Genomic DNA, 94,761 nt, shown 5'->3' on the forward strand with positions numbered 1-94,761 from the left:
GACCGGGTCGATGGGCTGAAGGCGGGCGCGGACGATTATCTGTGCAAGCCCTTCTCCTTCGCCGAGCTGTCGGCGCGGATCGAGGCGTTGGTGCGCCGGTCCGACCGGGCGGCGTCCGAGCCGACCCGCACCAAGTTGTCGGTCGGTGACCTTGAGATCGACCTGTTGGCGCGCACCGTGACGCGGGCGGGCAAGATCATCCCGGTCGGCGCGCGTGAGTTCAACTTGCTGGAATTCCTGGCGCGCCATGCCGGCCAAGTCGTCACCCGCACGATGATGCTGGAGAAGATCTGGAATTACCATTTCGACCCGGGTTCCAACGTGGTCGACGTCCATATCGGGCGGCTGCGGCGCAAGCTGGAGGAAGGGTTCGGCACGCCGATCCTGCACACCGTTCGCGGCGCGGGTTACAGGCTGGCCGTCGAAGGGTGAAGCTTCGCCTGACGATCTCGGCGCGGATCGCGCTGCTGTCGATCGCCTTGGCGCTGGTGTCCAATCTGGCCCTGGTCGGTTTTATCTGGAAGCAGACCAGTGCGGACGCGGTGGCGGCGCTCCACCGCGAGATCGTCGAACAGGCCGATGCGCTGCGGGCCGTGTGGCGCACGGGCGCGCTCCCGGCGCTGGCCGATGCGATCAAGGAAGCGCGCGAGCCCGGCGACGTGTCGCTGGTGCTGGCCATCTTCGATCCGCAGGGGCACCGGGTGGCGGGCTATGCGCCGCGTCATCTGGCGGTGCCGCTGGCCGATACGCCGTTCCGGGTGGCGGTGCTGGGCCGCGACGGCGTATGGGCCTCGCGCGAGGCGGGCTATACGCTGCATCCCATCGGTGGCGACTGGTTGCTGGTCGGGCGGCCGCTCGACCTGATCGAGGCGCAACAAGTCGCGATCGAGCGGGCGCTGGCGCTGGCGGTGTTCCTGTCGCTGATGCTGGGGGTCGGCACGGGGCTGGTGCTGGCGCGCTATGTCGCGGGGCGGCTGAACACCATCGTCGCGGTGATCGACGCGGCGGGCGAGGGCGACCTGACGCGGCGCGTGTCGCAGGTGCGCGCGGGCGACGATGAAGGCGACGCCTTCGACCGGCTGGCCGAGCGGCTGAATGCGATGCTGGGCAAGATCGAGCAGCTGATGGCCGAACTGCGCGTCGTCACCGACAGCCTGGCGCACGACCTGCGCTCGCCGCTGGCGCGCTTGCGGACCAAGACCGAGCAGGCGGTACTGATCGCCGACCCCGCGCAGCGCGAGGCGGCGCTGGGCGGGCTGCTGGTCGAAACCGACCTGATCATGCGCATGCTGACCATGGTGATCGAGATCAGCCGGTCCGAATCGGTGACGCGCGACCGCTTCACCCTGGCCTCGCCGGTGGAGTTGGTCGAGGAAATCGGCGAACTCTATGCGCCGGTCGCCGAGGATGCAGGGCTTCGCTTCCTGATCGAGGTCGAGGCGCGGCCCGCACCCTTGCCGCTGCACCGCGAACTGATGAGTCAGGCGCTGTCGAACCTGATCGACAATGCGCTGAAACACGGCGCCTCGGGCGGGCAGGTGACCCTTCGGCTGAGTGACGGGGCGGAGGGCATCGTCTTCCAGGTGGAGGATCATGGTCCGGGTATCGCGGAGGCGGACCGCGCCCAGGCGCTGAAGCGGTTCGGCCGACTCGACACGGCGCGCACGACGCCGGGGGCGGGGCTGGGCATGGCGCTGATCGAGGCGGTGGCGCGGCTGCATGGCGGGCGATTCGAGCTGGGCGATAATGCACCCGGCCTGATCGCGCGGTTGATTATCCCCTAAATCCTCCCCGGCACGGGGAGGGGGACCAGCGAAGCTGGTGGAGGGGGCGTGCGGCAAAGGGCGTCCTGTGTGAGGCCCCCCTCCGTCAGGCCTTCGGCCTGCCACCTCCCCGTGCCGGGGAGGATTAGGGTTGCCCCTCCCCTTCAGGGCTCTACATCCCCTCGTCATGGATTCGCTTTCCCTGTTCGGCCTGGCCGCCGTGTCCTTCACCCTGGTCTGTTACGCGATGGAATCGGGCGCGCACTGGTGGACATTGGGCTTCGTGCTCGGTTGTATCGCAGGCTCGGCCTATGGCTTTCTCCAGGGAGCTTGGCCGTTCGGGGTGGTCGAGATCGTCTGGGCGATCGTGTCCTTTCGCCGCTGGCTGACGCTCCGGCGGCTGCAATCGACGAAGTTTGCGGAACCGATCGCTTGACAGGGTGTTGCGCGGGCCGTAACTGACCGTCCTTCCAACACTCCCGATGGACGACGTGCGATTTGCGTGCGTCGCTATCGTGCGTGGGGGGCCATCGCGTTGAGATGGAGCATGTGCGGCCATGCCATGCTCCGTGGAGCTAGGAGAACAAGTTTCATGGCACGTATTGCGGGTGTCAACCTCCCGACCAACAAGCGCGTATTGATCGCGCTGACCTATATCCACGGCATCGGTCCGGCCAAGGCGAAGCAGATCGCCGCCAAGCTGAACATCGCTGCCGATCGTCGCGTCCAGGACCTGTCGGATCAGGAAGTTCTCCAGATCCGTGAGACCATCGACGCCGATCACACGGTGGAAGGCGATCTCCGTCGCGAGACCGCGATGAACATCAAGCGCCTGATGGACCTGGCCTGCTATCGCGGCCTGCGTCACCGCAAGGGCCTGCCGGTCCGCGGCCAGCGCACGCACACCAATGCGCGCACCCGCAAGGGCAAGGCCAAGCCGATCGCCGGCAAGAAGAAGTAAGCTGCGCTCCCCAGCGCGCTCTTCTTTCCCCGAGGCCCAGCGCCTCCAGGCACCAAGCTTCTAGGTCAGGAATTTCCATATGGCACGTGAACCGCAGCGTATTCGCCGTCGCGAACGCAAGAACATCACCGCCGGCGTCGCGCATGTGAACGCCAGCTTCAATAACACCATGATCACCATCACCGACGCGCAGGGCAACGCGATCAGCTGGTCCTCGGCCGGCATGATGGGCTTCAAGGGCTCGCGCAAGTCGACCCCGTACGCCGCGCAGGTCGCCGCCGAAGACGCCGGCCGCAAGGCCGCCGAGCACGGCGTTCGTACCCTCGAGGTCGAAGTCAAGGGTCCGGGTTCGGGCCGCGAGTCGGCGCTCCGCGCGCTGCAGGCGGTCGGCTTCCAGATCACCTCGATCCGCGACGTGACCCCGATCCCGCACAACGGCGTCCGTCCCTCGAAGCGTCGTCGCGTCTGATACGTCCTGCTGGCGCCGCAGGCCCTGAGGCGGGTCTGCGGTCCTGCAGTAGTTACCTGGCGGGGGAAGCCTCACCTCCGCCCAACATGAGGAAAGCCCGTGTCGGTCAACGCTAAGAACTGGCAGGAACTCAAGAAGCCCAACGGCCTCGAGAAGAAGCCCGGTGGCGATCCCAAGCGGAAGTCGACGTTCGTCGCCGAGCCGCTGGAGCGTGGCTTCGGCCTCACGCTCGGCAACGCGCTGCGTCGTGTGCTGCTGTCGTCGCTGCAGGGCGCGGCGGTCACCTCGATCAAGATCGAGAACGTGCTGCACGAATTCTCGTCGCTCGCCGGCGTGCGCGAGGACGTGACCGACATCGTCCTCAACGTCAAGCAGATCGCGCTCAAGATGCAGGGCGAAGGTCCCAAGCGTCTGCAGCTGTCGGCCACTGGCCCGGCGGAAGTGAAGGCGGGTGACATCGCGGTTTCGGGCGACATCGAAGTGATGAACCCCGAGCTGGTGATCTGCCACCTCGACGACGGCGCGACCCTGAACATGGAACTGACCGCGGACGTGGGCAAGGGCTATGTGCCCGCTGCCGCGAACCGCCCGGCCGATGCGCCGATCGGCCTGATCCCGGTCGATGCGCTGTTCAGCCCGGTCCGGCAGGTCTCGTACAAGGTCGAGAACACCCGCGTCGGCCAGGAGCTCGATTACGACAAGCTCACGCTGACCGTCGAGACCGACGGCACGGTGACCCCGGAGGACTCGCTGGCCTATGCCGCGCGGATCCTGCAGGACCAGCTGGCGCTGTTCGTCCACTTCGACGATTCGTCGATCACCCGGGCAGCCCCGGTCGGCATGGCGCCGGCAGCGGCGCCGGCGGAAGGTGGCGCGGGCGATGCCGCGCAGATCAACCGCTACCTGCTCAAGAAGGTCGACGAGCTCGAGCTTTCGGTCCGCTCGGCCAACTGCCTCAAGAACGACAACATCATCTATATCGGCGATCTGGTCCAGAAGACCGAAGCCGAGATGCTGCGCACGCCGAACTTCGGCCGCAAGTCGCTCAACGAGATCAAGGAAGTCCTCTCCAGCATGGGCCTGCGCCTGGGCATGGAAATCCCGGGCTGGCCGCCCGAGAACATCGAGGAAATGGCCAAGAAGCTCGAACAGGAGATCATGGGCTGAGCCCATCTCCGCTTCGGCTGAAGGTACAGAAGGGGCTCCGTAGCGATGCGGGGCCCTTTTTCGTTGCAGCGCTTGTGCGCGGCTGCAGGTGGGATATCCATTGAAGGATGGCGCGACTCCGCTTCCTTCTGCTTGCCCTTGGCGCGATTGTCGCTGCGGAGGCGCTGTTCCGGCTGGTCAACGACTTGCCCGTCGACGGCATCTGGTTGTTACGACGCATGACGGTCTACATGGTGCCGTCATCGATCTCGCTTTTCGCCGGCTCGGACAGAGCACGTCCGGGCCTATTTGTGGGTCTGGTCGCCATGGCGATGGGCGGCGCGGGTGTGGTGATCTTCGGATGGCGTGCAGCAGACGCGATCTGGCGCGGCGAGCTTCTCGTGTCGGATCGGCCCAAGCTGTATTCCGGCCTGACGACCAACCCCGTTGGTTTCGAGGTCGGTGTGGGGTTTCTGGCTCTTGCGGTCCTGGCGAGTCTGGCTTTCCTTATCGGGGGTGCGAAGATAATCGCGGTGGCCAGGAAACGGCGGTTTTCAGGGCCTGGCGCTTGACTCTCGGTGGGAATTTCGCTTTTAGCCAGCGCTTCACGGCATCGTGAGTCGGGTTTTGGGCGGTGGCCCTGTTTCACCGCCTGGTCGGCAGTACCTTGAACGGCTGCCGGACGAACGAAAGGATTGAATCATGCGCCATCGTGTAGGCGGTCGTAAGCTGCAGCGTACCTCGGCCCATCGCGCGGCTCTGTTCCGCAACATGTCGGCCGCGCTGATCAAGCACGAGCAGATCACCACCACCGTCGCCAAGGCGAAGGAACTGCGTCCGTACGTCGAGAAGCTCGTCACCCTCGCCAAGAAGGGTGGCCTTTCGAACCGTCGTCTGGCGCACGCCCGCCTGCTGGACGACGCCCAGCTGGTGAAGCTGTTCGACGTGCTGGCCGCGCGCTATGCCGATCGCAACGGCGGCTACACTCGCATCATCAAGGCCGGCATCCGCGCCTCGGACGCGTCGCCGATGGCGATCATCGAGTTCGTCGACCGCGACGTCTCGGCCAAGGGCCAGGATTCGGGTCCGGTGCTCTCGGACGAGGATTTCGACGAAGCCGCCTGATCGGCACGTCGTTCGAACCGAACAAGGGAAGGGCGGTCGCAGCAGCGGCCGCCCTTTTCGTTTGCCCAGTTTTGCTTGCAGACCGCGAAGTTTCGTTTCGCTTGCAGTTTCACTGCGCCACCCCATCTCCGCGCCCGAACGACAAGGCTGCGCTGCCTCGACTGGCGGCGCTGGAGACCTACCATGACTCGCAACTCCAAACGGGCGCGCACGGCCGCGCCGGTCGATATCGGCGCCTGGATCGCGGCGCTCCTGGCGCTTTCTCCGCTCGCCGTCTTCGCCTGGGCGATCGAGACCAACGGTCTGGCTTGAGCCGCCGGGCAGGGCTGCCTAGGGTGGCTGCATTCTCAGGGAGCCCTTGAATGCGCCGTGCATTGATCCTGCCGCTGCTGCTTGCCAGCCCCGCCTACGCCCAGACCACCAAGCCGGAGACGACCGCGCCGATGACCAAGTTCGCCTATCCCGACACCCGCCGCGTCGATGTGGTGGACGAGCAGTTCGGGGTGAAGGTCGCCGATCCCTATCGCTGGCTGGAAAACGACGTCCGCAATGACAAGGAAGTCGCCGCCTGGGTCGAGGCCGAGAACAAGGTGACCGACGCCTATCTGGCGACGCTGCCGGGCCGCGACGCGTTCAAGGCGCGGATCAAGCAGCTGTTCGATTACGAGCGCTTCGGCGTGCCCGAGCAGAAGGGCGGCCATTATTTCTACGCGCACAACAGCGGCCTGCAGAACCAGGCGGTGCTGTTTGTGCGCGATGGCCTGAACGGGCAGGGACGGGTGCTGATCGATCCCAATGGCTGGTCGAAGGACGGCGCGACTGCGCTCGCCGAATGGCTGCCGAGCGAGGACGGCAAGCTGCTCGCCTATTCGATCCAGGACGGCGGCACCGACTGGCGCACGATCAAGGTGCTCGACGTCGCGACCGGCAAGGACACCGGCGACACGGTGAGCTGGGCCAAGTTCACCATGGGGGTGAGCTGGGCCAAGGACGGCAGCGGCTTCTTCTATTCGCGCTATCCCGAGCCGGCGGCGGATGCCAAGTTCCAGGCGCTGAACGAGAACCACCGGGTCTATTTCCACAAGCTCGGCACGCCGCAGAGCGCGGACCGGCTGGTCTATGAGACGCCGGACACGCCGAAGCGAAGCCATTATGCCGGCATCACCGACGATGGCCGCTATCTGGTGATCACCACCAGCGAGGGGACGGACAACAAGAACCTCGTCCACATCGTCGATCTGAAGGATCCCGCAGGCAAGGCGAAGACCGTCATCGGCACGCTGACGAATGACTGGTCGCCGATCGGCAATGTCGGCACCAAGTTCTGGTTCGCGACCGATGCGGGTGCGCCGCGCCAGCGCATCGTCACCATCGACCTCGCCGATCCTGCGCTGACGCCGCACGAGGTGGTGCCCGAACAGAAAGAGACGCTGGCCGGCCAGTCGATCGTCGGCGACCGGCTGATCCTCAGCTACATGGTCGATGCCGCCACCGAGGTGCGCCGCTACACGCTCGACGGCAAGCCCGACGGCAAGGTGGCGCTGCCGGGCATCGGCACCGCCAGCGGCTTTGGCGGGCACCCGCATGACGGCGAGACCTTCTTCGCCTTCACCAGCTTCAACTATCCGACGACGATCTTTCGCTACGACGTGAAGACCGGCAAGGCCGAGCCTTGGGCGCAGCCGAAGGTGGCGTTCGACCCGCAGGACTATGCGGTCGAGCAGCGCTTCTACGCCTCGAAGGACGGCACGCGCGTCCCGATGTTCATCGTCAAGAAGAAGAGCGTCACGGGGCCCGCGCCCACGATCCTCTACGGCTATGGCGGGTTCAACATCCCGATCACGCCGGGCTTCTCGGCCGGGCGGCTCGCCTGGCTGGAGCAGGGCGGCGTCTATGTCGTCGCGAACATCCGCGGCGGCGGCGAATATGGCAAGGCGTGGCACGATGGCGGCCGCCTCGCCAACAAGCAGAATGTGTTCGACGATTTCATCGCGGCGGGCGAATTCCTGATCCAGCAGGGCGTGACCGGCAAGGGCCAGCTGGCGATCCAGGGCGGATCGAACGGCGGTCTGCTGGTCGGCGCGGTCACCAACCAGCGCCCGGACCTGTTCGGGGCGGCGCTGCCGGCGGTGGGCGTGATGGACATGACCCGTTTCGACCGGTTCACCGCCGGCCGCTACTGGGTGGACGACTATGGCTATCCGTCGAAGGAAGCGGATTTCAAGCGGCTCTACGCCTATTCGCCCTATCACAACATCAAGAGCGGCGTGGACTATCCGGCGATCCTGGTGAGCACGGCGGATACCGACGACCGCGTCGTTCCCGGGCACAGCTTCAAATACACCGCGGCGCTGCAGCATGCGCAGATCGGCGACAGGCCCCACCTGATCCGCATCGAGACGCGCGCCGGCCATGGCTCGGGCAAGCCGACCGACAAGGTGATCGAGGAAACCGCCGACACCTGGGCGTTCGCCGCCAAGTGGACGGGGCTGGCGATCCGCTGACGCGTTGGCCGGGCTGCTGCCGTTGCGGGGACGCGGCCCGGCCGGTGCAACCCCTTAGGGGTTGTGAACGTCGGTGGAAGCCCAAGCCTTTTGGAGGTTCTTCCAATAATCGCCGCCATCCTTCATCGGCACATTGGCGGCGCCGAAATCATAGGTGTTGAGCGTGGCCTTCGCCGGTGCGGGAAGGCGGTCCCAGCTGATCAGCGGCTGGGTGCGGCCGTTGTCGAGCGTGGGATCGATGACGTGATCGGCGAAACCGAGATAGGTGGCATGGTAGGTCAGCCGCGGGTGCATGCCGTTGGTCAGATAGCCGGTGGCGCCCATGAAGAGCGGCGGGTTGGTGTTCACCGAATATTTGCCGTGGGTTGAATAATTGACCTTCACGATCTTGGCACCGACATAGCAGCCTTCGGTCCACACTACGATGCTTTCCCAGTCATGCCGGTGGCCACCGAATGCGCCGAGATAGTTGGGCGGCTGGTCCTTGGGGAAATAATAGGCATACATGATCGCGCACTTGTTGTAATATTCGGCCATGCGCGAATAGACTTGGCCGTTGGTGCCGCGACAATGGCCGTCCGGCGCCCCCGACGGATACAGTCCGCCGCTAACGTTACCCCATTGGTCCACCGCCGGATAGTTGTTGCAGGCATCCGGGCCGTCGGCGATCATCGGCTGGTAATAGAATTCCACCGCCGATGCATTGGCGGCGATCTGTCGTACCTTGTCATGATCCAGCACATCGGCTGCTGCCGGCGTTGCGGCGACCAGGGCGAGCCCCATGACCAGGCAATCGGAAGCACGTCTCCACTGCATTCTAAGCCTCCCCGAAAGGTTCGTGACCGGGATAGCGCGGTCTCCCGGGGAGAGCGTGCGCGCGGCATCGCGGGGACGTGAATCTGAAAATATATTTTGATATGAACTATTTATGTCGAAGTTGTTGCGTCTTCGGGAAATCGGCATGCCGATTTCCGGCGGATCTTTGACAGCGGCAGCGCCGGACCCCATTTGGAGGAGGATGGTGCACCCGGGGCCTTTGCGATCCTCCGCCGATGGCGATACGCGGCCGGCGCCGGCCGAGGGCCGCGGACTCAGCCTGGCCGAACAGGTGCTGGCGCGCGATATGTTCGGGGATGCGATCGCATTGGGGGCGGTGCGCGTCCATCGTCGCAAATGGTTCCCCTTCCAGCCGCGCAACGTGACGATGGCGCCGCGCGGTCATCTCCACTTTCATCCGGCGGGGGACGCCTATCGCGACTGCTTCGCCGAGGCTGGGCTGATGCTGCAGGCGCACTTCATCCATGAGATGGTGCATGTCTGGCAGCACCAGCAGGGCGTGAACCTGGTGCTGCGCCGGCATCCCTTCTGCCGCTATCACTATACCATCAAGCCCGGCTGGATGCTGGCGCGCTACGGCATCGAGCAGCAGGCGGAGATCGTCCGCCATGTCTTCCTGCTTCGCCACGGTGCCGTTGTGCCGGGCGCCCCGCCGCTCACCACGCTGGAGACGATCCTGCCGTTCGGGCCCGGCGCGCCGTCTACACAAACCTAGGTATAGCTGCCCCCAATCAAAGCACTGCCGCAGGCAGCGGAGGTTCAATTCCGCCCGCGGCCGAGAGGCGCGAAACTCCATCCCGCAAGACGGGGATGGAACCATGTATCACCAGGCTTTGATCGATGCCGGCACGCCCATATCCTCGGGCGGAGATCCGGCCCTGGCGGCACTGCTCGCCGGCGCGACGCGCTCGCTGGACGCGGATCCGCCGATGGCTCGAAGCTATCTGGAGCAGCTGTCGCACCTGCTCGCGCGCGGCGCGTCGTGCGAGACCGGTGCGCAGGTGCTTGCCGGGCGCGTATCGCGGCCGGACGGGTTGGCGAAGGGCGGTCTGGCCGGCTGGCAGCTGCGCCGTGTTTCCGCGCATGTCGAGGCACACCTGCAAGGACCGATCTTCACGTCCACCCTGGCCGGAGTCGCCCAGCTCAGCACCGGCCATTTCTGTCGCGCGTTCAAGGTGAGTACCGGCGAGACTCCCCACGGCTATGTCGTCCGCCAGCGCATCCGCCGCGCCCAAGCGATGATGCGCGATACGCAGGATACGCTGTCGGAGATTGCCTGTGCCTGCGGGCTGAGCGACCAGGCACACCTTACCCGGCTGTTCCGCCGGCTGGTGGGGACGACGCCGCTCGCCTGGCGACGCGTCTGGCAGCAGCGGGGCTGACGCGCGCCACCATGGGGGATCCGGTTTCGCGCGCCATCGGGGCGTGGCGCGGCGTCACGTTCGCCGCTGCCCAGATCGATGTCGTGCACGCGGCGGACGATCTGCTGATCGTCGGCATGCTCGAAAAGGACGTGGCGCGCGGCGATCGCGGCGGCGCCGACGCGATCGATCATGCGCTGCATGGTACCCTTTCCCGGCTGCGCGCCGGGGGCATCTTCACCGGCGGCTTCGGCGAGACGCTGATGCTCACCCGGCCGCCCGCGCCGGTCCACGCCGGAGCGCTCATGCTGATCGGCATGGGGGCATCGCTGTCCGCCCAGCCGGCGGCGTTGGGCAACCTCACCGCGCTGGCGATGCACGCGGCGCTCCGGATCGGGGCGGCCTCGGTCGGGTGCCTGCTAGGCTGGTCCGAGCGCGATCTTCCGGCGGCGGAGGTAGAGCCCTGCGCCGTGGCAATGATGCGAGGCGCGCTGGGCGCGATCGATACGCACGCCGCGGCAGGATCCGTGGCCACGATGCGCTGGACCTTCGACATTCGCAACGGCGACAGCGCGCGAACCGCTGCCGCGCTCGCCACCGCGCTCGCCGCGTGGCGCTGAACGCCGGGTGCAACGCCGCGCAGGAACTGCTAGGATCCAGATCTTTCGAGGAGGTAGCGCGCATATCATGTTGACCGGGGTGCACCGCGGACGTGTGGGCGCGCACGGCGCCGCGCCGATCCGCATCCTGTTGGTCGACGATCATGTGCTGCTGCGCGAAGGGGTGCGCGCAGTCGTTTCGACGCAGGACGACATGGAAATCGTCGGCGAGGCCGGCGGCGGAGCGGAGGCGATCCGCGAATATGCCCGGCTCCAGCCCGACCTGGTGCTGATGGATCTGCAGATGGCCGAGATGTCCGGCCTCGATGCGATCACCGCGATCCGTGCGGCTTCGCCCGACGCAAGGATCATCGTGCTCACCACCTATGCCGGCGATGGCCGCGCGCTGAAGGCATTGCGGGCAGGGGCGATGGGCTATCTGCTCAAGGCCAGCCTGCGCAACCAACTGCTCGAGGCGATCCGATCGGTGCATCATGGCGGCAAGCACCTCGATGCCAGTGTCGCGACCGCCATCGCGTTGCACGTACTCGACGAGGATCTCACCGCGCGGGAGGCCTCCGTTCTTACGCTCGCCGCTCTCGGCAATTCGAACAAGCAGATCGCCGCCCGGCTCGACCTCTCCGAAGAGACGGTGAAGGGCCACATGAAGGCGGTGTTCGCCAAGCTCGGCGCGCGCGATCGCACCCATGCGGTGACGATCGCCGCCAAGCGCGGGCTGATCGAGCTCTAGGCGCGGCTACCCGCCCCGGGCGGCAGCGCCCGAACGCATCAATCCTGTCCAATACCGTTCCTCTGCGGGGGCCTAGGGCTGCCGGCGGCGGTTCGTCGTTCGGCCTGCACGGCGGCGTATCGCGCCAACTATTCTAAAGAATGGAACAGTTCGAGCAAAATTATCCGAGTTTTCGGAAAATTCGCGCCGGCTATTCTGCCCCCATCGACGCCGGACCCCGGCAGCAACAGGAGCCGCACCATGACCATCACCGCCACCCCCACGCCGGGCACGTCGCTGCTTTCGCCGACCAACCATGCGCTGGTGCTGATCGATTTCCAGTCGCAGATGGCCTTCGCCACCAAGTCGATCGACGCGACGATCCTGCGCAACAATGCCGGGCTGGTCAGCCGCGCCGCCAAGTCGTTCGACGTGCCGACGATCCTGACCACGGTGGCCGAGAAGAGCTTCTCCGGCCCGATGTTCAGCGAAGTGACCGATGCGTTTCCCGGCCAGACGTTGCTCGACCGCACCTCGATGAACACCTGGGAAGACGCCGCGGTGATCGAGGAAGTGAACCGCATCGCCAAGCCGCGCATCGTGTTCGCGGGGCTCTGGACCAGCGTCTGCATCGTCGGACCCGTCGCTTCGGCGATCGACCAGGGCTTCGAGGCCTATGTGATCACCGATGCCTGCGGCGACGTCTCGACCGAGGCGCATGAGCGTGCGGTGGAGCGGATGATCCAGCTGGGCGCGGTACCGATGACCTCCCTCCAATATCTGCTCGAGCTGCAGCGCGATTGGGCGCGCGGCGAGACCTACGAGTCCACCACCGGCATCGCGAAGCAGTGGGCTGGTGCCTACGGCCTGGGCGTCACTTACGCCAAGGCGATGTTCGGCGCCTCCGAAGGCCATTGATTTCTTCTCCCGTCTGCCTGCCTCCAAGACAAGGAATTTCTCATGACCTCCACCGTTACCACCAAGGACGGCGTCTCGATCTTCTTCAAGGATTGGGGGCCCAAGGATGCCCAGCCGATCATGTTCCACCATGGCTGGCCGCTCTCCTCGGACGACTGGGATGCGCAGCTGCTGTTCTTCCTCCAGCACGGCTTCCGCGTCGTCGCGCATGACCGCCGCGGGCATGGCCGCTCCGAGCAGGTCAGCGACGGCCACGACATGGATCATTATGCCGCCGACGCCGCTGCCGTCGCCGAGCATCTGAACCTGCGGGGCGCGGTGCATATCGGCCACTCGACCGGTGGCGGCGAAGTTGCCCGCTATGTCGCGCAGCACGGCATTCCGCAGGGCCGCGTTGCCAAGGCGGTGCTTGTGGCCGCGGTGCCGCCGATCATGGCGAAGACCGAGGCCTATCCGAACGGCCTGCCGCTCGAGGTGTTCGACGGCTTCCGGAAGGGTACGGCGGAGAACCGTGCGCAGTTTTTCCGCGATGTCGCCGCCGGGCCGTTCTACGGCTTCAATCGCGAGGGCGCGAAGGTCACTCCGGGCGTGATCGACAATTGGTGGCGCCAGGGCATGATGGGCAGCGCCAAGGCGCATGTCGACGGCATCAAGGCCTTCTCGGAAACCGACCAGACCGCCGACCTGAAGGCGATGACGGTGCCGACGCTGGTCCTCGCCGGCGACGACGATCAGGTGGTGCCGTACCATCAGGGCGCCGAGCTGCAGGCCAAGCTGCTGCCGAAACCGACGCTGAAGATCTATCCGGGCATGCCGCACGGGCTGCTGACCACCCATGCCGAGGTGCTGAACGCCGACATCCTCGCCTTCGTGCGCGGCTGATCGGGCACGCCGGGGAGGAAACGCGATGAAGCCCTATCTGATCTCGCTCGCCGTCGGTCTGCTGGTCGGGGTGATCTACAGCCTCCTCGGCGTGAAGTCGCCGGCCCCGCCCACGATCGCATTGATCGGCCTGCTCGGCATGTTGCTCGGCGAGCAGGTGGTGCCGGTCGCGAAGCGGCTCTTCGCTGGCCATGACGTCGTCGCGTATCTGCGCACCGACTGCGCCGAGCAGATCCTCGGCGTGCCGGTGAAGAAGCCCGACGACCAAGTGTGAGCCCATCTAAGCCCCTCCCCTTCAGGGGAGGGGCTTGAAGAAAAGAACCAACCCAAAGGAAACCCCATGGCCGACCTGATCCTCGTCAACGCTCAGGTGACGACGCTCGACCGGGAGAATCCGGTGGCCGAGGCGATCGCGATCCGCGACGGCACATTCCTCGCAGTGGGCAGCGAGGCCGAGGTCCGCGCCGCCGCCGCGCCGAACGCGCAGGTAATCGACGCGCATCGTCGCCGGGTGATCCCGGGGCTGATCGACAGTCACATGCACATCATCCGCGGCGGCCTGAACTACAATATGGAGCTGCGCTGGGACGGCGTGCCGAGCCTTGCCGGCGCGATGGCGATGCTCAAGCGCCAGGTCGACAACACCCCCGCGCCGCAATGGGTGCGCGTGGTCGGCGGCTTCACCGAGCACCAGTTCGCCGAGAAGCGGCTGCCGACGATCGACGAGCTCAATGCCGTCGCGCCCGACACGCCGGTGTTCATCCTCCACCTCTACGATCGCGCGCTGCTCAATGCTGCGGCGCTGCGGGTTGTGGGCTATACCAAGGACACGCCCAATCCGCCGGGCGGCGAGATCGTCCGCGATGCCGCGGGCAACCCCACCGGTCTGCTGCTCGCCCAGCCCAACGCGACGATCCTCTATTCGACGCTCGCCAAGGGCCCCAAGCTGCCCGAGGACTATCAGATCAATTCCACCCGCCACTTCATGCGCGAAGTGAACGGGCTGGGCGTCACCGGCGTGATCGACGCGGGCGGCGGCTTCCAGAATTATCCCGACGATTACCGGATCATCGAGAAGCTCCACGCCGATGGTCAGCTGACCGTGCGGATCAGCTACAACCTCTTCACCCAGAAGCCCAAGGAAGAGCTGGCCGATTTCGCCGGCTGGGTGAAGCAGGTGACGCCGGGGCAGGGCGACGACAGCTATCGCCACAATGGCGCCGGCGAGATGCTGGTCTACTCGGCCGCTGATTTCGAGGATTTCCGCGTCGCCCGCCCGGACATGCCGCCCACCATGGAAGGCGATCTCGAGCCGGTGATCCGCCTGCTCGCCGAGCATCGCTGGCCGTGGCGGCTCCATGCGACCTATGACCAGACGATCGGCCGCGCGCTCGACGTGTACGAGAAGGTCCACCGCGACATCCCGCTGACCGGCATCCACTGGTTCTTCGACCATGCCGAGACGATCAGCGACCGCAACATCGATCGCATCGCAGCGCTGGGCGGCGGCATCGCCGTGCAGCACCGCATGGCCTATCAGGGCGAATATTTTGTCGAGCGCTACGGCACCAAGGCGGCCGAGCGCACCCCGCCGATCGCCAAGATGCTCGCCGCCGGGCTGCCGGTGGGCGCGGGCACCGATGCGACGCGGGTGGCGAGCTACAATCCCTGGGTGTCGCTCAGCTGGCTGGTGACCGGCCGCACGGTGGGCGGGCTCAAGCTCTATCCGGGCGCCAACCGCGTCAGCCGCGAAAAGGCGCTCGCCATGTGGACGCACGAGAACACCTGGTTCTCGAACGAAGTGAGCAAGAAGGGCCAGATCAAGGCGGGCCAGCTCGCCGACCTTGCAGTGCTGTCGGCCGATTACTTCTCGGTGCCCGAGGACCAGATCGTCCACATCCGCTCGGTGTTGACGCTGCTCGGCGGACAGGTGGTGCATGGCGACGGCGACTATGCTCCGCTCGCGCCTGCGTTGCCCCGGCCGATGCCCGACTGGTCGCCGGTCGCGACCTTCGGCCGCTATCACCAGTCGCTCGAGACCCGCACGCAGCTTGCCTCCGCCTGCGCCTGCCACAGCAACTGCTCGGTCCACGGCCATGACCATGCCGCAGCCCTCGGCGCGCAGGTGCCTGCTGCCGACGTCCAGAGCTTCTGGGGCGCGCTCGGCTGCGGCTGCTGGGCGGTGTGATGCTCGGTTTTGCCCCTTCCACCTGCGTTCCCCTCCCGCTTGCGGGAGGGGCTAGGGGAGGGGCTGCGCCCTATTCGCGCTTCTTCCACGTCATTCCCTCCCCCGACCCCTCCCGCGAGCGGGAGGGGCGTAATAGCTTCAGGAGTTTCGCCATGCGCCTCTTCCTCCTCGCCTCCGCGCTCGTCCTCGCCACCCCCGCGCTCGCCCAGCAGACCGCCGATTATGCGGTCGGCCCGCAATATGACACCACGCATGTCTATGTGCCGGAAGACCAGTTCGACAGCTTCGTCACCAGCTTCCAGGCGACCTTCGGCGGCACCACCAGCAAGCAGGGCGTGTTCCAGGTGACCCCCACCACCAGCCGCACCAAGTCGCAGCTGGTGCTCACCCCCGCCGGCACCGTCTCGGTGTTCGGGTTCAAGACGCCGATCCCGTTCCCCTTCGGCGACGAGCGCACCGGCTATCTGGTCACCGATATCGACGCCGCGGTGAAGGCCGCCGTGCAGCACGGCGCGGTCCGCCGGCTGGTGACCTTCCCCGATCCGATCGGTCGCGATTCGCTGATCCAGTGGCCGGGCGGGGTGAACATGCAGCTCTACTGGCACACCACCAAGCCGAGCTACGCGCCGCTGGAGACGGTGCCCGAGAACCGCATCTACCTGACCGAAGACGCCGCCGATCGCTTCGTGAAGAGCTGGATCGGCTATGCGCACGCCAAGGTGACCGCCGACAACCGCGTCGCGCCCGGCGCCGAGGTGGGCGAGCCCGGCAAGACGATCCGCCGGATCTCGATCACCAGCGGCTATGGCAAGATGGTGGTGTTCGTCACCGACGGCCTGCTGCCCTGGCCCTATGGCCGCGACATGACCGGCTACGGCGTGCCCGATCTCGACGCGACGCTCGCCAGGGCCAAGGCCGCCGGTGTCGAGACGCTGGTGCAGCCCATTGCCGCAGCCGGCGGCCGCGCGGCGATCGTGCGCTTCCCCGGCGGCTATATCGCCGAGATCCACGGCCCCGCGGCCAAGTGACCGTGCAGACGCCCGACCCCCGCTTCGTCGACGCCATTCTCGACTGGCGGCCGACCTGGTTCCTCGCCCGGCTGCTGCTGGTCGGCGCCTATCTGCTCGGCGGGCTGGTCAAGCTCACCGACTGGCAGGGCGCGGTGGCGGAGCAGGCGCATTTCGGCATGCATCCGCCCGCGTTCTGGGCGGCGCTGACCATCGCGGTGGAGCTGGTCGGGCCGGTGCTGATCCTCACCGGCCGCTGGATCTGGCTGGGGGCGGGGATGCTGGGGGTGTTCACCCTGCTCGCCGCCTTCACCGCCAACGCCTTCTGGACGATGCCCCCGGGCCCCGAGCGGTTCGGCGCGACCAACGCTTTTTTCGAGCATCTCGGCCTGATCGGCGGCTTCGTCCTCGCGGCGCTGGTGGCGGAGCAGGCGAAGCGACGTGGCTAGCTTCGCCGCGGCGGTGGTGCTGGTGGTGCAGAGTCAACCCGACGCCGCCTCGCTTCCCATCGTCATCCCCGCGGAGGCGGGGATCCATTCGCCTGTGCGCTCGCAGAAGGAGCCGATCCGGCAGCCCCAATGGATCCCCGCCTCCGCGGGGATGACGGCGGTGGGGGAGGGGCAGACTAAACCCAGCCCAATCCCCGCCCCCGAAGCCTGGCAGGCCCCCATGCTCAGCATCACCCGCTATGACGAGGACTGGTCTGACCTCGCCGATGCCGGGAAGCGCGCGCACCACTGGACCGGCCCCTTCAAGTACATCCCGCTCGGCGGCGGTGCGTGGCTTTCCACCGGCATCGAGCTCCGGCTGCGCAGCGAATCCTTTGCCAACAACGCCCTGGGCAACGCCGCATCGCCGGACGACGCGTATCTCTGGACCCGCGTGCTGCCCTATGCCGATTTCCATGTCGGCCACGTCCGCGCCTTCGCCCAGCCGATCCTCGCCTATGCCGCCGGCGTGCGCCCCGCCGCCGGGCCGGTCGACCAGACCCGCACCGATCTGCTCCAGGGCTTCGCGGAAGGCGATCTCGGCGCGGTCACCCTGCGCGGGGGGCGGCAGATGCTGTCGCTCGGCACCGAGCGGCTGATCGGCACGCGCTACGGCCCCAATGTGCCGCTCGCCTTCGATGGCGTGCGCGGGATCGTGGCGGTGGGGCAGGCCAGGATCAGCCTGCTCGCCGTCGCGCCGGTGGCATCGCGGCTCGGCACCTTCGACGATCGCACCTCGCCGACCAAGCGGCTCTGGGGTGCCTATGCCGCGCTGCCGGGGATCGACCTCTATTATCTCGGCTATCGCAACCGCACCGCGCAGTTCGGTACCCGCACCGGCCGCGAGCTGCGCCACAGCTTCGGCGCACGCGTCCATGGCGTGCGCGACAATTGGCACTGGAATGTCGAGGGCGTCGCCCAGTTCGGCCGCTTCGCCGACGGCCCCATCGCCGCCTGGACGCTCGGCACGGAGCTCGGCCGCAAGCTTCCCAACCTGCCCTTCGCGCCCGACGCGACGCTCCGCTTCAACGTGATCAGCGGCGACGGCCATGCCGGGGATCGCCGGCTCGGCAGGTTCAACGCGCTGTTCCCCAAGGGCAAGTATTTCGGCGAACTGTCGCCGGTAGGTCCCTACAACCTGATCAACCTGAACCCCCGCATCGCCGGCACGCTGGGCGGCGGCGTCTCCGCCAGCATCGCCGGCAGCGCCTATTGGCGCTACAGCCCGGCGGACGGCGTCTACGACATTCCCGGCAACCTGCTTCGTGCGCCCGGCACCAGCCGCGCCCGGTTCATCGGCAAGCAGATCGAAGGCGCGATCGCCTGGCAGGCCACCGCCGAGCTCGAGCTTTCCGCCTCGCTTTCCTTCTTCGAGGCCGGCCGCTTCCTGCGCGACACCGGTGCGCCCCGCCCGATCCGGATGATCGGCCTCGAAAGCAATTTCCGATTCTGAGGATCCCCGCCATGCCCGACGCCAAGACCGCTGCTTCCCCGCTTCCGCCGCTGCTCCTGCTGCTGTCGGTCACCACCGGGCTTGTCGACGCGGTGAGCGTGCTGGGGCTGGGCAAGGTGTTCACCGCGAACATGACCGGGAACATCGTGTTCCTCGGCTTCGCGGCGGCAGGCACGCCGGGCTTCACGATTGCGCCCTATATCGTCGCGCTGGCCTCCTTCCTGGTCGGCGCGCTCGTCGCGGGGAAGGTGGGCACGCACCTCGCCGGGCAGCCGCTGCGGCGCTGGCTGGTGCTGGCGGCGGTGGTCGAGGCCGTGCTGTTCGGCGTGGCCGCAGGGGTTGCCGCCTGGGCCGGCGCGATGGGCATCCTGCCCGAGACCTGCGTCTTCGCGATCATCGCCCTGACTGCGATCGCGATGGGCTTCCGCAACGCGACGATCCGCCAGCTCAAGGTGCCGGACCTTACCACCACCGTGCTGACGCTGACGCTCACCGGCATCGCCGCCGATTCGCATTTCGCCGGCGGGCGCAATCCCAATATCGGGCGCCGTATCGCGGCGGTGGTGGCGATCCTGCTCGGTGCGTTCCTGGGGGCGGTGCTGGTGAACCGCTATGGCCTGGCGATTCCGCTGCTGGTGGCGGGGCTTACCGTGCTGGTCGGCACGCTCGCCTGCGTCCGCCATCCCATCGCCGCCGAGCCGCTGCGCGCCTGATCACCCGCACCCCTTTGACAGCCCGGCGATCGCTCCCTATCGGCCAGCCATGACGCTCCAGCACACCGACTCCATCCTGATCGTCGATTTCGGCAGCCAGGTGACCCAGCTGATCGCCCGCCGCGTTCGCGAAGCCGGGGTCTATTCCGAGATCGCGCCCTTCACCACCGCCGCCGAGGCCTTCGCCCGGATGCAGCCCAAGGGCATCATCCTCTCCGGCTCGCCTGCCTCGGTGCTCGACGAAGGTTCGCCGCGCGTCCCGCAGGCGATCTTCGACAGCGGCCTGCCGGTGCTCGGCATCTGCTACGGCGAGCAGGTGATGATGCACCAGCTGGGCGGCCAGGTGGTGCAGGGCGACAGCGGCGAGTTCGGCCGCGCCTTTATCGAGATCGCCGATGGTTGCGCGCTGTTCGAGGGCCTGTGGCAGACCGGCGAAAGCCACCAGGTGTGGATGAGCCATGGCGACAAGGTGGCTGCCCTCGCCCCCGGCTTCCGCCCGGTCGCGGCCAGCCCCGGCGCGCCCTATGCGGTGATCGCCAATGACGAGCGCCGCTATTATGCGATGCAGTTCCATCCCGAGGTGGTACACACGCCCGACGGCGCCAAGCTGCTGGCGAACTTCGTGCGCAACGTCTGCGGCCTGTCGGGCGACTGGACGATGGCCGAGTTCCGCGCCGCCAAGATCGCCGAGATCCGCGCGCAGGTGGGTGACGGCAAGGTGATCTGCGGCCTGTCCGGCGGCGTCGATTCCGCGGTGGCCGCGGTGCTGATCCACGAGGCGATCGGCGACCAGCTGACCTGCGTGTTCGTCGACCATGGGCTGATGCGGGCAGGCGAGGCCGACCAGGTCGTCACCATGTTCCGCGAGCATTATCACATCCCGCTCGTCCATGTGGACGCGGAGGAACTGTTCCTCGGCGGCCTCGCCGGCGTCACCGACCCCGAGGCCAAGCGCAAGTTCATCGGCAAGACCTTCATCGACGTGTTCGAGGCCGAGGCGAAGAAGATCGGCGGCGCCGATTTCCTGGCGCAGGGCACGCTGTATCCGGACGTGATCGAGAGCGTCAGCTTCACCGGCGGCCCGTCGGTGACGATCAAGAGCCACCACAATGTCGGCGGCCTGCCCGCGCGGATGAACATGCAGCTGGTCGAGCCGCTGCGGGAGCTGTTCAAGGACGAGGTCCGCGCGCTCGGTCGCGAACTGGGCCTGCCGGATGTGTTCGTCGGCCGCCATCCGTTCCCGGGGCCAGGCCTCGCGATCCGTATCCCCGGCGAGGTCACCAAGGAACGCTGCGACATCCTGCGCAAGGCGGATGCGATCTACCTCGAGGAGATCCGCAATGCCGGGCTTTACGACACGATCTGGCAGGCGTTCGCCGTGCTGACCCCGGTGCGCAGCGTCGGCGTGATGGGCGACGGGCGGACCTATGACAGCGTGCTTGCGCTGCGTGCGGTGACCTCGATCGACGGCATGACCGCCGAGGCTTTCGAATTCCCCGCCGGCTTTCTGCCACGCGTTTCGACCCGTATCGTCAACGAGGTGCGCGGCGTGAACCGGGTGACCTACGACTATACGAGCAAGCCGCCCGGCACGATTGAGTGGGAATGATCCCACGTTCGGCACGAGCCGGCATCGAGAGGCAATAAGACACGGAAAAGCCCGCAGAAATGCGGGCTTTTTTGCGTTTGGGCCATGTCGTGTCGGGCACTGTCTGGCAGCGGCAAGCACGTATTTTGAATGGCACGATTAATGGTATGCGAACTGCTGAGAGCGTAGCAAGGGGTGCGATACCATGCCCGCGTCAGAGCACATGCGTGGTACTGAAAATTGCTAAACGTCTGCTTTGTAAGCTGAATATGGTCAAAAATCGGGGGTCTAGAAACATGGTATTTTTCGGCGCGGAGGCGGGGTTCGCATGCTGACCGATACCAAGCTACGGAATCTGAAGCCCAAGGAGAAGCTCTACAAGGTGAACGACCGGGACGGGCTGTACGTGGCGGTCACGCCGGCAGGCTCGATCTCGTTCCGCTACAACTACGCGATCAACGGTCGCCAGGAGACGATCACCTTCGGCCGGTATGGCATTGGCGGAATCACGCTGGCCGAGGCGCGCGAGCAGCTCAACGAAGCCAAGAAGATGGTCGCAGCGGGGAAATCGCCGGCGAAGGAGAAGGCGCGGAACAAAGCCCGCATCAAGGATGCGGACACGTTCGAGGGTTGGGCCGACAAATGGCTCCGCGGCTATCAGATGGCGGAGTCCACGCGCGACATGCGCCGGGCCATCTTCGAGCGCGAGCTCAAGGCGAAGTTCGGCAATCAGAAGCTGCCCGAGATCACCCATGAGGACCTGCGCGCGCTGACCGATGCCATTGTCGAGCGCGGCGCGCCGGCGACGGCCGTCCACGCCCGCGAGGTGGTCTTCCAAGTATTCCGTTGGGCGATCGAGCGGGGCCAGAAGGTGGAGAACCCGGCGGAGCTGGTCCGTCCCACCACGATCGCGCGTTTCGAGCCGAGGGACAGAGCACTGACGCCCGACGAGATCGCGCTCATGTACCAGTACATCGAGCGGATCGGCACCAGCCCCTCCATTCGGGCCGCGGCCAAGCTCCTGCTGCTCACCATGGTCCGCAAGAGCGAGCTGACCAACGCCAAGTGGAGCGAGATCAATTTCAGCGAGGCGCTGTGGACCATCCCCAAGGAGCGCATGAAGCGGCGCAATCCGCACTTGGTTTTCCTGTCGCGGCAGGCGCTGGATATCTTCATCGCGCTCAAAACCTTCGCCGGTGGATCGGAGTACGTTCTCCCGTCGCGCTACGATTCCGACCTGCCGATGAGCAGTGCGACGCTCAACCAGGTGCTGACGCTGACCTATCGATTGGCGCAGAAGGACGGCAAACCGCTCGCCAAGTTCGGGCCGCATGATCTGCGGCGCACCGCCAGCACCCTGCTGCATGAAGCGGGGTACAACACCGACTGGATCGAGAAGTGTCTAGCGCACGAGCAGCGCGGTGTCCGAGCGGTGTACAACAAGGCTGAGTACCGCGAGCAGCGCGCCTCTATGCTGCAGGATTGGGCGGACATGATAGACAGTTGGACCTCGGCGCCAGAAGTAAAATAGATATGATGGTGCCGTGATAATGACGGTAGTGTCTATCTAAATAAGACGAAATCGATCTGGTATTGAGGCAAGGGATTTCGAAACCGATTGGCGGTGCTTCATGTTGAGTAGCTTCGCTATCTCGGTTTGAGATAATCCTTGCTTGATTAGATATAGAATAATCTTTTTATGATCTGTTATACGTGATGTGACGAAGTCAATGGCATGCTTGCGAACGTCTTCAGGGTCGGCTTGTATGAGGCGGTTTTGCCTTACATATAAGTAAAAATAGTGCTTGATAACGTCTTTTTTGCAGTAATCTTCCTCATGTACTGGGCAGTTTGAGCGGGCGTATAATCTAAAAAACTCTTTATTCACCTTATCGGCATTTCTTATGGAAGATCTGTAGGTGTTGCTGCTTCCTCTGTCGCTCGTAGACTTATGTAGCGCGCAATAGATGTAGCTGTAGCGAAGGTTGTCATTTTCGCCCCGATCAAGTTTGTTTGATGACAAAAATGCCGAGAATTCAGTCGGGTCACCGCAAATTTTGCATTTCTCGCGGTCCAGTTTTTGATTGAGGCCTCCAGTGAGGCCATCCTTGTCCCGAATCTGAAGGCGCTTCTGCTTCTTCAGCTCGCATAGCCAGATCAAACTATATATCGTGCTTAGAGTGCTTAAGTGATCGTCCCGATCGCGGTCGATGTCATTGGTGGATGCCATCAAGCCGCGTTCTAGAGTCGTGTGAAGATCCCTTGTGTATCGATAGCCCTCGGATCTTATCAATCTGGAATAAGTCTCTTGTCCGCCACCAAGTAAGCTAAAGCGGAAAGCCTCAGGAATCCGCTGGAGGTATTCTTTCACGACGGGGTCTAAGTACTTTTCGATTAGGTGGACCAGTGACCGCTTGGCCATCGGATCCGGCGAGTACCCCTTCCAATTCGCTACAACCTGCTTGACCGCGTCCAGAATTTGCGGGTCGCATCCGCGGAATATCCATTGCGAGAGGTCGGGCGTGTCCACCAAATTGTCCTAAAATCGGCGCGTGCGATCGAGCAATCCCGAGCAGTGTCAGGCATCTGTTCAACATTGCTGACGGGATCTGCCGCGTGCTGCAACCTTCTCAAAAAGTCTTAATCAATCGTAAAAAGCTCCATGCGATCATCCCTCTCGCCCCGAGGACGATCTACAATCTGGAGCTCCGGGGCGAGTTCCCCCGCCGCATCGCTCTCACAAGCAGAAATGTTGCCTGGGATTTGGCTGAGATCGAGGCGTGGATCGAAGCCCGGAAGGCTTCAGGAGGCCAAGCGGCGCGACCAGGCGGTGAGGTGTGATCGGCTGCACCTCGCGCGTCCCGCTTCTGCACGGATCCCGTCGTGTCGATGGATCATGCCCGCTGCCGTGTTGTGCCGGCAGTTCGAGAAGAAGGGCTAACTTCCGGCGGCCCCTCGGCGACCGTTTGCCGGGGCGCCGCACAGTCTCGAACGCAGCCAAACGGCATTGTCCTCAGCCCCGGCTTAGATCCGCCCTTGAAAGTGGATCTCGCAAGCTCGGAGCACCCATTCTTTGCTCTGAAAGGAGGCGAATGTCGCGTTCGGACATATGAGCGCAACGGCGTAACGATCACTATCAAGCCCGGGCCCGATGGCATGGCAACCATGCATGACAAGGACATTTGGATCTACTGCCTCAGCAGGCTGTGTGCCGCCAAAAACAAAGGGCAAAGTATCAATCGAACCGTCCGCTTCACCGCACGTGACTTTTTCCGAGCGACGGGACGGGGCACCAGCGGTCGAGAGTATGATCGCCTGGTACAGATGCTGCAGAGGTTATCCGGCACCCGTATCGAAACCAATATTCAGACTAATGGCGTCCGAGAACGGGGTTTTTTTGGATTGATCGATGCCGCACGCGTGATTGAGCGCGACGGAAAAAACCGGATGATTGCCGTTGAGGTGACATTGCCTGATTGGTTGTTCCGATCGATTGAGAACTGGAAAGTCCTAGCCATACATCGTGAATACTTCGGGCTTCGCAAGCCAATAGAACGGAGAATATATGAATTGGCGAGGAAGCATTGCGGAAACCAGCCCCACTGGAGAGTTGGTTTGCTGGTGTTGCATCAGAAAAGTGGCAGTACCTCTCCACTCCGAAATTTTCGTGAAGACATCTGCGCCTTTGCGGAGTCCGGGCGCTGTCCGGATTATAACATCGCCTATGATCGCAAGCGGGATCTGGTGACGATCTATTCTTATGGCCCGAAAGCTCGAGTTGCGGAGGCGCGCGATATGGTCGCGGGGCGTCCAACTGCTCCTCTCAGTGCGCTTGAAAAAATGCACGCGAAGAAGATGCGCAAGCGACGCTCATTGTGACGACATAACTGCCATTCGCCCGAATTGGCGCCTGTGGATAACTTCGAGAGCTAGGCGGCAGGATTCGTGCTTTTAGGTGCATTGCTGGAGCTCAAATGCGTGCTTTTAGGTGCACCTTCAGTTCGTGCTTTCAGATGCACTGCTCTTGGCTAAGTTATTGCAAAATATGGTGGAGTGATCGCATTTGGGCAGCGTAACGCGCGCGCGCGCGATCAATAACTTTATATCTTAACGTGGTGTCGGGCGTTCGGCTGCTCGATCGAGGGGGCGTCGAGCCGAAGGCGGCGTTGAGCGCCCCCTCCCGATCAAAGCCTCGGTTGCGACTTGATCTGGTGAATGGCCGGCAGGCTATGCAAAACTCCGCAATTGTTTGCGAAAGTATGCAACTCGCTTGCCACGCCTAGGCTATTTTTGGCGTAAACTATGCAAAAGTGCGCAAACCTCCGCAAATCTATGCAATTTCCGTCACTAAAACTCCGAAGTGGCGTCTGATCGTGAGATTGTGCGCTGAGTTGCGGACTTTTGCATCGGAAGGGACGGCAAGATATGTGTTGTGGGCCTACACGATGCGTGCATGCCCCCAACCCGCACTTACTCGGCCGGGGCTCGACGATAGCTCTCTTGCTCTGCGAGGCCCGCGCTTGCTGCCGCAAGAGAAGGAAGCAAATTTGTGATTGAAGACGTGAAGGTGAAGAACACGCGCCCGAGGGGGCGACCGATCAAAGTGTGGGTCTATGAGGCGGAACGGGATGCCATCGTGGCAAGGGCTGCACAGGCTGGCTTGTCGCACTCGGCATTTCTGCGGGCAGCGGGGCTCAATCAGCCTATCCGGTCTGTTTTCGACCTCGACGCGGTAAGCGACCTTGCGAAGGTGAATGGCGACCTAGGCCGCGTCGCAGGACTGCTGAAGCTTTGGTTGGCTGACCACCGCGGCTTTGGAGCTAAGCCGGCGGAGGTCGAGCAAATGATGAAGGAGTTTCGGATGCTCCAAGCAGAAATTCTGCGTTTGATGGGAGCGGCACTGCGTCGCTGCTAGCCGGTTCGCATCCCCACTTGCTTCGCGCCGAGAGCGCCAGGCGCTGCTCTGAAGATCGATATCTTCCGGCCACCTCTGTATGATCTGGTTGGGATCGCAGCGGTCTGCACCGCTTCTGCATGGGACCTCGGCCGAAGCTCCTCAGCGCCAGCGCAAGCGATCGACCAGCATCGTTTATCCACGCCGCTCCTGTGCAAGAGGGAGCAACACGTGCGGTTCAGTTTCGTCCGCAAGGCCGGTGCGGCCTTGGCCCTGATCATCCTGTTCGACAGGCTCTTTGCCGACAGCTTCGGCGGGGCAGGAGTCGGTGTGTTCGCCGGCGCCTGGCTGCTCGCCATCATCGCCACCCGACCGGACATCGGGAGGGCTCGATCCGCCTGGCCGGGGCTCGCGCTGGCGGCGCTTTTCGCCGTATCGCTGTTCGACGAGCCAGGGGTGCTGGCCTGGTCGATGTTCTGGTGCGCCATCGCCTTCGCCGCGCTGGCGCCCAGGGTCGGGCGTTTCGACGATGCCTGGCATTGGGGTGTCCGCCTGTTCCTCCACGGCGCTACCGGCGCCCTGCGGCCGTTAACCGACCTGCGCCGCGTCGCCGGGCAGCGACGTGGCATCGGCGCCTCGCCGCGCCTGCTCGCGACTACGCTGGCCCTGCCGCTGCTCGGCGGCGCCATCTTCCTGATCCTCTTCGCGGCGGCGAACCCGCTGATCGAGCATGCCTTCGCCTCCATCCAGCTGCCCAGCCTGTGGCAGCTCGCGCTGTGGACCTTCGTTGCCTGCTGCGTCTGGCCGATGCTGCGGCCCGGCGCGCTCGCGCTGCGCGTTGCTCGTCGCGTGCCGGATCTGGAGCCGATCCTTCCCGGCACGTCGCTGCCGTCGGTGTTGATCGCCCTGGCGCTCTTCAACCTAATCTTTGCGGTCCAGAATGCCCTCGATATCGCCTTCCTGTGGGGCGGGGGCGCGCTGCCGGATGGCATGACCCAGACGGAGTATGTGCATCGGGGCGCCTATCCGCTGATCGTCACGGCGCTGATCGCCGGCGCGATGGCGCTCGCCATGTTGAGGCCCGGCAGTGCGAGCGAGCGCAATCCCTGGGCCCGGCGGATGGTAGCCCTGTGGGTCGTGCAGAACCTGGTGCTCGTCGCCTCCAGCGCGCTGCGGACGGTGCAGTATATCCAGGAATCGATGCTCACCTCCTGGCGGATCGCGGCGCTGCTGTGGATGGCGCTGGTTGCGCTCGGCCTGGTGCTGATCTGCTGGCGCATCCTGCGCGGGCGCAGTGCGCGCTGGCTGATCAACTGCAACGCGCTGGCTGCCGCTATCGTGCTGACCTCCTGCTGTTTCGTCGACATCGAGGCAATTGCCGCCCGCTGGAACGTGCAGGCCGCCGACCCGGCCAAGATCGATCTCTGCTACCTGCACAGGGGCGGGGACAGTGCCCTGCTGCCGCTGCTCGCGCTGGAACGCCGGCCGATGGACGCCGAGAAGTTGGACCGCGTTCGCTATGTGCGCGCCGAGCTCCTCCGGGATCTCGAGACGCGACAGGCGGATGGGCGGTACTGGACATGGCATGGCGCGCGCCGCCTGGCAGCGGCCCGCGCGCTCATCGGACCGGGAGCGCCGCGCCCGCTGCCTGCCAACTACAGCCGGGACTGGTGCGACGGCAGCATCATTCCCCCGCAAGTCCAATCTTGACGGGGGAGGCGCGTGCCATGATCCAGTGCCCCATGCCCCGTACGATCCTGGTCGCGGACGATGATCCGCACATCCGCCAGCTGCTGGTATTCGCGCTGGCCAAGGCCGGGCTCGATGCGATCGAGGCCGAGGATGGCGAGGCGGCGCTGGCCGCCGTCACGTCCCATGCGCCGGATTTGATCGTGCTCGACATCAACATGCCGCGCATGGACGGGATCGAGGTCTGTCGGCGGCTGCGCGCCGGCGGCGACCTGCCGATCCTGTTCCTGTCGAGCCGGGACGACGAGATCGATCGCATCCTCGGCATCGAGCTCGGCGCCGACGACTATGTCGTGAAGCCTTTCTCGCCGCGCGAGGTGGTGGCGCGGGTGATGGCGATCCTGCGGCGGGTGGGCAGCCGCCCGCCGGACGTCGCGGCGGCGGCCGGACCGCTCCAGCACGGACGCCTGACGCTCGATCCCGATGGCTGGCAAGCGAGCTGGGCAGGGGAGGCGGTGCCGCTGACCGTCACCGAGTTCGGCATCCTGCGCACGCTGGCGGCGATGCCGTCCAAGGTGTTCAGCCGCGATGCGATCATCGACCGGCTGCACGGGCCGGGCTTCGCCATCACCGATCGCACGATCGACAGCCACATTCGCAACCTGCGGGGCAAGTTTGCGCGGATCGGCGCGGAGGACGTGATCGAGACCCGCGCCGGGATCGGCTATCGGCTCGGCACCTGCGGGGCGGGATGATCGCGCGGTTCAAGGCGGTCGTGCGGCACCATTGGCCGAGGCTGCGGCTCCGCACGATCCTGCTGCTGACCTTCGTGTTCGTGGCGGCGTTGCCGGGCTTCGGCGCGCTGTTCCTGCGGGTCTATGAGAACAGCCTGCTGCGCCAGACCGAGGCGGCGCTGACCGCGCAGAGCGCGGCGCTGGCAGCGGCGGGCGCGGCCGAATGGCCGGGTGCGCACGAGATGCCGGCGAGCATGGGCACGATGCCCAGTGCGTCCACGCTTGATCTGCGTCTGACAACGGTTCTTCCTGAGCGCCCAACACCCGTCTTCCGACAAGGCTCGGCGGATCCCGAGACGCGTGCTTGGGCAACGCGCCTGGCCCCTGTCCTGCGTGCGACGGCAAACACGACGCGCGCATCGATCCAGTTACTCGACCCGCAAGGGCGCATCCTTGCAGGCGGTGATGCCCGCCTGGCCTATGGCGCGATGCCGGAACTGCAGGCGGCACTGGCCGGTCGCGCGGTGACGACGCTGCGCCGCAACGGCGCCTACAGGCCCCACTACGCGCTAGAGTGGCTGAGCCGCGCCTCCGACCTGCGCCTCCACCATGCGCGGCCGATCGTCGTCGATGGCCGGGTGGCCGGGGTGTTGCTGCTGGTGCGCTCGCCGCGCGCGCTGTTCGTCGGCATCTATGAGGATCGCGGCAAAATCCTGTTCGGCATCGTCGTGATCTTCGCCACCCTGGTGGTGTTGAGTGGCCTCTTGTCGCGCGGCATCGTGCGGCCGGTGGAGGCGCTGGGCGAGGCGACTCGCGCCGTCGCAAAGGGGGGCGGGGCGGTGCCGGAGGCGCCCACGACCGCCGCGATCGAGATTCAGGCGCTGTACCGCGACTTCGGCAGCATGGCCGAGGCGATCGAGCGGCGTTCGCGCTATCTGCGCGACTTCGCCCATGCCGTCAGCCACGAATTCAAGACGCCGCTGGCGGGCATCCGCGGCGCGGTCGAGTTACTGCAGGATCATGGGGACATGGCCCACGCGGATCGCGAGCGCTTCCTCTCCAATATCGCCGGCGATGCGGCCCGGCTGAATCTGCTCGTCAGTCGGCTGCTCGATTTGGCGCGTGCAGACATGGCGACGGCAGAGGAGGGAGCGCGGACCGATGTACTCCATGTGATGCGCTGCATCGCTGACGCCTACGGGCATGAGGGCGCTGCGCTCACCGTGCGCATTTCGGAGCAGCCTGTGCCGTTCGTCACGATGCCCTCCAACGTGCTGGAAGCGGTGCTGGTGGGGTTGATCGAAAACAGCAAGCAGGCAGGCGCCACGCAGGTGACGCTCGTAGCCCGATCAGCGCCTGCGGGTGTTACGGTGACCGTGACGGACGATGGCCCAGGGGTGCCTTTGGGAGATCGCCATCGCATCTTCGAGCCGTTCTTCACCACGCGCCGCTCGGATGGTGGTACCGGCCTTGGCCTGCCAATCCTGCGCTCGCTCCTCGACGCCAACCGCGGGAAGATCGACTTGGATGCGTCAGCCGCGGAGGGCGCCTCGTTTGTGATCTCGATCCGAGCTGGATTGTGAGGTCTTCGATCGAAAATCACCCAAAATATCTAACGTTCACAAGGCCGATTGATCGTTCTAGAAGCGGACGTGAACAAGCGTCCGGAAGGAGCACCTCCAACCTGCGCATGCTTCGCTAAACTCGACTGGCGAGTTACCTTGGCACGAGTTACACCACCGGAATGATCAGGTTATTCAGAAGGCGGTCGGACGTGCAGCCCCGAGTTCCTGCAAGCGAGCCATCTCGTATAGCCTTCGAGGGTGAACCGTCTTTCGGCGTACCCATAGTCCGAGTTCCGGTCTCGCAGCACACGTATGAGAAGTTGGATTTGCGCCATCGTCGATTCGACGACATGAACGCCAACAAGGCGCAGTTCATCGACTGCGACTTCTCCTATTCGGTCTTCGAGCGTGCGTATTTCCGTTCGGCCACGTTCAGGAACTGCAAGTTCGTGGGATGCAGATTCTACGATTCGAACCTGCGCGGCGTATCCTTCTCTGCATCCGACTTCAGATATGCGACGTTCCACCGCACGCTGCTTGAACCTATCGAGATGATCGCGGTCCTCCCGCAGGAGCCGAATCTCAAGCGAGACATCCTGCAGAATCTGCGGGCGAACGCTGCTGAGATCGGCGATTTCTCCAGCCAGCGGGACTTCGTGCTCGCGGAAATTGGTGCGGCGATCGATCACGAGAAGCGCGCCCTGAAGGGCAAGGAAGACTATTATCGCGTGAAGTACCAGGGCTTCGTGCCGAAGGCGCGTGCGACACTGAGCTATCTAGGCTTGATGTTCAGTGGCCTCCTTTGGGGCCATGGAGAGCGCCCGCTCAGGCTCATCGGGAGCGCGATCTTCTTCATAGCGGCTCTCAGCCTCCTCAATCTCTGGGCGGTGATACCACGGGTTGGGTGGACAGAGACGGGGGCTGGGCTGAAGCTCATCGGATACTGCTTCGACAAGTTCTGGGACGCTGGCCCGGACATCAGGTTCAGAGGCTTCGTCTTCGTAGACTATCTGTTGATCGCTATGCGCTACGTCTACATCGGGCTGTTCATCTCCGTGATGTTCAAGTCGATCTCGCACCGCTGATGGGGCAGCTCCTCGGCGTCTACGTTTTCGGATCGGTCGCCCGCGGGGATCGCGATCCGCGGAGTGATCTCGATCTGCTGGCAGTTGTTGCTGACGGACGCGGCAAGGTCGAGGAGAGCGAAGTGTATTCGTATGTCCCGCCTGATCTCGCCGACTTGGAGGCGTCGATCTCATGGTATGGTCAGCGCCGTCTCGGGGCGATGTTCGCGAACGGAGAGCTGTTCGGTTGGCACCTACATCAGGAGGCCATTCCCTTATTCGAGACGGAGCCCGTCATTGCTAAACTCAGGGTTCCTGCGCCATACCGTGACGCCGCTGCAGACGTCGCGTCTTTCGAGAAGGTGCTCTCAGGCATCCCGGACCAGCTGCAGGCGTCACCAGAGAACGCGGTCTACGAGCTGGGGTTGGTCTATGTATGCCTCAGGAACATCTGCATGGCTGCCTCCTCTGTGCTCTGCGATCGACCGGACTTCTCGAGATATTCGCCATTTCAGCTACGTGGGATCTCGCCGGTGCCGATCACGATAGAAGAATACGACCTGGCGATGAGCTGCCGGATGGCAGGGCAGCGCGGATTGCAGCCGCCATCCGCCGTTTCGAAATCGCTCGTGGCCAACCTACATGATAGGATTAGGCCTTGGATCGCCGAGCTGCGGCTACGGCTGGAGAGGAACTGATGGACGCATCTACGAGAAGGACGAGGTTCGAGGAGCGGGTACGGGTCGAGCGCGATTTCCTCGTGCCGGTCAATCGACGGTTCGGCGCAGTGGCACCTCTGGCGGGCATGACCGCCGGGGCGATCGCTTCGTGGCGCGGCCGTGCGTCAGCTCACGATCTGGGGGTGGACGTCGAACGCATCACCGCGGTCCTGCTGGAAGCCGCCGCCCGGGCCGAATTGCTAGCGGATAACTCCCGAGATGTATTCGAGGCCGGGCGCCACGTCACGCCAGATGGTCTCGGCGAAATCAAGAAGACGCTCGACGCACTTCTGGGCATGTCCGCGTAACGCCAAGAAAGTGCAAGCTCTCCGACTGGTGGGGCTTTGCGCTTCACCCACGGTTCGTCGGTGCACTCCGGGAATAAGCGGCCAACACCCGATCCTTGCCTGGATTGTCTCCACGCTGATCGATCGACTTGGATCATAGATGCTGCTCAGCGCCTATAGTTTGTTCATTCCGGGGGAACGTGATCCACTTCCTCATAGTGATCCATTCGGAGCCATGGCTCTTCCTCGCCGAGCACTTCCTCTCCGCCCTGGACGTCGCGGTTCTCGGCGAAAAGCACGATTGCCGGCTTTCCGTCTTTTGTGCTCGAATATGCCAGACCCTCGATAGGCTTCTTCTCGGCCGAGGCGATTGTCCGAAAATACTCGGTGATCACCTGTGTCGGTAGATACTCGAGGTGGGGGCCCGCTTGCCGGTCGATCGGCTTCTTAAAGTCGCCGATGAACTCGTGCATGAACATGGCAATCGCGCGGTATCGCGCTAGGTCAGGATCGAAAAGGCTAGGAACGGGAGGGAGACTGCTCAGGTCGACAATGACCACCTGCCGGGTCGTAACGAAGGTCCCGAGCGCGAACCGGCCGGGTGCCGTCGCGATTTCCGCGAGCGCCGTCGAGGCCTCGACGGCCCCGTAGAACATGGGCACCCCAATTGGGCTCATCCGGTTCGGCATCGTGGCGAAGGCGTAGGGGGGCGGCCCCATTCGGGCAGCGTCGAAGTCCTGCTCGCCCTCGTTCATCCTCTGGGCACGGATGAAGGCCGAGCCGGCGGGCAGGACACGGATCATCCCGAGGCGCTGGGTGAATTCCGCGATCCGCTCGAGCAGCTCGGGTATCCCGTATGCGGCTTCGCCCCAGCTTAGATCCCTGTCGAGATCCCGGTCCTTGTGCTGGAGGAAGAAGAAGCGTCGGCGGTGTTTGATCACCTGTTTGAACCCCGCCCAACTCACCCCTATCGCCTCATCACGCGATGCCGCGAGAGGATCGCGGCGGCACCACTGGTGATCCGGCATAGCGTTGGCGATATCCTCCATCAGGTCACAGTCGTGATCGTTGGGCAGTTCGAGTTCAATATGCGTCTCGAGCATGTCACGGGCATCGAACTCGTCTTCCGGAAACATCCGCTCTCCGGTGTCCGGGTCGTTCGGTAGAGCCTGGTCGGCGCGATCGTATTCGAGATCGATCTGGGGCAACATAAACTCCAGAACATCGCTCAAGTCGGCTGCGACAACCTTCTTCCCCTTACGACCGCAATAGTCGCAGAAATTACCTTTCGCATTGGCTCGCACGACCTTGGCGATGTGTTCGTCGGCGAAGCAGTCGGAACAGACCCGCTTGCCACCGACGTCGTCCAGCCGGAGACGTTGGTTCGTCATCTCGATCATCCGCTCGCTCCAGTAGCTCACGTCAGTCCTCCCGCTCAGTGGAAGTCCAACCGCCCGTTAGGAGTTTGAGGTTGGTGCGGGCGGGGCGCCGATCACATCGATCTTCTGGAGGACGATGACAAGGCCGACTATTTGGATCAGCTTCGGTTGCGACGGGTCCGGGTTTGGTGTCGCGCAGCCCGAAATGAATCAAGTGCGCGGCGGGGACAGCCGAGCGAACGGGCAGGGAGGGGATGATCATGAGTTTCAACTTCACGAACCGGGACCACGGCGAACTTCTCTTGGAAGAGATCGACCTGGCGTCCCAGCTGGCTGCTGTGCGCGGCCTGATCAGGCGCCAGCAGCAGGCGGATGAAGAGCTCCAGAAGGAGGTCGCAGATATCCGGGAGGCGGCAATGAAGGCCTCCGGCAGATACCAGATGCATCTCGAAAACACGTGGGTCGACAACATGCATGCCGGCGTCTTCCAGGACGCGGCCCACAGCATGTCAGCGCTTGGGATGCTCGCGCCGCTCATGGAGACGCTGATGACTGCGATCTTTCATGCCATTGGCCGTGAGAAGCTGGTGACAGCTGCCGATTTGAAGGAGCCAAGGTTAGGGCTGGCACCTAAAGAATTGTGGGATCCGCACATTGTTGCTGGGATAAGCCGTAACGGTAAGCGGAAGGGCGAACTCATCAGGAGCACCGACATACTTCGGGGAACGGTTCAGCTAGCGGTAGCCACGGGTTTCGCACTGCATTTGCCTGCGAACTGGCAAATCCGCATGGAGGCATTGTTCCGCTATAGGAACAAGATGTTCCACAATGGGTTCGAGTGGCCACTGGCTGAACGCGTGAAGTTCGCCAAGGATGTCGCTGAGTGGCCAGCTGGCTGGTTCGTGAAGTCTGAGCGTGGTACATCGAAGGGGCCATCGAACCATGGATCTTCTACATGAGCGCCGACTTCATTCGCGACACTCTGAGGATGATCGAGGCGATCATCGAGGCGGCCGGGGCCTTTGTGATCGAACGGAGCGCAAAGATGCGGCCTCTAGGTTGACCGCCACTAGCTTGACCGCCACCCGCCGCCCGAAAATTCCACAGTCAATTATACTAGCAAATGAGCGCACATTGATGACCGCGCCGCTTCAGGCGGCGTCATGCGCCCTATTTGGCTCTTGTCGACGACCATGCCAATCATCCAGAACGTACCTGAGACGAAGCGCGCAGCTCTGTGATTCTAGAGCTGCATAGGGGCAAATAAACATCGACAATGCAGTGTGCAACCTTTGTCATGTTAATGAGGGGTGTAGGAGCGATATGAATATCACGCCGAAGGACATCCGCATTCGTGCGCTTTTCCAGTCTACATTTTTCAAGATACCGAGATTTCAACGGCCGTACTCTTGGGATCGCGGGAACATCGAAGAGTTCTGGAATGATGCTATTGGATCAACACGCCCGGACTACTTCATAGGCTCAATGGTAATGTTCGGCGACAAGGCGAGCCAGGATCTTAACGTAGTCGATGGTCAGCAGCGGCTCACCACAATCACGATTTTTCTCGCTGCACTTCGGGACACGTTTCTCGACGTGGGTGAAAAAGATTTGGCCGAAGGCGTCCAGAACGTCATCCAACGCACGGATGTGATCACCAACCAGAGGCGCTATGTTCTCCTGACGGAGACATCCTATCCATATTTTCAGGAGTATGTGCAAAAGCTGGGTGCTCCAGATGTCGAGCTAAAGCCAGACGACGAAGAGAAGGGAATTCAAAGCGCCTACAGGTTCGCGCGTGAGAAGTTCAATTTGATGAAAGATGCTGCTGGCGGGGAGCTTCCGGAAGGAGCCAAACGCAAGACTGCAGTTCGTAAGCGGCTCGAATCAGCCAGAGACAGGCTGTTAGGCCTTGATGTCATTGTCATTCAGCTCGACAATGAAGACGATGCTTACGTTGTATTTGAGACGCTAAATACGCGGGGCAAGGATCTTGAACCTAAGGATCTCATTAAAAATCTGCTCGCCAAGCTGCTACCAGCGAAAAGCTCGGACGTAGACGCGACCAAGATCAAGTGGAATGGTATTGTAAAGTCACTCGCGCAGTCGGCTGCATCCATTGATCCCTCGACATACATTCACCATTGGTGGCTTTCTAGGTACGACTACACACCAGAGCGTACGCTTTTCCAAAGATTCAAGGCGCAGATAACGAAGGCAAATGCTGCCGAGACGCTGACGCAGCTGTCGCAGGATGTCGAGCAGTACCGTCGAATCTTTGAGCCCGACAACTTCTCTTGGAGCAGAGAGGAAGAGCCGCTTAAACGATCTTTGCGTGCCTTAGCGATATTCCGAGTGAGGCAGCCGACTCCGATGATTCTAGCTTTATTACGCGCTTACCGGGATAAGAATATCTCTCTCAAGCAGGTGCGCGAAACCATGCAGGCTATTGAACGGTTCCACTTCATGCATACTGCCGTATCGGGGCTTTCGTCATCCGGCGGTGTATCAATGATGTACGCAGCGGCTGCGAGAGAGCTGACAGCGGAGAATGACGCACAGAAGCGGGCGGGCCTACTTCAGGATTTTCGGGCAAAGATGAAGGCTCGCCAACCGGACAGGAACGTATTTCTTCAAGGATTCAAGGAAATCCGTTTCAGCAATGCCGACACTCGCAATCGGCCGTTGGTGAGGTACGTTTTGGAGCGAGCTGATGCTAAGCTTCGGGCAGATGCAACCATCAACTACGGTGCTATGACCATCGAGCACATCGGCGCCCAAAACCCTCAGGACGATCCTCCACTGGTCAACTATTCAGAAATCGGAAATCTCGTGTTGGTGTCAGAGTCACTAAACGGAGAATTGAAGAATAAGCCTTTTAGGGAAAAGAAGGCGATTATGAAGAATGCCAAACTGCCGATGGACTCGGTACTAGATGCAGCAACGACTTGGGATGCAGCTGACGTCACGAAACGGACTGAGGCGCTGGCTGCGACTGTGTATGAGAGCTGAGCAATCTGGCTTTGGTGCGCGCAAGAGCAAGCGGACCTGCGGATAAACTAGTCAGGCTTTATCGGACGCATCAACATTTTACATCAACAGGGACATGAGGAAGGGCGGACAAGCAGAGCTTAGTGACCGAATCTTGGTTCGCGACCGCGTGGAGCGCCTCCCACTGCCCACTGGCCGTCGACGATAATCCTCTCGCACCGCACACCGCTGAAGACTTCGCCCCGGTTGACTCGCGAGCGGGCTTAGAATGACATGCCAGATCCATCTCCGGGGCGCGCGTGTAGCGTGGGTTGGTTGATAGATCCGATTGCACAGAAGGCGTTTCGGTCCGGAGCTATTCTGCCGCGGTCTCCAACGTCCGCCTTGCCGCCGCGCGGAAGCCACGTCCGGTTCCGGGATGCGCGGCATGCTCGCCCTTAAGGGCCAGGTAGACGGCAGGGACCGGCGCGGGCGCTTCTGCCGGCGGGGTGCCTTGCGCCGGCTCGCGTAGTAGCTCGGGTTGTTCAGTTGTGATCGACGTCCCAAGTAGCTGGGTCCGGATAGCACGCGCTAGCACCTCGCCGAGCAGAGAAGGCACGGCGTTCCCCAGCTGCTTTTGAGCATCGCTGATAGAGCCGAGGACGTTGAAGCCGTCGGGGAAGGTCTGTAGGCGGGCCATCTCGCGCATGCTCAGGCGACGGCTATTCCAGTGGAAGGGGCCCGTTGCCGGACCGGGCTGCGCCTGTAGCGTCCAGGCAGGCTGGTCCTTGGCCAGCTTGAGCAGGAACGACCAGTAGCGGCGGCGCCAGCCGAACAACGGCTCGCCTTCGCCGCGATCGGTGTGGTGGAGATAGTTCTGGCCCTCGGGGATCGAGGGGAGGAGCCCGGCCCATTTGCCCTTGAGCGAGAGCGACATGTCGCGCGGCTCGGGCAGATCGTGGAGCGCATCCCACGCGGTAAGCCAGCGGCGCCGATTGTCGCCGGGGCGCCGGGCGTCGGGGTCGACATGCGTCGGCTCGGGGAAGCGAAACGGCGCGCCGTCGCGCGCGGCGACGACGAGCAGGCGTCGACGTACCTGTGGCACGCCGTAGTCGGCGGCGTTTAGCACCGCGACCTCCGGCTTATAGGCGGTGCCATAGCGCCGGTTGATCGCCGCCACTGCCTCACCGATCCGGGCGAGGCCCTCATCTTTGCCCTTGAAGCCCAGCCCCTCGACATTCTCGAGCAGGAAGGCGCGAGGTCGCGCCTCCTCCAGGATGCGCAGATAATGGTCGATTGTAGTCGCGCGCGGGTCGTCGAGGCGCCGTGCCTCGCCCGTCGCCCAAAAGCCCGATTTGGAGAAGGGCTGGCAGGGTGGCCCACCGATCAGCACGTCCGCGTCGCCGACCGCGAGGTCCGCCGCTTTGAGCAGCTCCTCAGTCGAGACTTGACCGACATCGCGCGCGATCACCGGCCAAGGCCGATTGGCGCGTAACGTGTCGACGCAGCGCGCGTCCATCTCGACCGCAACCCGCGTGTCGAATCCCGCCGCCTCGAAGCCGAGGTCGAGGCCGCCGGCCCCCGTGAACAAGCTGATTGCGGTAAGGTGCTTCATCACGCCGCTCCTACGCGCGCATACGCCGCCTTGAAAGCCTGCCCGGCGTCCGCGGTCCACCGATCGTCGATCAGCACCTTGTTGTCGAGTTTGCCAGGGCAGTCAGGACGCGGGTTGAGCAGCTGGGGCAGGGTATAGCGGAACTCCCAATCCTCGGTGACGGCGTGAAGGCAGCCCGCTACGATGTTGAAGTCTGTCGGCGCATAATAGCGCGAACAGGGATCGGACTTCGAGGCGCGGGTCCGCTGGAAGTCTATTTTGGCCATCCCCGCGGCGTTGGTCTTGCGTGAAACGTTCTTGCACTCGACGAGCAGGGGCGGGCCGCCTTGCCAGCGCAGACGCAGGTCGGCACCGCCTTCCTCGTCGAGCCGCTCGCAATCGGTAACGCCCTTGGTGCGGCTTAGCACATCGCGCAGTTTCTCTTCGGCGACCCAGCCGCGCACCGCCATCTTGAGGCGACGGGCGCCGGCGATCAGCTCGAGGATCTGGTCCGGCTCCAGCGCAAACTCGGCTGCCAGCGGGTGGATGGCGGCACCGGACGGCGCCGCGCTCGCGCCGTTGGCGCCCGGCGGCGCCGTGGTGAACAGCTGCGGCCGTTCTGCGAGCAGCTGCCGGTCGCCCGGAGACAGGCCCTGCGCCGCGCGCTCGAAGCGAACGAGATCGAGGAAGCTGGCCTGAGTACCGCCGACCAGAGTTTCGAAGCTGAACAGGCGCTCGCCGGGCTGAAGGTCCTTGCGGCCCCGGCTCTCGCGCTCCCACGCATGCCACCCGTCGCGCAGAATGGCGTCAGCATGGCGCTGCTTGAACTCGAGGCGAATGTAGAGGCGGGTGGGGTTGTGCACCTCGGGGTCCGCCGCGACGAAGAAGCCTTCCTTGGTGTCGATGCCCAAGAACAGCGTAGTGTAGAGCCCGAGCGGATCCTGGTAGAGCGTGTGGAGCTGCTTGTCGTCAGGGCCATACTTGATCTGGAAGCTGCGCTCGTCCTGAGGACGCTTGACCTTGGTCGGGGATTCGTTCGCCAGGAAGGCATAGGCGATGATGCCCATGCGCTCGCCGGCCGGCGTCTCGAATGTTATCACGAACGGCGCTTCGCCGGCGTCTGGCGCGTGAAGGATGATGCAGCCCGACGCGCGCAGGGCGTCGAGCATGAAATCGACCAGCGGCGCCCGCGCGGCGCGTCGGACAGGATAACGGCGAAGCCCCAGAATCATGGCCGCGATAATGGCCGAGGACGCGAGGACAGGAAAGCGGGCATGCTCGGCGGGCCGAGGCTAATATGTTGAAAGTCGCCCTGGACGCCCGCCGGGGCTCAGGTTAGCTCGACAGCAACAAGCGCTATCATTTTTCCGGGCGGCCGGTACCTCAAACACGCCATGTCGGCGCTTGAGCAATGGATCGCGCTCTAAGAGCTGTGCCGCAGAGGCGGGCGCGCCGCCTATGTCGCCATGGCGCGGCTCGCCGAGATAATGCCCGACCCCGATCAGCTCGGCCTTGTTGGGGCGGCTTATCGAGCGCTTGCCCTTCGACGCACCCGTGCCGCTTCGGGGGGTACCGGGAGGCGCTGCTGCGCGCCATCGAGGATCCCGGAAGTGACGACGGTGCGCGAGAAGCCGGGTTCCTTGGTTCGATGTGCTTAATAGACGAGTATGGTGCGCCCGCCCGGACGGCGCGAGGCGCTCAGAACCTGCGAGTGTCTGTGCCAGATTGCATATCGGCAGCATCGAGAGCTCGTGCAGCGCTGCTAGGTCGCCAAGTTGCCCTCAAATGCGGCTAGGGTGCGGCGCTGGCGGATTTTCTCATCCGCAGCAACACTCGTCTATTAAGCACATTCAGGAGGTGACTCGTCTATCGAGCACCTTTTCTCGAGAATGCTCGCATTCCACGCTCCAACGCTCTCCACTCGGGGCAGCATTCAGTTATGGGGTGATCTGAGTCTGTCGGCGCGAGCATCCCCGATCCGGCTGCCTCGGGTGCGGTGGCCGCCGACCAACGAGCGGGGGAGGGGTATCGGTGCGACCCAGCGTGCCTGAACGCTCTGCGCTGGCCTTGCAATAAAAGGTTCAGGCTGATGCCAAGATCGGCGTCATCTAACCAGACAGACCAACCAGCATGCCATGGCTGATCAGGGCGCCTCATGAAGGTGAGCCCACCGAGTTAGCGCTCGGTGGGCTCAGAAGTGATTTATTTGACACACACTTTGAAGCCAGACGAGCTTAGCACTTCGTTCTGCACCCTGGAATAGAGATGTTTAGCGCCACGAGAATTAGACGGTATCAGATCCGGCATCGATCTAGCTCGACGGCCTGCTCGGCCGTGACGAATGGATTTCATACGTTTGGTCACGGCCTTCCGGGATCGGGCTACGGCAGCCTCCCCTTCGACGTCCAAGGGATAGCCAAACTGCTCAAATCCCAGAATGGTATTTTTCATGGCACTGCGTGGCATAAAGCTGTCCAATAAACTGAAAAATAAACGTAATTTCCTCTCATTGATGTTCGAGTGGGAATGATCCCACGTTCGGCACAAGCCGGCGACGCGGCGTCGGTCCGCTTGCAGGGCGCTGAATTCCGCTAAACGTATGAGGTGCTCGTCATAGGGTGGAGGTTTTACCGGCGTACGGTCCGAAATCCCAGATGCGAGGCGGCTAGGCTCTCCTCCTGCGCATGGCGGGCGGCGGGGCGGTAGCGGGCGCAATAGTTGCTGGCGCAGAGGTAGGAGCCGCCCTTGATCACCCGCGCTTTCGCCTCGGGCTGGCGCGGATCGAAGCTCGGATTGGCGGGCGCGCCGTCGCCGACCGCGAAGGGCGCGTGGCCGGGCAGGTACCAGCTCTCGGTCCATTCCCAGACATTGCCGATCAGGTCATAGGCACCGGCGCCGTTCGGCTTGAAGCAGCCGGCAGGCGCGCGGCCGGCATAGCCGTCGCGCCTGGCATTGACGTTCGGAAAGCTGCCCTGCCAGGTGTTGGCCCGATCCGGGTTCGGCTCGGTGTCGGGATCGGCGAGCCCCACCCGCGCCGCCGCCTCGAACTGCTCCTCGCTCGGCAGCGCGCGACCGACCCAGCGCGCATAGGTCTGGGCGTCGGCGAAGGTCACGTCCACCACCGGCTCCTCCTCGTGCCCCAAGATCGTGCTTCCGGGCCCCTCGGGCTGCCGCCAGTTCGCGCCCTCCACGAAGCGCCACCAGCGGCGCGGATCGGGTTCGTCGATCGCGGTCTTGGGCGGCACGAAGACGAAGGCGCCGCCGCCGGGCTTCTCCGCCTCGGTGCGATAGCCGGTGGCGGTCACGAAGGCGGCGAACTGGCGGTTGGTCACTTCGTGCGCGTCGATGTCGAAGGCAGGCACCTGGGTTTCGGTGGGCGGACCTTCCTCGGGATAATAGCGGCTGCTGCCCATCACGAAGCGGCTGGCGGGGATGCGCACCGGCCGGTCGAGATGGCTGCCCGCGCATACCCGCGGCGGGCTGGCGGGCGTCGGTGCCGCGGCCGGGCGGGTCGCCCAGAGCAGCGGCAGCCCGACCAGCGGCGCGACGGCGAGGAGCGCGACCGGCTTCACGGGAAGGTCGCCGGGGTGGACTGCATCACCACCTTCGCGCCCTTGGCATAGGCGTCCCATGCCGCGACCAGCGTCTTCAGCCGGGCGGGCTGGTCGGCGGCACGGTCGCGGGTCTCGCCGGGGTCCTCGGCGAGGTTGTAGAGCTTCCAGCCATCGCCGAGATCGACGATCTTCCAGTCGCCCTGGCGGATCGCGCGGCGGCCGAACAATTCGGTGCCGACGATCTCCTTCGACCCGTGCACCGCTTTCGACTGCCCGCGCAGATAGGGGAGCCAGCTGCTCCCGCGCACCGGCTGCACCGTGCGGCCGCCATAGCTGCTGCCCTGCCAGCTGCCGCCGGCCGCCTCGACCAGCGTCGGGACCACGTCCATCACCGTGCCATAGGCATGGCTGATCCCGCCCTGCCGCTTCCAGCCGGGAAAGGAAAGGAACGCGGCGACGCGCGTGCCGCCCTCGCTGGTGAAGCCCTTGTAGAGGAAGGACGGCGTGGTCGCCGCTTGCGCCCAGCCCGGGCCATAGGCGGTGTAGGAGCTCGCCGCGCCCAGATTGTCGAGCCGGTTGTCCGCCGCCTTCAGTCGCGCCGCCATGGTCGGCAGCTTGGTGGTGGCGAGGTCGATGCCTTCCGCGCCATTGTCGGCGAGGAACAGGATGATGGTATTGTCATATTGGCCAGTCGCCTTGAGGTGGGCGATCACCTTGCCGACATTCTGGTCGAGCCGATCGACCATCGCCGCATAGACTTCCATCAGCCGTGCCTGCTCGCGCTTCTCGGCGGCCGAGAGATGCGCCCAGTCGCGCCCGTCGGGGAGCACGAAGGGGTGCGGCTTCACGCCCGCCGGCACCAGCCCCAGCGTCTGCTGGCGCTTGAGCCGCTCGGCTTGGAGCACCTCGAACCCGGCATCGTAGCGGCCGCGATATTTGGTGATATCCTCCGCCGGCGCTTGGAGGGGCCAGTGCGGCGCGGTGAAGGTGAGATAGGCGAAGAAGGGCTTGGCCGGGTCCGTCTTGCCGAGGAAGCCGATCAGCTTGGCGGCATAGGCGTCGGACGAATAGAAGTCCTTGGGCAGGCTCGGCAGCGTGACGCCGTTTTCGCGGTACGTAGCCTGGCCGGGCAGGGGCGTCGCGGTCGCGTCGACGCCGAAATGGTTTGCGCCGCCCTGGAGCAGGGTGAAGGCCTGGTCGAAACCGTGCTTGGTCGGATCGTCCTGCGGGCGCATGCCGAGATGCCATTTGCCCGACATCGCCGTCGCATAGCCGAGGTCGCGCAGACGCTCGGCGAGCGTCACCACGTCATCTGGCAGATAGCCCTGATAGCCCGGCTTGCCGATCTGGTTGGGTGCTATCAGCTCGGCCATGTTGCCGAGGCCCGCGAGATGGTTGTCGGTGCCCGAGAGCAGCATCGAGCGCGTCGGCGAGCAGGTGGGCGCGGCGTGGAAGCCGGTGAGCCGCAGGCCATGCTGCGCCAGCGCGTCGAGATTGGGCGTGTGGATCTCGCCGCCGAACGCGCCGAGGTCCGAATAGCCGAGATCGTCGGCAACGATGATCAGGATGTTGGGCCGCTTGGGCGGCGCAGCGGGGCGGGGCTGGTCCTTCGCCACCACGGCGGGCGAGGGGAGCAGCAGCAGGAGCAGGGCGGCGAGGCGAAGGCGCATCGGCTGGCGGTTCCGAAAAAAATGCCGCGCCCCTGGATGGGAGCGCGGCAGTGGGGTGGGAAATCAGGCGGCGGCTTCGACCGCGGCGACCGGCTCGGGCTTGAGCACCCGGCTGGGCGCACCGTCGACGCCGCGCGGCACATCGCCGGCGATGGTCGCGCGGCGCAGCGTGCGGCGCTGATGGCCGAAATCGGCGATGGCGCGGTGCTGGGTGGCGCGATTGTCCCAGATCGCCACGTCGCCGGGGCTCCAGCGCCAGCGCACCGTATTCTCGGGCTTGGTCGCATGGTCCTGGAGGATACCGAACAGCCGGGCGAAATCCTCGCGGCTGAAGCCGACAAAGCTCTTCACGAAGCTGCCGAGCAGCAGCAGCTTCTCGCCGGTCACCGGATGGACGCGCACCACCGGATGCTCGGTCTCGTACGCCGTGGAGGCGAACACTTCACGGTGGCGGCGGACCTGCTCGCTGGTCGCCTCGGGGCGTTGCTGGGCATAGTCGAAGGCGTTGGTGTGGACAGCGCGAAGCTGCTCCACCAGTGCCTTGAGCGGTTCGGGCAGCGTCGCATAGGCCGTCACCGCATTGGCCCAGAGCGTGTCGCCGCCCGCCGGCGGAATGGTGATCGCGCGCAGGATCGAGGCGGCCGGGTAAGCTGGCAGGAAGGTGATGTCGGTATGCCAGGCCGAGGCGGCCTCGCCTTCCTTGCTGTCGAGCTCGAGCAGGAAGCGCGAGCCCGCTGCCACCGGCACGGTCGGGTGCGCGAGCGGATCGCCGAGGCGTTCGGCAAAGGCTTCCTGCGCCGCATCGTCGAGATGCGTCTGGTTGCGGAAGAAGATCACCTTGTGGCGGTAGAGCGCCGCGCGGATCGCCTCGACGGTGGCATTGTCGACCTCGCCGCCCAGCCGCACGCCGCGGATCTCCGCGCCGATCCGGCCGGCCACGGGGTGGACGTCGAGCACGCTGTCGGCATCAGCAGCGTTGGGGGCGGCGTTGGGGAAGTCATGCGTCTGGATCGTCATGTGCATTCTCCTTCAGGGTCACAGGGGAAGTTGGCCGGCGGCGCGCGCATCGAGCGCGCGACGGATCGAGGCATGGCGCTGCGCGTCGAGCGGGAAGCGCCAGAGGAGGGCGGCGGAGAGGCTGTGGGCGAGCGCCGGGCCCAGCGCGAAGACGAGCTTCAGCGTCTCCAGCGCCTCGGGCGAGTTGGCGCCCTTGGGGCTGAACCCCATCCAGGCGATGAAGGGCAGGGCGACGCCGATGCCGATCGCCGGGCCTGCCTTGGTGGCGAGGCTGAACACCGAGAAGAACAGGCCGGTGCGGTTGTGGCCGGTCTCCAACTCGTGATGATCGGCGACGTCGGCGACCATGGCGCGGAGCATGAGGTTGCCCGAGCCTTGCGCCAGCCCTTGCGCGATGGTGAGCGCCAGCAGCAGCCCGATCCCGCCCGGCACCACGAAGAGCAGGCCGAGATTGATCGCGACCTGGACCAGCTCGCCCAGGATCGCGGTCTCGCGCTTGCCGAGGCGGCGGCCGATCTGCAGCCAGAGGGGGGCGGCGAAGATGCCGAAGACGAACTGGAACAGGTAGAGCCCGCTCGCCCAGCCGGCCGCGCCCATATAGTTGACCGCGAAGAAGGTGATCAGCCCGGCGCGGATCGACTGGCCGGCGGTGACGGCCACGTCCGAGGCGAGCACGCGGACCAGCAGCCGGTCGCGCAGGATCAGGCTGGCGGTGCGGAGAAAGCCTTCGGGTTTGGGTTCATAGGCCGGGCGCGGCGGCTCGCGAAAGGCGGTGAGGCTCAGCAGCAGCGCGGGCGCCAGGGTGAGCAGGATGAAGCCGCCGACGACATGGAGCTTGAGCGCGATGTCGGCGGGGCGGAACTGTTCGAGCAGCGTCGGCAGAATCAGCACCAGCAGCAGGCCCGAGGCTTGCGCGGTCTGCTGGAAGGTCACCGATCGGGTGCGGCCGTGGTAGGCGCCCGACAATTCCCCGGCCCAGGCGGAGAAGGGCACCTCGATCATCGTCCAGCCGGCGTAGAAGAGGAACAGCGCCGCCGCGAGGTAGAGCGGCGCCACGGTCGCGGGCGGGAAGAACAGCAGCGCCGAACCCAGCCCGAAGAGCAGCCCGCCCGCCGCGATCCACGGCCTGCGCCGGCCGAAGCGGCTGCGCGTGCGGTCGCTCAGCACCCCGACGATCGGGTCGGCGGCGACGTCCCAGAAGCGGCCGAGGAAGAAGATCAGCCCGATCGTCGCCAGCGAGAGCCCGTAATGGCTGGCATAGAGCTGCGGCACGAACAGGATCAGCGGCAGCCCCGCCCCCGCGATGGGAACCGCCAGCGAGGCGAAGCCGATCAGCCGCCGGGCCGGCGGCTCGTCGGCGCGGATCTGCGGGGAGGCGATGCGGAACCGGGTGTCGTGGGCAGGGATCGTCGCCATGGGCTCACCATTTCGTCCGGAGGGTGGCGCCCAGCGTGCGCGGGTCTCCGAGGATCGCCGTGACGAGCCCGGTGTTCGCGACGCTGAGCGTCTGGAAATAGTTCTTGTCGAAGAGGTTGCGGGCCCACACCGAGAGGTCGAGCCGGCCCTTGTCGAGCCGCACGCCGATGCGCGCGTTGACCAGGTCATAGCTCGGCACGAGGCCGTAGCGGCTGTTGCTGGCGACGGTGTAATAGTTGGAGCGCCACGACCAGTCGGCATGGCCGTAGAGCGTGATCCGGTCGGTCAGCGCGTGGCTCGCGTCGGTGCCGAGCGAGGCCGACCATTTGGGCACGCCCGCCAGCCGCTGCCCGCTCATGTTCTGAAGCGGTGACCCGCCGGGCTGTGCGGTGGTGGGGTTGAGCGCCTCGACCGGCGTCGGGCCGTTGGGATAGTTGCGATAGGTCGCATCGGTATAGGCCAGCGCCCCGGTGAAGCCGAGCGCGGCAATCGGCTGCCACGCCAGATCCGCCTCGAACCCGCGCGAGCGCACCTTGGGGATATTGGCGATGTAATTGATGTAGCTGTTGGTACCGATCACCTGCTGGACGATCGTGGTCTGGTAGTTGGTCACATCTGCCCAGAAGCCGGCGAGGTTGGCGGTGAGGGTGCGGTGGAACAGCTGGGATTTCAGGCCGATCTCATAATTGTCCGTCTGCTCGGGATCTACCAAGGCGCTGACCCCGGCGGGGATGGTGGTCAGGTTCAGCCCCTGCGACTTGGTGCCGCGTGACGTGGTCGCGTAGAGCAGCACGTCGTCGACCGGCTTCCAGCTGAGCGTCGCCAGCCACGACCAGCTATCGTCCTTGGCGTCCACGCGGTAATTGGCGGGCGGGGCGAGGCCGTTGCGGATCGCCTGCGCGCGGCTTGCCTGTGCGGGCGTCAGGCCGGCCAGCGACTTCCCGTCGGTCTGTGCCGAGACATAGCTCCCCCATTTGTCCTCATGGGTGAAGCGCAGACCCGTGGTGAGGCTGAGCCGCGGGTCGATATGCCAGGTGGTCTGGGCAAAGGCGGCGAGGCTGCGGGTGTGCGGATCGGAGCGCGAGCGCGAGGTGAAACCGTTCACCGCGGCGTCCGAAACCGCCGGCGCGTCCGTGGGGTACAGCCAGTTCGGCGCATCGGCGCCGTAGATCGCGGAGCCGACGCCGCGCACCACCTGCCAGAAATAATAGCCGCCGATCAGCCAGTCGATGCGATGCTCGCCGTTCGAGGCGATGCGGACTTCCTGGCTGAACTGGCGCTGGAAATTCTGCTGGTTGCTCTGGAGGTTGACCGAAAGCCGGGTGACGTCGGAGTCGTTCGACGGATACCAGTTCCAGTGTCGCCCGGCGGTGATCGAGGTGATCGTGGCGCCGCCCAGGTCATAGTCGATCTCGCCGGAGAGCCCCCAGGTGTCCATGATCGCGTAGAAGGGCGAGTTGGCGTCGGTCCTGCGCGCGAACGGATCGAAGGGGAGCGGCGTGTAGCCGGCGCGGGCGGCGCGCTGCAGCCAGTTGTTCGCGATCGTCGCACCGTTGGTGTAGCTGGTGAACACCGAGACCGGCAGGTTGATGCAGCATTGCTGGCGCTGGTTGGAATAGTCGCCGATCAGCCGGATCGACAGGCCGCTCAGCGGCGTGACGAGCAGCTGTCCGCGGGCCGTGAAGTCATCGTAGTTATGGACGTCGCGGCCCGTCGTGACGTTGTGGAGGAAGCCGTCGCGGTGCGTCTCGGCCAGGCTGATCCGCGCGGCAGCGATGCCGTCGATCAGCGGCCCGCTCAGCGATCCGCGCAACTGGCGGTAGCCGTAGTTGCCGAAGCTCGCTTCGCCCTGCGCTTCGGTCGTGAAGCTCGGCAGGCGCGAACTGATGTTGATCGCACCCGCCGTGGTGTTCTTCCCGAACAACGTGCCCTGCGGCCCGCGCAGCACCTCGACGCGCTCCAGGTCGACCAGGTCGAACTGGCTCTGGCCCGGCCGGCCATAATAGACGCCGTCGATGTAGAGGCCGACGCCGTTCTCGATCCCGTCATTGGTCAGCGCGACGTTGGAGCCGAGGCCGCGGATGTTGATGTTGGTGTTGCGCGGGTTGAAGCTGAACACCTGCAACGCGGGCACGAGCTGCTGGATCTGGTCGAGCCGATAGTCGCCGCGCGCCGCCAGCGTCTCGCCGCTGATCGCGCTGAGCGCGATCGGCACGTCCTGGGCGCGTTCCTTGCGGCGGCGAGCGGTCACGAGGATGTCGTCGCCCGCGGGCGCGGCATCGGTGCCGTCAGGTGCATCGTCTGCCCGCGCAGCCACCGGTTCGAGGGCGGCGAGCTGGACGGTCTGGGCCTGGGCGGCACCGGCGCAGAGCGCAACGAGGCTGGCGCCGGCGAGCCATGCCGGCAAGGATGAAGGAAACGACAATGGTATCTCCTTGGCAGGTCGAGGGCGATCGATCGCCAGCGGCAGCACGACGCGTCCGGCGCGGGGGCGCCCGACACGTCATGCGTCACGATGGGGATCGTCGGCCTTGTAGGACCACGGATGGGGGTTAGCGGCCCCGGCGTTTCGGCTGGATCATGTCGCCTCCCTTGTGGTGGTGCCTTATCTCTATCTATAAGGTAGAGATTTAGAACCTAGTTTGACTTGGGCTCGGCGAAGTGCAGCTTGGGCATCGTGCAAAGCCCGGCTGTATCGGGGCGGTCGGCAACGAAGCCGGGTACGGAGAGATAGCGCTCGCCGGTGTCATAGGCGAAGCCGAGCACCCGCAGCCCGCCGAGTTCCGGAAGCTTCGCCGCGATCGCCGCCAGCGTCGCGCCCGAGCTGGGCCCGACGAGCAGGCCCTCGCGCCGCGCCGCCGCCTGGGCGAACCGCAGCGCCGCTTCAGCGTCGACCTGGAGCACGCCGTCCAGCATGTCCGCATGCAGGTTGCCGGGTACGAAGCCAGCGCCGATCCCCTGGATCGGGTGCGGCCCTGCGCGGCCGCCCGAGAGCACCGGCGAGGTGGCCGGCTCGACCGCGAACACCAGCAGGCCCGGCCACTCCATCTTCAGCGTCTCGGCGAGCGCAGTGATATGTCCACCGGTGCCGACGCCGGTGATGATCGCGTCGATCGGCTCGTTGCGGAAATCGGCGAGGATCTCGATCGCGGTCGTGCGGGCATGCGCGTCGATATTGGCGGGGTTGTCGAACTGGCGCGGCATCCAGGCACCGGGCACCGACGCGGCGAGTTGCTCGGCGCGGGCAATGGCGCCGCCCATGCCCTGCCCGCGCGGGGTGAGCTCGCACGCAGCACCATAGGCCTGCATCAGCCGGCGGCGCTCGACCGACATGCTTTCGGGCATCACCAGGATCAGCCGGTAGCCCTTCACCGCCGCCACCATCGCCAGGCCGACGCCGGTGTTGCCGCTGGTCGGTTCGACGATCGTGCCGCCGGGAGGGAGCGCGCCGCTGCGCTCGGCCGCTTCCACCATCGCCAGCGCGATCCGGTCCTTGAGCGATCCGCCGGGATTGCCGCGTTCGGACTTGATCCACACCTCGGCGTGCGGAAACAGCCGCGATAGTCGGATGTGCGGCGTGTTGCCGATCGTGCCCAGGATGCTCGCTGCCCGCATGTGGCTCTACCCCATTCTTTGCGGCGAGCGTAATTCCTACTGGACGAATGGGCAATAAATCACGGCTTGGCCTGGGCCAATGCCAGATTGGCGGTCGGGAAGGGGTCGGCGAGTGTCACCTCATCCAGGATCCGTGCGGTTGCGTCGCGGACCTCGAGCATGAGCCGGCGTAGTCGGCAATCGGCTTCGGGCACGCAATTCTCGCACTGCTCGTGCGAATCGCGGCTGGCGCAGGGCACCAGCGCGATCGACCCGCGCATCAGCCGGATGATGTCGCCGATCCGTACCTTGTCGGGCGCCGGGACGAGGACGTAGCCACCGTCCCGCCCGCGCTGCGAGCGCACCAGGCCTTCACGACCCAGCTCGGAAAGGATGACGGTGAGGAACTTCGCCGGGATGTTTTGCGACGCCACGATCTCTGCCAGGGGCACCACGCCCTGCCCGTATCGGTCGGCGAGGTGCTGCAGCGCACGGATCGCGTAGCGGCTCTTCTGCGAAAGCATCGGGCCGCTATGCGCGGGCTGGGCCCGGTTTTCAACGCGAAGACTGGGCCGACCCAAGTGCCTCGTCTCATGGCTTGCTCATCATCGTTGGCGCTCGCGGGGCAAGGTGCGGGCGAGTTTTCCGCGATGTCGCGCGGACGGAGTCAACCCGGGAGCGGCGCAGCCGGGTCCACCAGTCCTGCCGCACGCAGGTCCCGCCAGAACGCGGTCGGGATATCCGCGTCAAACGCGGCGCTGTCTTCGGCGATCCGCTCCGGCCGGCTCGCCCCGGGGATCACCGCAGCGACGGCAGGATTGGCGAGCGAGAATTGCAGGCCGGCCGCCTTCATGGAAACGCCGTGTCGATCGGCAATGGCCTTGATCGCCGCGATCTTCGCGAGGATTTCCGGCGAGGCGGGCGCATATTCGAAGTTCGCTCCGCCGACGAGCGCACCCGAACTATAGGGGCCGCCGACGACCACGCCGAGCGCGCGCGCCTCGACCTTGGGCATCAGCCGCTGCAGCGCGCGCCCATGATCGAGCAGCGAGTAGCGGCCGGCGAGCAGGAAGGCATTGGGTTGCGGCGCGTCGAGGTCCAGCAGGATCTCGATGGGCTCGACCTTGTTGACGCCCAGGCCCCAAGCCTGGATCACGCCCTCGCTGCGGAGGCGGTCCAGCGCGCGAAAGGCGCCGGTGCGCGCTTCCTCGAACCGGGCGATCCACTGGTCGCCCCAGAAGTCCTGGGCGAGGTCGTGGACGAAGACGATCTCGACATGACTGGTCTGCAGCCGGGTGAGGCTGTCCTCGATCGACTTCAGCGTGGCGTCATAGCCATAGTCGTTGACCATCTTGTTGGGGCGGCCATGCGCGAACACCGTGCCCTTCTCGCCATGATCGCGCAGGTGGACGTCCTCGACCTCGTCGAGCACGACGCGGCCCACCTTGGTGCTCAGCACATAGTCCTCGCGCGGCTTGCCTTTCAGCGCCTCGCCCATGCGGAGCTCGGCCAGGCCCGCACCATAGAAGGGGGCATTGTCGAAATAGCGGATGCCCGCGTCCCAGGCAGCGATGACGGTCTCCAGCGCCTGTGCCTCGGGAATGGCGCGGAACATGTTGCCGAGCGGGGCCGCGCCGAAGCCGAGCTTGCCCTTCAGGATGGTATCGAGTGCCATGTCGGTGTCCTTCCAGTTGCGGAGGCGGCGGTTGCGCATGCGCCCGTCGACGATCTGCACGCTGCCGACGGTACCGGTGTGCATCCGAGACACGATGCACAATGGCATGCGATAGGCGAGGCGCCGGTCTGCAGCGAATACCCGAGCGGGTAGGTTCCAGCGCCCGCCTTGGCATTGAGCGCGGCGGCGGTGGCGCGCACCTTCCACGGCGAAATCAAAGCGATCTGGAGGCGCGTCGTTCCGATGTTGAAATCCGTTTTCCTGGCTGCGGCGTGCAGCATCGCCGCGCCTGCACTGGCGCAGGTCCCGCCGTACCCGAGCAGCTTCCGCACGCAGGAGATCGCCACCAACGGGACGACGCTCCACGTTCGCATCGGCGGGCATGGTCCGGCCGTGCTGCTGCTCCATGGCTATGGCGAGAGCGGCGACATGTGGGCGCCGCTCGCCGCCGCGCTGGAGGCGGATCACACCGTGATCGTGCCGGACCTGCGCGGCATGGGGCTCTCCGCGCATCCGGCCGACGGTTTCGACAAGCGCAACCAGGGCCGCGACATGCAGGGCGTGCTGGCGACGCTGAAGGTGCAGACGTTCGACATTGTCGCGCACGACATCGGCAACATGGTCGGCTTTGCGCTCGCGACGCAGGTGCCCGATCGGGTCCGCCACCTCGTGATGATCGACGCGCCGGTGCCGGGCGTCGGCCCGTGGGACGAGATCCTCAAGAACCCGCTGCTCTGGCATTTCCGCTTCGGCGGGCCGGACATGGAGCGCCTCGTTGCCGGACGCGAGCGGATCTATCTCGACCGCTTCTGGAACGAGTTTTCCGCGAACCCCGCGCGGTTCGATGAAGCGTCGCGCCAGCATTACGCCACGCTCTACGCGCGTCCTGGCGGCATGCATTCGGGCTTCGCGCAGTTCGCCGCGTTCGATCAGGATGCGGCCGACAATCGCGCCTGGCTCGCTGCCGGCAACAAGCTGAAGATGCCCGTGCTGGCGCTTGGCGGCGCCAAGTCCTTCGGCCTGACGATGGCCGTGGTGATTCGCGCAGCCGCCACCGACGTGAAGGAGGGCGTCGTCCCCGATTCCGGCCACTGGATCATGGAGGAAAACCCCGCCAGCACGATCGCACTGGTCAAGCCGTTTCTGGAGACAGCCCGATGAGCCGATAGTTGCTCGCCGCGGCGCTGTTCGCCGCCGGCATCGCTCCGCTGGTGCGCGCCCAGCAGACCCGGGTGACGCCGGCCGAGATCGCCGCGCTGCCGAAGGAGGCTGCGGGGCCGGGCACCTCGGGCCTCGCGGGTATTCGCACTACCGTGCTCGCCGGGGACCCCGGCAAGGAAGGGCCGTACACGATCGAGCTACGCGTGCCTCCGCACACCAGCATCCAGGCGCATGCCCACCGCGATGCGCGGACTGCCATCGTCGTCAGCGGCATCTGGTATTTCGGCTATGGCAGCAAGGCCGATCCGGCGCTGGTCAAGCGCCTTCCGCCCGGCAGCTTCTACAGCGAGCCCGCGGCCGATCCGCATTTCGCGCTGACCCGTGACGCGCCGGCGGTGGTCTACATCACCGGCTGGGGCCCTACCGACACGGTGTACGTCGCCAAGCCCTGAATGACCCGCCCGCTTCTCTCGAAAGGAAGGAAGCCGCCATGACGTCGCCCGCGCAAAGCCGCGATCCGGAAGCGGACGATCTGCTCACGCCGACGAACGCGGCGTTGCTGATCATCGATTTGCAGCCGGTACGGGTCGCCTCGATCGTGTCGATGGAGCGGCGCGAGCTCGTCGCCAATGTCGCCGCGGTCAAGGCGACGGGGCGACGCAAGCTGATCATGGTGGCGCTGTGGACCGAGGTCTGCCTGGCGTTCCCGGCGCTCGACGCGCTGCGCGAGGGGGTCGACGTCTATCCGGTCGTCGACGCGGTCGGCGGCACCTCGCTGGTCGCGCACGCGGCGGGGCTCGCCCGCATCCAGCAGGCCGGCGGGCGGCCGATCAGCTGGATCCAGCTGGTTTGCGAATTCCAGCGCGACTGGAATCGCTGGGAGACGGTGGAAGGCTTCAGCGACATCGTCTTCGCGTCGATCCACCCCTGAGCGACCGGCTCAGCGCCCGATATAGCCGCGTCGCACCGCGACCATCGCGGCATGGGTGCGATCATGGACGTCGAGCTTCTCGAAGATCGTCTTCACGCCTGCCTTGATCGTGTCGACCGACAGCCGCAGCGAGCGTGCGATCTCCTTGTTCGACTGGCCTTCGCCGATCAGCTGCAGAATGGCGATCTCACGCTCGACCAGCGGCTCGTCGAGCGCATGCTCGGCCAGGGCAAGGGCAATGTCTGGGGAGACGATGCGTCGCCCGGCATGGACCGCCCGAATCGCGTCCGCCAGTTCGGCACGCACGCAATTCTTGAGCAGATAGCCCGAGGCACCCGCCCGCATTGCGCGGACCGCGCCGGCGTCGCCCGCATAGGTGGTGAGGACGAGGATCCGCGCCTTGGGAGACCGGGCGCGGATCGCACGGATCGCCTCGACCCCGTCCATGCCTTCCATCCGCACGTCCATCAGCGTCACGTCGGGTGCCAGTTCGGCGAATTTGGCGAAGGCTTCGCTGCCGTTGCTCGCTTCGCCGACCGCCTCCATGTCGTCGCAACCCAACAGCAGGCCGGCGATACCGTCGCGCAGCATCGGGTGATCGTCGACGATCAGCACGCGGATCGGCCTCGTCACGGTAGCAGAAGCCGTCATCGCACCCTCCTGATGCGTGCCCACCAACTGCGTCGGTCCGGGAGATACGCGACCCGCCCGGGGACCGTCAGCACCAGCTCGGTACCATGATCCGCGAGCGGCCGAAGCGCAAGCGTTCCCCGCAGCGTGCGGGCGCGTTCGCGCATGCCGCGCAACCCGAAATGGTCGGCTTTCCCCGCTTCGGCGATCGACGGATCGATGCCGACGCCGTCGTCGGCGATCCGCAGGCACAGCCGTACGCCGTAGTGGATTTCGATCTCGACACGCGTCGCACCGGCATGGCGACGGATGTTGGCGAGCGCTTCCCCGGCGATCCGGACAAGTTCGTCGATTGCCAGCGGCTCGAGCCGGCGAGGCGGCCCGTGTTCCGAAAGCGCGATCTGCACGCCGGGCTCGAACCACTGTCGCGCGGCGAGGTCCCGAAGCAACGGTTCCAACCGATCCTGCTGGCGCGACCGCAGATCCTGCACCCGGTCGCGGCCTTCCGCGATCACCTGATCGGCGACGTCCAGCGCGTTGCGCAGAGTCCGACGCGCGGGTTGCTGGTCGGGCAGTTCGTTGATCACGCGCTGGAACCGCATGGTCACCGCCTGAATACCCTGGAGCAACGTGTCGTGCAATTCGCGCGCGATCCGCTCGCGCTCCTCGAACCGCTCGGTCATGCGCAGCCGAATGCGCGCGGCGACAACCCGCAGCCGCAGTGCATAGCCGGCCCACAGGACTCCGAGCAGCCCGACGGCACAGAGCAGCTTGAACGCGCTGCTCTGCCAGAAGGTCGGGCGGATCTCGAAGGCCAGTGCGGCACCGGTTGGATTCCAGACGCCGTCGGCGTTGGCGGCGACCACGCGGAAGCGATATTTGCCGGGGGCAAGATTGGTATAGCTCGCCAGACGCCGCGCGCCTGCGTCCACCCAGTCCGCGTCGATGCCGTCCAGTCGATAGCGGAAGCGCATGCGTTGCGGCACGATGAAGCTCAGGCCGGCATAGCTGATGTCGACCGCGTGCGTGCCAGCGGGCAGCGCCAGACGGGAGGGATCGCGCCAGCGCGCGCCGCCGCTGCTCAGCGATCGGATCGCCACGGGCGGAGCGAGAGGGTTCGGTGAGAGCGTCGCAGGCTCGAAATAGGCGGCGCCTTCCCGGTTGAGGAACCAGACCCGCCCATCGCCTCCTTCGACGATCTGCAGCCCCTTGAAACCGGCGTGCTGGGCGGCACTCGTCAACCCGTCGCGTATGTCGTACCCCCGGTACGGCAAGGGCGCGCGCCGGTCGCTGAAGGCACGTTCGAGATCGGCGGTCGCCACACGATAAATGGCGGTTCGCGCTACCAGCCAGGTTTCGCCGCGTCCGGTCTGCACCAGCCCGCGAAGCCAGATCAGCCATGGGAACCGCGTCTCCTCGATCCGCGCGACCCTTCCGTCGCGCCAGCGGGTGAGCCCATGATCGTCGCTGGCGAACAAGGCGTCGCCGCTCGCCGTGACCATCGTCATCGTCGCGGATTTTCCCGCCTGGGTCAGCTGATTGCCGTGAAGCACGGCGATCATCGGCCGGATGTGGAGCACGATGTCGCCTGACCGCGTGGCGCTCAGCTCCCAGGGCCGCAGCGCGCCCAGTGCGCCAGTGGCGACGTGCCAACCCGTCTGGTCGCGCCAGTGCAGCGGCTTCCCGATGAGGCTGACCCATAATCGACCCTGGCGATCCTCCGCGCAATTGATCGGAACGGCGGCGCCCGAATAGGGTGGCATCGTCTCGGTATGGCCGGGGTGCACGCGCATTGTCCGCATGGCCTGCAGGATCCACACGCCGCCCTGTCGCGCGGCGCACATCGCCACGCTGGCGCTTCCGGTCACCGCCACCTGGCGCGGCTTGTCGCCGGGGGCGATGCGGAAGAGCCGCTCGCCGGACTGGATGTAGACGCTTCCGTCGATTGCGCGGGCGATCGCCAGGCCGTTGACCGGGTCCGGGGGGATCGCCGTGGCCTGCGTCGCGCTTGCGCGGCGGAACTGATCGAGCCCGGTCTCCGTCGCGATCCAGATGCTGCCTTCGCGATCGACCAGCGCGGCATGGGTGATGTCCGACGTCAGCCCGTCGTGGACGGTGAATGGATAGACGTCCGGTTCGCGGGCGCCACGATCCCCGCGCTGGTGTGGCGTGTAGGAGATGCCGGACGATCCGCTCGTCCTCCACAGCCCGCCGTCCCGATCGAAGGTGAACGGCGCGGTACGGATGGCCGACGGGACCGGGACCACCATGGGATTTGCTGGTCGCTTCCCGCGCGCGTCTGCGAGCATCCAGGTGCCCTGTTGATCCGAAAGCCAGACAGCGCCTTCGCGATCCACCGCTAGTCGGGGGAGCGGCCCGACGCGGTCCGGCAGCAGCTGGAATCGGTCTGCGCCCCGCGGCAGGCGGGCAACCGCGCCGGCATGCCCATCGGGGTGCGTCACCGCGATCCAGACCGAACCATCCTTCGTCGCGACAAGACCCATGACAGCGCCGGGAGGCTGGCCGAACCTTGCCTGCGGTGCATCCCAGCGGCCATGGCGGAGGCGTCTGAGCTGGCCGTCGACCCGGTTCGAGGCAAACCACAAGGTGCCGTCGGCCGCTTCCACCATCGCGCCGATCGCGACCGGGGGCGCGGGCATCGCCATGTTCACCAGACGCCCGTTGTGGTACACCGCTACCCCGGCATTGCCGTTCAGCCCGATCCACAGCTCGCCGTTGCTCCGGACCATCAGCCCCATCGGATCGAGCCGCGCTTTCGCTTCCTGTTCCGGCCATCGAAGTTGCTCGAAGGTCATCCCGTCGAAGCGGTAGAGTCCGTCTCCGGTCAGCCACAGATACCCATCTGGCGTTTGCGCGATCTTGTAGGCACCGATCGGTGCGCCTTCGTCGGCCCCCCAGCGGACGTGCTTGAACGCGGCGAACCCTTCTGGCGGAACCTGCGCTGGCGCCGGCCCGCTCGCCAGCATCGTTGCACATACAAAGGATATCGTTTGCCAAAGTCGGGTACGGGGTGCGCGTTGTCGTCGACGCAGGTATGGGCTGTCCCAGCCTGCCATGCGTTAGCCCCCCGAGCCCATCGCACCGCCGCCTCAACGTCCGAATTGTAGCGCTACCGGAACTATCAGCTTCGGCCCCTGTTCGCCAGTCTTTCTCGTTGGATAGGATGGCGATCTTAGACGCTGGAAGCGGGCCCGTGGCACCCACCTCGTCGCGTCGCTCGGTGCCCGAGAAGGTCCGCCGCCATAGGGCCTTCGCGCCTTCGGCCGCAGCATGCGGCGTGGCAAGACGCCGTCCTAGGCCACCGTGCGGTATCCGGCGTGCATCATCTGCGCGACCTGCGGATGGCCGCTATTGTCTCCCTACCATTTGGGGCTAGCATCCCCCGATGGATCGACGATGTTCGACGGGCTGAGCTTTGGATGGCGGACGGCGATCCTTGCCGTCGCTGCGGCGCAGTTGCTGGCGATCGCCATCGGCCTCACCCGCGTGCTCGCCAATCGGGTGGCGAACCGAACGCTGTCCACGCTGCTGATCGTTCTGACCGGCATCCTGTTGCCCTGGCTGATCGGGTTCGCCGGCTTCTACGATCGTTGGCGCTGGCTGACCTTTGCGCCCTTCCAGATCACGCTCGCCGCGGGCCCGTTGATCTGGCTCTACGCCAACGCCCTGGTGACCGGCCGCTGGCCGGAAAAGGGCTGGCGCCATCTGGCACCTGCGGCCGTGCAGGCCGCGTTCCTCACCGCGAGCTTCCTGCTGCCGCTGCCGGTCAAGCAGCGCTGGTCCGATATCGTCCACCAGCCCTATTCCATCGTCGCCGATCTCGCGACGATTGCCGGCCTGGCGTGGTACGGAATTGCCGGGCTGCGCCTGCTCCGCCGCTATCGCGCGCTGCTTGCCGGGCAGCGCAGCGATGACACCCGCTTTGCCGCCCGCTGGCTGAGCCGGGCGATCGGCGCGACATTGGTGCTGTTGCCGGTGTGGACGGGCTATGCCCTGTGGGATGCGATCGCGCCGATCGGCTATGTCGGCCTGATGGGTCTCTATGTCGCGATCGCGGCCTTCGGCCTCTACCTCGCCATCGAGGGGTGGCGCCACGCAGCCCTCCCGTTTCCGCATCTGGACGATCTCGCGATCGCCGAGCCCGCGCCGCCACCCCGGGACTGGGGGCGGCTGGGCGAACTATGGGCGGCGAAGGTGGCTGCCGAGCGCTGGCATTGCGATCCCGACTTGTCGCTGGGCGTGCTGGCGCGGCGCCTGGGCACCAACACCAATCATCTGTCGCGCGCGGTGAACGAGGGGCTGGGGGTCAATTTCTCGAGCTTCATCGGCCGGATGCGCGCGGAGACGGTCGCGGCGGCACTGCGCGACGGCAGCAGCGCCGATCTGCTCGATCTGGCGTTGGAGGCGGGGTTCAGCTCCAAGGCAAGCTTCAACCGCGCCTTTCTCGCAACCTTCGGGCAGACGCCTTCCGCCTATCGCCGACACGTCGCAAAAGACGAATAAGTGCGCGGGCATGCGGTTTTGAGGCGCCTGCGCCGACGAAACCGGCACAAGCTTGCCCCATGATCGACCGCCGCCAGATGCTCGCCGGCCTCAGCGCCACCGCTGCTCTGCCATTCGCCGCCCGCGCGGCAGAGGCGCCGACGGTTGCCGACCTCCGACAGGATGTCGCGATCCTGCGCGACGCCCTGGCGCTGCATCCGGGGCTCTACCGGTACAACACCCCGTCGCAGGGCGCGGCGCGCCTTGCGCGATTCGAAGCGGCGTTCGTCGCCGCGCCGCACCTCGAAGGACGATATCTGCTGCTCTCGCGGTTCCTCGCGACGATCCGCTGCGGGCACAGCTATTGCAATTTCTATAACCAGAAGAAGGCAGTGGCGGCCGCGCTGTTCGACCGCGGCACCCGATTGCCGTTCCATTTCCGCTGGCGAGGCGGCGCGATGATCGTGACCGATCACGGCGGCCCAGAGCTGCCGCGCGGATCGGAGGTGCTGGCGATCCAGGGCGTGGCCCCACGCGACATGCTCGCGCGGCTGCTGCCCTATGCCCGTGCCGATGGGCATAACGATGCCAAGCGCGTCTCGCTGCTGGAAGTGCGCGGCGACGACAGCATCGAGTATTTCGACGTGTTCCACGGGCTGGAATATGGCGCTCCGCCGGGCGGCGTGCACCGCATCGTCGCGCGTCGTCCCGATGGCAGGCGCGTCGCCGTCGCGTGTCCGGCGATCGGCCTCGCGCAACGCCGGGCGCAGACGGCCGCGCGTGACTATCGCGGCGGCGCGCCGGTGTGGGGCTGGACCATGCGTCCCGACGGTATCGCCCTGCTGACCATGCCGGGGTGGGCGCTGTACGACAGCAAATGGGATTGGCGGGGCTGGTTGGATGCACGCCTCGACAGCCTGGCCGGCGCGAAGGGGCTGGTCGTCGATCTGCGCGCCAACGAGGGCGGCGAGGATTGCGGAGATCCGATCCTCGCACGGCTGATTCGCACGCCCATCGTGCTGCCGACGGCGGAACGACGCGTTCGCTTCCGGCGCACCCCGGCGGCGCTGGACCGTTATCTCGATACCTGGGACGACAGCTTCCGCACCCTGGGCGTGGGCGCGCGGCCGGTAGGGAACGGCTACTACGCGCTGCAGGGCGAGCGCGACGCTGCCGTGATCCACCCCGCGAGCCCCCCGCTCGACTTGCCGGTCGCTGCGCTGGTCGGGCCGGTCAACAGCTCGGCGACCTTCCAGTTTGCCGAGAACGCGCGGCGGAGCGGCCGGGTGCGGCTGTTCGGCGCGCGCACCGGCGGCAACCGGCGGGGTATCAATGGCGGCTGCTTCTTCTTCGTGCGCCTGCCGGGCAGCGGTATCGAGTTCGACCTGCCGCTGATCGGCTATTTCCGGCGCGAGCTACAGCCGGATGCCGGGCTGGTCCCCGATACCACGGTAACGGCGTCGATCGCGGACATCGCGGCCGGCCGCGATCCGGTCCTCGATCGCGCGATCCGGTGGCTGCACCAGCGCGACTGATGCGGCCACCGGGTTGCCTCAGGCGAGGAGGGGGCCATGCTCCAGCTTCGGCAGCACGTGCCGGGCGAACAGATCCGCCTCGGAGGCGTGCGGATAGCCGGAGAGGATGAATGCCTCGATGCCCAGCGCGCGATAGGCGTTGAGCTTGGCGAGCACCTGGTCGGGGTTCCCGACGATCGCCGCGCCGCAGCCCGAGCGGGCGCGGCCGATGCCGGTCCAGAGATTGTTCTCGACATAGCCGTCGCCGGCCGATGCCTCGCGCAGCTCGGCCTGGCGGCGGACGCCGGCGGACTGCGCGTCGAGCGAGCGGGCGCGGATCGCTTCCCCTTGCGCGGCATCGAGATGCGAGAGCAGCCGGTCGGCGGCGGTGCGCGCCTCCGCCTCGGTCTCGCGCACCACGACATGGACGCGGTAGCCGAAGCGCAGGGTGCGGCCGCGCTTGGCGGCGCGGGCACGCAGGTCGTCGAGCGTTGCGGCAACGGCGTCCAGCCGGTCCGGCCACATCAGGTACACGTCGGCGCCTTCCGCCGCGGCATCCCGCGCATCTTCCGAAAGACCGCCGAAATACAGCTGCGGCGCGCGGCCGGAGACGGTGGTGATGCGCGGCGGCTCGACCTTGAGCTGCCAGAACTCGCCCTGGTGATCCAGCGCCTCGCCGTTCAGCAGCGTCTTCAGGATGTGCATCGCCTCGATCGTCCGGCGATAGCGGGGCGCAGAGGCCAGCGTCTCGCCCGGCAGATCCGACGAGATGATGTTCACCGCGAGGCGCCCGCCGAGGATCCGGTCGATCGTGGCGATCTGGCGCGCGAGCTGCGGCGGCCAGCTCTCGCCGACGCGCACTGCCATCAACAGCCGGATGCGGCGCACCAGCGTGGCGATCGCGGCGGCGAAGGCGGTGGTGTCGATCCCCAGCGCATAGCCCGAGGGCAGCAGGATATTGTCGAACCCCGCGCTCTCGGCCACCATCACGATATCGCGGCAATGCTCCCAGCTGGAGAGCAGGCGCGGGTCCGGCTGGCCGAGAAACTCATAGTCATCGTCGCAAAGCGCGGAAAACCAGCTCACTTCGCAGGGGGGAAGTTGTTCTTGCTTGCCGGATGCGTCGGTCTGGGGATTGGGGGTGGTCATGAGTCAAAGCCTCTGGAGAAGATGATGGCGTCGCGAATTCGGTACGGTCTGGTCGGGTGCGGGATGATGGGCGTGGAGCATATCCGCAATCTCGCGATCACGCCCGGCGCGGAGCTGGTGGCGATCGCCGATCCGGTCGAGGCCTCGCTCGGCTGGGCGCGCGACGCGCTGGGCGGCAAGGCGCAGGACGTGACCGCCTACCGCGACGCCGAGGCGCTGTCCAAGCATGCCGGGCTCGACGCGGTGATCGTTGCCAGCCCCAACTTCACGCATCGGCAGACGGTGGCGCCGCTGTTCGATGCCGGCCTCCACATCCTGTGCGAGAAGCCGCTGGCGACGACGATCGAGGATGCGCGCTGGATCGCAGAGCGCGCCGCGCGCCACGACGCGGTGTTCTGGACGGCGATGGAATATCGCTACATGCCGCCGGTCGCCGCGCTGATCGCGGGCGTGCATGGCGGCGCAATCGGCCGGCTGCGGATGCTGGCGATGCGCGAGCACCGTTTCCCGTTCCTGGTGAAGGTGGACGACTGGAATCGCTTCGCCCGCAACACCGGCGGCACCATGGTCGAGAAATGCTGCCATTTCTTCGACCTGATGCGCTTCATCGTCCGCAGCGAGCCGGTGCGGGTCTATTGCTCGGGCGGGCAGGACGTGAACCACCTCGACGAGCGCTATGACGGCCAGGCGCCGGACATCGTCGACAACAGCTACACCGTGGTCGATTTCGCCGACGGCACCCGCGCGCTGCTCGACCTGTGCATGTTCGCCGACGGCGCCGAGGAGCAGGAGGAGATCGTCGCGACCGGCGATATCGCCCGGCTCGACGTCAGCATCCCCGGCAGCGTGCTCACCCGCGCGCCGCGCACCGGCTTCGGCAACCCCAAGGCGCCCGAGAAGCGCCGGATCGAGGTGGACGCGGCGGCGCTGGCGGCGGGATCGCACCATGGCTCGACCTTCTACCAGCATCAGGCCTTCGCCCGCGCGGTGCGAGGACAGGGGCCGGTGGAGGTGACCGCCGAGGACGGGCTCAAGGCCATCGCCATCGGCATGGCGGCGGAGATATCCTTACGGGAACACCGGGTGGTCGACATGGCCGAGCTGCTGGGTCAGCCCGCGTCCGCATAGGCGGTGCGCGGCAGGATCCAGCGCACCAGCAGCGCACCTGCGAGATAGGAAAAGGCCGCGATCCAGAACATCGGCGCATAGCCATGGCCATTGTCGAGCGACCAGCCGGCCAGCTCGAGAATGGCCATGCCGGCCAGGTTGCCGGCAAAGGCGCCGATGCCGATCACCGATCCGACGCGGTTGGCCGGGAAGATGTCGGTCGCCAGCCCGAACACGTTGGTCGAAAAGCCCTGGTGCGCGAATAGGGCAAGGCCGAGCAGCAGCGCGGCGACCCAGGGGTTGCTCGCCACCAGCACCAGCGGGATCGGCAGCACGAGCAGCGCATAGCCGAGCAGCGTCGCGTGGCGCACCCGCTCCGGCGTCCAGCCGCGCGCGAGCAGCCAGCCCGGCACCCAGCCGCCGCTGATCGCGCCCAACGCGGCGAGGCTGTACGCCAGCGCCACGGGGAGCCCCAGCGCGCCTTGCTCCAGCCCGAACTGGCGGTGGAACAGGTCGGGCGTCCAGAACAGCAGGAACCACCAGACCTGGTCGCTCAGCACCTTGGCGACGGCGATGGCGAGCGTCCGCCGGTCGCGCAGCAAGTAGAGCCACGGCACCTCCGAGCGCGGACCCCGCACGCTGGCGGCGGCGGGGACGTAGCGCAGCCAAACCGCCACCCAGACGAGGCCAAGGCCACCCGCGATCAGAAAGCTTCCCTTCCAGCCGACCCACAAGGCCAGCGCCGGGATCAGCAAGGGTGTGAGGATCGCCCCAAAATTGGGCGCAGTATTGCCGATGCCGAGCGCGCGCGAGCGCTCGACGGGCGGGAAGAAGGTGGCGGCGGACTTCACCGCGGCCGGAGTGCCGATCGACTCCGCCGCACCCAGCACGGCGCGTGCGGCGACGAACTGGGTAACGGTTGTGGCGAAGGCGTGCGCCATGCCCGCGACGCTCCACAGCGCCACGCCCAGCGCGAAGCCTCGCCGCAGCCCGACCCGGTCGAGAAACCAGCCGGTGCCGAGAAAGGCCAGCGCCGCCGCGAACTGGAAGGCCGAGGCCATGTGCGCATAGTCGCGGTCGGACCAGTGAAACTCGCCTTGCAACATGGGTTTCAGCAGGGCGAGGATCTGCCGGTCGACATAGTTCAGCATCACCGCGCCGAACACGAGCGCCAGGATCGCCCAGCGACCTTGCGCCCCGGCGGTGGTGTCAGTAGCGGATGCGCGCATTCAGGCCGACATAGCGATCATTGTCCCGCGGCACGTAACGGGCCACGCCCGCGGTGGTGCCATAGACCAGATAGTTCGAATAGTGCTGGTCGAGGATGTTCTTGACGAGCGCACGCAGCTCCCAGCGCTCGCCGCCGATCAGCGCGATGCTGGCGTTCCAGATGCCATAGGCGGGCTGGATCGTGTCCGGCGTCTGGGTGATCGCATATTGGGTCTTGGTCTTGTAGCTGGCGTCGGTCTGGAGCTCGACGGCAAGGCCGTCGGTGATCGGCAGCTTCCACGCCGCACCGCCGCTCAGCTTCCAGTCGGGCGCGAAGGGCAGGGGCTGGCCGTCGAGTGAGGTGCAACTGGTGCCCGCCGGGCAGTTGAAGTGGCGGATATGCGCATCGGTGCGCGCCACCGCGAAGTTCAGCGTCAGGCGATCGGTGGGCCGCGCGCTCAGATCGGCTTCGATGCCCTTGGTCTGCACCTTGCCGGCGTTGATCAGGCGGGTGACGATCGCCCCCAGATAGGTGTCCGAATAGTTTGCCTGGAAGCCGTCATAGTTCGTCAGATAGGCGGCGATGCCACCGCTCAGCCTGCCGTCGAACAGGCTGCCCTTCAGGCCGACTTCGTAGCTGGTCGAAGTCTCGGGCGCGAGCGGCTGGGCGTCGAACGCCTGCATGTTGAAGAAGACGTTGTACGCCGGGCCCTTATAGCCGCGCGAGAAGGTGAAGTAGGTGTTGGCGTTGGGCGCCAGCTTGTACTGGACGCCAAGGCGCGCGCTGTAATCCACCCGATCGGTCTTGCCGTTGCTGGCGAAGCTCGGGCGGATCCCGGCCACACCGGTCGCGGTGTCGGAAACGCGGGCATGGAAATAGGTCAGCGCGTCATGGATCAGGCGGCCGCCGGCGATGAAGGTCAGCTTGTCGGTGGCATGCAGGTTGGCCTCGCCGAACAGGGCATGGTTCTGCGCGCGGATGCCGTAGTTCGCCACGCCGCTGTTGGTTACCGGCGCCCCGCCCACCAGCTGGGTGACGCTGCGCTGGTAGCGCTCGTCGGTATCGGCGGCGAGCAGATAGGCGCCGACGACATAGTCGACCAGCCCGCCCTGCGGCGAGGCGAGGCGAATCTCCTGCGAGAACTGGTCGAAATCCACCCGGCCGTCGTCGCGGCCCTGCGGGAAGCCGATGGCGAGGATCGCGCGCGCGTCCCAGTCCGGGGTCTGGTGGTTGCGCCACTCGCGATAGGCGGTGATCGAGGTCAGCGTATAGCCGCCGCCCAGCCGCCAATCGAGCGTGACCGAGCCGCCATAGTTGCGGTCGCGCACCTCGGCGTCGAAATTGGTGTTGACCCGCTTGTTGTTGGCCGAGGGCGTGATGCCTTCCTGGGTGAGCAGCCCGGCCAGCGTCGCGTTCGGCGTCACCACATTGGTCGGGAAGGCGACGCGCGAGGCGCTGACATAGACGCCCTGCGGCGTATTGTCGCGATTGTAGAGATAGTCGCCGGCGAAGGTGATCGTCACATCGTCATTGGGCCGGGCGACGATCTTGCCGCGCACGCCCCAGCGGTCATAGCCGTTCACCTTGTGACCGGTGCCGGCGTTGAACACATTGCCCTTGTACGAGGCATAGAGTCCGCTCAGCGCATAGCCGATATTGCTGGTGATCGGACCGGAGACGCTGCCCTTGATGCGGCCCTCGCCGCCTTCGTAATAGCCGGCCTCCAGCGTCTCGGTCTGGACCTTGCTCGGCGCCTTGGTGACGAGGTTGATCACGCCGGCCGAGGCGTTCTTGCCGAACAGCGTGCCCTGCGGTCCGCGCAGCACCTCGAGATGGTCGAGATCGAGCAGGTCGAGCGTCGCCTGGCCCGGACGCACCAGCACCACCCCGTCGATCACCGTCGAGACCGAGCTTTCGACGCCGGGCGACGTGGTGATCGTGCCGACGCCGCGGACGAACACGGTACGGTCCTTGTTCGACTGGCCGGTGCGGAAGTCCACCGTCGGGATGATCGTCGACAGGTCCTGCAGCGTGTTGAGGTTGCGCGAGGCGGCGACATCGCCGTTCACCACCGAGACGGCGATCGGCACGTCCTGCAGATTCTCGTTGCGGAAGCGCGCGGTGACGACGATGTCGTTCGACTGTGCCGCCGGGGTGTTCGGCTCCTGCGCCTGTGCCAGCGCCGGCTGGGCAACCCCCGCCAGCAGGCTCGCCATCATCCACCCGTGCATGCGCCCCATTCCATCCTCCGCGATTGTTGTGCGAGGGGGTAATTCCGAGTTGCGTACTAGGAAAATAAGCTTTTGCTTGGGGACGGCAAAGCCAGCCTTCGCGGCGCCACAAAGACGTTTCCCGACAGGGGTGTAGCCGCACCTCTGTGGAAATGGACCGGGCCAGTCGGCGGCGAAGGAGAGGCTCGCATCCTGGCGCCGTCGACTGCTACAGGGATCGCCCGACCTGATAGGGAGCCTGAATGTCCGACCGTCTCGCCGTGCTGCTGCAACATGCCTTGCCGAAACGGCTGCTGACTTCGCTGGCCGGCCGGGCGGCGGGCGCGCGGGGCGGGGGGGCGACGCGCGCGGCGATCCGCCGGTTCGTCGCCCATTATGGCGTCGATATGGGCGAGGCGGCCGATCCGGAGATCGCCAGCTATGCCAGCTTCAACGACTTCTTCACCCGCGCGCTGAAGCCGGGCGCCCGCCCCATCGCGGATGCGGCTTTCGTGAGTCCCGTCGATGGCGCGATCAGCCAGTTGGGTGCGATCGACGACGACCAGATCGTCCAGGCCAAGGGGCATCGCTACACCACCACCGCGCTGCTGGGCGGGGACGCGACGCTGGCGGCGGCGTTTCGCCATGGCAGCTTCGCCAACCTCTATCTGTCGCCGCGCGACTATCATCGCCTGCACATGCCCTGCACCGGCCGGCTGACGCGCATGATTCATATTCCCGGCAGCCTGTTCTCGGTGAACCCGGTCACCGCGCGCGGCGTGCCGGGCCTGTTCGCGCGCAACGAGCGCGTCGTGTGCCTGTTCGAAAGCGCCGAGCATGGCCCGTTCGCAATGGTGCTGGTCGGCGCGACGATCGTCGGCAGCATCGCGACGGTGTGGCACGGCGTGGTAAACGCCAGGCGCACCGGGCGCCCGAGCGAATGGACCTATGACGATCAGGCGATCGTGCTGGAGCAGGGCGCGGAAATGGGCCGCTTCCTGCTCGGCTCCACCGTCGTGATGCTGTTCCGCCAGGGTGCGATCACGTTCGAGCAACGCTGGGCGCCGGAACGGCCGGTGCGGCTCGGCGAGCGAATGGGCGACCGGCCGGCCTGATCCACTCAGGCGGGCTGGGCGGGCAGCGGCCAGAGGATCAGCGTGATCCGGTCATGGCCGACCGCGATGTCGAGATGCTCGCCCGCCACCACGTTGATCGGCGCCGGGAAGCTGTGCAGCACCTGCAGCCAGCCGCCATCGGCATAGCCATCGGGGTGGTTGTCGAAGGTCACGCCTTCCCACAGATCGATGTGCATCCACTGGACGATGCCGATCGCCCGCCCGCTGGCGGTGACCGGGATGCGCAGCCGGGCGAGGGTGGCGTCGTGCTTCTTCTGGGTGAGGTCGAGGCGGACCAGTTCGACATCGTCGGACAGGCGCTGCCAGCCGGTCATCGTGCCGTGGATCGGCAGCCGCTGCGGCGCGAAGGCGGCGAAGGCGGAAAGGTCGAAGCCGGAAACCTCGCCGACAAAGGCATAGTCGGCCAGCGTGTCGCTCGCCACCAGGCACCCCATCGCGCTGGCGGCGTTGGGGATCACCAGCGCATCGGGGGCGAGCAGGCGGCGATGCGCGTCCTCGAAGGTATCGAGCACCTTCTCGGTCAGCAGGTCGCTGGAGAGAATTTCGGAGACGAGGATGTCGGCCGGGCCGTCCAGCTCCGCGCCGATCGCCAGTTCGGTCGAGGGCTTGGCGTGGACGGTGATGCGGTCTCTGTAGCCGTTCTGCGCGACGATCTGCTGCGCCATCTCGGCGATCAGCGGCTCCATCTCGCACGCCACCACACGCTCGGCACCGGCCCGCGCCGCCATCAGCGACAAGAGGCCGCTGCCCGCGCCGATATCGAGCACGCGCGCGCCCGTGCCCTTGCGCGCGATCGCCGCCTGGATCGCAGCTTCGAACGCGTCGTTGCGCGGCGCGTCGTTCATCATCGGGATGTGCCAGAAGGGCACCGCGCCCGAGCCGAGCCGGCGGACCTGGTGGCGCAGGTGCAGATTGTCCGGCTGCAGCGCGAGCGCGCGGCGGAAGTGCTGGATCGCCTCGAGGTTGCGGCCGGCATCGGCGAGCACCACCGCGAGATTGCCGATCGCGATCGGATTGTCGGGATCGAGCGCGTTCGCCCGTTCCAGCGCGGCAATCGCCTCGTCCGTGCGATTGAGCCAGTGGAGCGTCAGCCCCTTTTCGTGGAGCGCCACCGCATCCTCGGGCGCGATCTCGAGCAGTTGGTCCCAGGCGACGAGCGCATCCTCGGCGCGGGAAAGGCGCCCGAGCAGCCCGGCGAGCAGCGGCAGCACCTCGGCCGCGCGATAGCCCTGCGCCAGTACCGCCCGGTAGCCCGTCTCGGCACCTTCCAGATCGCCCTGCTCGTGCAGCGCCATGGCCGCAGCCAGTGTCGCGCGCGCTTCGTCGAGCCGATGGGGAGAGGCGAGGTCGGTCAAGCGTCGGGTCCTTGGATTGTCGCAAAAGCGGCGAACTGTGCTCGATAGGCCAATCGCGGCCGGCAGCGATAGCCCCGTATCGTCGTCGCGGTGCGGCCGCTACGGCGTGGCGATGGGGCGGGGTGGGGAGAGATGCGTGCCCAGCCACCGGGCCGCCGCGTCGGGGCTTTGCTTGTCGGTATCGCGATCGACCTGCAAATTGGCCTCGCGCATCCGCTCCACGGAAATCGCGCCGATCAGCGGGCGCAGGGCCGACTGGAAACGCTGGTCGTGGGCACGCGCGGGCGCGATCAGCAGGATCGCGTCGTAGCCGGGGATCGCACCCTTGGGATCCTTCAGCACCGCCAGCCCCTGCGCGGCGATGCGACCGTCCGAGGAGAAGGCGGGGATCACGTCGGCTGCGCCGCTGGCCAGCGCCCGGTACATGAAGGTCGGCTGATAGGGGTGCGCCTCGGCGAAGCGCAGGCCATAGGCCGCCTGTACCGCCTTCCATTCGGAGCGCTCGAGAAATTCGATGTCGGTGGCGAGCTTCAGCGACGGGGCTACCCCGGCGAGATCGGCGATGGTCGCGATGCCGCGGCGGCGGGCGTCGTCGCCGCGCATCACGAAGGCATAGGCATTCTCGAAGCCGAGCGGCCCGAGCAGCGTGACGTTGCTGGTCCGCTTCGCCCAATCGGCGACGCCGCGGACGATCTCGGCGCGCGGCGGCACGTCGCTGCGGTGCATCTGGTTGGTCCAGATCGTGCCCGAATAGTCGACATAGACGTCGATCGCATTGCTTGCGAGCGCACCATAGGCGACGCCCGAGCCCAGCCCCTCGCGGTAGCGCACCGCATAGCCCGCCGCCTCCAGCCGCGCGCCGATCAGCCGGGCAAGGATATATTGCTCGGAAAAGCCCTTGGCGCCGATCGTCACCGTGCCGCGTGCGGCCGGCCAGGCAGGCGCGAGTGTCGCCATGCCGCCCGCGACGAGCAGTCCGAGGCTGAGCCACACCAACCCCCGGCGACGGCGCGCAATGCCCCATTCGGCGAGGCCCAGCAGCGCATCGACCGCCAGCGCGAGGGCAGCGGCGACGATGCAGCCCGCCAGCACCAGCGCCCAGTTCTGGGTCTGCAGCCCGGCGAAGATCAGGTCGCCCAGGCTCGGCTGGCCGACGGTGGTGGAGAGCGTGGCGGCGCCGATCGTCCATACCGCGGCGGTGCGGATGCCGGCCATCACCACCGGTGCGACCAGCGGTGCCTCGACCAGCCACAGCGTCTGCCACCGCGTCATGCCCACGCCGTCCGCCGCCTCCCGCACGGCGGGATCGAGCGTGGCGAGCCCGGTCACCGCGTTGCGCAGGATCGGCAGCAGCGCATAGAGGGTTAGCGCGAGCAGCGAGGGCAGGAAGCCCAGCGCCGGGATGCCGCCGCCGACCAGCGTGGAAAGCGAGAGCAGCAACGGGTAGAACAGCGCCAGCAGCGCCAGGCTGGGGATGGTCTGGATCAGGCTCGCCAGACCCAGTGCCACCCGCGCCACGCCGCGATGGTGCGCCGAGAGCACCGCCAGCGGCAGGCTGATCGCGATGCCGAGCAGCAGCGCGGCCATGGCGAGCAGCAGGTGCTGCGCCAGCAATTCGGGCACGCGGGCAAAGGCAGCGGTCATCGGCCGAGCGCCGCCAGTCGCTCGGCCTGATCGCGCGGCACCGCGACCAGCGCATCGGCGGCGGCGCCGCCCTTGCCGGCGAGCAGCTCGCGCGGCGTCGCATCGCCGACGACGCGGCCCGCCTCCATCACCAGGACGCGATCGGCGAGCAGCAGCGCCTCCGCCATGTCGTGGGTCACCAGAATGGTGGTGAGCCCCATGTTTTCGTGCAGCCCCCGGATCGCCTTGCCCAGCGCATCGCGGGTCACCGGGTCCAGCGCGCCGAACGGTTCGTCCATCAGCAGCAATTTGGGGCCGGTGGCCAGTGCGCGGGCGACGCCGACGCGCTGGCGCTGCCCGCCCGACAGCGCATCGGGCGCGCGATCGGTCATCGTCTCCGGCAGATCGACCAGGCGGAGCAGTTCGGCGACGCGGGCCGCGCGGTCCCGCACCCCCGCCAGCTTGAGGCCGATCGCGACATTCTCGCCCACCGTGAGGTGCGGAAACAGCCCGACATTCTGGAAGACATAGCCGATCCGGCGGCGGAGCAGATGCGCCGGTTCGGCATCGACCGGGGCACCGTCGATCGTCACGCGGCCTGCACTGGGTTCGACCAGCCGGTTGATCATCTTGAGCAGTGTCGACTTGCCCGAGCCGGAGGCCCCGACCAGCGCGACGAAGCTTCCGCCGGCAATCTCCAGCGAAACATCGTCCACCGCCCGCACGCCCTTCGCATAGGATTTGCCGACGCCTTCAAAGGCGATGCTGCGCAGGGGATCGGGCATTGCCGCGGTTGTGCGGAATGTGCCCGCAAAGGTCAAAGCCCTTGCGGCGTGCGACGACAGCTTCCGGAACGCTGTGTTTCCAGCCGCTGCTATTGCCTGGCGGCGGCGGCTGGGCGCAACAAAGGATCGTTGCGGCGCCGATTCGGCTAACGAGGGCGCAGGGATTTTTCGAAAAGCGAGGCGCAGAGTGGCGAAGCTCACCGAACGATATAACGGGATTGCGATCCTGCTGCACTGGGCGCTGGCCCTGTTGCTGCTCTTCCAGCTCGGCCTCGGCTGGTCGCTGGAGGATCTGCCCAATTCCACCCGCTTCATCGCCTTCCAGTTCCACAAGTCGGTGGGCATTCTGATCCTCGTGCTGTCGCTCGCGCGGTTGCTGGTGCGGCTGGCGGTGCCACGCCCGGCGGCGGCAGACGGCCCCGCGCCGGTGAAGCTGCTCGCGAGCGCGGTGCACTGGCTGCTCTACGGCGTGATGATCCTGGGGCCGCTGACCGGCTGGATCATCGTCTCGACCGCGCGGGTGAAATTGCCGACGCTGCTGTTCGGGCTGGTGCCGCTGCCGCATCTGCCGGTGAGCGCGGCGCTCAACGTGCCCGCGGAGAGAATCCATGGCCTGATCGGCTTGCTGCTCGCCGGGCTGTTCGTGCTGCACGTCGCGGGGGCGCTGCGGCACCATCTGCTGCGCGACGATCTGATCGCGCGGATGATGCCGGCGGCGGTCGGCCGTCGCCCGGCGCTGTCGATCGCGGTGGTGGTGGCGCTCGCCGCCTGCGTCGCGGCGTTCCTCACCGGCTCATGGCGCTATCGCGGCCATGCCGAGGCGCCGCTGCCGTCGCAGCCGCTGCCCAGCCCGGTCTCGACTCCCGACGTGCCGCTCGCCCCCGCAGCGCCGACTCCGGCGCCGGAGGCGTCGGCCAGCCCGGCACCGAGCCCGTCGCCCTCGGCTTCGGCGACCAGCGCAGCCGTACCGGTGCGCAGCTGGAAGCTGGCTCCGGGCGGCTCGCTCGGCTTCCACACCGTCTATAGCGGCGAGCCGATCAACGGCCGCTTCACCCGCTGGACTGCCGATATCCAGTTCAGCCCCGACGACCTCGCCCATTCGAAGATCGCGGTCGATGTCGACCTTGCCTCGGTCAGCAGCGGCGATTCGGAGCGCGACGATACGCTGAAGGGCGACGATTTCTTCGGGATCGGCGCGCATCCCAAGGCGCATTTCGCTGCCACCCGCATCCGCAAGCAGGGCAATGGCTATGTCGCCGACGGCACGCTCGATCTGGCGGGTGCCAGCAAGCCGGTGCCGGTGAGCTTCACGCTCAAGATCGACGGCAACCACGCCCAGGCCAGCGGCACTGCGACCGTGAAGCGCCTGAGCTTCGGCGTCGGCAAGGGGCAGTGGAGCGACGCGAGCACGATCCCGGACGGCATCGCCGTCAGCTTCCGCTTCGCCGCCGACGCGAAGTGACGCACCTCCTCGAAGCGACCGCCGCCGATCGTTCGGCGGTGGTCGCCTTGTGGCAGGCGGCCGGCCTCACCCGGCCGTGGAACGACCCCGGTGCGGATTTCGACCGGGCGGTGGCGGGCGCGACCTCGACCATCCTGCTGCTCCGCGACGGCGAGACGCTGCTCGGCAGCGCGATGGTCGGCGATGACGGGCATCGCGGCTGGATCTATTATCTTGCGGTGGCCGAGGCGGCGCGCGGGCAGGGGCATGGCCGCGCGCTGATGGCGGCGGCCGAAAGCTGGCTGCGCGCGCGGGGCTGCCCCAAGCTCCAGCTGATGGTCCGCGAAGGCAATGCTGCGGCGATCGGTTTCTACCGCGCGCTGGGACTGGAGCCTCAGCCGGTTGTGACGCTCGGCCGTTTCCTCCACTAGGGGCGGCATGACGATAGCGCTCTACGGCATCAAGAACTGCGACACGATGAAGAAGGCCCGGGCCTGGCTCGACGCCAATGCGGTCGCCTATGTGTTCCATGACTATAAGGCGGAAGGCGTCGATCCGGCGCGGCTCGCGCGCTGGGTCGAAGCAGAAGGCTGGGAACCGCTGCTCAATCGTGCCGGCACCACCTTCCGCAAGCTGCCCGATGCCGACAAGGTCGATCTCGATTCGGCCAAGGCAAGCGCGCTGATGATCGCGCAGCCTTCGATGATCAAACGGCCGGTGCTGGAATATCCGGGCGGAATTCTGATCGGATTCGCGGTGGAACGCTACGCCCGCGCGTTGCTCTGAGGGTGATATTTCCGCGACTTCGTGGTCTAAGCTCCGTGTTTATCCTAGATTAACATTGTAACAGACGCGGAATATTGGGGTCGCATGGCATCCTACATTCGACAACGACCGGCCAGCTGGTTCCGGACCGTCGCGACGATGCTCCTCCTGTGGGGGCTGCTCGGCTGCCTTATTTTCTATTCCCATGCCACCCTCTCGCCCCAGCGCGCGAGTGAGCTCGCCTTCTGGAATTGGGAATATTATCAGGCGGTTCCCCGCTGGTTCCTGGTCGATTACGCGATCGGCGTCGGCGCCAGCCTGCTCGGGTCGCTGGCGATGCTGCGCCGCTCGCGCAAGGCGAACATTCTCTACGTCGTGTCGCTCGCGGCGGTGATCGTGCAGTTCGGCTATCTGTTCGCGACCGGCATGGTGTCCGGTCCGGTTCAGGCGTTCGTGATTCCGGCGTTCATCCTGGGCGTGGCGATCTTCCAGATCTGGCTCGCCGGCATGGCGACGCGGCGCGGCTGGATCCGCTGATAGCGTAGATCCTCCCCTGCGAGGGCAGGGCATAGCAGCTGGGCAAAACACCGCGTCATCCCCGCGAAGGCGGGGATCCATTGACGCTGACGCGGCGGTTCTTTCCCCAAGCGTCGAGGGCAATGAATTCCCGCCTTCGCGGGAATGACGATGGGTTTTCGAGATGCCGCCGACCCTCGGCTTCATATGGATAGCCCTGCCGGCACGGGCGGGATTTCCTGCAGCACTGGCGGCGGCGGCCGCGAGCCGCTAGACCCCGCGCCATGTCGCATCAGCTCACCCTCGATACCGCCACCAGCCGCGCCAACCCCACGCCCGCGCCGATGAAGCGCGTCACCGTGCCGGCGATCCGCAAGCGCAAGGGCGGCGAGCCGCTGGTGATGCTCACCGCCTACACGGTCCGGATGGCGCAGCTGATGGACGAGCAGTGCGACATGCTGCTGGTCGGCGACAGCCTCGGCCAGGTGATCTACGGCCTGCCGTCCACCGTGCCGGTCACGCTCGAGATGATGGCGGCGCACGGCGCTGCGGTAGTGCGCGGCAGCTACCACGCGCTGGTGGTGATCGACATGCCGTTCGGCAGCTACGAATCCTCGCCGCAACAGGCGTTCGAGAGCGCCGCGCGGCTGCTCAAGGAAACCGGCGCGGCGGCGGTGAAGCTCGAAGGCGGCGCGGCGATGGCGCCGACGGTCCAGTTCCTCAACGAGCGCGGCATTCCGGTGATCGGCCATATCGGGCTCACCCCGCAGGCGATCAACGTGCTTGGCGGCTATGGCGCGCGCGGTCGCAGCGATGCCGAGCGCGCAAAGCTGGTCGGCGACGCGGTGGCGATGGACGCGGCCGGCGCCTTCGCGATCGTCGTCGAGGGCGTGGTCGAGCCGATCGCGGTGGAGATCACGAGCAAGGTCCAATGCCCCACCATCGGCATCGGCGCCTCGGCCCAGTGCGATGGCCAGGTGCTCGTCGCCGAGGACATGCTCGGCCTGTTCGAGCGCACGCCCCGCTTCGTGAAGCGCTATGACGACATGGCCGGCCGCATTTCCGCCGCGGTTGAAACCTATGCCGCCGAGGTACGGGCCCGGGTCTTTCCGGGACCGGATCAGGTCTATGCGCCGAAGGACTGACGGAGTAGGGCGATTTGCGTTCACGGCACGCGGCGCTAAGGTCCGCGGCCGCATCAGACCCATGGAGTAGATTTTGGCGCTTCCTCCTTCCGGTACCACCGACGAGGCCTTTCTTCGCGAAGTCGACGAGGAATATCGTCGTGACCAGCTGATCCGCGCCGGCCGTCGCTATGGCGTGTGGGTCGCGGCCGGCGTCGTCCTGTTCCTGATCGCGGTCGCCGGCTGGCTCTATTACGACCACACCCAGCGCACCGCCGCCGAGGCGCGGGGCGAGGAATATGACGCCGCCCTCCAGCTCGCCGCGCAGAACCAGGCCGCCCAGGCGACGCCGGCGCTCGACAAGCTGGCGCAGGGCGAGGACGGCTATGCCGCAATGGCGCGCTTCACCGAGGGCAATCTGCTGTTCCAGCGCGGCGACAAGAAGGGCGCAGCGGCCAAGTTCGCCAGCGTGGTGACCGATGCCAAGCTCGCCCAGCCGTTCCGCGACGTGGCGCTGGTGCGCCAGACCCAGGCCGAGTTCGACACGCTCAAGCCGCAGGACGTGATCCAGCGCCTCGGCACCTTCGCCAACCCCGATTCGCCCTGGTTCGGTTCGGCCGGCGAGATGGTGGCGGCCGCCTATCTGAAATCGGGCAAGCGCGCCGAGGCCGCGAAGCTCTATCGCCAGCTGAGCGAGGCGGGGACCCGCGTGCCGGATTCGATCCGCGAACGCACCGCCGAACTCGCCAAGACGCTCTCGGTCGCCCCGACGACGACCGCCCAGACCCAGGAAAAGCAAGCTAAATGAACACGAAGGTTCGCGTTGTAACGGCAGTGGCCGCGCTCGCGCTGGTGAGCGGCTGCGGTGTCTTCAAGGGCAGCGGCGGCAAGAAGACGCCCGTGCTCGGCGAGCGCGTGCCGATCCTGATGACCGAGAACGACATCACTTCGGACAAGACGCTGGCCGGCATTGAGGTGCAGCTGCCCGAGGCAACGGTGAACGAGAACTGGAGCCAGCCGGGCGGCAGCGCGAGCAAGGCGATGGGGCATCTGGCGCTGGGCGAGTCGCTGTCGCGCCTCTGGTCGCGTCAGGTCGCCAAGCCGTCGAAGAGCGAGCGGCTCGCCGCCTCGCCGGTGATCGAAGGCAACAAGCTGTTCGTGATCGACCAGGCGGGCGTCGTCCATGCGATGGCCGCGGACACCGGCAACGAGCTGTGGAAGGCGAATACCGGCGCAGGCGCCGACAAGCGCAGCCGCGGCGCGCTGTTCGGCGGCGGCGTCAGCGTCGAGGGCGACCGGGTGTTCGCGTCGAACGGCCTGGGCGACGTGGTCGCGCTGCAGGAAGCGGACGGCAAGGAAGTCTGGCGCAAGCGCCCCGGCGGCCCCCTGCGCGGTGCACCGACGCTGGCCAACGGCAATGTCTATGTGGTCACGCAGGACAACCAGCTGTTCGCGCTGACCCAGGACAAGGGCGAGGTCTCCTGGACCGCGACCGCCAGCCTCGAATCGCAGGGCGTGTTCGGCGTCGCGGCGCCTGCCTCGGCGCAGGGCACGGTGATTGCGGGCTTCTCCTCGGGCGAGCTCAACGCCTATCGCTACGAGAACGGCCTGTCGCTGTGGGGCGACGTACTCACCCGCAACACCATGACCACCTCGGTCTCGTCGCTGTCGGACATCGACGCCGAGCCGGTGATCGACCAGGGCCGCGTCTATGCGCTCGGCGAGGGTGGCCGGATGGTCGCGGTGGACATCACCAGCGGCTCGACCCTATGGGAGCAGAGCATCGGCGGCCTCGCCTCGCCCTATGCGGCGGGCGAGTGGCTGTTCGTGGTGACCGACGATGCGCGCCTGCTCTGCCTGTCGCGCAGCAACGGCAAGCCGCGCTGGATCGTCCAGCTGCAGAAGTACAAGAACGAGAAGAAGCTGAAGAACCCGGTGGCCTGGAAGGGCCCGATCGTGGCCGGCGGTCGCCTGCTCCTGATCAACACGCTGGGCCAGATCGTCTCGGTGTCGCCGAAGGATGGCAGCGTGCTCTCCACCAAGGAGACCAAGGATCCGCTGTCGCTCGCCCCGGTGATCGCCAACCAGACGCTCTATCTGCTCGACGACAAGGGTCGCCTGACCGCCTATCGTTGAGCCCGCTGCCCCGGCGCGTTGCCGGGCAGAAAACCCATAAGGGGGCCGGAGCGCAGCGCTCCGGCCCCTGTCGTTTTTTCGGCGACTTTGCGTCGTCCTTTCGTCTGCGTTAGAGAATCGATCATGCCTTTGCCCACCGTCGCCATCATCGGACGCCCCAATGTGGGCAAGTCGACGCTGTTCAACCGGCTGGTCGGAAAGCGCCTCGCGCTGGTCGACGACCAGCCCGGCGTCACCCGCGATCGCCGCGAGGGCGATGCCAACCTGCTCGGTCTCGAATTCCGGGTGATCGATACTGCCGGCTATGAGGATGAGGACGCCGCGACGCTTCCCGGCCGGATGCGCGCGCAGACCGAGGCGGCGGTGCGCGAGGCGGACGTCTCGCTGTTCCTGATCGACTCGCGCGCGGGGGTGACCCCGCTCGACGAGGAAATCGCCCGCTGGTTGCGCTCGACCGATCGGCCGGTGGTGCTGATGGCCAACAAGGCCGAGGGCCGCGCCGGCGAGACCGGTGTGCTGGAGGCGATGGCGCTGGGCCTGGGCAATCCGATCCCCTTCTCGGCAGAGCATGGCGAAGGCGTGGTCGACCTGTTCGAGGCGCTGCTGCCGCATGTCGACCGCGACGAGGAAGAGCCGGAGGAGGATCCGGAGAGCCCCGACGCGCCGCTCAAGCTGGCGATCGTCGGCCGCCCGAATGCGGGCAAGTCGACGCTGGTCAACCGCATCCTCGGCGAGGACCGGATGATCACCGGGCCCGAGGCGGGCATCACCCGCGACTCGATCTCCATCGACTATGAGTGGACCGATTTCGAGGACAAGCCGCGCAAGGTGCGGCTGGTCGACACCGCCGGCCTTCGCAAGAAGGCGCGCGTCGAGGAGAAGCTGGAAAAGCTCTCGGTTGCCGACACGCTGCGCTCGATCGATTTTGCCGAAGTCGTGGTGCTGCTGCTCGACGCGACGCGCGGGCTGGAGGTGCAGGACCTCAAAATCGCCGATCGTGTGCTGCAGGAAGGCCGCGCGCTGATCATCGCGATGAACAAGTGGGACGTGGCGGAAAACGCCTCCAGCCTGTTCAACGGCGTGAAGGGCGCGCTGGACGAGGGGCTGGCGCAGGTGAAGGGCGTGCCGCTGCTCACCGTCTCGGCAGTGACCGGCAAGGGGATCGACACGCTGATGCGCGTGGCGTTCGAGACCCGCGACGCCTGGTCGCGGCGCGTTTCGACCGGCCAGCTCAACCGCTGGTTCGAGCGCGCGATCGAGGCCAATCCGCCGCCCGCCCCCGGCGGCAAGCGGATCAAGCCGCGCTACGTCACGCAGAACAAGACGCGCCCGCCCAGCTTCGTGCTGTTCGGCACCCGCGTCGATCTGCTGCCGATGAGCTATCAGCGCTACCTGATCAACGGTCTGCGCCGCGAGTTCGATTTCGGCGCGGTGCCGGTGCGGCTCGTGCTGCGCGCGCCGAAGAACCCGTTCGACCGCGACAAGGAATAAGGCGCGGCTGGGGGCTACGTATCCGCGTTCGCAAGCCGCCCACGCCCCGTACCGCACCACCTGCCGTCACCCCAGCGAAAGCTGGGGTCTCTCAGGGGCTTGGCGATAGCGAGAGGGTGCTACTGCGGGAGATGCCAGCTTCCGCTGGCATGACGTTCGGTGGAGGGGCCGCTCGGCGTAGGGGCAGGTTCTCCGGCGCTTACTCTTCGCTCCCCAGCCGATCGACATGCAGATCGACGTCGAGCTGCTCCTCGCCATGGCCGATGCGGTGGCCGGCAACGGCCGCGGCGCCTTCGGAATCCAGCCCTACGGCCACGCGCACATAGCCGTCGTCGGGCGACATCCCGGTCACCGGATCGAACGCCACCCAGCCGAGTCCGTCGATCCACGCCTCGCACCAAGCGTGCGGCGCGCACTGCTGGGTGCCGTCGAGATGATAGCCCGAGACGTAGCGGGCGGGCGCCTCCAGTGTGCGCGCGGCGGCGACGAACATCTGCGCCACGTCGCGCGACGCCTCCGCCTTGCCGGCAAAGGCCTGCGCGGCGGTAAGGCCCGTGTCTGGCGCATCGGGCACGCAGCGGAAGCGGGCGTGCAGTGCCTGGTTGAGCCGGTGGAGCTTCTCGATCGGATCGCCGGTGCCCGCGCTCACATCCGCCGCAAACGCGGTCAGCTCCTGGCTGGGCGCGGTGCGCGGCGTCGTGCGCAGGAACAGGGCGGGCGGCAGCGGATCGGACGTGCCGCGCAGCACCCCGGCATTGTCGGTGGTCAGCACCTCGCCGGTCACCGCGATCTCGATTTCCTCGATCGGGCCCTCGGCATAGAGCATCGTCACCGCATTGCCATAGCCGTCCACCGCGTCGCGCAGCCGGGCGTCGCAATCGACACCGACCATCCAGCTCACCACCGTCTGGTGCTGGGTGTCGCACGGCGTGAGGCGCAGCATCTGGACGATCCGCGCCTGGGGCTGGGTGAAGCGGTAGATCGAGCGGTGTTCGACGGCGATGCGCATCAGAGGAACCGGAACTGGCGAGCGATCGCACCGTCGAGCAGCGCGTTCTCGGTGATGAAATTCTCCAGATATTCGTGCAGCCCGCCGACGATGATGTCGGGCGTGCGCGCCTTCTGGATGCGGGCGAGGCGGGCGCGGGCCATGCGATCGGCCTCGCCCTGCAGGCCGGTGCGCTTGGCGAGCTGGCTGAGCAGGGTCACGCTCTCCTCGACGCACGCCGCGAGGCTCCGCGGCAGCTCGGCGCGGCTGACCAGCAGGTCGATGACGTTGTCCGGCCGGAGCCCCTCCGAATAGAGCCAGCGATAGGCGGTGACGGCGGAGACGGTCTGGAGGATCGTCGTCCACTGGTCGCGATCGACCGCACCGCCGACGCTTTCGCCCGCCGGCAGCAGCAGATGGTATTTCACGTCGACCAGTCGCGCGGTGTTGTCCGCCCGCTCGATCGCGGCGCCGAGCTGGATCAGCAGCGTCGCCTCGTTGCGCATCATCCGGTGGATCGCGCCTTCGAAACCGCGGGTCTCGCCCTTGATCTGCTCGACCAGGTGGAGCGTCTCGGTGGACCCGCCGGTCGAGGCACGATTGGCGAACAGCCACCAGGCGCGGTTGATTGCGGTCCAGGCCTCGCGGGTGAGCGCGGTGCGCACGGCGCGGGCGTTGTTACGCGCCATTTCGAGGCAGCGGATGATCGAGCCGGGGTTGTCCGCCTCCAGCGTCAGGAAGCGCGCGACATGCGCTTGGGTCGCAGGATGGCCGGTTTCGGCGAAGAGCTCGTCCGTATAGCTGACGGTGAGCGCGCTTTGCCATGCGGCCTCGCCGGCGGGACGGGCGGAGAGCGCATCGAGGCGAATGGTGGCCTCCACCAGCCGCGCGATGAAGTCGGCGCGCTCGACATAGCGGCCGAGCCAGTAGAGCGCGGCGGCGGTGCGGGAGAGCATCATCATGGGCGTGCCTCCCGGATCGAAGCCTTCAGATCCTCCCCGGAACGGGGAGGGGGACCATGCGAAGCATGGTGGAGGGGGATCGCAGCGAGGGATGCATGTGTGGAAGCGCCCCTCCACCTCCGCCTGCGGCGGCGGTCCCCTTCCCCGTTCCGGGGAGGATCAAAGGTAAGCGCCCTCATGCCACGTCTCCCAGCAGCACGAAGCTGTCCTTGGTGCCGCCGCCCTGGCTGGAATTGACCACGAGCGACCCCTCGCGCAGCGCCACGCGGGTGAGCCCGCCGGGCACGACACGCACCTTGTCGCTGCCGGTCAGCACGAAGGGACGGAAGTCGACATGGCGCGGCGCCAGGCCCTTCTCGGTCAGCGTCGGCACCGTCGACAGCGCCAGCGTCGGCTGCGCGATATAGCGGTGCGGCTCGGCGATCAGCGCGGCGCGGAATGTCTCGATCTGCTCGCTGGTCGCGGTGGGGCCGACCAGCATGCCATAGCCGCCCGATCCGTCGACCAGCTTCACCACCAGTTCGGGCAGGTGATCGAGCACGTACTTCAGTGCCTGCGGCTCGCGGCAGCGCCAGGTCTCGACATTGGGCAGCTTGGCCTCGCCGCCCGAATAGAAGCGGACGATCTCCGGCATGTAGCTGTAGATCGCCTTGTCGTCGGCGATGCCGTTGCCCGGCGCGTTGAGCAGCGCGACATTGCCCGCCCGGTACGCGGCGATCAGGCCGGGGACGCCGAGCAATGAATCCGGGCGGAACACCAGCGGATCGAGGAAATCGTCGTCGATGCGGCGATAGATCACGTCCACCCGCACCCGGCCGGCGATCGTCTCCATATAGACGATGTCGTCGTCGACCACGAGGTCGGCCGCCTCGACCAACTCGACGCCCATCGAGTCCGCGAGGAAGCTGTGCTCGTAATAGGCCGAGTTGAAATGGCCCGGCGTCAGCACCACGCACACCGGCCGCGCGCGGCCCGAGGGGGCGACCGAGCGCATCGTCTCCAAGAGCATGTCCGGATAGCTGTCGACGGGTGCCACGCGGAAATCGCGGAACAGCTCGGGGCACAGCCGGATCATCGCCTCACGATTTTCCAGCATGTAGGAAACGCCGGAGGGCGTGCGGGCATTGTCTTCCAGCACGTAGAACTCGTCCGGCCCGGTGCGGACCAGATCGATGCCGCAGATGTGGGCCCACACCCCGTGCGGCGGGCGGATGCCGGCGACCTCGGGGCGGAACTGCTCGTTGCGCAGGATCAGTTCGGGCGGGATGATCCCCTCGTCCAGGATGCGGCGGGCGCCGTAGATATCCTCCAGAAACGCGTTGATCGCCTCGACCCGCTGGACGAGGCCCTCGCTCAGTTTCTGCCATTCGCGCTGGAGGAAGATGCGCGGCACGATGTCGAAGGGGATGATCCGCTCGGCGGCGTCGCTATCGCCATAGACGGCGAAGGTAATGCCCAGCTGGCGGAAGGCGGCTTCGGCGGATTGCTGCCGGCGCTGCAGTTCCTCGGGCGGAGTATCTGCGATCCATTGCGACAGCGCGGTGAACGCCTCGCGCGGCGCCTCCGGACCGCCATGCCCCCAAATCTCGTCGAACGCCCCCGTTGATCCCATCAGAGCTCCCAAACGCCCGAGTGGCCAGTGGGTGCCATGCTGCAATGCTTCGTTGCGGCGCACAAGCGGGGAATGTGCAAGCCTGCGCAGCGGCGCGATTTTTTAACGGCGGCCATGGCAGGGTGGCAGGCATGTCGATCCTGCTCGCCTTCCTCGCCGCCACGCAGCCCTTCACCGTTGCAGAGACGGGGCAGGGGTTTGCCACCCTCGCCGCCGCCGTCGATGCCGTGCGCGACGGCACTGCGACGATCCTAATCGCCCCCGGTACCTACCACCAGTGCGTGGTGCAGGCGGCCGGGCGGATCACCTTCAAGGCGGTCCAGCCGGGCACGGCGATCTTCGAGAACACGGTGTGCGAGGGCAAGGCGGCGTTCGTGCTGCGCGGCCGCGGCTCTGCCGTGGACGGTATCGTCTTCCGCAAGTTCCGGGTGGGCGACGGCAACGGCGCCGGCATCCGCATCGAGATGGGCGACCTGAGCGTCACCCGCTCGACCTTCCTCGACAGCCAGGAAGGCATATTGGGCGGCGGCCACCCCACGGTGCGCAGCATCACCATCGATCGCTCGAGCTTTGCCGGGCTCGGCCAGTGCGACGAGTCGCCGAGTTGCGCGCATTCGGTGTACCTGACGGTCGACGGGCTGGTGACGATCACCCATAGCCGCTTCGAGCGCGGCACCGGCGGCCATTATGTCAAGCTGCGCGCGCGCCGCGTGGCGATCTCCGACAACAGCTTCGACGACAGTGCGGGCCGCAAGACGAACTACATGATCGACCTGTCCGAGGGCGGCACGGGGACGATCACGCAGAACCTGTTCGTGCAGGGCAAGGCCAAGGAGAATCGCTCGGGGCTGATCGTGGTCGCGGCGGAAGCGCGGACCTATCCGAGTGACGGCCTGCAGGTGACCGGAAACACCGCCAGCCTCGCGCCCGGTGCGCCGGCGGACCCGGCCTTCGTGGCGGATTGTTCCGGCAGCCGGATCCTCGTGGCGAACAACCGGCTGGCCGGCATGCGGCCGTTCGAGCGGCGCTGAGCCTCGGGACGCGCGGTTAGTCCGGCTTGCGCCGCGCGATCAGGGCGTTGGCGATGAAGGTGAGCACCGGCTCGTCCTTCTGGTTGAAGCTGGTCAGCCGGCTGCGGACGATGCCCATCTGCGGCTTGCTCTGCGAGGCGCGGACCTCCAGCACCTCGGTCTCGCAGCGGAGCACGTCGCCGGGATAGACCGGCTTCAGCCAGCGCAGCTCGTCGACGCCGGCGGCGCCCAGGCTGGCGATCGGGTGTTCCTGATAATGGGCGACCAGCATCGCCATCGTCATCGCATTGGTGTGCCAGCCGCTTGCCGCCAGCCGCCCGAAATGGGTCTGCGCCGCCGCCTCGTCGGAGAGATGGAAGGGCTGGGGATCATATTTGCGGGCGAAGTCGAGCACTTCCTCGCGGGTGACTTCGTAGCGGCCGAACTGCGCCCGGTCGCCTACCTGGATATCGTCGAACATGCGCATGCCAGCCAGTTTCAATCAGAAACTGGCATACGGCAAGCGGATTCAGCGGTCGCGGAGCAGCGACCGGAAGGGCGCGTCATTGCCGTCGACGTCGCTGCGCGGCGGCAGGCCGAGCAGGTCGCGGAGCAGCGGATAGACGTCGACATTGTCGAAGGCGGGCACGGTACCGTGGCGGAAGGCCGGGCCGGCGGCGACGAACAGCGCGGCCATGTCGCTCGACTGGTTGTCATAGCCATGCTCGCCGCGCGTATAGGGCGCGTCGGGCAGCTTCTCGACGATCATCCAGCGCGGCTCGGCGAGGCAGAAGATCGCGGCGATGCGCGGGTTGCGGCCATAGCGGAAGCGCGCGGGAATCTCGCCCTTGCGCCAGCAATCCATGTGCGGGTGCCGGCCGAGCAGCGTCTTTTCGACCAGCGCCTCCTGACCCGGGGCAGGATTCAGCGCAGCGAAGGGGCCGGCCTCGATCAGATGGTAGCTGTCCTTGGGCAGACCCAGCGGGATGATGCGGGTATCGCTGGTCTCCGACATGCCGTGATCGGAGACCACGACGATGTTGGCAGGCTGGTGGAGGGCGGCGAGGCCGTCGAGCAACACCCCGATCTGCGTGTCGATCTGCCCGGCGGCCTGGGTGACCTCGGGCGAGTCGGGGCCGTGGGCATGGCCGATCGTGTCGACCTTGTCGAAATAGAGCGTGACGAAGCGCGGGCGGTTGGCGGCGGGGCGGCGGAGCCAGTCGAGCACGGTATCGACGCGCTGGGTGTCGTTCACCGCCTGATTATACTGCAGCCAGTCGCGCGGGCGGGTGCCGCCGGGATAGTCGCCGTGATCGGCCTTTGTGGCAGGACTCCCCCAGGCGACATTGGCGCCGGGCCAGAACACGGTGCCGGTGCGGATGCCGGCCTTTTCCGCAGCGACCCAGATCGGCTGGGCGGCATTCCACCAATAGGGTGCGTCGCTGGCGGTGGTGAAGGTCTCGCCCGGATGGGCGGCATCCTCCATCCGGTTGCCGACGATACCGTGGTGATCGGGCACCACGCCGGTGACGAGCGTCCAGTGGTTTGGGAAGGTCTTGCTGGGGAAGCTCGGCCGCATTGGCCCGGTGATCCCCTGGCTGGCGAGGCGGAGGAGGTTGGGCGTGACGCCGCGCTGGAGATAGTCGGCGCGGAAACCGTCGATCGAGACCAGAATCGTCACCGGCGCACGCACTTCGATCGCGGCGGCGGGCGGGGGCGGGGTCAGTGCCGGCGGGGTGGCACAGGCCTGGAGCAGCGCGACGAGCGCGGCGGCGGCGATACGGGAAGTCCAGCGCATGGCGGCTCCCATGCGCTGGATTTGTTGCCGGGGGAAGACCGGCTATCGACCCAGCGCGAAGCGGGCGAACAGCGTGTAGCTCACCGGCCGCTTGCCATAGGCGGCGTCCAGCGCGGCGGGCTTGAGATAGGTCGCAATCGATCCGCCCAGCGCCAGCTCGGTCTGCCCGGGCAGGGGGATGCGATAGGCATAGCCGCCCTCGATCCGCGTCACCCGGAACTTCCGATCGTGCAGCGGCGAATCATGGTCCGGGAACAGCTCGTCATTGGCGACATTTTCCACCCGGCCGAACAGGCTGTGCCGCGAGGTCACATCCCAGTTCGCCTCGGCGGTGAAGGCGCTGAGCACCGGCCCTGGCAGGCGGTGCTTGGCGGCATAGGCCAGCATCGCCGAAACGGCGCCGTCGCTATAGTGGAGGCTGGCGGTGGTACGCTGCTCGTCCTCCCCGGCATGAGTGACTTCGGGGCTCTTGAGGTGCCCGGTCGAGACCTGCGCGAGCCAGCGGTCGGAAGGCGACCAGCTCGCGCGCACGCTCCAGCTGTCGAGCTTGATCGGATCGATGTCCCAGCGATGCTCGTCGGGCTCGCGGCCGTTGAACCAGGATCCTTCCAGCTGCACCCGTCCCGCCTGCACGCCGCCGGTGACCACGCCATAGGTGATGTGGCTGCTGTCGAACCAGTGATGCGCGATCGGCGACAGCGCGAAATAGCGCGCCGATCGGCGGTGCATGAACGCGCTGGGCCCCAGCGCCGGCTCGGCGACCGGGCCGCCATAGACGAACAAGCTGGTACCGGGCGCGACCTGGGTGTCGACGCGGGCGCTTAGTTCCATGAACAGGTCGTGCGGATGCTGGCGATCGACCAGCGGCACCCCGTTCGCGGTCTCGCCGCTGGCGAACAGATTGGGATAGCCGCGCTGGCCCATCGCCGGCTCGAGGCTACCCATCGCGCGCAGCTGAAGCGCGGTGCCGCCCCAGTCGCGCGTGGCGCTGAGCATGGCCATGGACTCCAGGATGGCCTCGTCGCCGCCGCGCTTGCCGCCCTGGTCGGTATAGACGCCCCAGACATAGCCATGCGCCATCACCATCCAGTCGCCATGGCTCAGCATCACGCCGCGCATCGGCCCGTCGGCCTGGGGCAGTAGCGAGGTGCCAGAGCCGCCGGTGGCGTAGTCGGATCCGCCCATCCGCATCCTCGACATTGGCTGGTCCATGGTCATTCCCGCCATGTCGTGCCCCATCCCCGCATGATCCTGCGGCGTGCTCGGCGTGGGTATGGTGTGCCCCATGGCGGCGTGGTCCTGCGGCGCCGGTTCGGCCGGCACGCTGCCCATGTCGTGCATGCTGCGGTCCTCCTGCGCCAGGACGGGCAGGGGGGCGAGCAGGGCGAGGGCGGAGAGGAGTAGGCGCAATGGATCAGGCTCCCAGCAGCATGCGCGTGAGCATCCAGAGGCCCATCGCGATCATCATCAGGTTTTCGGTAAGCGACACGAAGCCGAGCGGCACATTGCTGTCGCCGCCGACACAGGCGCATTTGAGGTCGCGCCGATCGACATAGACCGCCTTGAACACCGAGACGGCGCCGATCCCGCCGATGAACAAGGCGAGCGGCACCGAAAGCCAGGTCAGCACGTTGGCGGTCATCAGCAGCCCGGCAGCGGCCTCGGCGAACGGGTACAGCGTCGCATAGGGCGCCCAGCGGCGCGCGAGCAGGTCATAGCCTAGGAACATCGTCGCGAAGCCGGAGACGTCGCGCAGCTTGAGCATCGCCAGCAGGCACATCGAGTAGCTGACGAACCACTCGCAGGCCCGCAGCGTGGCCGGCGTGGCATAGACAGCCTGGCTCGTGGCGAGCGCCATCAGCGCGGCAATCGCGAACAGCGCGATCACCGGGCGGTAGGTCCTGGCCTTGGGATCGCGGACCTTCAGGCCGAGATAGCGGCGCAGATCGTCATGGCCGCCGATCCGCTGCTCGCCAACGAAAACCTGCGGCGTAGTGGCAACGCCGTGCCGCGCCTTGAAGGCATCGGTCTCCTCGCGGGTGGTGAGGTGGCGATCGTCGACCGAATAGCCGTGGCGTTTCAGCAGGTGCAGGGCGCGCAGGCCCCAGGGGCAGACGTGGCTGCCCATCACCATGCGATACAGAATTGCGCGTTTGTTCGAGGCGGATGGCATTGGGTTTCCCAGGGGCTTTCCTTGGCTCCGCACCACCTATACGGTCCGTACCATGGTACGGAGTCAACCCATGGTGAACTGGACGATCGGAAGGCTCGCCGACGCCGGCGGCGTAGGGGTGGAAACGGTGCGCTATTACCAGCGCCGTGGGCTGCTCCCCACGCCCGCCCGGAGCGGCGGGCCCGATGCGGGCGTGCGTCGCTATGGCGAAGGCGAGCTGCGGCGGCTGCGCTTCATCCGCTCGGCCCAGGCGGCGGGGTTCACGCTGGAGGAGATCGGCGAGCTGCTCGAACTCGACGCCACCGACGATCGTGCCCGCGCGCGCGAACTGGCTCGGGCCCGGATCGCCGCGCTGGACGCGAAGATCGCCGAGCTGGTGCAGGCGCGCGAGGGACTGGCGCGGCTGGCAAAGGAATGCGGATCGGGCCGCGCCGGGCCCTGCCCGATCCTCACTGCGTTCGAAGACTAGCCGGCTCGCCGACCGCCACCCGCGGCGGGGTAACAAATGTTATCGCGTGCCCCGCCGCGAATGAACGATTGCTGCTGCGAAACATTGTGCCGGCCGCGGAGGCGGGACCGGCATCCTGCTCGTAGGAGGGCGCAGTGGGCGAGCATGATTTTCCGATTGGCGGTGGCCAGCTCGGGCAGATGATCCGGGAGTTCGACTGGGCGCGCACCGCGATCGGGTCGCTCGCGCAATGGCCGCAGAGCCTCAAGTCGGTCACCCAGATGCTGCTGCTCTCGCCGGTGCCGATCGTGCTGCTGTGGGGCGAAGACGGCGTGATGATCTATAACGACGCCTATTCGAAATTCGCCGGCAGCCGGCATCCCGCCTTGCTCGGCTCCAAGGTGCGCGAAGGCTGGGCCGAGATTTCGGACTTCAACGACAATGTCATGCGGGTGGGCCTGAGCGGACAGACGCTCGCCTATCGCGACCAGGAGCTGGCGCTGCAGCGGCGCGGCAAGCTGGAGCCGGTATGGATGGACCTCGACTATTCCCCGGTGCTCGATGAGTCCGGCACGCCGGCTGGCGTGATCGCCATCGTGGTCGAGACGACGCAGAAGGTGATCGCCCAGCGCCAGCTGCGCGAAAGCGAGCGGCGGCTGCGTGCGTTCGTGGAGGCAACCTCGGATGCGATCTACCGGATGAACCCGGACTGGTCGCAGCTGCTGCATCTCGATGGCGGCACGTTCCTCGCGGACGCCGACCGCGTGATGCCGGACTGGATGTCGGTGTACCTGCACCCGGAGGACCATGCGCGGGTGCAGGCGGCGATCGAGCAGGCGGTGGCGACGCGCCAGCCGCTCGAGCTGGAACATCGGGTGCGCCAGGCGGACGGCAGTATCGGATGGGTCGCCTCGCGCGCGGTGCCGCTGACCGACGAGGCGGGGGAACTGGTCGAATGGTTCGGTGCCGCGTCTGACATCACCGAACAGCGGCGCACCAACGAGCATCTTCGGCTCGTGATCAACGAGCTCAACCACCGCGTGAAGAACACGCTGGCGATGGTGCAGGCGATCGCGATGCGCACCTTCCGCGCCGCGCCCGACATGGCGGTGGCACAGGAGCAGTTCGCCGCGCGGCTGGTCGCGCTGGCCCAGGCGAACGATCTGCTCACCGGAGAACGCTGGGCGGGCGCATCGCTCTACGCGGCGATCGAGCAGGCGGTGCGACCGCACCAGCATGATCCGGCGCGCTGCACCCTGTCCGGCACGGACCTGCGCGTCTCGCCCAAGACCGCACTGGCGCTGGCCCTGGCGATGCACGAGCTTTCCACCAACGCCGTCAAGTACGGCGCTTGGTCGAACGAGACGGGCCGGGTGGCGATCGCCTGGTCGGTGGCAGGCGATCGCCTGCTGGTGGAGTGGCGCGAGGAGGGCGGCCCACCTGTCACGCCGCCCGGACGTCGCGGCTTCGGCTCGCGACTGATCGAACGTGGCCTGGCCGGGGAACTTGGCGGCAAGGTGACGCTTTACTTCGATCCAGGTGGCGTACGCTGCAGGATCGAAGCGCCGCTCGCGGCAGTAACCGTAGAGTAGGATATGGGTTTGCGTGTCCTGATCGTCGAAGACGAAATGACGATCGCCTTCCTGATCGAGGACATGCTGGAGGATCTCGGCCATCAGGTGGTGGAAATCGCAATGCGGCTGCCCGAGGCGCTGGAAGCGGCGCGGCGGGTGGAGGCGGATCTGGCGATCCTCGACGTCAATCTCGACGGCCACCGGTCCTTCCCGGTCGCGGATATCCTGGCGGATCGGGCGATCCCGTTCGCCTTCGCCACCGGCTATGGCGCGCTGGGGCTGGAGGGCGCGTATCGCGAGCGCCCGGTGCTCGCCAAGCCGTTCCTGCGCGAGCATCTCGCGGCGCTGATCGCGAAGGCGTGTGGGTAGCATCCTCTAGCCCCTCCCCTTCAGGAGCGGGGTTGAGGTGGGGCTGTGTCTCACCGAGACCGACCTGCGTTCTGGAATCCGTCTTCCTCAACCCCTCCTCCCAGGAGGAGGGGCTTGAGATCGGATCAGCTATGCAGGAAGTGCATCACGTCCCCGTCCTGCACAATGTACGCCTTGCCTTCCGCGCGCAGCTTGCCGGCCTCGCGCGCCTTGGCTTCGCCGCCGAGCGCCACGAAATCGTCGAACGCGATGGTCTCGGCGCGGATGAAGCCTTTCTCGAAATCGCTGTGGATCGTGCCGGCCGCATTGGGTGCGGTCGCACCGCGATTGACGGTCCAGGCGCGCGCTTCCTTGGGGCCGACGGTGAAGAAGGTCAGCAGGTCGAGCAGCGCGTAGCCGGCGCGGATCACGCGGGCGAGGCCGGTTTCCTCCAGCCCCAGCTCGCCGAGGAACTCGCCGCGCTCGTCGAGCGGCATGGTGGCGATCTCGGCCTCGATCGCCGCCGAGACGACGACCGCCTGCGCGCCCTCGGCCGCCGCCTTGGCGAAGACCTTGGCGGAGAGCTCGTTGCCGTTCGCGGCGTCTTCCTCGTTGACGTTGCACACGTAGAGCACCGGCTTGGCGGTGAGCAGCTGGGCGATGCGCAGGTGGCGCGCCTCGTCCTCGTCCTTGGGCACGGTCAAACGGGCGGGCTTGCCGTCGCGCAGCAGCTCCAGCGCCTGGCCGAGCACGCTCGCCGCCGCCTTGGCCTCCTTGTCGCCCTGCGCCGCCTTCTTGGCGAGATTGGGCACACGCTTCTCGAGGCTTTCGAGATCGGAGAGCATCAGCTCGGTCTCGACCGTCTCGGCGTCCGCGATCGGATCGACGCGGTTGTCGACATGCTGGATGTCGTCATTCTCGAAGCAGCGCAGCACGTGGACGACCGCGTCCACCTCGCGGATGTTGCCGAGGAACTGGTTGCCCAGCCCTTCGCCCTTGCTGGCGCCACGGACCAGCCCGGCGATGTCGACGAAGCCGAGCTGCGTCTCGATGATCTTCTGCGATCCGGCGATCTCGGCGAGCTTGTTGAGGCGCGGATCCGGCACCGCGACGTTGCCGACGTTCGGCTCGATCGTGCAGAACGGATAATTGGCTGCCTGCGCCGCGGCCGTCTCGGTCAGCGCGTTGAAAAGCGTGGACTTGCCGACATTGGGCAGGCCGACGATGCCGCAACGGAAACCCATGGGTGTTCGATCCTGTGATGAGGGGCCGGCGGAGGCGCCGGCAAGAATGCCCGCTCGATAGGCGCATGGCGCGGCTTTTTCCAGTGCGACGCATAACCTTCCGTCTAGCCTTGACGCAGGGCCGTTCATCTGGGGTACAGGGGCCACAAGGTCTTTCCTGCACGCGCAGGTTCACGAGGAGTTTTGGGTATGATTCGCCGTATTGTGATCATGGGTACGGCTGCGGCCGCGGTCGCGCTGGCCAGCTGCGGCGGCGGCGGAAGCTCCTCGTCGACGGCAACCCCGACGCCGACGCCCACCCCCACGCCGACGCCGACGCCCACCTACACCGCGTTCCCGCTGACCGCGGCGACCCAGTTCAACACGCTGGACGCGACCACCAACTATACTGGTGATCCCACTGCGGGCGCGGTCACGCTGGGCCTTCCCACGACCGAGACCATCGGCGCGCGCGTCAGTCTCGCGGCCACTGCGGACCTGACCAACGGCACCTTCGTGATCGACGAGGGCAGCGAGGAATCGCGTTTCACCGGCACCAACGTGACGGCGACGGCGGCGCCCACCGTCACCGAGTTCGTCTACCGCATGGTCAGCACCGCCACGGGCGCGCAGGCCGGCAATTTCAGCCAGCTGGAAGTGCTCAACAACATCACCGCGGCGAACCTGGAGACCAGCGACAGCCTGCTCAGCAAGCTGAGCGTCCTGAGTTACGCCAATTGGTGGCGCGGCGATTCGACCACCGGCCAGAAGCGCCTGACCTATGCGATCTTCGGCTACCAGACGTTCACCTACGACATGCCGACCACCGGCACCGCGACCTACAATGCGCGCATCGTCGGCCGTGCGATCGGTGTCGCCAACAATGCGACGACGATCAATCGCGTAGGCGGCACCGCGACCGTGACGGTCAACTTCGCCACCGGCCTGGTCAGCACCACGCTCAACCTGACGACGGTGCCGACGAGCGGCGCCGAGACGCCGTACCTGGCGCTGAGCGCCCAGGGCGCGCTGCCGATCCAGGGCAACCAGTTCACCGGCAGCTTCGCCAGCGGCAGCCCGGCGACCGGCACGATCGCCGGCAGCTTCTACGGCTCGCAGGGCGTGAACATCGGCATCGTGTTCGGCGCGCTCGGCACGATCAACGGTGCGGACACCCGCATCGTCGGCGAACTGGTCGGCCTGAAGCAGTAAGCGTTTCGCCAGCAATGACAGGAAAGGGGCTCGGGCGACCGGGCCCCTTTTTTTGTTCGCGCGTGTTTCTTACGCCGCCTATCCCATAGGCGGAGCCGAGGATTGTTGGCGGCCCGTCTAGATCCTTGGTAGCAGGACATATGGGGAAACTAATCGCTTCCATTATGCTGGTCGCCAGCAGCGCGGCCGCTGGTCAGTCGACGTTCGATCGCGATTCGGTCATGGCCGAAATCGAGCGTGTCCTTGTTCTTCCCAAGGGGGCCAAGCCACTGGCGGCCTATGGTAGGAACTATGCGTTGTCCGCGCAGGGAACGGTGATTGGAACGTTCCTCCTGCCGCTGCCCGCCCCGGCGTACGAGGGGTGCGAAGTCTTGCTGGCAGACCTCTCATCCCGTCCCTGTACAAAGGCAGAGATCGCAGATGCTGCTGCCGGTCATGCGCACGCGTTATCGGCGCAAGCGCCAGCGGGCAGTCGACGCTGGTTCGACCATCGCGAGGCATTGCCGCAGATCTTCGATGGGGGATGTTCGCAGATCAATGTCGAGTATGACATTGCCAAGCACCGGATCCTTCGAGCTACGTGCAACGGCGTCGCATAGCCGCGCACGCGTCGTCGACGATCTGCAACTGCTGCCTCTTCGTCGCCTCAATCCTGCATTCGCCGCGCCACCTCGTTCATGAAGCGCACGTCGTCGCCTGCCGCCAGCCACGCGGCCTCGGCCGCAATCGCCCCCAGCATGTCGCTGAGCGGCTCGATCTCCGCCTTGGCATAGTTGCCGAGCACATAGCCGGTCACCCGGTCCTTGTGCCCCGGATGGCCGATGCCCAGCCGCACCCGGCGAAACTCGGGCCCCAGATGCGCGTCGGTCGAGCGCAGGCCGTTATGCCCCGCCGTGCCGCCGCCGCGCTTCACCTTCACCTTCATCGGCACCAGGTCGAGCTCGTCGTGGAAGACGGTGACGTCCTCCGGGCTCAGCTTGTAGAAGTCCATCGCGGCGCGCACCGCGCGGCCGCTTTCGTTCATGAAGGTGCCGGGCTTCAGCAGCACGATCTTGTCGGTGCCGATGCGGCCTTCCTGGGTCCAGCCCTGGAACTGCTTCTTCGGCGCGGAGAAGCCATGCACCTCGGCCAGCGCGTCCAGCACCATGAAGCCGACATTGTGGCGGTGCATCGCATATTGCGGCCCCGGATTGCCGAGACCCACCCATAGCTGCATCACCCACACTCCCCGAAAAGAAAATCGCCCCCGCACCTAGGGTGCGGAGGCGATCTTTTGAACCCGTGACGGGAAGGGCGATCAGCCCTCGGCCGACTCGGCGGCTTCGCCGTCTGCCGACTTCAGCGCCGACGGCGCGACGACGGTGGCGATGGTGAAGTCGCGATCGGTGATCGCAGGCGTCGCGCCCTTGGGCAGGGTCACGGCCGAGATGTGCAGCGAATCGCCGACTTCGAGGCCTGCGAGCGAGATCTCGATCTGCTCGGGGATCTCGGCCGCGTCGACCACCAGCTCCAGCTCGTGACGGACGATGTTGAGCACGCCGCCTCGCTTGATGCCCGGGGCCTGCTCTTCGTCGACGAACACGATCGGCACTTCGACGTGCACGGTCGCGTGCTCGGAGATGCGCAGGAAGTCGACGTGCAGCGGACGCTCGGTCACGACGTCGAAGGCGACGTCCTTGGCCAGCGTGCGCTCGCCGTTGACCATGATCACCGAGTTGAAGAAGTGGCCGGTGTTCAGCAGCTTCTGCAGCTCACGCTCGTTGACGTGGATGCTGGCGGGATCCTGCTTGTTGCCATAGATCACGGCGGGGACGCGGCCTTCACGACGCAGCGCCCGGGAGGCTCCCTTGCCAGCCCGGTCGCGCGTTTCGGCCGACAGCGTAAGCGTGTCGCTCATGTGTCGATTTCCAATGCGCTAAATGTTTCAACGTGCATGCAGCGGCAGGCCTCCAGGGATGACCCTGCCACGGCAAGCGCGCGCCTATAGTCGAGACGGGGGCGAATCGCAAGGCGGCGTTCGTCTCCCCGAAAGTTCCGAAAGTTCCGGCAAAACGACATTGGCGCACTCCGTCGTCCGTGGCCGCGCGGGGCGACCGGCGGACCATATACATCGGGACCACGGGTGTAGGAAAGCAGATGTTCCTTATTCGTTCTTATCGCGACCTCTATTGGAGCCGCTCCACCTTGAACCCGGCCCTGGCGAGCAGCGCCAGCACGCTTTCGTCGCCTGCCAGATGCCCGGCGCCCACGGCGACGAAGACGGTGCCCGGCGTCCGCATCCGGCCGCGGATCCAGGCCGCCCAGGCGCGGTTCCGGCGGACCAGCAGCACGTCGCGCAGTTCGGGATTGCCGGCGAGGTCGGCGTTGAGCAGGCGGGCGAGGCCATCGGCGTCGCCCTTGCCCCAGGCGGCGATCGTCGTGTCGATCGTGCGCCCCATGTCCGCCAGCCCGTCCAGCGTATCGTCCAGCAGCCGGCGCTGCGCCGCCGCCGAAAGATGGTCGAAATAGCCGAACTGCTGCGCCGCGGTTTCCAGCCCCGCCACCCGCTTGCCCGCCTTGCCGGCCGCGGTCTGCAGCACCTGCTCGGCACCGTTGGCGTCGTCATAGCCGAGCTTCTGGAGCGGCAGCAGCGACAAGGTGATCGCGGCAAGCCAGGGCTCGTCGCGGTCCAGCGCGCGGTCGGAAAGGCCGGCGCCGCGCAGCGCCTTGTCTAGTCTGGCATGCTCGGCCGGGGGCAGCGCGGCGACGGTGGGATCGCCGGGGGTGCGGCCGAGCCTGTCGAGCAGCGCCTGCGTCTCCCCCTGGGGCGGCATCACCAGTTCCAGCACGAGCGTGTCGGAGCGCTCGAAGGCCGAGCGCACCGGCCCCTCGAACCAGCGCAGGTCCGGGCGAAGCATGTGGACCGTGCCGAACAGATAGACGGTGGTGTCGCCGTCGCGCACCGCCCACAGCGCCGGCTTGGCCGCACGCGGCGCGGGGCCGCAGCTGCCGAGGAGGAGGAGGGCGGCGAGAAGGAACGCGCGGAACATGGCAGTCTTGTGGGGGAGGGCGGGCCCAAGTTCAACAATCCTCCCCCGCCAGGGGGAGGTGGGCCGCGCAGCGGCTCGGAGGGGGAGGATGCCAGAACCTCGCCACCGTCGTGCTTCCTCCCCCTCCGTCAGGCTGCGCCTGCCACCTCCCCCTGGCGGGGGAGGATTGGGGGGCGGTTGACCCCCCTGCTGCGGTGCGCCAAAGCGTGGCCAAACCTTACAGGGTGACCAACTTGTCCGAACCTCTCAGCTTCCAGCGCATGATCCTGACGCTCCATGACTATTGGAGCACGCGCGGCTGCCTGATCCTGCAGCCCTATGACATGCGCATGGGCGCCGGCACCTTCCACCCCGCCACCACGCTGCGCGCGCTGGGGCCGGAGCCCTGGAACGCCGCCTTCGTCCAGCCCTGCCGCCGCCCGACCGACGGCCGCTATGGCGAGAACCCCAATCGGCTCCAGCATTATTACCAGTATCAGGTGATCCTGAAGCCCTCGCCCGCCGACTTGCAGGACCTGTATCTGGGCAGCCTGGCCGCGATCGGCGTCGACATGACCAAGCATGATATCCGCTTCGTCGAGGACGACTGGGAAAGTCCGACATTGGGTGCCTGGGGCCTGGGCTGGGAAGTCTGGTGCGACGGGATGGAGGTGACGCAGTTCACCTATTTCCAGCAGATGGGCGGATACGACATGAAGCCGGTCGCGGGCGAGCTGACCTACGGGCTCGAACGGCTGGCCATGTATATCCAGGACGTCGACAATGTGTACGACCTGCGCTTCAACGATGCAGGCGTGTCTTACGGCGACGTGTTTCTCGAAAACGAGAAGCAGATGTCGACCTGGAACTTCGAGGTCGCCGACACCGACACGTTGTTCGACGCCTTCCGCAAGGCGGCCGCAGAGTGCGAGCGCTGCCTGGAGGCCAAGCTGCCCATCCCCGCCTATGAACAGGCGATCAAGGCCAGCCACACCTTCAACCTGCTGCAGGCGCGCGGCGTGATCTCGGTGGCGGAGCGCCAGGCCTATATGGGCCGCGTCCGCG

The 94,761-nt window shown here is 66.4% G+C and carries 88 protein-coding genes and 1 pseudogene; 57 read left to right on the forward strand and 32 right to left on the reverse strand.

The window, feature by feature from the left end; translation table 11 throughout:
* The 10 genes from QZ814_RS01000 to QZ814_RS01045 all read left to right on the forward strand — a co-directional run.
* Nucleotides 1-432, forward strand: a 432-nt coding sequence (locus QZ814_RS01000) for a response regulator transcription factor (RefSeq protein WP_294329173.1), incomplete at its 5' end; no start/stop codon positions are given.
* Nucleotides 429-1,784 carry a HAMP domain-containing sensor histidine kinase gene (locus QZ814_RS01005; RefSeq protein ID WP_294329174.1) on the forward strand — a complete coding sequence of 452 codons (1,356 nt, stop codon included), beginning with the start codon at nt 429-431 and terminating at the stop codon, nt 1,782-1,784. The genes QZ814_RS01000 and QZ814_RS01005, both read left to right, overlap by 4 nt.
* 166 nt (nt 1,785-1,950) lie before the next feature.
* The gene (locus QZ814_RS01010) at nt 1,951-2,199 is read left to right on the forward strand and encodes a hypothetical protein (protein ID WP_294279227.1); all 249 of its coding nucleotides are present in this window, start codon (nt 1,951-1,953) and stop codon (nt 2,197-2,199) included.
* A 156-nt stretch (nt 2,200-2,355) separates the two neighbouring features.
* A complete protein-coding gene (gene rpsM, locus QZ814_RS01015) occupies nt 2,356-2,724 on the forward strand; it encodes a 30S ribosomal protein S13 (protein ID WP_058718060.1) in 369 nt (122 codons plus the stop codon).
* A 79-nt stretch (nt 2,725-2,803) separates the two neighbouring features.
* Nucleotides 2,804-3,193, forward strand: coding sequence for a 30S ribosomal protein S11 (gene rpsK, locus QZ814_RS01020; RefSeq protein ID WP_010545745.1), 390 nt, complete (start codon nt 2,804-2,806; stop codon nt 3,191-3,193).
* 99 nt (nt 3,194-3,292) lie between these two features.
* On the forward strand, nt 3,293-4,360 hold the full coding sequence (locus QZ814_RS01025) for a DNA-directed RNA polymerase subunit alpha (RefSeq protein ID WP_294329176.1): 1,068 nt from the start codon (nt 3,293-3,295) through the stop codon (nt 4,358-4,360).
* Nucleotides 4,361-4,467: 107 nt separating this feature from the next.
* Nucleotides 4,468-4,911 carry a hypothetical protein gene (locus QZ814_RS01030; protein WP_294329178.1) on the forward strand — a complete coding sequence of 148 codons (444 nt, stop codon included), beginning with the start codon at nt 4,468-4,470 and terminating at the stop codon, nt 4,909-4,911.
* A 130-nt stretch (nt 4,912-5,041) separates the two neighbouring features.
* Entirely contained in the window at nt 5,042-5,464 is a 423-nt protein-coding gene (gene rplQ, locus QZ814_RS01035; protein WP_294329179.1) for a 50S ribosomal protein L17, read from the forward strand.
* A gap of 183 nt (nt 5,465-5,647) precedes the next feature.
* On the forward strand, nt 5,648-5,776 hold the full coding sequence (locus tag QZ814_RS01040) for a hypothetical protein (RefSeq protein WP_294329181.1): 129 nt from the start codon (nt 5,648-5,650) through the stop codon (nt 5,774-5,776).
* Nucleotides 5,777-5,826: 50 nt separating this feature from the next.
* Nucleotides 5,827-7,968, forward strand: coding sequence for a prolyl oligopeptidase family serine peptidase (locus QZ814_RS01045; RefSeq protein ID WP_294329182.1), 2,142 nt, complete (start codon nt 5,827-5,829; stop codon nt 7,966-7,968).
* A gap of 54 nt (nt 7,969-8,022) precedes the next feature.
* Here the strand turns inward: QZ814_RS01045 and QZ814_RS01050 are convergent, their stop codons facing one another.
* Complete coding sequence (locus QZ814_RS01050) at nt 8,023-8,751, reverse strand: NPP1 family protein (RefSeq protein ID WP_294329183.1); 729 nt, start codon at nt 8,749-8,751, stop codon at nt 8,023-8,025.
* Between the two features lie 340 nt (nt 8,752-9,091).
* On the opposite strand from QZ814_RS01050, the gene QZ814_RS01055 reads away from it, so the two are divergent.
* From QZ814_RS01055 to QZ814_RS01120, 14 genes are all read left to right on the forward strand, one after another.
* Complete coding sequence (locus tag QZ814_RS01055; protein ID WP_294329261.1) at nt 9,092-9,520, forward strand: vgr related protein; 429 nt, start codon at nt 9,092-9,094, stop codon at nt 9,518-9,520.
* Nucleotides 9,521-9,623: 103 nt separating this feature from the next.
* Nucleotides 9,624-10,187 carry an AraC family transcriptional regulator gene (locus tag QZ814_RS01060; RefSeq protein ID WP_294329184.1) on the forward strand — a complete coding sequence of 188 codons (564 nt, stop codon included), beginning with the start codon at nt 9,624-9,626 and terminating at the stop codon, nt 10,185-10,187.
* Nucleotides 10,188-10,198: 11 nt separating this feature from the next.
* The gene (locus tag QZ814_RS01065; protein WP_294329185.1) at nt 10,199-10,786 is read left to right on the forward strand and encodes a M17 family peptidase N-terminal domain-containing protein; all 588 of its coding nucleotides are present in this window, start codon (nt 10,199-10,201) and stop codon (nt 10,784-10,786) included.
* A gap of 79 nt (nt 10,787-10,865) precedes the next feature.
* Complete coding sequence (locus tag QZ814_RS01070) at nt 10,866-11,516, forward strand: response regulator transcription factor (RefSeq protein ID WP_294329186.1); 651 nt, start codon at nt 10,866-10,868, stop codon at nt 11,514-11,516.
* A gap of 240 nt (nt 11,517-11,756) precedes the next feature.
* Nucleotides 11,757-12,413, forward strand: coding sequence for a hydrolase (locus QZ814_RS01075; protein WP_294329188.1), 657 nt, complete (start codon nt 11,757-11,759; stop codon nt 12,411-12,413).
* Nucleotides 12,414-12,455: 42 nt separating this feature from the next.
* Entirely contained in the window at nt 12,456-13,295 is an 840-nt protein-coding gene (locus tag QZ814_RS01080) for an alpha/beta hydrolase (protein WP_294329189.1), read from the forward strand.
* Between the two features lie 25 nt (nt 13,296-13,320).
* A complete protein-coding gene (locus QZ814_RS01085; RefSeq protein WP_294329190.1) occupies nt 13,321-13,569 on the forward strand; it encodes a DUF1427 family protein in 249 nt (82 codons plus the stop codon).
* A 66-nt stretch (nt 13,570-13,635) separates the two neighbouring features.
* Nucleotides 13,636-15,483: an amidohydrolase gene (locus QZ814_RS01090; protein ID WP_294329191.1), complete on the forward strand. Its 1,848-nt coding sequence runs from the start codon at nt 13,636-13,638 to the stop codon at nt 15,481-15,483.
* A 152-nt stretch (nt 15,484-15,635) separates the two neighbouring features.
* Nucleotides 15,636-16,511, forward strand: a complete 876-nt coding sequence (locus QZ814_RS01095) for a glyoxalase (protein ID WP_294329192.1) — start codon at nt 15,636-15,638, stop codon at nt 16,509-16,511.
* Entirely contained in the window at nt 16,508-16,939 is a 432-nt protein-coding gene (locus tag QZ814_RS01100) for a DoxX family protein (protein ID WP_294329193.1), read from the forward strand. Before QZ814_RS01095 ends, QZ814_RS01100 begins: the two co-directional genes overlap by 4 nt.
* 151 nt (nt 16,940-17,090) lie before the next feature.
* On the forward strand, nt 17,091-18,431 hold the full coding sequence (locus QZ814_RS01105) for an alginate export family protein (RefSeq protein ID WP_294329263.1): 1,341 nt from the start codon (nt 17,091-17,093) through the stop codon (nt 18,429-18,431).
* 11 nt (nt 18,432-18,442) lie between these two features.
* Complete coding sequence (locus QZ814_RS01110; RefSeq protein ID WP_294329194.1) at nt 18,443-19,144, forward strand: YoaK family protein; 702 nt, start codon at nt 18,443-18,445, stop codon at nt 19,142-19,144.
* A gap of 49 nt (nt 19,145-19,193) precedes the next feature.
* Nucleotides 19,194-20,753, forward strand: a complete 1,560-nt coding sequence (gene guaA, locus QZ814_RS01115) for a glutamine-hydrolyzing GMP synthase (protein ID WP_294329195.1) — start codon at nt 19,194-19,196, stop codon at nt 20,751-20,753.
* 307 nt (nt 20,754-21,060) lie between these two features.
* On the forward strand, nt 21,061-22,263 hold the full coding sequence (locus tag QZ814_RS01120) for a site-specific integrase (RefSeq protein ID WP_294329197.1): 1,203 nt from the start codon (nt 21,061-21,063) through the stop codon (nt 22,261-22,263).
* A gap of 36 nt (nt 22,264-22,299) precedes the next feature.
* Here QZ814_RS01120 and QZ814_RS01125 read toward each other — a convergent pair whose 3' ends face one another.
* Nucleotides 22,300-23,262, reverse strand: a complete 963-nt coding sequence (locus QZ814_RS01125; protein ID WP_294329198.1) for a hypothetical protein — start codon at nt 23,260-23,262, stop codon at nt 22,300-22,302.
* A 77-nt stretch (nt 23,263-23,339) separates the two neighbouring features.
* Here QZ814_RS01125 and QZ814_RS01130 point away from each other — a divergent pair, with 77 nt between their 5' ends.
* From QZ814_RS01130 to QZ814_RS01170, 9 genes are all read left to right on the forward strand, one after another.
* On the forward strand, nt 23,340-23,573 hold the full coding sequence (locus QZ814_RS01130; RefSeq protein WP_294329265.1) for an AlpA family phage regulatory protein: 234 nt from the start codon (nt 23,340-23,342) through the stop codon (nt 23,571-23,573).
* A gap of 48 nt (nt 23,574-23,621) precedes the next feature.
* The gene (locus tag QZ814_RS01135) at nt 23,622-24,611 is read left to right on the forward strand and encodes a replication initiator protein A (protein ID WP_294329266.1); all 990 of its coding nucleotides are present in this window, start codon (nt 23,622-23,624) and stop codon (nt 24,609-24,611) included.
* A gap of 670 nt (nt 24,612-25,281) precedes the next feature.
* Entirely contained in the window at nt 25,282-25,647 is a 366-nt protein-coding gene (locus QZ814_RS01140; RefSeq protein WP_294329200.1) for a conjugal transfer protein TraJ, read from the forward strand.
* Between the two features lie 210 nt (nt 25,648-25,857).
* Entirely contained in the window at nt 25,858-27,336 is a 1,479-nt protein-coding gene (locus tag QZ814_RS01145; protein ID WP_294329201.1) for a DUF4173 domain-containing protein, read from the forward strand.
* Nucleotides 27,337-27,368: 32 nt separating this feature from the next.
* Nucleotides 27,369-28,070, forward strand: a complete 702-nt coding sequence (locus QZ814_RS01150; protein ID WP_294329202.1) for a response regulator transcription factor — start codon at nt 27,369-27,371, stop codon at nt 28,068-28,070.
* Nucleotides 28,067-29,632 carry a HAMP domain-containing sensor histidine kinase gene (locus QZ814_RS01155; protein ID WP_294329203.1) on the forward strand — a complete coding sequence of 522 codons (1,566 nt, stop codon included), beginning with the start codon at nt 28,067-28,069 and terminating at the stop codon, nt 29,630-29,632. The genes QZ814_RS01150 and QZ814_RS01155 overlap by 4 nt, the downstream gene beginning before the upstream one ends.
* Before the next feature lie 332 nt (nt 29,633-29,964).
* Nucleotides 29,965-30,699: a pentapeptide repeat-containing protein gene (locus QZ814_RS01160; RefSeq protein WP_294329204.1), complete on the forward strand. Its 735-nt coding sequence runs from the start codon at nt 29,965-29,967 to the stop codon at nt 30,697-30,699.
* Entirely contained in the window at nt 30,699-31,376 is a 678-nt protein-coding gene (locus QZ814_RS01165) for a nucleotidyltransferase domain-containing protein (protein WP_294329205.1), read from the forward strand. The genes QZ814_RS01160 and QZ814_RS01165 overlap by 1 nt, the downstream gene beginning before the upstream one ends.
* Nucleotides 31,376-31,705: a hypothetical protein gene (locus tag QZ814_RS01170; protein ID WP_294329206.1), complete on the forward strand. Its 330-nt coding sequence runs from the start codon at nt 31,376-31,378 to the stop codon at nt 31,703-31,705. The genes QZ814_RS01165 and QZ814_RS01170 overlap by 1 nt, the downstream gene beginning before the upstream one ends.
* A 164-nt stretch (nt 31,706-31,869) precedes the next feature.
* Here QZ814_RS01170 and QZ814_RS01175 read toward each other — a convergent pair whose 3' ends face one another.
* Nucleotides 31,870-33,105, reverse strand: coding sequence for a HEPN-associated N-terminal domain-containing protein (locus QZ814_RS01175; RefSeq protein ID WP_294329207.1), 1,236 nt, complete (start codon nt 33,103-33,105; stop codon nt 31,870-31,872).
* A gap of 218 nt (nt 33,106-33,323) precedes the next feature.
* Between QZ814_RS01175 and QZ814_RS01180 the strand changes: the two genes are divergently transcribed.
* Both QZ814_RS01180 and QZ814_RS01185 read left to right on the forward strand, forming a co-directional pair.
* Nucleotides 33,324-34,022 carry a hypothetical protein gene (locus QZ814_RS01180; RefSeq protein ID WP_294329209.1) on the forward strand — a complete coding sequence of 233 codons (699 nt, stop codon included), beginning with the start codon at nt 33,324-33,326 and terminating at the stop codon, nt 34,020-34,022.
* Nucleotides 34,023-34,386: 364 nt separating this feature from the next.
* Nucleotides 34,387-36,075: a DUF262 domain-containing HNH endonuclease family protein gene (locus QZ814_RS01185; RefSeq protein WP_294329210.1), complete on the forward strand. Its 1,689-nt coding sequence runs from the start codon at nt 34,387-34,389 to the stop codon at nt 36,073-36,075.
* Nucleotides 36,076-36,409: 334 nt separating this feature from the next.
* Here QZ814_RS01185 and QZ814_RS01190 read toward each other — a convergent pair whose 3' ends face one another.
* The 10 genes and pseudogenes from QZ814_RS01190 to QZ814_RS01235 all read right to left on the reverse strand — a co-directional run bounded on the left by QZ814_RS01190 (nt 36,410) and on the right by QZ814_RS01235 (nt 50,553).
* Complete coding sequence (locus QZ814_RS01190) at nt 36,410-37,648, reverse strand: DNA cytosine methyltransferase (RefSeq protein ID WP_294329211.1); 1,239 nt, start codon at nt 37,646-37,648, stop codon at nt 36,410-36,412.
* Complete coding sequence (locus QZ814_RS01195; RefSeq protein ID WP_294329213.1) at nt 37,648-38,796, reverse strand: hypothetical protein; 1,149 nt, start codon at nt 38,794-38,796, stop codon at nt 37,648-37,650. The genes QZ814_RS01190 and QZ814_RS01195 overlap by 1 nt, the downstream gene beginning before the upstream one ends.
* 1,458 nt (nt 38,797-40,254) lie before the next feature.
* A complete protein-coding gene (locus QZ814_RS01200) occupies nt 40,255-41,199 on the reverse strand; it encodes a formylglycine-generating enzyme family protein (protein ID WP_294329214.1) in 945 nt (314 codons plus the stop codon).
* Complete coding sequence (locus QZ814_RS01205) at nt 41,196-42,851, reverse strand: arylsulfatase (protein WP_294329216.1); 1,656 nt, start codon at nt 42,849-42,851, stop codon at nt 41,196-41,198. Before QZ814_RS01205 ends, QZ814_RS01200 begins: the two co-directional genes overlap by 4 nt.
* Before the next feature lie 63 nt (nt 42,852-42,914).
* The gene (locus QZ814_RS01210) at nt 42,915-43,868 is read right to left on the reverse strand and encodes a TauD/TfdA family dioxygenase (protein WP_294329217.1); all 954 of its coding nucleotides are present in this window, start codon (nt 43,866-43,868) and stop codon (nt 42,915-42,917) included.
* A gap of 18 nt (nt 43,869-43,886) precedes the next feature.
* A complete protein-coding gene (locus tag QZ814_RS01215; RefSeq protein WP_294329218.1) occupies nt 43,887-45,284 on the reverse strand; it encodes an MFS transporter in 1,398 nt (465 codons plus the stop codon).
* A 4-nt stretch (nt 45,285-45,288) separates the two neighbouring features.
* On the reverse strand, nt 45,289-47,709 hold the full coding sequence (locus QZ814_RS01220) for a TonB-dependent receptor (RefSeq protein ID WP_294329219.1): 2,421 nt from the start codon (nt 47,707-47,709) through the stop codon (nt 45,289-45,291).
* A 278-nt stretch (nt 47,710-47,987) separates the two neighbouring features.
* Nucleotides 47,988-48,899, reverse strand: a pseudogene (gene cysK / locus QZ814_RS01225) (cysteine synthase A); the annotation flags it as partial.
* Between the two features lie 59 nt (nt 48,900-48,958).
* Nucleotides 48,959-49,402, reverse strand: coding sequence for an Rrf2 family transcriptional regulator (locus QZ814_RS01230; RefSeq protein WP_294329221.1), 444 nt, complete (start codon nt 49,400-49,402; stop codon nt 48,959-48,961).
* A 143-nt stretch (nt 49,403-49,545) separates the two neighbouring features.
* Nucleotides 49,546-50,553 (reverse strand): aldo/keto reductase, encoded by a 1,008-nt coding sequence (locus QZ814_RS01235; protein ID WP_294329267.1) that lies wholly within the window; start codon nt 50,551-50,553, stop codon nt 49,546-49,548.
* A gap of 243 nt (nt 50,554-50,796) precedes the next feature.
* Here QZ814_RS01235 and QZ814_RS01240 point away from each other — a divergent pair, with 243 nt between their 5' ends.
* Genes QZ814_RS01240 through QZ814_RS01250 form a run of 3 tightly spaced genes read left to right on the forward strand, consistent with a single transcriptional unit; the run spans nt 50,797 to nt 52,645 of the window.
* The gene (locus tag QZ814_RS01240; protein ID WP_294329222.1) at nt 50,797-51,714 is read left to right on the forward strand and encodes an alpha/beta hydrolase; all 918 of its coding nucleotides are present in this window, start codon (nt 50,797-50,799) and stop codon (nt 51,712-51,714) included.
* Between the two features lie 8 nt (nt 51,715-51,722).
* Complete coding sequence (locus QZ814_RS01245; protein WP_294329223.1) at nt 51,723-52,166, forward strand: cupin domain-containing protein; 444 nt, start codon at nt 51,723-51,725, stop codon at nt 52,164-52,166.
* A 38-nt stretch (nt 52,167-52,204) separates the two neighbouring features.
* Entirely contained in the window at nt 52,205-52,645 is a 441-nt protein-coding gene (locus QZ814_RS01250; RefSeq protein ID WP_294329224.1) for an isochorismatase family protein, read from the forward strand.
* A 9-nt stretch (nt 52,646-52,654) separates the two neighbouring features.
* Here the strand turns inward: QZ814_RS01250 and QZ814_RS01255 are convergent, their stop codons facing one another.
* Both QZ814_RS01255 and QZ814_RS01260 read right to left on the reverse strand, forming a co-directional pair.
* The gene (locus tag QZ814_RS01255) at nt 52,655-53,296 is read right to left on the reverse strand and encodes a response regulator transcription factor (protein ID WP_294329225.1); all 642 of its coding nucleotides are present in this window, start codon (nt 53,294-53,296) and stop codon (nt 52,655-52,657) included.
* The gene (locus QZ814_RS01260; protein ID WP_294329226.1) at nt 53,293-56,262 is read right to left on the reverse strand and encodes a sensor histidine kinase; all 2,970 of its coding nucleotides are present in this window, start codon (nt 56,260-56,262) and stop codon (nt 53,293-53,295) included. The genes QZ814_RS01255 and QZ814_RS01260 overlap by 4 nt, the downstream gene beginning before the upstream one ends.
* 430 nt (nt 56,263-56,692) lie before the next feature.
* On the opposite strand from QZ814_RS01260, the gene QZ814_RS01265 reads away from it, so the two are divergent.
* Complete coding sequence (locus tag QZ814_RS01265) at nt 56,693-57,799, forward strand: helix-turn-helix domain-containing protein (RefSeq protein WP_294329227.1); 1,107 nt, start codon at nt 56,693-56,695, stop codon at nt 57,797-57,799.
* A 59-nt stretch (nt 57,800-57,858) separates the two neighbouring features.
* Nucleotides 57,859-59,313 carry a S41 family peptidase gene (locus QZ814_RS01270; protein ID WP_294329228.1) on the forward strand — a complete coding sequence of 485 codons (1,455 nt, stop codon included), beginning with the start codon at nt 57,859-57,861 and terminating at the stop codon, nt 59,311-59,313.
* A gap of 18 nt (nt 59,314-59,331) precedes the next feature.
* On the opposite strand, the gene QZ814_RS01275 is transcribed toward QZ814_RS01270, so the two are convergent.
* Nucleotides 59,332-60,441 (reverse strand): LLM class flavin-dependent oxidoreductase, encoded by a 1,110-nt coding sequence (locus QZ814_RS01275; protein ID WP_294329229.1) that lies wholly within the window; start codon nt 60,439-60,441, stop codon nt 59,332-59,334.
* 24 nt (nt 60,442-60,465) lie between these two features.
* On the opposite strand from QZ814_RS01275, the gene QZ814_RS01280 reads away from it, so the two are divergent.
* Nucleotides 60,466-61,569 carry a Gfo/Idh/MocA family oxidoreductase gene (locus QZ814_RS01280; protein ID WP_294329230.1) on the forward strand — a complete coding sequence of 368 codons (1,104 nt, stop codon included), beginning with the start codon at nt 60,466-60,468 and terminating at the stop codon, nt 61,567-61,569.
* Here QZ814_RS01280 and QZ814_RS01285 read toward each other — a convergent pair.
* Together QZ814_RS01285 and QZ814_RS01290 are read right to left on the reverse strand one after the other, a co-directional pair.
* The gene (locus QZ814_RS01285; protein WP_294329231.1) at nt 61,551-62,777 is read right to left on the reverse strand and encodes an MFS transporter; all 1,227 of its coding nucleotides are present in this window, start codon (nt 62,775-62,777) and stop codon (nt 61,551-61,553) included. The genes QZ814_RS01280 and QZ814_RS01285 overlap by 19 nt on opposite strands.
* Nucleotides 62,758-64,989 (reverse strand): TonB-dependent receptor, encoded by a 2,232-nt coding sequence (locus QZ814_RS01290; RefSeq protein WP_294329232.1) that lies wholly within the window; start codon nt 64,987-64,989, stop codon nt 62,758-62,760. The genes QZ814_RS01285 and QZ814_RS01290 overlap by 20 nt, the downstream gene beginning before the upstream one ends.
* A 242-nt stretch (nt 64,990-65,231) precedes the next feature.
* Here QZ814_RS01290 and asd point away from each other — a divergent pair, with 242 nt between their 5' ends.
* Nucleotides 65,232-66,083, forward strand: a complete 852-nt coding sequence (gene asd / locus QZ814_RS01295; RefSeq protein ID WP_294329233.1) for an archaetidylserine decarboxylase — start codon at nt 65,232-65,234, stop codon at nt 66,081-66,083.
* Nucleotides 66,084-66,088: 5 nt separating this feature from the next.
* Here asd and QZ814_RS01300 read toward each other — a convergent pair whose 3' ends face one another.
* The 3 genes from QZ814_RS01300 to QZ814_RS01310 all read right to left on the reverse strand — a co-directional run bounded on the left by QZ814_RS01300 (nt 66,089) and on the right by QZ814_RS01310 (nt 69,867).
* Nucleotides 66,089-67,459: a 50S ribosomal protein L11 methyltransferase gene (locus tag QZ814_RS01300; protein ID WP_294329234.1), complete on the reverse strand. Its 1,371-nt coding sequence runs from the start codon at nt 67,457-67,459 to the stop codon at nt 66,089-66,091.
* A gap of 99 nt (nt 67,460-67,558) precedes the next feature.
* The gene (locus QZ814_RS01305) at nt 67,559-69,103 is read right to left on the reverse strand and encodes an ABC transporter permease/substrate-binding protein (protein WP_294329235.1); all 1,545 of its coding nucleotides are present in this window, start codon (nt 69,101-69,103) and stop codon (nt 67,559-67,561) included.
* Nucleotides 69,100-69,867, reverse strand: a complete 768-nt coding sequence (locus QZ814_RS01310; RefSeq protein ID WP_294329236.1) for an ATP-binding cassette domain-containing protein — start codon at nt 69,865-69,867, stop codon at nt 69,100-69,102. The genes QZ814_RS01305 and QZ814_RS01310 overlap by 4 nt, the downstream gene beginning before the upstream one ends.
* 187 nt (nt 69,868-70,054) lie before the next feature.
* On the opposite strand from QZ814_RS01310, the gene QZ814_RS01315 reads away from it, so the two are divergent.
* From QZ814_RS01315 to der, 8 genes are all read left to right on the forward strand, one after another.
* Nucleotides 70,055-71,329 carry a YceI family protein gene (locus QZ814_RS01315; RefSeq protein WP_294329237.1) on the forward strand — a complete coding sequence of 425 codons (1,275 nt, stop codon included), beginning with the start codon at nt 70,055-70,057 and terminating at the stop codon, nt 71,327-71,329.
* Nucleotides 71,326-71,739, forward strand: coding sequence for a GNAT family acetyltransferase (locus tag QZ814_RS01320; protein ID WP_294329238.1), 414 nt, complete (start codon nt 71,326-71,328; stop codon nt 71,737-71,739). Before QZ814_RS01315 ends, QZ814_RS01320 begins: the two co-directional genes overlap by 4 nt.
* Nucleotides 71,740-71,746: 7 nt before the next feature.
* Entirely contained in the window at nt 71,747-72,094 is a 348-nt protein-coding gene (locus QZ814_RS01325; protein WP_294329239.1) for an ArsC family reductase, read from the forward strand.
* A gap of 84 nt (nt 72,095-72,178) precedes the next feature.
* Nucleotides 72,179-72,610 (forward strand): hypothetical protein, encoded by a 432-nt coding sequence (locus tag QZ814_RS01330; protein ID WP_294329240.1) that lies wholly within the window; start codon nt 72,179-72,181, stop codon nt 72,608-72,610.
* A 263-nt stretch (nt 72,611-72,873) separates the two neighbouring features.
* Nucleotides 72,874-73,734, forward strand: a complete 861-nt coding sequence (panB, locus tag QZ814_RS01335) for a 3-methyl-2-oxobutanoate hydroxymethyltransferase (RefSeq protein ID WP_294329241.1) — start codon at nt 72,874-72,876, stop codon at nt 73,732-73,734.
* Nucleotides 73,735-73,807: 73 nt separating this feature from the next.
* On the forward strand, nt 73,808-74,521 hold the full coding sequence (locus tag QZ814_RS01340) for a tetratricopeptide repeat protein (RefSeq protein ID WP_294329242.1): 714 nt from the start codon (nt 73,808-73,810) through the stop codon (nt 74,519-74,521).
* Nucleotides 74,518-75,849: a PQQ-like beta-propeller repeat protein gene (locus QZ814_RS01345; protein WP_294329243.1), complete on the forward strand. Its 1,332-nt coding sequence runs from the start codon at nt 74,518-74,520 to the stop codon at nt 75,847-75,849. Before QZ814_RS01340 ends, QZ814_RS01345 begins: the two co-directional genes overlap by 4 nt.
* A 123-nt stretch (nt 75,850-75,972) precedes the next feature.
* Nucleotides 75,973-77,340, forward strand: a complete 1,368-nt coding sequence (gene der / locus QZ814_RS01350; RefSeq protein ID WP_294329244.1) for a ribosome biogenesis GTPase Der — start codon at nt 75,973-75,975, stop codon at nt 77,338-77,340.
* 199 nt (nt 77,341-77,539) lie between these two features.
* On the opposite strand, the gene QZ814_RS01355 is transcribed toward der, so the two are convergent.
* The 3 genes from QZ814_RS01355 to QZ814_RS01365 all read right to left on the reverse strand — a co-directional run bounded on the left by QZ814_RS01355 (nt 77,540) and on the right by QZ814_RS01365 (nt 80,902).
* Nucleotides 77,540-78,349 carry a transglutaminase family protein gene (locus tag QZ814_RS01355; protein WP_294329245.1) on the reverse strand — a complete coding sequence of 270 codons (810 nt, stop codon included), beginning with the start codon at nt 78,347-78,349 and terminating at the stop codon, nt 77,540-77,542.
* On the reverse strand, nt 78,349-79,284 hold the full coding sequence (locus tag QZ814_RS01360; RefSeq protein ID WP_294329268.1) for an alpha-E domain-containing protein: 936 nt from the start codon (nt 79,282-79,284) through the stop codon (nt 78,349-78,351). Before QZ814_RS01360 ends, QZ814_RS01355 begins: the two co-directional genes overlap by 1 nt.
* A gap of 181 nt (nt 79,285-79,465) precedes the next feature.
* Nucleotides 79,466-80,902 carry a circularly permuted type 2 ATP-grasp protein gene (locus QZ814_RS01365; protein WP_294329246.1) on the reverse strand — a complete coding sequence of 479 codons (1,437 nt, stop codon included), beginning with the start codon at nt 80,900-80,902 and terminating at the stop codon, nt 79,466-79,468.
* A gap of 131 nt (nt 80,903-81,033) precedes the next feature.
* Between QZ814_RS01365 and QZ814_RS01370 the strand changes: the two genes are divergently transcribed.
* Nucleotides 81,034-81,933 carry a right-handed parallel beta-helix repeat-containing protein gene (locus QZ814_RS01370; protein ID WP_294329248.1) on the forward strand — a complete coding sequence of 300 codons (900 nt, stop codon included), beginning with the start codon at nt 81,034-81,036 and terminating at the stop codon, nt 81,931-81,933.
* A gap of 16 nt (nt 81,934-81,949) precedes the next feature.
* On the opposite strand, the gene QZ814_RS01375 is transcribed toward QZ814_RS01370, so the two are convergent.
* The 4 genes from QZ814_RS01375 to QZ814_RS01390 are packed head-to-tail and all read right to left on the reverse strand — an operon-like array spanning nt 81,950 to nt 85,844.
* Nucleotides 81,950-82,399, reverse strand: a complete 450-nt coding sequence (locus QZ814_RS01375) for a MaoC family dehydratase (protein ID WP_294329249.1) — start codon at nt 82,397-82,399, stop codon at nt 81,950-81,952.
* 42 nt (nt 82,400-82,441) lie between these two features.
* Nucleotides 82,442-83,710 (reverse strand): ectonucleotide pyrophosphatase/phosphodiesterase, encoded by a 1,269-nt coding sequence (locus tag QZ814_RS01380; protein WP_294329250.1) that lies wholly within the window; start codon nt 83,708-83,710, stop codon nt 82,442-82,444.
* Nucleotides 83,711-83,752: 42 nt separating this feature from the next.
* Nucleotides 83,753-85,120, reverse strand: coding sequence for a hypothetical protein (locus QZ814_RS01385; RefSeq protein WP_294329252.1), 1,368 nt, complete (start codon nt 85,118-85,120; stop codon nt 83,753-83,755).
* Between the two features lie 4 nt (nt 85,121-85,124).
* On the reverse strand, nt 85,125-85,844 hold the full coding sequence (locus QZ814_RS01390; RefSeq protein WP_294329269.1) for a glutaredoxin: 720 nt from the start codon (nt 85,842-85,844) through the stop codon (nt 85,125-85,127).
* A gap of 109 nt (nt 85,845-85,953) precedes the next feature.
* Here QZ814_RS01390 and QZ814_RS01395 point away from each other — a divergent pair, with 109 nt between their 5' ends.
* The 3 genes from QZ814_RS01395 to QZ814_RS01405 all read left to right on the forward strand — a co-directional run bounded on the left by QZ814_RS01395 (nt 85,954) and on the right by QZ814_RS01405 (nt 88,274).
* The gene (locus tag QZ814_RS01395; protein ID WP_294329270.1) at nt 85,954-86,352 is read left to right on the forward strand and encodes a MerR family DNA-binding protein; all 399 of its coding nucleotides are present in this window, start codon (nt 85,954-85,956) and stop codon (nt 86,350-86,352) included.
* Between the two features lie 179 nt (nt 86,353-86,531).
* The gene (locus tag QZ814_RS01400; protein WP_294329253.1) at nt 86,532-87,923 is read left to right on the forward strand and encodes an HWE histidine kinase domain-containing protein; all 1,392 of its coding nucleotides are present in this window, start codon (nt 86,532-86,534) and stop codon (nt 87,921-87,923) included.
* Between the two features lie 3 nt (nt 87,924-87,926).
* Nucleotides 87,927-88,274 (forward strand): response regulator, encoded by a 348-nt coding sequence (locus QZ814_RS01405; protein WP_294329254.1) that lies wholly within the window; start codon nt 87,927-87,929, stop codon nt 88,272-88,274.
* 125 nt (nt 88,275-88,399) lie between these two features.
* Here QZ814_RS01405 and ychF read toward each other — a convergent pair whose 3' ends face one another.
* Nucleotides 88,400-89,497 (reverse strand): redox-regulated ATPase YchF, encoded by a 1,098-nt coding sequence (gene ychF, locus QZ814_RS01410; RefSeq protein WP_294329255.1) that lies wholly within the window; start codon nt 89,495-89,497, stop codon nt 88,400-88,402.
* 189 nt (nt 89,498-89,686) lie between these two features.
* Between ychF and QZ814_RS01415 the strand changes: the two genes are divergently transcribed.
* A complete protein-coding gene (locus QZ814_RS01415) occupies nt 89,687-90,688 on the forward strand; it encodes a transferrin-binding protein-like solute binding protein (RefSeq protein WP_294329256.1) in 1,002 nt (333 codons plus the stop codon).
* A 164-nt stretch (nt 90,689-90,852) separates the two neighbouring features.
* On the forward strand, nt 90,853-91,287 hold the full coding sequence (locus QZ814_RS01420; RefSeq protein WP_294329257.1) for a hypothetical protein: 435 nt from the start codon (nt 90,853-90,855) through the stop codon (nt 91,285-91,287).
* A gap of 47 nt (nt 91,288-91,334) precedes the next feature.
* On the opposite strand, the gene pth is transcribed toward QZ814_RS01420, so the two are convergent.
* From pth to QZ814_RS01435, 3 genes are all read right to left on the reverse strand, one after another.
* Entirely contained in the window at nt 91,335-91,904 is a 570-nt protein-coding gene (pth, locus tag QZ814_RS01425) for an aminoacyl-tRNA hydrolase (RefSeq protein WP_294329258.1), read from the reverse strand.
* 81 nt (nt 91,905-91,985) lie between these two features.
* Entirely contained in the window at nt 91,986-92,585 is a 600-nt protein-coding gene (locus QZ814_RS01430) for a 50S ribosomal protein L25/general stress protein Ctc (protein WP_294329259.1), read from the reverse strand.
* A gap of 268 nt (nt 92,586-92,853) precedes the next feature.
* Nucleotides 92,854-93,717: a TraB/GumN family protein gene (locus QZ814_RS01435; RefSeq protein WP_294329260.1), complete on the reverse strand. Its 864-nt coding sequence runs from the start codon at nt 93,715-93,717 to the stop codon at nt 92,854-92,856.
* Between the two features lie 260 nt (nt 93,718-93,977).
* Here QZ814_RS01435 and QZ814_RS01440 point away from each other — a divergent pair.
* Nucleotides 93,978-94,761, forward strand: a 784-nt coding sequence (locus tag QZ814_RS01440; protein WP_294329271.1) for a glycine--tRNA ligase subunit alpha, incomplete at its 3' end; no start/stop codon positions are given.

It is taken from the genome of uncultured Sphingomonas sp., assembly GCF_913777625.1.
Classification (GTDB): domain Bacteria; phylum Pseudomonadota; class Alphaproteobacteria; order Sphingomonadales; family Sphingomonadaceae; genus Sphingomonas.

Bases quoted from the DNA above. Each gene is read 5' to 3' on its own strand.
- QZ814_RS01365 (WP_294329246.1), bottom strand. From the start codon at position 80,902: ATGGGATCAACGGGGGCGTTCGACGAGATTTGGGGGCATGGCGGTCCG.
- QZ814_RS01380 (WP_294329250.1), bottom strand. From the start codon at position 83,710: ATGCGCTGGACTTCCCGTATCGCCGCCGCCGCGCTCGTCGCGCTGCTC.
- QZ814_RS01170 (WP_294329206.1), top strand. From the start codon at position 31,376: ATGGACGCATCTACGAGAAGGACGAGGTTCGAGGAGCGGGTACGGGTC.
- QZ814_RS01265 (WP_294329227.1), top strand. From the start codon at position 56,693: ATGTTCGACGGGCTGAGCTTTGGATGGCGGACGGCGATCCTTGCCGTC.
- QZ814_RS01135 (WP_294329266.1), top strand. From the start codon at position 23,622: ATGGATCATGCCCGCTGCCGTGTTGTGCCGGCAGTTCGAGAAGAAGGG.
- QZ814_RS01165 (WP_294329205.1), top strand. From the start codon at position 30,699: ATGGGGCAGCTCCTCGGCGTCTACGTTTTCGGATCGGTCGCCCGCGGG.
- QZ814_RS01080 (WP_294329189.1), top strand. From the start codon at position 12,456: ATGACCTCCACCGTTACCACCAAGGACGGCGTCTCGATCTTCTTCAAG.
- QZ814_RS01215 (WP_294329218.1), bottom strand. From the start codon at position 45,284: ATGGCGACGATCCCTGCCCACGACACCCGGTTCCGCATCGCCTCCCCG.
- QZ814_RS01290 (WP_294329232.1), bottom strand. From the start codon at position 64,989: ATGCACGGGTGGATGATGGCGAGCCTGCTGGCGGGGGTTGCCCAGCCG.
- QZ814_RS01230 (WP_294329221.1), bottom strand. From the start codon at position 49,402: ATGCTTTCGCAGAAGAGCCGCTACGCGATCCGTGCGCTGCAGCACCTC.
- ychF (WP_294329255.1), bottom strand. From the start codon at position 89,497: ATGGGTTTCCGTTGCGGCATCGTCGGCCTGCCCAATGTCGGCAAGTCC.
- QZ814_RS01180 (WP_294329209.1), top strand. From the start codon at position 33,324: ATGAGTTTCAACTTCACGAACCGGGACCACGGCGAACTTCTCTTGGAA.
- QZ814_RS01285 (WP_294329231.1), bottom strand. From the start codon at position 62,777: ATGCGCGCATCCGCTACTGACACCACCGCCGGGGCGCAAGGTCGCTGG.
- QZ814_RS01065 (WP_294329185.1), top strand. From the start codon at position 10,199: ATGGGGGATCCGGTTTCGCGCGCCATCGGGGCGTGGCGCGGCGTCACG.
- QZ814_RS01240 (WP_294329222.1), top strand. From the start codon at position 50,797: ATGTTGAAATCCGTTTTCCTGGCTGCGGCGTGCAGCATCGCCGCGCCT.
- QZ814_RS01055 (WP_294329261.1), top strand. From the start codon at position 9,092: ATGTTCGGGGATGCGATCGCATTGGGGGCGGTGCGCGTCCATCGTCGC.
- QZ814_RS01155 (WP_294329203.1), top strand. From the start codon at position 28,067: ATGATCGCGCGGTTCAAGGCGGTCGTGCGGCACCATTGGCCGAGGCTG.
- QZ814_RS01250 (WP_294329224.1), top strand. From the start codon at position 52,205: ATGACGTCGCCCGCGCAAAGCCGCGATCCGGAAGCGGACGATCTGCTC.
- QZ814_RS01045 (WP_294329182.1), top strand. From the start codon at position 5,827: ATGCGCCGTGCATTGATCCTGCCGCTGCTGCTTGCCAGCCCCGCCTAC.
- QZ814_RS01255 (WP_294329225.1), bottom strand. From the start codon at position 53,296: ATGACGGCTTCTGCTACCGTGACGAGGCCGATCCGCGTGCTGATCGTC.
- QZ814_RS01345 (WP_294329243.1), top strand. From the start codon at position 74,518: ATGAACACGAAGGTTCGCGTTGTAACGGCAGTGGCCGCGCTCGCGCTG.
- QZ814_RS01210 (WP_294329217.1), bottom strand. From the start codon at position 43,868: ATGACGATCCAGACGCATGACTTCCCCAACGCCGCCCCCAACGCTGCT.
- QZ814_RS01325 (WP_294329239.1), top strand. From the start codon at position 71,747: ATGACGATAGCGCTCTACGGCATCAAGAACTGCGACACGATGAAGAAG.
- QZ814_RS01190 (WP_294329211.1), bottom strand. From the start codon at position 37,648: ATGAAGCACCTTACCGCAATCAGCTTGTTCACGGGGGCCGGCGGCCTC.
- QZ814_RS01105 (WP_294329263.1), top strand. From the start codon at position 17,091: ATGACGGCGGTGGGGGAGGGGCAGACTAAACCCAGCCCAATCCCCGCC.
- asd (WP_294329233.1), top strand. From the start codon at position 65,232: ATGTCCGACCGTCTCGCCGTGCTGCTGCAACATGCCTTGCCGAAACGG.
- QZ814_RS01185 (WP_294329210.1), top strand. From the start codon at position 34,387: ATGAATATCACGCCGAAGGACATCCGCATTCGTGCGCTTTTCCAGTCT.
- QZ814_RS01090 (WP_294329191.1), top strand. From the start codon at position 13,636: ATGGCCGACCTGATCCTCGTCAACGCTCAGGTGACGACGCTCGACCGG.
- der (WP_294329244.1), top strand. From the start codon at position 75,973: ATGCCTTTGCCCACCGTCGCCATCATCGGACGCCCCAATGTGGGCAAG.
- QZ814_RS01010 (WP_294279227.1), top strand. From the start codon at position 1,951: ATGGATTCGCTTTCCCTGTTCGGCCTGGCCGCCGTGTCCTTCACCCTG.
- QZ814_RS01120 (WP_294329197.1), top strand. From the start codon at position 21,061: ATGCTGACCGATACCAAGCTACGGAATCTGAAGCCCAAGGAGAAGCTC.
- QZ814_RS01305 (WP_294329235.1), bottom strand. From the start codon at position 69,103: ATGACCGCTGCCTTTGCCCGCGTGCCCGAATTGCTGGCGCAGCACCTG.
- QZ814_RS01040 (WP_294329181.1), top strand. From the start codon at position 5,648: ATGACTCGCAACTCCAAACGGGCGCGCACGGCCGCGCCGGTCGATATC.
- QZ814_RS01280 (WP_294329230.1), top strand. From the start codon at position 60,466: ATGGCGTCGCGAATTCGGTACGGTCTGGTCGGGTGCGGGATGATGGGC.
- QZ814_RS01205 (WP_294329216.1), bottom strand. From the start codon at position 42,851: ATGCGCCTTCGCCTCGCCGCCCTGCTCCTGCTGCTGCTCCCCTCGCCC.
- QZ814_RS01030 (WP_294329178.1), top strand. From the start codon at position 4,468: ATGGCGCGACTCCGCTTCCTTCTGCTTGCCCTTGGCGCGATTGTCGCT.
- QZ814_RS01395 (WP_294329270.1), top strand. From the start codon at position 85,954: ATGGTGAACTGGACGATCGGAAGGCTCGCCGACGCCGGCGGCGTAGGG.
- QZ814_RS01260 (WP_294329226.1), bottom strand. From the start codon at position 56,262: ATGCTGGCGAGCGGGCCGGCGCCAGCGCAGGTTCCGCCAGAAGGGTTC.
- QZ814_RS01235 (WP_294329267.1), bottom strand. From the start codon at position 50,553: ATGGCACTCGATACCATCCTGAAGGGCAAGCTCGGCTTCGGCGCGGCC.
- QZ814_RS01150 (WP_294329202.1), top strand. From the start codon at position 27,369: ATGCCCCGTACGATCCTGGTCGCGGACGATGATCCGCACATCCGCCAG.
- QZ814_RS01060 (WP_294329184.1), top strand. From the start codon at position 9,624: ATGTATCACCAGGCTTTGATCGATGCCGGCACGCCCATATCCTCGGGC.
- rpsK (WP_010545745.1), top strand. From the start codon at position 2,804: ATGGCACGTGAACCGCAGCGTATTCGCCGTCGCGAACGCAAGAACATC.
- QZ814_RS01375 (WP_294329249.1), bottom strand. From the start codon at position 82,399: ATGCGCATGTTCGACGATATCCAGGTAGGCGACCGGGCGCAGTTCGGC.
- rplQ (WP_294329179.1), top strand. From the start codon at position 5,042: ATGCGCCATCGTGTAGGCGGTCGTAAGCTGCAGCGTACCTCGGCCCAT.
- QZ814_RS01435 (WP_294329260.1), bottom strand. From the start codon at position 93,717: ATGTTCCGCGCGTTCCTTCTCGCCGCCCTCCTCCTCCTCGGCAGCTGC.
- panB (WP_294329241.1), top strand. From the start codon at position 72,874: ATGTCGCATCAGCTCACCCTCGATACCGCCACCAGCCGCGCCAACCCC.
- QZ814_RS01085 (WP_294329190.1), top strand. From the start codon at position 13,321: ATGAAGCCCTATCTGATCTCGCTCGCCGTCGGTCTGCTGGTCGGGGTG.
- QZ814_RS01390 (WP_294329269.1), bottom strand. From the start codon at position 85,844: ATGGTGATGGGCAGCCACGTCTGCCCCTGGGGCCTGCGCGCCCTGCAC.
- QZ814_RS01110 (WP_294329194.1), top strand. From the start codon at position 18,443: ATGCCCGACGCCAAGACCGCTGCTTCCCCGCTTCCGCCGCTGCTCCTG.
- QZ814_RS01310 (WP_294329236.1), bottom strand. From the start codon at position 69,867: ATGCCCGATCCCCTGCGCAGCATCGCCTTTGAAGGCGTCGGCAAATCC.
- QZ814_RS01275 (WP_294329229.1), bottom strand. From the start codon at position 60,441: ATGACCACCCCCAATCCCCAGACCGACGCATCCGGCAAGCAAGAACAA.
- QZ814_RS01355 (WP_294329245.1), bottom strand. From the start codon at position 78,349: ATGCGCATCGCCGTCGAACACCGCTCGATCTACCGCTTCACCCAGCCC.
- QZ814_RS01430 (WP_294329259.1), bottom strand. From the start codon at position 92,585: ATGAGCGACACGCTTACGCTGTCGGCCGAAACGCGCGACCGGGCTGGC.
- QZ814_RS01360 (WP_294329268.1), bottom strand. From the start codon at position 79,284: ATGCTCTCCCGCACCGCCGCCGCGCTCTACTGGCTCGGCCGCTATGTC.
- QZ814_RS01050 (WP_294329183.1), bottom strand. From the start codon at position 8,751: ATGGGGCTCGCCCTGGTCGCCGCAACGCCGGCAGCAGCCGATGTGCTG.
- rpsM (WP_058718060.1), top strand. From the start codon at position 2,356: ATGGCACGTATTGCGGGTGTCAACCTCCCGACCAACAAGCGCGTATTG.
- QZ814_RS01415 (WP_294329256.1), top strand. From the start codon at position 89,687: ATGATTCGCCGTATTGTGATCATGGGTACGGCTGCGGCCGCGGTCGCG.
- QZ814_RS01270 (WP_294329228.1), top strand. From the start codon at position 57,859: ATGATCGACCGCCGCCAGATGCTCGCCGGCCTCAGCGCCACCGCTGCT.
- QZ814_RS01160 (WP_294329204.1), top strand. From the start codon at position 29,965: ATGAACGCCAACAAGGCGCAGTTCATCGACTGCGACTTCTCCTATTCG.
- pth (WP_294329258.1), bottom strand. From the start codon at position 91,904: ATGCAGCTATGGGTGGGTCTCGGCAATCCGGGGCCGCAATATGCGATG.
- QZ814_RS01195 (WP_294329213.1), bottom strand. From the start codon at position 38,796: ATGCTCGACGCCCTGCGCGCGTCGGGCTGCATCATCCTTCACGCGCCA.
- QZ814_RS01075 (WP_294329188.1), top strand. From the start codon at position 11,757: ATGACCATCACCGCCACCCCCACGCCGGGCACGTCGCTGCTTTCGCCG.
- QZ814_RS01400 (WP_294329253.1), top strand. From the start codon at position 86,532: ATGATCCGGGAGTTCGACTGGGCGCGCACCGCGATCGGGTCGCTCGCG.
- QZ814_RS01370 (WP_294329248.1), top strand. From the start codon at position 81,034: ATGTCGATCCTGCTCGCCTTCCTCGCCGCCACGCAGCCCTTCACCGTT.
- guaA (WP_294329195.1), top strand. From the start codon at position 19,194: ATGACGCTCCAGCACACCGACTCCATCCTGATCGTCGATTTCGGCAGC.
- QZ814_RS01420 (WP_294329257.1), top strand. From the start codon at position 90,853: ATGCTGGTCGCCAGCAGCGCGGCCGCTGGTCAGTCGACGTTCGATCGC.
- QZ814_RS01095 (WP_294329192.1), top strand. From the start codon at position 15,636: ATGCGCCTCTTCCTCCTCGCCTCCGCGCTCGTCCTCGCCACCCCCGCG.
- QZ814_RS01330 (WP_294329240.1), top strand. From the start codon at position 72,179: ATGGCATCCTACATTCGACAACGACCGGCCAGCTGGTTCCGGACCGTC.
- QZ814_RS01405 (WP_294329254.1), top strand. From the start codon at position 87,927: ATGGGTTTGCGTGTCCTGATCGTCGAAGACGAAATGACGATCGCCTTC.